Origin of the sequence: Cohnella sp. LGH (assembly GCF_017671885.1) — a bacterium.
GTDB lineage: Bacteria > Bacillota > Bacilli > Paenibacillales > Paenibacillaceae > Cohnella > Cohnella phaseoli.
On the sequence record NZ_CP072117.1, the window covers coordinates 3,453,476 to 3,568,818 of the forward strand.

Genomic DNA, 115,343 nt, shown 5'->3' on the forward strand with positions numbered 1-115,343 from the left:
GTTGCTGCAAAGTCAAGACTATTCCTCCGTACTCCGTAATACCGAAATTCTATCACTCATTCGCAGGAAAGTCATGATTTCGGAGAGCCTGAAGTAAAAGAAAATCGAGGCGAAGCATGCCCGATCAAATGCCGAGTCTTTGCCCTTTCTCCAGGCGCCGGATCTGCTGTTCGCCCTGGTCGGCCAGTTCGCGGAATTGGCTGATCGTGTCCCGCATGCGGGGCAGCGCTTCCTGTTTGTAGGCGCTGATCGAATCGAGCGCGGCCAGCACGTCCGTGAACGCCTGCTTCAGCGTCTCCACCGACACGCTCGTCTCGAGCGCCTGCTTATGGATCGTCGCTCCTTGCTCCTTCAGCATGCGGGAGGTGCCGGCGATCAGTTCGTTCGTCGTCTGGTTGAGCAGCTCGATCTTCTTGAGCACAATTCGCTGGTTAAAGAGGGCGCTGGCTACCGTCACGGAGATACGCAGCGCCGAGATGGTCACGTTTTTCGCCCGGTCGACGCCGCGAATCAACTCCTTGTTGTTGCGGATGACGACCTCGATCGCCATAATTCCCTGCTGATTGACGACGAGCATCTGCTGCAGGTCCATTACTCGCTGGCGAAGAGGAAACAGCACTTCCTCGGTAATGAAGCGGATTTTGTCCGGATCCTCGGCACGCTGCCGCGCCGCCTCGATCTGCCCCTCGATCGATTCGTCCATCAGCATGCCGAGCTGAATTTCCTTCTGCAGCTTCTTGGTCAGCTCGCGTAGCGTCTGCTGCTCCAGCTCCAGCGTCGTATTGTCGTTTTTGAGCGTTGCTTTGCCTTTGTCGAGCGAGACGACGATATCGGCAATCACAATGTCGGCCTTCTGATATTTCAGAAAATAGGCGCGCAGCGGATTGAACAGCTTGCCTAACATACCGCGCTTGGCGAAATCGACGGCGCTCGGGTCCAAATCCTTGAGCTGCGTATGCAGTTCGGCCAGCCCTTTAGCCACCTGGCCGCCCTCGTCCCCCGTTCGCGCCAGATTGCCGACGGACACTTCCAGTAGCTTGTTTTTGTCCGCGGACGACTTCATCGTACCGAGGCCGAAGCTTTCGATCGATTGCACGATCTCCTTGCGTTTGTCCAGCGACTCGACGTCAAGCGTCATAATCGCCGCCACATTCGCGTCGGCCAGCTGCTTCAGCTTGGCTACCTCTTCGGGCACGGGCTTTACTTCCTGTTCAATAACCGCCTTGATCTGTTCCGGGCTGGCGACTTCCATCGAGAATGACATCCGGATCCCCCTCCGTATTCAAATCACATCTGTACGTTAAACAGGTTGCCGATCTTGTAGACGACGTCGTCCGTATCGGCATTGATGCTGGCCGCCTCGTTAATGCCGGAAATGCTCTGCAGCGCCTTGATGTTGGCATTGTAGCCGATGGTGTAGATCGGTACTTTGTACGCTTCGACGAGATCTTTAACGTCGTTAAGGGAATAGCCCTCGTTCGTTTCCCCGTCGCTCAGGACAAAAATGACCGGCTTGCCGTTCGGATTGACCCGCAGCTCGTCTTGCAGCATTTTGAGCGCCACGACGATCCCGTCGAACGTCGCCGTTCCGCCGCCGGACTGCAGGCTGTTCACCGCCCCGACGAACATCGACTGTTGGTTCGTATCGTACTTCCCGATCGGCAGATGGATCGTGACGTCGCTCGAGTAGGAGACGAAGCCGATGCTGTTGTCTCGGCCAAGATATTTCTGTCCCTTCAACAGCGACTCCTTAAGCCGATTTAACGGTTCGCCGTCCATGCTGCCCGACACGTCCGCGACGAATACCGCCACGATCGGCTTGCCGGCGTTTTTCTTCTCCTTCCACAGCTTTTGGGCGGCAGAGAGCAGCGCGCCATCCGGAACGGCCAGCTCCGGCGTATATTCCTCCAGCCCGTTAAATCCCAGTTTTTCCGCCGCTTGCTGGTATTGCTCCTGCTGAACGAAATCGGCGAACCGCTTGATCAGCTCGACCTTTTCCGGCGGCAGATCGCCCAGCGCATAGAGCGGACTGTCATGCCTTACGCCAAATGGCGTAAACACATAACCTCCCTTGAGATCGGCGGCATTGATATAGGTTTGATACTCCAGTACGAAGCCGTCCAGCATGCCTGATTTGGCCGCGTCGCGCATCTGAATCGTCGTCGAAGCGATGAACGGTACGTTGGCCTGGAACTTCTCAAAGCCTGCGACCGCCTTCTCTCCGAGCAGGTTCGAGCTGTCGAACGAATCCAGCGCCGTCAGCAGGAAGTTGAGGCCCGTAGAGCTGGCGAACGGGTCGGTATAGCCCATCGCAAACTCGTTGCCGGCGATCGCCTCCGTCACCGTCTTTACGTTCACCGCTCCGTATTTCTCCACGAGCGCGTCGTATTTCGCCTTGGCGATGACGATACCCGGCACGTTGCCGGCCAGCCTCTTCGCGACCAGCTCCGTTCTGACGCCGCTTGCCTTGACCATCTCGCCCCACAGCTCGTTGGATGGGGTGAACGCGTCGGGTATGTACTTGCCGGACGCAATGTAGTCGGTGGCCGTCCCTGACGCGATGTTTCTCACCTTGACCGATGCGGCTTGACCGTTAACCTCGATTCCCGCTCGGTTGAATTCAGCCGCGACTTCGGTCAGCCAGCCGTCGACGCCGGAGCCGGATTTCTCTGTCGAGGAAAAAATTTCGACATAAAAGCCGGTCGTGTTGTCTACCGTCACCGGAAACTTGGAGATGTCCGGCAACGCTTCGGCCACGTCCGCCGGATCGAGATCGATCTGCCCCTTCACCGGCTCTGCGCTTGACACGGAGAGGTCCGAAAACAGCCTGTTCAGCCGCTTCTCCGCGTTCTCCGAGCTTAGCTCCGCCTTCGTTTTTCCCAGGTTGGAGGTCAGGCTGATTCCCCAATAGACCAAAGCAAACACGATCGCCAGCAGGAAGACGGACACTAAAGCAAATTTGCGCGGTTTAGCCAACTCCCCCACCTCTTTTCATCTGTAGTGCTTCGTTGTCTTAATCAGCGCATCGATCTCCTGCATGCCGGGCATCGCCTCGATATCGCCCGGTTCGAAGGCGTCCAGACGCGAGATTTCCAGCAGCAGCCGATCCAGCTTCAGCAAAATTTCTTCGTTCATCGCGATCGAATATTTCACAAAATCGAGAAACTCGTTCAGCATTTCCGCCCGCATCTGCAGCAGCTCCCTCGGTATTCGCGACGCTTTACGCGAGCCAAATCTCTCGAACTCGGCCTCGTCGAACGCCTGCAGCCGATTCAAGACGCTTCTGACGTTGCGGTAAAACAACGATTCGACCTCCGCGATGACGGAAGCAAACTTCGCATAGCTCAACTCTCCGGGCTGAAACCGTTGCGACAACGCCTCGAGCAGTGTTTCCTTCTTCTTGCGGATGCGATCCAGCTGTTCGATCGCGTGATCCATGTCCTCCTCCAGCAGCCGGACCCGTTTGTAGCGAGACAATGCCGTCGCGAAGTCCTCCTGTGTTTGAAGCTCTCGCAGAGGCGGCGGCTGCTCCTGGGGCTTCTGCAGGATGACGTAGCTTCCCAGCAGCAGCGCAATAACGCCGGCCAGCGGCAGCGTCACTCCGATCGCCGTCTCCAGCGCGCTCTCGCCGAAGCCGACTCCAAGCAAACCGGGTGAAAGCACAACGACGTTCACGATAGAGACGACGGCAATCAATCCGAGCAGCTTGATGAGCTTCGTAAGCCTCCGCCCCCTCTCCGGCCCGTGTCCGAGAACAAAAAAAGCCGCGGGGTTTCCGCGACAGATTAGGGACAATGAATGTTGTCTCCGGACCATTTACTTTATTTTTACGCGCTTGGACTTTGGTTTATGATGGCAAAAGGGGGGCGTCTTATAATTAGGACATGCGCGATTATAGATAGGAAATACGAAAGGGCTGTCCCGCAAGCAGAACAGCTTGAGATGAATCGATACGCAAAGTAAGGGGGATATACTTCTTGGAGACCTAATCATGGCCCCTAACACTCCCAAAGAATTACCAGTATTATCCGTATAATAATCATAGAAGACGCTTTAGTGACATACAACCTTTGATTTTGAGCGGTTTGTACAATTCTTCGGACAAACTTCCGTCATTTGAGCTTGAACCGCGCTGCTTTGTACGATTTTTCGGACAAACTTCCGTCGTTTAAGCCTGATTCGCGCTGCTTTGTACGATTTTTCGGACAAACTTCCGTCATTTGAGCCTGATTCGCGCTGCTTTGTACGATTTTTCGACTCACTTCCCTGCGTAAACTCATATGTGCAAAAGAGCCGCCATAAAAAACTCACTCTCCAAATAAACGGGAAACAATGCGGGTCATGATTAGCACGGAGACTGCCTCATACGCCCCTGAAATCAACTTTTCACGAATCTCCCCGTTCAGATTTCAGGAGCGTATAGCAGCGAAAGGAGATCTATCCCTCCTGTATTGATTCATCTTCTATAACAGCTTGATGCGCATATGGGACAGCTCCTACTCACTACTGGAGCAGCTTCAAACGAAGCGTACGAATCTCGAACGGAGCGAACGACAGCTTGGCCGTATCGGTATTTTCGCCGATCGTCGCCAAGTTGTTTTCCATCAGATCGACTTCGTCGACGGTCGCATACCCCTTGCCGAACGACAGATTCGCCTCGGCTCGCATACCCGATGTCTCGTACAGACGCAAGATCAGATCGTCGGAATCCTCGGCCTTCTTGACCGCTTCCAGCATAACGTTCGGGGAATCGATGCCGACGAACGAATGCTGCAGCGCGGCCGCCGCTTGCTGCGCCTTAGACTCTCCCGCCTCGAATACGGTTAGCGGAGAATTTAGCTCGTAGCCTTTCCGGTACGTCTGCGCCGCGACATAATCGCCGGCATGCGGATACAGCGCATAGACGAACCGATGAACCGCCCTGTCGGCAAGCGGATCGGGATACGACGGGCTTCGCAACAGATGGATGTCCAGAATGTGCCCCAGCGCGCTGTAGCCGTATTTGGAATCGTTCAACAGCGAGACGCCGTAGTCCGGCTGCGACAGATCGATGTACTGATGCGCGCAAATTTCGTCCTTGGCAAAATCTTGTCTCGTATTGCGATGCGTCTGGCGCTGCAGATTGCCGAACTGAATTTCGCAATTGACCTGGTCGGCGCGCACATCGACCGGGAACGAAGCCCGCAGCATTTTCTCCGATTCCCGCCAATCCGCTTCCGTCTCGAACCGAACGACTCGTTCGCCCGCATGCAGAACGATTTTCTGCGTCAGCGTCGACTCCCCGAAACGGAACCGCTGCTCTACGACCGCCTTGGCGCCGTCCGCATAGGCGGCGACCGACTCTCGCGTCATGGTGCCGGCAGCGGCTTGGCGATAATTGCGATCGAAATCCCAGGCGTCTCCGCGGTCGTAATAGACGGTCAGCACGTTGGCCCGTTCGCCCGCGGCCACTGTCTCCCGGCCGATCTGCTTGTCGTAAAGCGATACGATGCTACCGTCGGAATCGAGCTTAACGCAGACAAACTCGTTCTCCAGGCTACTCTCGGTCGCGGTCGGTTCGGCTGTATTCGCGTCCCGTGCCGCACGCTCCAGCGACGTCACGCTCATGGACGGAACCGTTACGCGATACTCCCGATCGTTCCAGACGACCCACTCCTGCCGCTCCCAAGGCAGCGAGTTGGCAACAAACGCTTCACCCGCCTTCAGGCCCGCGGCGGCGGCAGCCGCGGCATAAGCCTCTTCTGTCAGCTTCTGCGCTCGCTCGTACAGCGCCGCATAGCGCTCCAGCGATTCGTCGTACACTCTGCCGATCGACGAACCCGGCAGAATATCATGGAACTGATAGAGCAGCACTTCCTTCCAGATCATCTCCAGCTCGGCCTGAGGATAGACGGACGGCGCTGCCCCGCACGAAATTGCCAGCGACGCCGCGAATTCGACTTCTCGCAGCGCTTTCTCCAGCTTGCGGTTGTACCACTTATTGCGTCCTTGCGACGTCAGCGTTCCTTGATGCTTCTCCAGATACAGCTCTCCGCGCCAAGTCTCGAACCGCTCCAGCTCGCGCTCCAGCTTACGGAAGAAATCGATGGAAGGCTCCTGGACGACCGGCACGAGACTTTGCAGATTGCGCAGACGCTCCAACCGTTCCAGATGCTCCTCGCCCGGCCCGCCTCCGCCGTCGCCGATACCAAACAGCATGAGCGCATGCTCGGAGACGCCGCTATCCATATACTCCCGTTCGATTTTCGCCAGCGAGCGCGGCGCCGCCGGACTGTTGTACGTGTCTTCGGGCGGAAGATGAGTCAGCACCTTTGTACCGTCGATCCCCTCCCACAGGAAGCTGTGGTGCGGGTGATCGGTGTACACGCTCCAGCTCAGCTTCTGAGTCATTACATAATCGACGCCGGATTTCTTGAGCAGCTGCGGCAGACTGGCGCTGTAGCCGAAAATGTCCGGAACCCACAGCACGCGAACCTCCTCGCCGAATTCCTGCTTAAAGAACCGTTTGCCGTACAAAATTTGCCGTACAAGCGCCTCTCCGCCCGATACGTTGGAATCGGGTTCGACCCACATCGCTCCTTGAACTTCCCAGCGGCCTTCTGTGATTTTATCCTTGATCTGTCCGTACAGCTTCGGATAATGCTCCTTCATCCACTGGTACAGCTGCGGCTGGCTCGCCCCGAATACATAGTCCGGATATTTCTCCATATTTCTAAGCACTGTGGAAAACGTTCTGGCCCCTTTGCGAATCGTCTCCCGAATCGGCCACAGCCAAGCGAGGTCGATATGCGCATGTCCGACGGCGCTGACCGTCACGTCAGGATCTCCGCCCTTCTTATCAAGCTCGGGACGCAGCAGCTCCCGCGCGGCTTCAACGGTGCCGTCGTCGAATCGTTCCAGTACGTAAGAAGCCTCATACAGCTTGTGCAGCAGCCGGGAACGGCGCGCGCTTGCCTCCGGCAGCTGTTGGGCCAGCTCCAACAGCACCTCGTAATCGTAATAAAGACGGCGCGTCTCTTCGCGGCAGATCGCGATGTCCGCTTCCTTCAACGTACCGCTGCGGTAACGGCCGAACAGGTCGTTGCAGCCGGCGTCCGCCCACAGGTCCACCACTTCCCCGCCCTGAGCGCGATCGGCTACGTCGACCACCCTTTTGCCCGGCAGACCCAATGAATAATCGAACTCCGAGTTGATATTGGTCAACCCTTGAAACGGCGCTCCGTCCTCATCCACAAGACACAGCTCTCCGTTCACGTCGATCAGCAGCACGACTTTGCAGCCTGCTGCACTAGCGGGAACGGAGCCGACAAAGCGGAACCATGCGCAATCCCACAGCTCGCCCCACTTGTCTCCCGACCGAAGAGCCAGCGGCTCTCCGGATGTTCTCTCCTCATAAGGGACCGGCTCTTTCGTTCTCCATGCGTTAACTTCAAGGGAGGCAACCTTCAAGTAGATATGATCGCGAATCTTCTCCAGCGTGTGTTTGGCTCGGTCCAACATAATTGCCGACGTTTCGTAGGGCATCTGTTTCTCTCCTTATCGTCATAGGGCTTTTGCAACGAATATACCATTGCGAAATGACATATTCAATATACGAATTATTTTTATGTCATTTATATCATTAACTTCAAATCTCTAATATAGCTATCGCTTAAACAACAGGATTTGATATAATAGCTATACACTTTGACTTACGGGAGAGCAGGAAAATGAACAACGAGCGGCAGCCGCTTTACGTGCAAATCCAAAATCATTTTAAGCGGCTAATTGGCGATGGAGAGCTGCGGACAGGCGACAAAATTCCGACCGAGCACGAGTTGATGGCAGCTTTCAACGTCAGCAGAATTACGGTGGCGAACGCGCTGTCGCAGTTGGCTAAGGAAGGCTGGATTCACCGGATTCCGGGGAAGGGCAGCTATGTTGGGCGCGACCTTTCCGGCTCCGCCAATACGGTTCAATCCGAGACGGTTCAATTCGAGACCGTTCAACACGAAAAAATGAGCAACGACGAACAACCCGGTTCTCCCCCATTCCAGCATACGGAAGCCGTTGCAGCGTCCGGGAAAATGATCGGGTTCGTCGTACCTTCCATAAACGACTTCTTTGCACTGCGTCTCATCCGGGGAATAAACAGCGTGCTTGGCGGTACGCCTTACTACTTGAACATCGTGCTGACGAACGAGTCCGAGGAACGGGAAAGGGAGGCGATCTCCGAGCTGCTTCGGATGGGCGCGGCCGGGCTGATCATCTTCCCGATCGATGCGACGACGTATAACGAGGAAATTTTGGCGCTGAAGGTAAACCGGTTTCCGTTCGTGCTGATCGATCGCTACCTGCGTGGGGTGGAGACGCATTTCGTCTGCTCCGACAGCAGCCAGGGCGCGGAGCTTGCCGTCAGCCATCTGTGGGAGCTCGGGCATCGCGACATTGCCGTCTGCTCGGATTCTCCGCTGCAGACCGTTACGGTGCAGGACCGGATTGCCGGCTATATGGACGCGCTGAAGCGAAGGGGCGCCCTGATCAACCCCGCGCTGTTGCTGACCGATTTTACGCTCAATGCGCAAGACGTTGAGGATGGCGCCCACATGATTCACCGCTATATCGGCAGCCGTTTGGCGACTGCCTATATTACGCTCAACTCCACGCTTGGCACTCGCCTTGCCGCTGTCGCCGAATTTCTGAACATGAGCGTGCCGGGCGACCTCTCCATCGTTACCTTCGACGATCCGTCGCCAGGACTGGACAATCGGGCGCGTTTCACCCATATCGCACAATCCGAAGAAGAAATCGGCCGACAGGCGACGCGCATTCTGCTTGACGCCCTGAGCGAAAACTTCAACGACTACCGTCAAATCGTGTTGGAGCCCCGCCTCATCGCAGGCCGGACTACGGGACCGCTAGCCGAAAAAGAAACCCGATTGTAAGTCAGAGCGCGAACTCGACTTACAATCGGGTTTCCTTTAATTAAAACGATACGTCCAAAATCTCTCCGTGCCGAAGCGCTGCTGGATTTCCTCGTCGTCCAGCGCCTTCTTGCCTAACAGCTCCGCAGCTTGAAACTGCGAACGATGCGCTTGGATGGAAGCCAGTTTCGGTTCAAGATATTGTTTAATGTCATTAACAATATCCGGCTTACCTATCGCTTGCTCATGATTATTGGCGAAAGCGATGCAGCGAACCTCCGGCCTACGCGCCTTGTCCAAACCGCCGATCGTGCGAACGACCGCCGCTCCGGTTGCATCATGATCGGGGTGTACGCTGTAGCCGGGATAAAACGTATAGACGAGTTCGGGCTGCAGTTCGTCCACCAGCGCCCGGATTTCCCGGTCCAACCGTTCCTGATCTTCGAACTCGATCGTTTTGTCATGAAAGCCGAGCAGACGCAGATCCTGAATGCCGATTACCCGGCACGATTGCTCCAGCTCCTTCTTCCGCACCTCCGGCAGCGTCACTCGATTGGCGAACGGCGGAACGCCCATATTTCTTCCCATTTCGCCCAGTGTCAGACAAGCGTAAGTGATCTGCGCGCCTTCCTGTACATGCTTTGCAAGAGTGCCTGACAGTCCGAACGCTTCATCGTCCGGATGCGGCAATATAACCAATATATGGCGAGTCATTTAGCTCCCTCATCTCCTCTTCCTTTTAAAAGGGCTCCAGGCTAAGCTGCAGCGCGACAACCAGCTTGCCTTGGCTGTCGTGTCCGGCAAGGATCAGCCGTTCCTGTTCCGTCTCTTCATAATGGGTCAGCCCTTCCGAATACACCCAGCCTTGAACCGTCTTGAGACCGACGCGGTACGGACCTTCGCCGGAGATCGATCCTTGGCTGTACCGCACGCCCGCATTCGTCACGAACGTCGCCGCCGGATGCTTGGAACTGTCAAAATGAGCCGCATATGCGCCGCTCGTCATCTCCAAATGAAGATATAGCTCCCGCTCCTTAAGCCGGTCAATCATCGTCTGAACAATCGATTTATCAATGAGTTGCATCTTCTACCTCCGCTAAAAGCGTCTTGGATGAACTCATTTTAACACACTCCCGTCCTCCATCAAGTATTCTGTTGTAAAATTTATTACAGTTAATCGCTTCGCATCGGCACAAAGCGCAAAAAACCGCCCACCGGTCATCCGAAGACGACGGGGACGGTTTCCGTACAGTTAGAACGGCTCCATGCCGAGCGTATTTACTTTCTCTCCGGTAATATCTACGCCCATCGCTTGCGTAATATCGCGATAGTGCCCTGCGCGGCGCTTGACCGAACTGCCTTCGGTTTCGCCTAAATTCGCTTCCAGGCCGTTAAGCACCATAATCGTAACGCCAAAGCCGCGCATCCCCAAGCCCTTGGCCATATCGGCTTTCGTCGGCTTCCATTTGTTCACGATCACGTCGTGAGCCGAAGGCTTCGGCGCTTGCGGCGTCATCCAGAACAGAATGGCTGTCATATAACCGACCTTGCCGTCCTGGGCAACGATCTCCGGCTTGCTAAGCAACACGCTCTTGTCGCCGTAGATGATGGAGCTGAACAGCCCGTAGTTGAAGTTCCAGCTCAGCATAATCGGTCCGCGTCCGTAATACCGTTTATCCTTCGCTCCGGGGTACAGCTCGGCGCTGTTCTCGTCAACGAACGGATCCAGATTGACTCCCGTGCGGCCGGCGATATTTTCGTTCCAGAACAGCCCCCATTTCAGTTCGCCGCCCGGCGCGGTCGCCCAACCTCCTCCGGTCTCGTGCGACAGGTTAGCCAGGAACGCGGCCAGCTCGCGCTTGCGGTCCTTCTTGAAGCCCTCCTTCAAAAAGGTGCCGAAATCGACGATGACGGTTGCGATCTCCTTCTTCCGGTTGTCCACGGAATCGAAGTCTGCGGAACGCGAGACGAGCGTTTCGATCCGTGCGTCCTTGTCGAAGCGAATGACTTCCTGCGAACCTGGATTACCTTTGCGGGAATGGATTTTCAGCTTCAGATTCGCGACCTCGACGACGGCCTCGATCAGATTATTGTAAGAAAAGTAGTCCGTTTGATCCTCTTTGAAGTATTCCTTGCCCTTGGCGACCTCGAACCATTGCTTCGACCCGAGGCGATAAGGAAACAGCTCCTCGAACGCTTGCTCCGGAAGCAGCGTCTTCACCGCGTCAACCGCCTTCTCGGGGCTATATTCGGGATCGATGCCGTCCCACTGGACTTCGATTTCCTTGCGAGTCAGAAAACGATTTTCCCCGACGGACAGCGCACTGCCTGTGTAAACGCCTACATTTTTGCCGTTGGATGGCTTTTCGGCAGCAGGCGCAGCCGCTCCTTTGTCCCCCGCCGCCATGGCGAACGGCGAGGCCGCCAAAGTCAACGCCAACGTGAGCGCCAGCGTTCTGCAGAGCATACTTCCGGATACTTTGCGTTTGGACACAAACATTTCCCCTCTCAAAATCGGATAACAACATTGGCGATTCTATCCGATAGAAAAAGCGGCGTCTATAGCTTTTTTACATGTCCAATACAGAGTATCAATAATCATTAAAAACTATAATAATTTGGCTTTTCAGAACCGACTCGAACGAATAATCGATGCTATGAGCCATACGAGCATAAACAACGCGACACCCAATCCGATCTCGATCACCGGAATGCGCCACAGCACCGTCTTGGCATGATTCAACGCAGCGCCGACGATCAGGCCGAGCATGACGATGCTAAGCGACAAGAGCACGATGCTGAGCGCCAACCGGCTGCCGATGCGATCCAGCTTCGCCATAATCGCGTCAATCTGCGGCACATCCGTCTCGATGTGCAGCTTGCCCTGTCGCAGCAGACGCGATATTTGCCGGATGCCGGCGGGAAGATCGCCGAGTATGCCGATGTATTCGGGAATGTCCTCCGCCCATTCGCTCAACCAAGTCCGCGGATCGAGCCGCTTCAGCAGCAGACTTTTGCCGAACGGCTCGGCCACGTCGAAAACGCTGAACGTCGGATCCAGCATCGTGACGACTCCCTCCATCGTCAGAAACGTTTTGCCGAGCAGGACCAGCTCTCTCGGTATTGCGATCCGGTGCTTCAAGGCAACGTCGAATAAGTCGTGCACCGCCTCCCCGAGCCGAAGCCGTTGGAACGGAACCTTATAATATTTGTCCCGCAGCTCCTCGATATCGGCCAGCAGCCGATCGCGATCCGCTGCTTCGGGCACCACGCCCATACGGGAAATCGCGCGCAGCACGCCTTTGGAGTTCTGATTGCGCAGCGCGATCACAAATGCGGCGAAGCTGGTTTTCGTTGCTGCCGACAGCCGGCCCATCATTCCGAAATCAAGCCAGGCGAGCGTGCCGTCCGGCAGCGCCAGCACATTGCCTGGATGCGGGTCGCCGTGGAAAAAACCGTCCAGCAGCACCTGCCGGAAAATCGACCTGGCGTAGCGCTCGGCCAACGTCGCCCTGTCCAAGCCGGCGCGATCCAGGTTACCAAGCTCGGACAGCTTGATACCCTCGATATAATCCATCGTAAGCACTCGTCTTGAGCTGTATTCGCGGTACACGGCCGGAACTCGCATTTTCTCCGTTCCGCCGTTGCGAAGCGCGAACTGCTCGGCGCTGCGCGCCTCCTTGTCGAAATCCAACTCCGCGCGCAACGCAACGCCGAGCTCCTCGACCATATCGGCCAGTCGATAGTGCCTCGCCCACTCCATCCGGCTCTCGGCCAGCTTGGCCCAATCCGCCAAAATGCCGAGATCGGTTTCGATCAGCCGCAATATGTGCGGACGCTGTACCTTAACGACCACATCCCGGCCGTCGCGAAGTCGTGCGTGATACACCTGCCCGATTGACGCTGCCGCGATCGGCGTCTCGTACAAATGCATAAACAGCCGGTTGGCGGAATCCCCCAGCTCCTGCTCGATAATGGCCGCCGCTTGCTCGAAAGGGAACGCCGCAACCTGATCCTGAAGCCGTTCCAGCTCGCTTACGATATCCGCGGGAAGCAGATCCGGGCGCGAGCTGGCAAGCTGACCAAGCTTGACGAACGTAGGGCCAAGCTCTTCCAACAGCATGCGTATGCGCTCTCCGAGGCTTTTCCCCTTCACTCCCCTTCTCTCCTCGCTGCGGAAAAACAGCAGCTTGTCGGTCAGGCCCATATCGTGCGCCACATAGCCAAGCCCGCTGCGGACAAGCGCTGTAGCGATCGAGCGGTAGCGTCTCAACCGTCGAATTCGTTGTCCCAGATTCATCCGCCGCTCCGCCCCCGTCAATCCGCGGCCAATCGCCGCTCAAGTGCTTCTAATCTCTGTTCGAGCCGTTCGACGTCCGCCTTGGTAGCCAATGCGTCGTCTCCCATAAGCGCCTGAACGCGAGCGCGTACGAGCTCCTCTACCCGAAGCTTCGCTTCCTCGCCTTTACGCACGAGTTCCTCAGTTAGAGAACCCGATTCCGCCTTGCTCAGCTCCCCTTTTTTCACCAGCTCTTCGATGGTCCTCTCCACCTGCTCCTTGCCGGCCACGGCCATCCCCAACCCGAGTAATATCGCCTTGCCGATCGTATCCTTCATGTTCCCGGCTCCTTCCATCATCATCCTGTCGTTAACAGGTTGCGACAAAAGAAGCTTTTTCATCCTTTGCGAAACCGAAAACGGTAAATAACGGCATTTACTTGTCCGACTCCTGACGCCCTCAGCCTTCTCTTCTCTCGACCTTGCCGCACAGCTCCGCCACAAAATCATTCAGTCCAAGCTCCCGCTGTCCCTGCTCGCCGAACAAACGCGCCTGCACCGTGCCTGCTGCGATCTCCGCATCTCCGACAACCGCGACATACGGAGCCTTCATCAGCTGCCCCTCGCGAATGCGGTAGCCGAGCTTCTCGTTCCGGCAATCTGCCTCCGCGCGTATTCCCGCTTCCTTTAACCTCCGGCACACTTGCTCCGCATACGCCGCATGATTTTCCGAGACCGGGACGATCACCGCTTGCACAGGCGCCAGCCACACCGGGAACGCCCCGGCATAATGCTCGATCAAAATGCCCATAAATCGGTCGATTGATCCGTATATCGCGCGATGAATAACGATTGGCGTGCGCTTTTCGTTCTTTTCGTCCACATACGCAAGCCCAAACTTCTCCGGCATCTGAAAATCCAGCTGCACTGTTGCGCATTGATGACTCCGGTTCAGCGCGTCCTTGATGTGGAAGTCGATTTTCGGACCGTAGAAGGCGCCGTCCCCGGGATTGATCCGGTAAGGAAGACCGCTGTTCTGCAACACTTGCGCCAGCGCCGCCTCCGCCTCGCCCCACTGTTCGTCGCTGCCCATCGAATCGTCCGGACGAGTCGACAGCTCCAGGCTGTATTCAAAGCCGAACAAGCCGTACATTTCCTGAATCATCGCGATCGCCCGCCCAATCTCCTCCTCGATCTGATCCGGCCGAACAAAAATATGCGCATCGTCCTGGCAGAATGTACGAACCCGGAACAAGCCGTTCAGCGCGCCGCTGAATTCGTGCCGATGCACCTGCCCGAACTCGGCCAACCGGATCGGCAAATCGCGGTACGAGCGCAGTTGGCTTTTGTAAATGAGCATATGACCCGGACAGTTCATCGGCTTAACGGCGAATTGGTGATTGTCCAGCTCGGAGAAGTACATATTGTCCCGATAATGCTCCCAATGGCCCGACTGTTCCCACATTTGCCTGTTCATAATGAGCGGAGTGCGGACTTCCTCGTAGTCGTATTTACGCAGGAACTGCCGCGACAGATTTTCCAGCTCCTGCCGCACAACCGCTCCCTTCGGCAGGTAGAACGGCATCCCAGGGGCTTCCTCCGAGAAATGAATGAGCTCAAGCTGCTTGCCAAGCTTGCGGTGATCGCGCCTTGCCGCCTTCTCCTGCCAGGAAAGAAATTGCTTCAGCTCCGCTTCGCTAGCGAAAGCCGCGCCGTATATGCGCTGCAGCATTGGCCTGCTGTTGTCTCCGCGCCAATACGCTCCCGCTACGCTCAGAAGCTTAAAAGCCGCCGCGGACTTTCCAACCTCCCTGGCGCACTCATCCGGATACACGTCGACAAACTCTTCCTGCCTGTAAATCTGCACCTCATCCGACTCCGCTTCCTCGCGCAGCCATTCCGCCTTCCAGCTTTCTCCTCTCGCCTCGAACAGCACGGCGGCTTCCATCCGCGAATATGGCTCAAGACTGCACGAGGAAATCTCTGCGGACAGCTTCCGCATCTCCTCTTCGACAACGGCCAAATCCGCCTCCGCGAACGCGCCGGGCACCTCGAAATCGTAGTAAAACCCTTGCTCCGTCACAAACGCGCCCCCCAGCTTCGCTCCGGAAAATTTTCTTTGCATCGCCCATGCCAACAGCATTGCCGCATTTGCTTTTACCTGATCCTGCTTGGATTGACACATGATCAACATCTCCTTTTGTTTTCTATGTGAACGAAAAAAACGCCCTCATCCGCAAAGGGACGAGCGCGCTCGTGGTTCCACCCAAATTCAATTCGTCTCCTGCCTGCGGCATGACCGACGAATCCTTGGCGCTCTATAACGGGAGCTCCCGGCGACTCATACTCCCGCACCGCATCGTTCGCGGCGCGATTTCCGAATCGCGGCTACAAGGGGGTAAACGCGTGCTTCTCTCCGAAGGGGGTTTCAGCCTTGCCCCCTCTCTCTGGGCGGTGTCCACATACACTCATGTCCTTGATCCAAGCCGTTGTGAAAATAAAAAAGCGCCGTCCGCAAAAGGACGAGCGCGCTCGTGGTTCCACCCAAATTCAATTCGTCTCCTGCCTGCAACATGACCGACGAATCCTTGGCGCTCTATAACGGGAGCTCCCGGCGACTCATACTCCCGCACCGCATCGTTCGCGGCGCGATTTCCGAATCGCGGCTACAAGGGGGTAAACGCGTGCTTCTCTCCGAAGGGGGTTTCAGCCTTGCCCCCTCTCTCTGGGCGGTGTCCGCATACGCTCATGTCCTTGATCGTCGCTGTCTTGAAACACATCTTAGGGGAAAAAAATCCGTCTGTCAAGCGCATCTTTTGGCAGCCATTTTCACTGTCCGTGTATATCCGCCCTATTTCAGCTTGCGGCTCATTCCGTAATAATCGGGATAGATCAGCTCAAAACCGCTCTCCTGATACGTTTTTAGCATTTGCAGATCTGAAATGACGAAAAAGCTTGCGCCCTCCGGAGCGTTCCGTTCCACATAAGCCGTCAACTCCTGCAAAATCTGCTGAGCGATAGGGCGTCCTTCGGAGTCGGGATGAACGATAAGATCCACAATCTGGTAATGGCAAGCTCCGTCTCCGATCACTCTGCCCATCCCTTGCAAGTTTCCGCTTTCGTCTCTCGCGCATACGCCGAACAACGAACGGCTTAACGCCGTTTCGGCTGCCGAATCGGCGATCTTAGCAAGGCCGGCCGCCTCTCTTAATTCCCCGTACTGCCGGGCGTCTGGAAATTCATGGACCAGGTTCACACGTAATCCCTTCTTTCTCGATGAATGGTTGTCTCCCTTACTTTACAACATTCATGCAAGTGCCAAAGTTTCCGTGTCCAATCCGTCTTCACCTACCATTCGATCGCGTAACCTTATCGAGCAGCTTTAATCTTTTACTTACAGCTTGTCAAACGTTGAAGGATTGCGAAGCCTTATCGCATCTGCTATAGTAGTTGTTCTCTCACTTGCTGTAAGGAGGACCAGATACGAGCTCCTACAAACCGATCGAGATTGCGAGAATGCTGGGCATCAGCACGAGCGCTCTACGACACTACGAAAGCTGGGGAGTCGTACCTGCCCCGACAAGAGCGCCTAACGGCTACAGATTATATACCGACATCCACCTTGCTTATTTTCGTTGCTTACGCGCCATGTTCCCCGGTTTCGGAGTGCAGCTTTCCTGCGAGGCGCTGCGCCGAGTTCAGCGCGGCGAGACGGATGACGCCTTCTGGATGGTGAACGAGGCACAGGCTCGACTGCGCCAGGAGAAGCTGGCTGCGGAGCAAACTTTAGAGCTGCTTCATCCGCTGGAGCATGAGCCGGCAGACCTTCCGAAAGCGCGCAAAAAGCGGATGACGATCGGCGACGCCGCCAAGCTTGCCGGCGTCGCCGCTTCCGCGATCCGGCATTGGGAAAAGGAGGGACTGATCTCGCCCGACAGAGACCCGGAAAGCGGCTATCGCGTATTTACATCCGGTCATCTGCGTAAAATCCGGCTGATCCGCACGCTTCGAAGCACCGTTTATTTTCTGAATAGTATGAAAGAAATCGTACACGCCCTGGATCACCAAAGCCCCGAGCATGCCAGAAAGCTGACGGAAGACGCGATACGCAACCTGGACGCGCGCCTTCGCCATCAGCTGCAGGGCATTCGCAGATTGATCGAGCTGTGCGAGGCAGATGAAAAACAAGCGATCCCTTGCCGCCGATAAGGCCTGCAAGAGATCGCTTAGACTAGAGCTAAAAGAGACGATTAGCGGAATTGCCCGACTTTCTTCTTCTTCCCGCGTTGGCGAACACGCCAAGAATCGGAATGAGCAGTGCGGCGGAAGCGAGCAACGAAGCCCTGATGGATAGGCGGCTGCCGATCCAGCCGACGAACGGACCGCCGCCCGTCTGGCCGAGCGCATCCGATTGACTCAGCATAGATAGCACGGTGGCGCGCGAACGGCTTTCCACGTTCATATTTAACCAAGTGTCGTAGATCGGACCGGTTAGCGCCGTTACGACCTCGATCAGGAGCACGGCGGCCAGAGCGTACGCGAAGTTCGGCGACAAAGCAAGTCCCGCTATGCCCAGCACGCGTACGGCGGTAAGCACGACCAGGCTGCGGCGAGCGAATTTCTCGCTGACGATATCCAGCCTTTTCTCCGCGGACCAGACCGCCGCCAGACTTAGCAATGTCGACGCCAGCGCAATCAGGCCGAACCATATGGCCATATTCCATCCAATTGCAGCTGGAAAGCCGATATCGTCGATGACGAATGCCTGCCACAGCCGGTCGTAGCCTTCCGAAGCCGCTCCGCTGAACAGAGTTACGACCAAGATCATCAGCAGGATCCGGTTGCCTCTGACCGCTCGAGCTCCCGTCACCCACGTCGTTTTCATACTGTGCCAATGGGAGAAGCGCTCTGCCGTTTTCTCGGGTTTGGCAAAGCCCGTCTCCTTCATATAGACGATTAGAAACCCGCCTAAAGCCAAGTACATCAAGCCCCCGGCAATATAGGGCAGATTATAGCCGACCGAGGAAATCGCTACGCTAATTCCGATGCCGAGCAGCGTCCCGATCAAGCCGACTCTCTTGGCCTTCAGGAATACGCCGCCTGCTCGTTCCTCGCCCACCTCGTCGACCATCCAAGCGGAATCTGCGCCGCTGACGAACGTAAATCCGATTCCGAAAATAACTTGAGCGACCAACAACCATGCAAACGCAGACATCCCGGCTCCGCCGTCTCCGAGCCACATTGCGCTCCCCTCTAGCACGAAACCCGCTCCAAGCACGAACATGCCGATAATGACGGACAATTTTCGGCTGTAAGTGTCGGCCACCACTCCGGTAATGCCTTCGAAGACCAGAACAGTAACCTCCAGCGCCATGCCTACCAGCAGAAGCTGGAGCGGGTTGAAGCCGAGCGCTACGACCTGATAGATCGCATAGGTCGTGAACATCGTCGCGTTAGCGAGCGATGTCATAAATCCCATAATCATATAAATACGCGATGCATTGAGTTTCATCATAAACGCCGAATCCGCCTCTCTATTAGCGGCAGATCAACGCGTCAATCTTATCCGTGCCGACAATCGTCAACCGCGATCAGTTCGCGCGTTGTCTACCGTTTCTGTTTCTTTCGTGAAGCTTGGCTGTCGTCTTGACGGATTGTTGAGTTTTTTGCATATTTTTACACCTCCGAATGAATTGAAACTATTATACACGATAGGCGCCTAATCGCCTACCTTGCTTTGTCTAATCTCCAACTTGCGGATACGGTGCTTGTCTCGCTCCCGAACGATAAATTGCAGCTCCCCGAAGGTCCAAGTCTCGCCTTTGGCGAGCTCCGGCTTTCTGTTGTACAGCCAGCCTCCGATCGAATCGATGCCGTCCTGTTCCAGGGTCGTACCAAGCAGCAAGTTAATCTCGTCTATCGGAGTCAGCCCGTTGACCATGTAGTGGCCAGCTCCCAGTTCCTCGATCGGCTTTTTCTCATCGTTGTCGAATTCGTCGCGGATTTCGCCTACGATCTCTTCCAAGATGTCTTCGATCGTCACCAGACCGGAAGTGCCTCCGTATTCGTCGAGCAGAATTGCCAAATGGACGCTTTCTTCCTGCATTTTAAGCAGCAGCGATTTGACGGGCATCGCCTCCGGCACGGTCATTGCCGGGTGAATATGTTTGCGGAAATCGAAGTCGGGATCGTTGTCGTAATTCAGAAACAGCTGCTTCGTATTGATAAAGCCGACAATATGGTCCTTGTTGTCCTTAGCGACCGGGAACCTCGTATACTGCTCCTTCTTAACGACCGCTATCAGCTCTTCGAGCGACATTTCCTCGTACAAGCAGACCATATCGGTGCGTGGAACCATAATTTCCTTGGCCATCAACTCGTCAAACTGGAAAATGCGGCTGACGTAACCGAACTCGGTATTGTTGATTTTTCCGCTCTCGTAGCTTTCCGACAAAATAATCCGGATTTCCTCTTCCGAATGCGCTTCCTCATGCTCGCTGGCCGGTTTCATTCCGAACACTCTAACAAGTGCGTTGGCCGAACCGTTCAAAACCCAAATAAACGGATACATCACTTTATGGAAAGCAATTATGAGTGGAGCGGTGAATACCGAGATCGCTTCCGCTTTATGGATGGCCATCGTCTTCGGCGCCAGCTCCCCAAGCACGACGTGCAGGAACGTAATGGAGACGAAGGCGATTCCGAAGGACAGAATGTGGCCCGCCTTATCACTTATTCCCAATTGCTCGAATACCGGGTACAGCATCTTCTCGACGGTCGGCTCTCCGAGCCAACCAAGTCCCAGTGCGGTAATCGTAATGCCGAGCTGACACGCGGACAAGTAACCGTCCAGATTGCTCGTCACCTTCTGTACCGCCAGCGCGTTTTTTCTCCCCTCTATCACCATCTGATCGACGCGACTGGGGCGAAGCTTAATGACGGCGAACTCGGTTGCTACGAAAAATGCGGTTAACACGATCAGAACAGCGACAAGAAACAGGTTGAGTATCATTTCAGCTTCCTTTCAAAATAGTTATCCTCATTTCATACGGCGACAAAGCGGAATTGTAGCAAATTGTTGTGGAAAATGTGAGCGGATCATGAAACTTTTTGATAGCTTGTCCACAAAATCGTCAAATTTATATTATTGACATCAGAGACCCTTCGTGCTTTTTCGTGGCTTAAGTTTTGCTTGAAGGGTCAGGCATGCTACAATTCGACTCGTATGGATTAATTCGAATGAGGGATGCGTATGGACATTATTAGCGCGATTATTATGGGAATCGTGGAAGGCTTGACGGAATTTCTGCCCGTCTCGTCGACCGGGCACATGATTATGACGGCTGAGCTGCTCAACTTGAGCGGCGACAAAATCAAAACGTTCGAAATCGTCGTCCAGTTGGGAGCAGTGCTTGCAGTAGCTTTGATCTATTGGAAAAAATATATGCAAATTCTGCGCCATTGGCGCGACATCAAGACGGCCAACCGCCTCAACATGATTCATCTGATTCTGGCGATGATTCCGGCGGTCGTCATCGGGCTGGCTCTACATAGCGTCATCAAAGAGCATTTGTTCGGCTCCTCCACCGTGCTGGTCGGGCTAATAGTCGGCGGCATTCTGATCCTGATCGCGGACCGTCCGAAGCGGAAAGTAAACGCCGAGACGATGGACAATATCAACTACAAGCAAGCGTTCGGCATCGGCCTGTTCCAATGTCTGGCGCTATGGCCGGGCTTCTCCCGTTCCGGCTCGACGATAGCGGGCGGCATGCTGCTCGGCACGAGCCAGAAAGCGGCCGCGGACTTCACCTTCCTAGTGTCGGTACCGATCATGTTCGCGGCATCCGCGCTGGATCTGTACAAGAGCCGGGAACTGCTGGCCGCCGAGGACATCGGCTTCTTCCTGACCGGCCTTGCAGCCTCGTTCATCGTTGGCCTGATTGCCGTCGTGACCTTCCTGAAGCTGATCAAACGACTGCGGCTGTCGTGGTTCGCCTATTACCGTTTTGCGATCGCGATTCTGTTCTTCTTCTTTGTCATTAAGTAGGTCTATAAGGGCGCGCATTCAATACCGAGAGGAATCAGTGCGCGCCCTCCGCATGTACGGTCCGCGATTCGAACACGCTTGCCTCGCGGTAATTGACGTCCGAGCGCAGGCAGCCCGCCAGATTGCGGTCGATGTCGCCTTGCTCGAACATTGCCTGAATCTCATTACGCTCCGCTTGAATCGCCTTCAGCTCCAGCTCGCCGCTCAATTCCTTCCTGCCGGATTTACCCGCATCCATGAACCAGTCGTGCTGCAACCGCAGCTCCATTTCCTTATAATCGGCCAGCACGGCGCGTACGATGTCCCGTTCGGCCCCCCCTTCCGCCTCCAGCTCCTTCAGACGTTCGATCGCCCCGCGGATACAAGCGAGCCTGGCCTCCTTAAACGTCTGCCAATTCGGATGGTCCGGAGAAATGCGCGAAGCCCGTCCTTTGCCGAACAACAACCGCTTCGCCGCAAACCAGGTCAGTATCGCCGTCCGTTTTAAGATTAGACGTTTGGACAATATCAGCTCCATCTGGCTAATCGCCGTCAACATGCGGCTCCCCATCGCCTCCGTAATCTTCTCTTCCCGCTGCAGCGACAACACGACCTCCCGCTCGGCCTTCATCGCCTCCAGACGAATAGCGATCGTCGTTCTCCATTCCTTGCGATAGTCCGCGCGACCTTCCAGCCTCGTCCGCTGTAAACGGCGGTTGTATTCGGACATCATGTCGACGGCCTCGCGTTTGTTCTCCTCCGTCATTTCCTCGCGGATCGTCCTCAACCCGGATTCCAGCATGCGGATTCTGGCTTCCCGCTCGTTTACTCCCCGCTCCTCCCGAGCTTCTCCGGCGGCTTTCTTCGCGCCGCGAGTCAGCAAGGGCAGAAAGACGCTTGCGGAGACGAGCGTCAACAGAATAACGCCGGCGCAAATGTAGAGCATAAGGCCCCGTTCCGGAAATGGCCGTCCGTTATTGAAGAAAGCCGGAATCGAAAAAGCGGCCGCAAGCGTCAGCGCGCCACGCACGCCGGAGAGCGTCATTAGCAGCGCTGTGCGGGAATGCCGCCTATTGGTCAGCCACACCCAAGCGAATCGGATCAACAGCAGCAGCGCCGTAACGGCAAATATATAGCCGATCGCTCTCGCGTTGTTGTAAGCCGGATCCTCCCATACGGCTGCAACTACTTCGGGAATTTCCAAACCGAGCAAAATGAACACCAGTCCGTTAAGCACGTAGAGAATGACCGACCAGGTGCTGTCGGAGACGACGCGCAGACGCGAGGAAGACGATTCCAGGCGCTCCCTCTCAATCGAATGGACAAGTCCGGCCGCGACGACGGCCAAAATGCCGGATACGTGACACTCTTCCGCTGCAAGAAAAATAACGAACGGCGTGACGATGATCAGAAGCATGTGCAGCGTAACGTCTTCAATGCCCAGCCGACGTAAAAACAAGCGCAGCCAGATGACGGCAAAACCTAACACCGCACCGAGAATCAGCCCGCCTGCGGCAATGACGATAAAGCTGCCAATCGCGGTCGGCAGCGAAAATTCGCCGCTAAGCGCGGCGGCGATCGCGAAATTGAAGGCGACAAGACCCGAAGCGTCGTTCATAAGCGCCTCGCCCTCCAACAGCCGCATCATGCTGCCCGGCAGCTTGACTCGGCTGGATAACGAGCCGACCGCGACCGCGTCCGTAGGAGACAAAATGGCCGCAAGCGCAAAGGAAGCGGCTAGCGGAATGGCGGGAATGAGCCAGTGAATGAAGGGTCCGGCAAGCAGTACGGTGGCGAATACGAGGCCAAGCGCCATGAGCAGTATGTACTTTCTTAGACGCCACAGCTCGTCTCGGGGAATGACCTTGCCGTCATTGAACAGCAGCGGAGCGATAAACAGCACGAGAAATAGCTCGGGATCGAGCGGCACATGATGAAATCCAGGCATGTAAGCCGCCGCGACGCCGAGCGCGATTTGGACGATCGGAACGGGGACAAACGGAATAAAACGATTGATGACGTTGGAAGCGCCGATGAGCATGAGCAGCATCAGCACCATTATAAGCAATTCCATAGGGCGCACGCTCTCCTTGCGAACGTTCCGGCTTCTGTCGGAACTCCGTCTGCGAATCGAACATAGCTTACCCTATTTTTAACGCAAATTGTAGAAGCTTAATCGTTGGTTTGAAGAAAAGCATACAACTGATCGGCTTCGGTGATCTGTCCTAGCCCCGCATGGCTGATCCGGCCTTCGGCATCGATCGCGAACGTCGCGGGAAGCGCCGATAAGCGATAACGTCCGGCCGCCTTGCCCGCCGCGTCGATCAGCACCGGGAACGAGATGCCGTGCTCGGTCAAAAACTCGTTCACCGTCCCTTTCGTATCGCCGACATTGACCGAGATCAGCTTAAATCGGCCGGAGGCGCTGCGATAAACCTCGTCGAGCAGCGGCATCTCCTTCACGCACGGCCCGCACCACGAAGCCCAGAAGTTGACGATAACCGGCTGTCCGCGATAGTCAAGCAGATCGATTCGGTCGCCGGAGGTATCGAATCCTTCAATCGCCGGCGCCTTCATTCCCGCCGCCAGTCCGCCCTTGCCCGCCGAGTCGGAACGAAAGACCTGCCAAGCGACGGCAAGCACGGCGGCAAGCGCCAGCAGGGCGATGATCGCTGTGGCCCGGCCCCGGTTGGAGGCTCCCGCCCTCATCCACCGAGCGCGGCCCGGAACGCCGAGTGCAAAGGATGCTCTCCGTGAAGCTTCCGGTACGATTCGACAGAGCCTTCTCCGCATTTGCGCCCGTCGATCAGAAATACGACCCGATCCGCGATCTCTTCCGCCGTCTGAAGCTGGTGCGTACTGAAGACGACGGCATGGCCGCGTTTTTTCAATTCTCCGAGCAGGCGCACGAACTCGTCCATCCAGTAAGGATCGAGGCCGTTGGTCGGCTCGTCCATCAGCAGCAGCGGCGGCTCGGCGAGAATCGCCTGGGCGAACAGCAAGCGCTGTCTCATGCCTTTGGAGAACGTCTGAACCTTGCCGCTGCGTTTGTCTTTCAGGCCGACTAGCTCCAGCGCCTCCAGCACACGCGCTTGACCGACGCCGCGCAGTGCCGCCCAGAAGCTCAGCGCCTCCATCGCCGTCAGTCCCGGGCTGAACGAGTAGTCGTCAGGCATATACCCGAGCTGCCTGGAATACTCTGCGCGGCTACGAGTCCAATCGTTGCCGTTCATGCGCACGCTCCCGGAGCTAGGCCGCATAATGCCCGCGATCATGCGCAGAATCGTGCTTTTGCCCGCGCCGTTGCCTCCGCATAGGGCAAGCACCTCCCCCCGATCCAGCTTTATATCGATCGGTTCGACCAGGACGCTTTTCTTAATCGCTTTGGAAATTCCGTCCGCGACCAACAGCGGCTCAGCCATGCGAACGCCTCCTTTCCCAAATCCAGCAGACGAGCGTTCCGGCTAATGCAATCATCGCCGCGCAGCCTCCAAGAAACACAAGCGTTCCGCTTGGTCCTTGCGCCCACTGAACCCAGTTGTAATATTCCGGCCCGAGCACCGCTCCCCCGCCGAGCTTGATAACGACGAAGAGTCGAACCAATTCGGCCGGGTTGCAGAACGTCAGCGCGACGAGCAGCGGCTTGATCCATGGATAGGGCAGACTGTCCAAGAGCGAAATCAGAATCGTCGACCAGCCGATGACGAGGAAAAACCAGAGCGCGACGCAGATCGTCATCGCCTGCCAACGGTTGCGCGAGAGCGAACCGACGATCATCGCCAGCGCCAGAAACAGCAGCACGAGACCTGCTGAAAACGCCAGGAACAGAAGGTAGGTCTGCAAGGAGAAACCGGCCCCCGCAACAAGTCCGACCGCTCCCATCAACCCGTAGCCGAACGCGACGATCGTAAGCAGCACAACGGTCAAGCCTGCATATTTTCCAACGATGTAAGAGAACGTCTTGAGCGGATAGGTCGAGAGCAGCTGCCAGCTGCCCTCCTCCTTCTCCGCCGTCAGCGAGAACGAGCCGAGAAACAACGTCATGAGCGGCAGCAAATAAAGGATCAGACTGATCATCGAACCGGTCGTTCCGGAATAGCCCTCCACGACGCCCCGGGCGTTCATCAGCAGCAGGCTGAGGCTGAACACGGAGAATAGCGCCATAAAGGAGTAAGACCACGGGTTGCGAAATCCGATTCGGATTTCTCTCATCGCGACGTGCAGCATGTTAGCCATCGTTTACATCCCCGCGTGCTGCTCCGTCTCGGCAGCTCCCGACGACGCTCCGTGCCCTTCCGTGCCGCCTTCCGCATCGTGTCCTTCCATACCGCCTTCGGCATCGTGGCTGTGCTCCATTCCTTCCATGCCTTGCTTATTTTGCTCCCAGCCATGAGCCTTCAAATCGCTCGCGCTCATCAGTTGCCCTACGCCCTGCTCGGCGATAAACGCCTCGGCCGATTTCTTGTCCTTGAAGCTGACGATTCCGTAAGCCATCGGAGTCCGAATCGAAGCGTCGTAGACGAAGCTCGCTTTGGACAATTCAATCCATTCCTTGTCGTTGTAATCGCGCACGTAATCCATTCCAATGTTGTCCGTGCCGTTTTTTTGCTTCCATTCGTTCATACACCCGAGATCGTCGAATTTGTACGTCTTGCCGTCTTTCGTCGTAAGCTGCGTTGCATAGGCGTCGTCCTTCACCTGCATTTTGCAGATCGCGCATACGTCGACCGCTTCGTCGATCGGAACCGCTTCGTATTTCGTTCCTCCGCATCCTGCGAGAATAGACAGCGCTAGCGTAAGTACCCCGAGAATAATCCACTTTTTCATGATTTTCTTGCCCCCCAATAAATGATTGATGCAGCCGCAAGCAATAGCGCGATTCCGATCGCCCCGACAGCCGTATTCCGCCCGTCGGACGATTGCGCACCGCCCTCCGCCCCTTCGGGCGGATTCATCAGCGGCGCGGCGTCGAACGACCACTCGTTATTGTTAGCTGTGAACAAACCGCTTAGGAACGTCATGCCCGGAGCTTGAAAAAACAGCTGGTAGGCCGGCGTGCGATCGACCGCCGTTGCGAAAAAAGGATTGATGGCGTATGTCAAATCGCTTGTCCCGTCTCCGTCCCGATCCAGCGCCTGCGCGGCGTCCCAATAGTTGTTGGACAGCCGATTGCCGGCACTGTCCGTCGCCTGAGCTTCAATGACGTTGGACAGAAACGTATTTCTAGTAAACTCGTTGTCGGCGGATTCGAGAAACTGGACGCCGACAAAATTTCTGAGCACTTCGTTGGCCTCAAGCCGATTGTTCGAGGACAGCTCCATGTAAATGCCGACCCGATTGCCCTCAAAGGTGTTGCGCTCGATGCGCGACGTCTGAACGTCGAACAGCAGCAGCCCTTGGGAATGGACGTTCTCGCTCTGCTTGCGGAACGAATTGTCCGTCACGACGGCGTCCCTGACCCCCATCACCATCGCGCCGGTCACGTTATACTCGCCTTCGTTGCCGACAATTAACGTGCCGTCCGTATACATGCAATGGATGCCGTATCGCGAACGATAGACTCGGTTCGCTTCGACGGATGCACGATGGCTTTTCTCCAAATAGATGCCGTCTTTCATGCCGTGGACCTCGTTGCCTTCGATTCGCGCATCGTGCGAGTCGTAGAGATCGATCCCGTTGCCTGTCCGCACGCCGCCCGTATACCCGTCCGTTCCTCCTTCTTGCGAGGACGGATAAACCGTATTGCCGACGATGAGAGCCCGGTCCGCATCACGCAGCGAAATTCCGAGCCCCGACGATACGACGACCGTCTCACGGATGACGGCGTCGTCGGCTTCGACGGCGATAGCGGCCAGCTTGTCCGATTTGGCGCTTACCACCTTGAAGCCGCTCAGTTCCACTCCGGGAGCGCGGACGGTTAGCGCCGCCGCCCCCTCGCCGCCGTAGATCGTCGCGCCGTCCTCTCCGCGAACCGCGAGCGGCTTGTCGATCACCGCCGGTCCGGAATAGCTTCCCGCCGCCAGCACGATTTCGCTGCCGGGCTTCGCGGCGTCGATCAGCGATTGAAGCTCGGACGCCGACTCCGCCGCGGACGCCTGCCCGGGCGATGCGAAGGACGCAAGCAGACCGATCAGCAGCAGGCCGCCAATCGCTCCTGTGCCTGTGCCTTCCCGACGCTTCAGGATGCTCATGGCTTCACTTCCACCGGCTTTTTCTTCGTAATGTGCAGCTCGCCGTTGTAGATGTGAATATACACGTCGTACGTCGCGCTTTCCGAGAAGGTGAAGCCTGCCGAATAGGTAGTCCCCTCCCGATCGACTTGCTCGATCAGCTCCGGCAGACCGCTGTGATCGGCCTTGCGAATTTCGTACTGCACGATCGTGTTCTTCTCGTCCACCAGTCCCTTCACGGTCGTAATCAGCTTAACTTCCGCCCCGGCCTTCGCTTCCGCGGGATCCGTTCTCAGCTCGACCTTCACGTCTTTCGGATCTTGATCGCCTGGTCGGGACGACGAGCACGCCGCCAGACTCAGCGCCGCAAGGACGACCATGATCAGCAATCCCAAGGTTCTCTTTGTCATACGGATCGCTCCTTACTGTCGAATACTTCCTCCCTATTCTAGCCCTATATGGGGGTATTGGCATAACTCATTAGGGCTACATCCGTTGACATAATTGTGACAACTGCGCATAAGCGTGAATAAATAAGAGCAGCTTGCGAAAGAAGGGGTAAAATGACCAAATGGCTCATCGCTTTAATCTGTTCGGCCGGCTTGCTCGTAGTCGGAGGCTGCGGAGAGTTTGGCGGAAAGTTATCTGACGAAGGCGAAACTTCGGCGTCTGCAAGCGGTGCGGGGCTGCGGCTGGACGTTCGGTCCGAGCCGGGCGGGGCTGCAGTTATGGAGGAAAATATCATCCGATTGACGGTGCAGGACGAGAGCGGAAATCCGGTGGAAACGATAACGATCGAAGCTTATCTCGTTATGCCCGGCATGTTCTGCGGTCGCATCCCGGCAGAGACGCGCGAGGTCGCGCCGGGTCAATACGAGCTGCTGGCCGTTCCTGTCATGCCGGGCAAATGGCAGGCAGAAATCGCCGTCTGCTCGGATGGAAACTCGCTGACGACGGCTTATGCTTTTAAAGCTGTATAGTTAATGACATTAACTACTACCATAGCCACGGGTGAACGCTGGGGATCCAGCCGTTGACGGCCAGCCCTTTCAGAATGGCCAGAATGCCCATCGTATAGGCAAGCGCCGTCCCCGCGACTCGCATCGCTTTCCTTCCGGACCGGCTCAGCCGGCCGGAGAAGAGCGCCAGCAGCGCGAACACCGGTACGGTGGCCAGCCCGAAGACGAGCAGATAGGCCGCTCCCTCCGCCCACGATCCGGAAGCGGCGGCGTTCATCTGCATGGCGTAGGTCAGTCCGCACGGAAGAAAGCCGAGCAGCAAGCCGGAGGAGTATGTACCCAGCCATTGTCCCCCGCGCTTGCCCGCGACTAACGCCTCATCCGCCCGCTTGCCCAGCGGCATGAAGCGGTGCGGATAGGGCAGCGTATAACGACTGTAGGTCCAAGCAATAATCAGGATACCGCCCAGAATGCTTGCGGCCCCTTGCAGCCCGACGAACGTCCCTGCCGCGTTCAGGAAAGAACCGATCAGCCCCATGAAGGCGCCGGTGATCGTATAGGTCGTAATTCTGCCCGCATGATAAGCGGCGGCAGCCTTCAGCGGATTGCCCCGCGCATTAAGCGCGAACGACGAAGTTATGCCCCCGCACATGATCAGGCAGTGGGGAGCGCCCATCAGCCCCGCGGTCGCGGCGAGAAGCAGGCTCTGCGCCAGCATTATCCGCGCCCTCCCGCCGCCAAGCGCCGCAGACGGAGCGCGTTGGCGACGACGAGCAGCGAGCTGGCCGCCATGCCTGTGCAGGCGATTCTCGGGTCGAGGAAGCCGAGCGCGGCCAGCGGCACGGCGGCGGTATTGTACGCCACTGCGAAGCCGATGTTTTGCCTGATGTTGCGAAGCGTCGCCCGACTGATGACGACCGCGTCCGCGAGGCCGGACAAGCGATCTCGCGTCAGTACGACGTCGCCGGTCTGCATGGCGGCCCCCGCCCCGCCGCCCATCGCGACACCGACGTCTGCCGTAGCCAGCGCCGCGGCGTCGTTGCTGCCGTCTCCGACAAAGACGACCACCCGGCCGCTGCGACGCGCTTCCTCAACGATGGCCGCCTTGCGATCCGGCGTACAAGCGGCGTGAACGTCGCGGATACCCGCCTGACGGGCAATCTCGTTCGCCGGCTCCGGCTGGTCGCCCGTCACGATGCCCAGAGAAGCCGTCCGTTCCAGCTCGCGTGCTATGGCTGACGCTTCTTCTCTCAGCGTATCGGCGAACGTCAACGCTCCTTCCAGTCGTCCGTCTACCGTGACGTACAGCACAGTTTCGCCCGGTCCCGCAGTTTCATGCTTCATACCCGTTTCTGCAAGCACGACGTCTCCGCCAAGCACCCAGCGAGGATGGCCAACGCGGATCTGCCGATTTTCCGCCATCCCTTGCATCCCGCCTCCAGGCACCTCGCGCACATCCGTCGTCTCGGGGATCAGTACGCGCAGGCGCTCCGCCTCGCGAACGATCGCTTGGGCGAGCGGGTGCGCGGAATGCCGCTCGATAGCCGCCGCCATTTTCAACAAATAGGCGTTCGGGTGACCCGCACTTTGCACCCCGATCAGACGGGGCTTGCCTTCGGTTAACGTGCCGGTTTTGTCGAACAAGATACGGTCGGCCTTCGCCAGCGTTTCCATCGCGCTTCCGTGCTTAAAGAGGATGCCGCGTTTGGCGGCCAGAGCGGTAGCGATCAGAATCGACACCGGAGCCGCCAGGCCAAGCGCGCACGGACAGGCGATAAGCAGCACGGCCAGCGCATAGCGGAGCGCCATATCCGCAGACGCCCCGTCGGCCAGCAGCGTCCAGCCCACATAAGTCGCCGCGGCGCACAACGCCATCGCCGGCACGAACACCGCTGCCGCCCGATCCACTTTGCGCGCGATCGTCGGCTTCAAGCTTTGCGCCTCCTCCACCATCGCGATCATGCGCGAGAGCCTCGTCTCTCCCGCGTCGCATTCGGCGCGAATCCGCAAGCTGCCGTTCAGGCAGCGAGTTCCGCTGTATGCATAGTCCCCCTTCTGCCTCAGTACGGGCACGCTCTCGCCGGTCAGCAGCGACTCGTCCACCTCGGCTGCGCCCGAGACGATGCGGCCGTCTGCGGAAATCCACTCTCCGGCCAATACGACAGCTTGCTCTCCCCGACGCAGCTCGCCTGCCGGAATCCATTCCTCTCCTTGCTCGCGCATCACGCGAACAAAGCGGATCTGCAAGCCGTAGAGCTCGTTCAAATCTTTGAGCGCCCGTCCTTTCGCTTTCGCTTCAAGCAGCTTGCCAAGCAGAACGACGGTCATAATCATCGCGATCGCATCGAAATAGAGTTGATCGTGGGAGACCGTTCCAGGGAAGCTCAACAGCTTATAATGGCTGTAGAAGTAGGCGACGGAAGTGCTCAGTACGACAAGCGCGTCCATATTGGCGCTTCTCTGCTTCAACGCCTGGTAAGCGCCCCTGTAAAAGGAGTAGCCAACGTAAAATTGCAGCACCGTCGCCAATCCCAGCTGCAAATAAGGATTAAAAAAAATGGCCGGGATCCAGATCTGCGACGGCAAAAAAGCAAGATGGGCGAGCATCGCCCAAAAGAGGGGAACGGAGACGGCAACGGACACCGCAAGCTTGCCGCGCAGGGCGCGAACTTCCGATTCATGCGCCTTCTGCGGGGAATCGACCTGCTCGGCGGCGCCGTATCCCAGCTGTTCGATTTTGCGGCGAATATCCGCTTCACCGGTCACCTGCGAGTCGTATTGCACGAAAGCTTGCGCCGTCGCCATGTTGACGCTCGCGCTGCGAACGCCGCTCATGCGGCCAAGCCCCTTCTCAATGCGGGCCGAGCATGCGGCGCACGTCATTCCCGTCACTTGCAAACGCAGCGTATCCATCCCGCATCCCATCCTGTTCGAAGATTCGGCAGTTTGCCTGTCCTTCTACCCTATGAGAATGCTTCGCCGTTCAGAATAGCGCTTCCCCCGATCAGCCGCTTCAGCTTGTTTTCGGTCGTCGATTCCGGCGCCGGCGTATAGATGCTGCAGCGCAGATCGGCGCCCTGCACTTGAAGCGAAGTCAAATGGAACAGCATTTTGCCGACCTTGGCGTGCCTGAATTCGATCAGCACCTCCGGAGCGGATTGAACTTCGCTCTCCTCCCATAAAGCCTCGAACTCCGGATGAGCCGCCTTCATCTCTCCGAGAAAGCGATCGTACCATTTGTCGTCGACATACTGACCGTAGTAAGCGCGAAAGATTGCGAGAAACCCCTTCGTAAAGTGCTCCCAATTGACCGCCAATCTCCGCAGCTCCTTCCTCGCAAACAGCAGACGAATCATGTTGCGGTCCTGCACCGGAACTTGTTCGAAATCGAGAAAGACGTGCGACGCCGCCTCGTTCCAGCCGACGATCGTATGGCGCCGGTCCGTAATGAGGGTGGGGCAGTAGGTTAGCTCCTGCAAAATTCGTCTGAGCGACGGACTGATCTTGGGCGTTTCCTCTTTGAGAGAGATTCCCGGGCTGACCTCCATCGCCAGCGAGACCAAATACTTGCGCTCGTCCACGCTGAGCTGAAGCGCCGAAGCGATGCAGTCGAGTACGGACGACGATACGCGAATGTCTCTTCCCTGCTCGAGCCACGTGTACCAGGTCAGGCTGACCCCGGCAAGCTGGGCTACCTCCTCTCGGCGCAGCCCGGGAGTTCTTCTGCGCGCGCCCGTGCCGAATCCTGCGGATTCCGGGGAGATTTTGGCCCGCTTCGCTTTGAGGAAAGCGGATAAAGCGAGCAGCCTCGCATCATGATTCATGTCCCGTCCCTCCGGTTCTTTTATATAAGTTGGACCAATCGACTTATCGTAGTATTTATTATACTAGTATAAACGACAACTTGTAATAGGATAACAGGAATGAGATGCTGGATGTACTTTAACAGGTACAAGGAGTGGATCGGCATGAGGCAAGTCGAACAAGTCGTGATTACCGGAATGGGCGTCATCTCCCCGCTGGGCAACTCGGTGGACAGCTTCTGGGAGCGTTTGGCGGGCGGACAGTCCGGAGTGTCCCGCATCGAGAGCTTCGATACCGCCCGGTTCAAAACGAAAATTGCCGGAGCGGTTCGCGGCTTCGATGCCGAGGCGCTGTTCGGACGCAAGGAAGCGCGGAGAATGGATCGCTTCTGCCAGTTCGCGATGGCCGCCGCCGGCGAGGCTTGGGAGGATGCCGGACTGCAGAAGGAACAGATCAACGGGGAACGGCTCGGCGTCTACGTCGGCTCCGGAGTCGGGGGCTTGCAGACGCTGATAGATCAAGCCGGAGTGCTGCGGGATCGCGGCCCGGAACGGGTCAGTCCGACGCTTGTGCCGATGATCATCTCAAATATGGCCGCGGCTCTGATCAGCATGAAGTTCGGAGCGCTTGGCCCGACAATGTCGCCGGTAACGGCTTGCTCGATCGGCAATACGTCGATCGGAGAAGCGTTCCGACTCATCCGCGGCGGCGGAGCGGACATCGTCATCGCGGGCGGCGCCGAGGCGGCCTTGTCGGAAATTTCGCTCGCCAGCTTCGGCAATGCGACCGCTCTCTCTTCGCGCAACGACGATCCGGCTGCGGCGAGCCGTCCGTTCGACGCCGGCCGGGACGGCTTCGTCATGGCCGAAGGGTCCGGCATCGTTATTCTGGAATCGTTGGCTCACGCTAAGCGCCGCGGGGCTCGCATCTACGCTGAGGTTCTCGGCTACGGCGCATCGTCTGACGCCTATCATATGGTGGCGACACACCCGGACGGGGACGGGGCTTATCGGGCGATGAAGCTGGCGCTGGCCGAAGCCGATCTTCATCCGGAGCAGGTCGACGTCATTAGCGCCCATGCAACGAGCACGGAAATCGGAGATCGCTCAGAGACGCTGGCGATCAAGCGGCTGTTCGGAGCTCACGCCTATCGCGTGCCGGTGACGGCCAACAAATCGATGACAGGGCATCTGCTTGGCGCCTCCAGCGCGGTCGAGGCGATCGCTCTGGTCAAGAGCCTGCAGAACGGGCTGATTCCGCCGACGATCAATTACGAGACGCCGGACCCCGACTGCGATCTGGACTGCGTGCCGAACGAGGCGCGGCGGGCCGAGCTGAATGTCGGCATGTCCAATTCGTTCGGCTTCGGCGGACATAATGCGGTCATTGCCCTGAAGAAATATTCCACGGAAGAACGGCGTTAACAAAAAAAGCCGTCGGCTGACATCCGGGTAATCCCGGATCGACTGCCGACGGCTTCCTCTATCGTCTACTTCCACTCCTCTGCCAGAACGGCGTAGACATATTCATCCCACCATACGCCGTCGCCCCGCGGAATGCATTTTAGGAAGCAGCCTTCCCTTCGCATGCCAAGACGCTCCATTACACGGCTCGAAGCGGCATTCTCGGGCTGACACGTCGCGATGACGCGATGCAGCCCCAGCTCGGCGAAGCCGAATTGCAGCACGGCTTGAGCCGCTTCCGTCGCATAGCCTCGCCCGCGAAAGCCCGGCGCGATCACCCATCCGATCTCGTAGGTGTGATCTCCGAACCACGGATGGAAAACGATATGCCCGATAAGCTGCTGAACTCCCTTCAGCACGACCGCATAATTGCGGGCGTCGGAGCCTCCGTTCTCGATAACGAAGCGCTTGGCGTCCGCTTCCCCGAACAGGCCGTCCGGCATATACGCCATCGTCTCCCGATCGGACGTATAGCCCAGAACATCCGGCCAATCTGCCGCTTCAAAGCGGCGAACAATCAATCTTTCTGTTACCAAACGCATCTATACTCACTCGCCTTTCGTAGTTTGCGAAATCGGTCATCGATCCGAAACGACGAAGGGGAGAAATGCGTACCGGCGCATTTTCTTTATAGCGTATCTAAAACCGAATCGCCTCCTTTCCGATAGAGTAAAGCCGTCTCTTCCCGAATGAATCCGGACCTTCTCTTCCTTGCTTTAACCTGTATGTCCTAGACCAGGCTGGACCAAATAATCTGCTTCGTACCGAGCACGGACCGGGGAACCCACGAATGAACGGACGGCACAAGCAGCACGACGACCATGCTCTCGACCGGATCGACGAACAGCGCGATCCGCCCCGCCCCCTCCAGTTGATACGTTCCCTGCGATTCGTAAGAGGTGGAGTGAATCGCCAGGTCGAAGCCAAGCGCATGCCCCTTGTCTTTGATCTGTCCGCCCCAATGGTAAGCGGGCACTCGAAACAGATGCCGTTTTGTGAGCAGCTCGACCGACTTGCGGCCGAGAATGCGCCTGCCTTCGAACGTCCCTCCGTTCAGCAGCATTTGCCCCAGCTTCCATAGGTCGTACATCGTGGAATAGATTCCGCTGGCCGCGCGGGGAATGACCTTCCAGTTGTCAGCCGACTGGCCGAGCGAATCGATGTCGTACTGATCCACCACGCACACTTCGGCGTGCAGCTCCGCCGGAACGTCGAACCAGGTGCGCTCCAAACCGAGCGGGCGCACGATTCGGTTCATCACATATTCCTCGAACCGTTCGCCGGACACGCGCGATACGATCTCGCCAAGCAAAGCGTAACCCGTCGACGTATAATTGTACGCCTCGCCGGGCTTGCAGACGGGCAACCCCGTCAGCGCCTGGACGATCCAGCTCTTGTGACTGTCCGGATCGTACCATCGGCGAGGATAAGGCTCGTTGTAATAGCCGGGAACGGGCGAAATGCCGGAAGTATGCGTCAGCAGATGAAACAGCGTCACGTCCCGATACGTGCCATTGTCGAATTCTTCGAGAAGCGCTGCGACCGGCTGGTCCAGATCGAGCTTGCCATCCTCGATCAGCTTGACCAAGGCGATCGTTGTGAACGCTTTGGTCAGAGAGCTTAGCTTCCTGATGGAATCCGGTTGCAGACTTCCCTCGCCCTTTACTCCATTCAGTCTTCCCATCGCCGACCACGATGCGATTTTGCCGTTGCGGGCCACCAGATGCCCGCCACCTTGCAGCAAGCCCTGCGCGATCAGTTCTGCGTAATGCGCGTCCAGCTTGCCCAACTGGCCGGAATCGAATCCGACCTGTTCGGGCGCGGCATGCGCGGCTCCTTCCGTCTTCGTCCAAAGTTGCGGCGTTGTCTCCAAAGTTATTCCCCCGACTTCTTCAAGTTGATCAACAACGGGGACATTGTATCCAATCCGCATGGACTCGTCTACGGTCGCGGCCGCACTCGGTGACTAAGTATCACAAATCGTGAAATAGTATCAAGTTACCGCCAAGCCGCCGATCCGTCCCAAATAATATAGCCTTCTGCCAGCTCGATTTCGCGAAGCCCGATCTCCCTGCTATCGAGGCCGTCGGACGCACCGCTGCCTACGAAAATCAGATTCCTTCTGTCGCGTTCCCGCGGCGCGGGCAACGAATAGCACCGAACGTCGGCGAAAGCCCGGCACAGCGTCGAGCGGATCGCCTCAGCCATGCTGTCGTCCTGCGGACGGCCCATCATGTTCAGAAGGAGCGCCCCTTCAAGCCGAAGCTTATCGGCGGCTAACCGGAAAAATTCCACCGTCGTGAGGTGAGGCGGAGTTCCCCTGCTAGTAAACGCGTCAAGAACGATATAGTCGAGCGACCGGTCGGCCTCCGCTTTAAGAAGCTGCCGCCCGTCGCCGATCTCGACGTTGTCGTCCGCGCAATCGAAATACCGTCGGCTCAGCTCCACAACCGCTTCGTCGATCTCCGCCGTTTTGATCCTTTTGCCGCGAAAATAGCCGGAAATCGACCCGATCCCGTGTCCGATAACAAAAGCGCTACGGAAATCGGGATCGCGATGCTCCATCAGAGCGGTCATCGCCTTCTGGTAACCGAGAACGAGGCGACGGCGATCTCTCAGGTCCATCGCGCCTTGCACATCCTCGTCCGCGAACCGAATGCACCTGAATTTGCCCGTCTCCCCGTCCAACTGCGACGTTTCATATACGGTAATCTCGTTGTACGCGGATCCGATCGCTGCCAGCTTCTGCATCCTTGCACTCCATTCCTGCTTATCTTCCTCTTAATCCTAACACGAAACGATATGCCCGGCTCGCGATGAATTGCTATTTTCTCTTCTGGATTTTATTCGACTTGTTTTGTCGTTTGCTTTAAATTATTATATGAACAAGTATTCACCTAATAATGGGAGAGGATTGAAATGATCGAATACCGGGTTAAAGGGCTGTCTTGCGGGAACTGCGCCCGGACGCTGGAGGAGGAAATCAAGCGGCTGGACTACGGGGATACGGCCTCGCTTAGCTTTGCCAGCGGCAAGCTTAAGCTCGATGAACGGGTTCCGCTCGATCGCGTCAGGCAAATTCTGAAGAGCGACCGCGCATATCTTGTCGAACAGCCTGCAGAACAAGGTTCCGGGTCCGGGCACGCATCGGCAATGGCTTTGACTGAAGCGGCGCACACGCACGATCACTCGAACGATCATAGCCAGCCGCATGCACACGAACATTCCGGCTTTCACGATCATAGCCAGCCTCATAGCCATGAGCACTCGCATGAGCACGACCATGCTCACTCTCACGGCAGCAAACGGATGATCGCGCTATTGGCCGTTTCGACCGCAATCTATGTCGCTGCTCTCATCATGGACGGACGACTCTCCTCTTCGCTCGCCGTCGTCTGTTATTTGCTAGCCGCCGCGCTTAGCGGATACTCTACTTTTTATAAGGGCGCGAAGAACCTGTTCCGGCTCAAGTTCAATATCGACACGTTGATGACAATCGCGCTGATCGGAGCCGTCGCAATCGGCGAATGGAAGGAAGCGACGCTGGTCGCCATTTTATTCGGCGTTAACGAGCTGCTCGAGGGGCTGGGGATGGAGAAAGCCCGGCGATCGATGGAACGGCTGCTTAGCGTCGCGCCGAAGCAAGCGAGCAAGCTTGAGGATGGCAAAGAGTCGATCGTACCGATCGCGGCGCTGCAAGCGGGCGACACGGTTATCGTGAAGCCCGGGGAGAAAATTCCGTCCGACGGCGAGGTCGTCTTCGGACGAAGCTCGGTGAACGAAGCGGCCATTACCGGAGAATCGCTGCCGTTGGAGAAAGGCGAAGGCGATGCCGTATTCGGAGGAAGCATCAACAACGAAGGCGTTATTCGCGTACGCATCCGCAAAGCGTATAAAGACTCCTCCCTCGCCCGAATTTTGCATCTTGTCGAAGAGGCGCAGGAGACGAAGACGCCGACCGAGCTATTCATTGATCGTTTCGCGAAATACTACACGCCGCTCATCATGCTCGTCGCGGCGCTCGTAGCGTCGGTCCCTCCGCTGCTGCTGGGCGGAGATTGGACGAAATGGCTATATCAAGGGTTGGCCGTCTTGATCGTGGGCTGCCCGTGCGCGCTTATTCTTTCGTCCCCGATCGCGATTCTGTCGGGCATCGCGCGCAGCGCCCGCCACGGCATTCTTGTCAAAGGCGGCATCCATCTTGAGCAGCTCGGCAAGCTGGATACGCTGGCCTTCGATAAAACCGGAACGTTGACCAAGGGCGAGCCGTACGTGGAGCAAATGACCGTATACGACGCAGAACGTTTTCTCGCCGTCGCGGGAGCCATTGAACAATCCTCCTCCCATCCGCTGGCCAAAGCGATCATGAAGGAGGTCGTCCGAGCGGGCGTAACATTGCCTGAGGCCGTCGACATCCGCGCCGTTCCTGGCCGCGGAGCCGTGGCCGAATGCGACGGAGCCTCCTATTGGCTGGGCAACGAGAACATCGTCGAGCACTTCAACATTCCCGAGTCTATTCGTGCCGAGATTGAAGCCTATAAGCAGCAGGGGCTTACGATTGTTCTTGTCGCCGATTCCGCCGCGATTCTCGGGTTGTTCGGCATCGCCGACGAGATTCGCGAGGAAAGCGCGTCCGTGCTAGCGGCGCTGCGCCGTCAAGGAATTAGACGCACCGTCATGCTGACGGGCGACCATGCGAAAACCGCGGAGAAGGTCGCCCGAGCGGTAGGCGTAGATGAAGCGTTCGGCGGCCTGCTGCCCGAGGAGAAGGTTGCGAAGGTGCGGCGTCTCGCCGAGGAAGGCGTCGTGGGCATGGTCGGCGACGGCATTAACGACGCACCCGCTCTCGCTTCCGCTCACATCGGTATCGCGATGGGCAAAGGAACGGACAGCGCAATCGAAACCGCGGACGTCGTGCTCATGCAGGATCATCTTGGCAAATTGCCGGAAGCGATCCGCACGGCCAAACACGTCAACCGCACGATCCGCTTCAACATTGCAATCTCGCTCGGATTGAAGCTGGCCGCGCTGTTGCTTACGCTTCCGGGCTGGCTCACGTTATGGTTCGCGATTCTGTCCGACATGGGCGCAACCGTCTTCGTCACGCTCGTCAGCCTGACGATTCTGATTGAACGCAAATCATAGAAGAACACCCTGCGCTGCCGCCTTCGGGCGGACTGCTGCCGGGTGTTCTTTCTTTTTCGCCGCATTTGCGACTACGCTCTTCTCCATTTTTCTCTTGTCCAGCCAAAGGTACAAGCAATGCGTGCGGCTCCCTCATACACTCTAGTATTATCCAAAGAATCGAGGTGAGCCCTAATGAGTCGTGAATGTCAGGACAAGCACAAATCCCATGATAAACATAAGTCCTGCTGTAAACACAAATCTCCCCCTAAGAGCAAAGGCTGCGAGAAGGACAAATGCGGTGAGCACAGATCCCATGGCCATCACAAGTCCCATGGTCACCACAAGTCTCACGGTCACAAATCGTGCGGCATGCACAAGTCTGGCGGTATGCACAAGTCCGGCGAGCAGCATAAGAGCTGTGGCAAGCGCAGCGAAGGCCATCACAAAAGCGAAGGCAAGAAGGATTACAGCCACAAAGGCTTCTGCTGCTATCCGAGATCCTGGCTGTGAGCTCGATCCTCATTCGTTCCGGAGTCCGCATTCGTTGCGGGCTCTTTGCGTTGTGCCTTCATTTGACGACCAGCACCGGAATTTGCGCTTGCTGCACGACATGATGGCTGACGCTACCAAGCATCCACTCCCGAATCGGTCCGAGCCCTCTGTTGCCGATTACGATCAAGTCGCAGCAATATTCCTTGGCATATTGCAAGATTGCCGAGGAAGGAACGCCTTCGAGAACAGCGACTTTCGCGTAGGGCAGCTCTTTGATCGCATCCTCCGCTTGGCGAACTAGACTAACCTGATACTCTTTCATCCGTTCCTCGTAGCCGCTCGGCACAACCATGCCAAACCCGGCAAAAGCATAAGGCGGCCTCGCGGTGACGTGAGCGACGGTCAGCTTGCTACCCGGGCGGCTATCGACGAGCTTGACGGCGTGGGCGAGCGCTTTGGCCGACGCTTTGGAGCCATCGAATGCGGCCAATACGTGATGATAGGTCATCCGTTCCCCTCCCTTTCCGAATGCGTACTTATAGTATATACTCCTCGCCCCGAATTTCTGTAGCGTTTCTCACATTTGGGCATAAAGCCGAAATTTGCGAGGAATTATGACTTTCTTTACAGTCGGAAAACCGGTTTTTATGTACAATAGAGGAAAACAGGACTAGGAGGAGCTTATATGCGCTACGATCTACTTCACCCCGCGGATCAAATACTTCTAATGATGGACCGGATTTACGGTTATGGTATGACGACGACGTCCGGCGGCAATCTGTCGATTCTTGACGAACAAAATCAAATTTGGATTACGCCCGCAGGCGTAGATAAAGGCACGTTGACGCGAAACGATATCGTATGCGTCAAACCCGACGGTACGGTCGTCGGCCATCATCGCCCGTCAAGCGAGTTTCCGTTCCACCGGCTCATCTACGCCGCTCGGCCGGACTTGCGGGCCGTCGTGCACGCCCATCCCCCCGCTCTCGTCTCGTTCAGCATCGTCAGGCGCATTCCCGACACGCGGCTGCTGCCTAACGAGCGGCAGATTTGCGGAGAAATCGGCATGGCGGAATACGCCCTCCCCGGCAGCAGCCAACTGGGCGAAAATATCGCCGCCGTGTTCCAACGCGGCAACGATTCGGTCATGTTGGAAAACCACGGCGTTGTCGTCGGCGGAGCGGATCTGTTCCAAGCGTTTCAACGCTTCGAGACGCTTGATTTCTGCGCGCGGCTGGAAATTAACGCTCGCAGGCTCGGAACGCCGACGCTGCTGTCGGACGATCAGTTCGGCGCGATGGCACACAGCGACGAGCCGGAGCTGGGCGAGTTCGTCCCGCAGTCGTACGGCACGGACGAGCTTGCCATTCGCCGGGATATGTGCACGCTGATCAAGCGAGCCTACGACCAGCGCCTGTTCACGAGCACGCAGGGAACGTTCTCGCATAGACTTGCGGACGGTTCCTTTGTCATCACGCCTTTCGGAGTCGACCGCAAATACTTGGAGCCGGAGGACCTTGTGCGCATCGAGGGCGGAGCGGTCGAAGCCGGCAAAACGCCGAGCCGTTCCGTCCACCTTCATAAGCGCATTTACGAGCTGCACCCACATATCGATAGCGTCATAATCGCGCATCCGCCGAACGTGATGGCCTTTGCCGTCACCGACCGTGACCTCGACTCGCGTACGATTCCGGAGAGCTACATTCTGATGCGGCAGACGCCCAAGCTTCCCTTCGACGCCGTCTATCGCGACACGGAAGGCACTGCGGCCCGCTTTACGAAAGACACGCCGATCGCTATCGTGGACAACAACTGCGTCATCGTAACCGGCCAAAATCTGCTTAATGCGTTCGACCGGCTCGAAGTCGCCGAATACAGCGCCAAAGCGCTTCTGTCGGCCGGCTGCCTCGGAGACATCGTACACATCGGCCCTGAGCAGATCCGCGACTTGGAGATTGCGTTTAAGCTATAATATGACAAAGCCCGCAGGAGTTTGGCCTCTTCACGCAGCCAAGCTCTCGCGGGCTTTTTTTCGGTGATCATTCGGGATATGTCACCTTTAGGAAATCGACGGACTGTCGGATCAACGTTTTCAGCGTCTCAATGTCGATGTCGTCCAGCTTGTTGATGTAGACGCACGCCTTGCCTGTCGTATGTTTGCCGAGCTTCTGAAGCAGTTCCTCTCGCTGAGAATCGCCGGGAGCGAAATAAAGGCTGATCTTCGCCTTCCTTGGCGAGAAGCCGACAAGCGGCGCGTCTCCCTCATGACCTGTCGCATACTTGTAATGGTACGATCCGAAGCCGATGATGCTCGGTCCCCACATTTTTCCCGGATAACCGGTCGTCTCGGCAAAAATGTCGAGCAGTTTATAGCCGTCTTCTCGCTTCTTAGGATGGTCCACGCTCTCGATAAACTCGATGACGCTGTTTTCGGTTTCCTTTGTTTTCTGTTCGTACACGGGATCACGGCTCCCTTGACTTGTTTGATGATGAGAACAAGGTAGCACGGATCTGGACATCTTGTCAAAATAACAGCTAAGGCGTTTCTGTTCGGTCATCGTTCGCCGTTCCTTGCCTATCCGATTGCTTCCCCCAACAATCGAGATGCCCTTAAGGCGTCTTCATCGTTGATTTCCCGATGGAAGACGAAGCGCAGGACGGCATCGCTATATAAGTAGGAAGCGACGCCTCGTATCTTCAAACGCTGCAAAACTTCTCCCGCGGCAACACCCGTACCGGAAACGTCGACCATGACGATATTCGTTTGTACCCTTTGAAGCTCTACGCCAATACCTGGAATCCGTTGTACCGCCGATGCGAACAAGTAGGCTCGGCGATGATCTTCGGCGATATCGTCCACCATTTCATTCAAGCCGATCAATCCCGCCGCAGCGATGATTTCAGCCTTATGCTGACTGTCTCCGCCAAGCGCCCGAGCCAACTGCGACGCTTTCCGGATCATTGCCGCGGAGCCGCACAATAAAGCGCCTTCCAAAGCGCATAACCCTTTGTTTAAGTTGATCGTCACCGAGTCGTACATTTCCGTCATTTGCCGCACCGGTAAATCCAGCGCTACCGCCGCATTAAAGATTCGCGCTCCGTCCAAATGAACGTAAATTTCGCGCTCCTTCATTGCCGCGCAAACTTCCGCCGTATAGGCTTGGGGCAGAACCGCGCCTCCGCCGGCATTGTTCGTATTTTCCAAACAGAGCAGCTTAGTGCGAGGCCGATGCGAAAATACGGATGCCTCTACGGCGGATAGGATCTCCTCCAGGTCGATCGCGCCGCGTCGCCCCTTGAGCAGCTTCGGATAAATGCCCGCAATGGATGCCATGCCCCAGCCTTCCGACCAGGCGATATGGGAGCTTTCCTCTAGAATCACTTGATCTCCGCGATCCGCATGCGCCATCATCGCAATTAAATTCGCCATCGTACATGAAGGCAGCAGCAATGCCGCAGCTTGTCCCGTCAATTCGCAAGCTCTGGCCAAGAGCGCCTCCACCGCCTCTTGGCCTTTGAACGGGGTAGCGTTAAGCGCCACGGCTTGCATGGCCTCCCACATCCGGCTTGTCGGCGCTGTCCTCGCGTCCGTGCCGAGATCGATATAAGGGTCGTTTCTCCCCATAATGCCGTCTCTCCGATCGCATTTCATCATCAATGAAGATCAATGACCAGGTTGAGGTGACCATCCACCTTAATCGTTGTGTTAGGTCCCGCCACTACGGTCGATTCCCGTTCTTCGATAACCGCCGGCCCCGGGACGGTCGTACCGGGAACTAAACGATATCGATCGTATACTGCCGTATCGGCAAATGACTTGATTTCATGAAAATATACGTTCCTGCGGCCCTTCAACGCCTTCTCGCCATCCGGATCGTAACGATTGAAGCGAAGATTGGACACCTGCTCAGGCGCAAAAGAACGCAACCGCAAATTGATGATTTCAAGCGAGACGCCTTGCGGACAATGGCCGAACGTCGCTTCGTATTCCTTCAGAAAAGCCGTCTCCAAAACACTTGTGTCCTCATCGATCAGCATCGATTCCGGAAACTTTACGGCAATCTCATAACCTTGTCCGGCATATCGCATCTCTGCCGTATACATCGTCTCCATCTCTTCTTCCCTGACCCCCACCTTGCCCAAGCCTTCCGCCGCGTTCTTCCGCATATCCGCGAAAAGACTGCGAAGGTACGCCCAATCCAAAGCATCCAGGCTGCTAACATAGCTGCGTCCGAGTTCCACCATAGGCGGAGCGACGAGCATGCCTGCCGCTGATGCGACTCCTGTTGCGGGAGGGCACACGATTCGGCCCAGTCCGAGCAAACGGGCTATGCCGTACGCATGAACCGGTCCGGCTCCGCCTGTCGCCACCAAGCTGAATTTGCGCGGATCGGTCCCTTTCTCGGCGATATGAATTCTTGCCGCCGACACCATATTATGGTTCACGATTTCATGAATACCCGCCGCGGCTTCTATTGAGCTGATCCCAAGCGGTATGGCTACTTTATTCGCGATAGCTCTCTCTGCGAGCTCGGCGCTCAGTTGCATATCTCCTCCGAGAAAATAATCGGGATCCAAATACCCAAGCAGAACGTCTGCATCCGTCACGACCGGATCTTCTCCCCCGAGATCGTAACAAGCCGGTCCCGGAACGGAGCCGGCGCTTTCCGGTCCGATTTTAAGCATGTTCATATTGTCGAGGTGCGCGATGCTTCCGCCGCCGGCGCCGATTTCGATCATTTCCATGACCGGAATACGCATCTGTATGCCGCTCCCTTTCTTGAATCGCTGCATCCGCGCCGCCTCGAACTCGTAAACCCGATTCGGGCTTCCATCCCGGACCAGGCACATCTTGGCCGTGGTGCCGCCCATATCGAAAGCGATAATTTGGTTCTCTCCGGCCATTCTGCCGTGAAACGCCGCGGCGATGACGCCGGCCGCCGGACCGGACTCGATCAGTCGAATCGGATAGGCCGCTGCGGATTCGGCATCGGTCAACCCCCCATTGGACATGACGACGTTCACCGAAGCATCCGTGCCGTAGGCGGCGAGGCTGCGCTCCTGCTTGGCAATATAGGTGCGGAGCAGCGGCTTCACGTAAGCGTTGGCGACCGTTGTCGAGAAGCGTTCCAGCTCGCGTATTTCGGGCGCGACATCGGAGGAAAGACTAACGGACACTTCGGGCATCTCCTCCAGTAAAATTCGCTCCGCCAGCTTCTCGTGCTCCGGATTGCGATAGCTGTTAATAAAAGCGATGGCGACCGATTGGATTCCCTGCTCCTTGAACAGCGCAGCCGCTTGACGAACATCCTCTTCATGGAAGTCGACCAGAACGGCTCCCTCGCTGTCCACGCGCTCCCTGACCTCCCTCCTTAAAAATCTCGGAACGAGCGGTTCCATTTTCTTCATAAACAGATCGAAAATATCGAAGCGCATTTCATTGCCGATCTCGATTACGTCCCGGTATCCCGCCGTCGTTATAAGCCCCGTCGGCACGCCTTTGCGCTCGATCATTGTATTGGCGATCAGCGTCGTGCCATGGATAAACGTTTCCACGTCCTTCAAATCCAAACCGTATTGCTTCGCCATCTGATCCAAGCCATTGAAAATCGCGCGGCTCGGATCGTCCGGCGTCGTCAGTATTTTGCCGGTCAGGACGGTACCGCTTTCTTTGTCAAGCATCGTCAGATCGGTAAACGTTCCGCCGACATCCGAACCTACCATCCACTTGCCGATCTTATCCTTTGTATTGATAGACATTGACCGCGGCCTCCTTCGAAATCAATTCATTGAGCAAATCTTTCTCGATAAGCTTCGTCTGTCGTTCGTCCGCAAAGCCGAAGCCGCCCCCGCCGGAATATTGCAGGCGAATTCGATCTCCCGGCCCCACTTGATTCCGCCCCTTTAGAGAAACGGCCAATTCACCGTTTACGGACGCATGCGCAGCGCCTCCCGCCGCTCCGCCGGCCGTCCCCGACGCCGGATGATCGACGCGGTCGAACATGAGCGACATCTGTACAGGTCCTTCCCCTCGAATTTCGAGCTCGATCACTTGGCCAAGCCCGCCCCGATACTTGCCCGCGCCGCCGGAATCCTGCAGCAATTCTTTCCGCCAGACGACCAGAGGAGAAACCGCTTCGGTAATTTCCATGGAACCGACGCTGACGTTGGAAGGAAAACTCGTGCAGCTTAGTCCGTCGTCCGTCGGCCGCGCACCCATGCCGCCGCAAATCGTCAGCACCGTCGAGTACGGCCTGCCCCGCCAAGTGCCGTTGAATATCGTATACTGCTGAGGTGCGCTTCCGGAATCGGCGATAATTTGATCCGGGATCGCTTTGGCTAGCGCTCCGTAGACGACGCAGGACAAGAAATGGCCGACCAAATGCCTGCCGTTCACCGGAGCGGGGAACAGAGGATTCAGAATGCTGCCTTCAGGCGCAACTACCGTAAACGGGCGGTAAGAGCCTTCGTTGCGCGGGGTCAACGGATCGATGGCGCATTTAACCGGAAAACAAGTGTACGCGTGCGTGTAATTATAAGGAACATTGATCGCGTGTCCGATTTGCGGCGACGATCCCGTAAAATCGATGACAAGCTGATCTCCGTTTACCGTCACCTTTACCTTCAGCTCGATAGGTTCGCCGTCGTATCCGTCCGTTTGCATTTCGTGACGGTATTCGCCGTCCGGAATCGCCGCTACGGCCTTCCGCATCGCTTGCTCGGCTTTATCTTGGATTTCGCGGGATATCGGAGAGATGTCCGCGATTCCGTTTTCCTCCAGCAACTCGATAAGAAGCGCAGCGCCGGCGCGGCCCGCCGCGATTTGCGCATGAACGTCTCCCAACACTTCGTCCGGCACTCGCACGTTGCCGCGCAAAATTCTTATTAAATCCTCGTTCGGCTTGCCTTCCTTATAAAGAAATAACGGAGGAATGCAGATGCCTTCCTCATATACCTCCCTGCCGTCGGAAGCCCACCCGCTTCCGCCCATATCCGCCATATGGGCAATGCTGCCAGAGAAACCGACCAGCTTATCCCTGTAGAAGATCGGAATAACGCATGTGATGTCAAGCAGGTGACCGGACGCGATCCATGGATCGTTCGTAATGACAACGTCGCCCGGACGCCAGTTTTGTCGGGGAAAGAGGTTCAAAATGCTTTTCAACGCTCGCGACATGACCCCATTAAAGGACGGAATACCGATCGTATTCTCGGCTACCGTGTCCCCGTTCTCGTCGAACAGTACGCAGGAATAATCGTTGGATTCTCGCACTGTCGGAGAGAAGGACGTTCTCTTTAATATCGTTGCCGTTTCGTCCGCAATTGCGATCAGACGGGTCCACAAGATTTCCAGCGTAATGGGGTCGATTCGTGTGGCTTCCACTTTAGGCATTTGACTTGCCTCCTAGAATGTAGGGTATTAGGCGTTTCAACAAGCAGCCTGCATCCTCATTCTAGAATTGACGACCGGCAGCGTCCAATATATAATGTTCATCACTGATATAATCAAAATGGAATATCGCATTTGTGATAGGAATGGAGAGGCGATTATGCAGCTTCAGCTTCTGGAGTACTTCCAATGTATCGCGAAACTCGGAAATTTCACGAAAGCCGCACAGGAGCTTCATATCGCCCAGCCTGCTCTCAGCAAGCAAATGGCGAGATTGGAAGCCGAAATCGGCGCCGAGCTCTTCATTCGGACGGGCAGGGGAATCAAGCTTACGGAGGCGGGAAACAGACTTCTGTTTCACTGCGAACGGATATTGGCGGATTGGAAGATAGCGGCTCGGAGCATCCAGGATTTAGGACTGTCGGGACGCGGCTTTGTAAGATTGGCTATGTACCCAACATTCGTATGGTATATGCTGCCACATTTTTTGCCTGAGTTCGTGCGCGACAACGACTCGATTGATTTGGAAATAGAGCAAGGGTTGAATGAACCCATTCTGGATTGGGTTCTCGGGCATCATATGGAAGCGGGCATCGTCACCGCTCCCGTTCATCACCCGCAATTGCGCGAGCAGCCGTTGCATGTGGAAGAATTCGGTTTGCTGGTCCCCGCCGATCATCCTTGGTCGGGCAGGGACTGCGTACCGCTAGTGGAGCTTCATCAGCAGCCTCTCATTCTCTCTACCTTGAATCGTTGGTACGAGAGCTTCATTTTGCCGTTATTCAAGCAATTGGCGATTCAACCTCAGGTGCGTCTCGTCGTCCATCAATACGACGTGATCAAGGAACTCGTTAGGGGAAATCTCGGCGTTTCCCTGGTTCCCGTCAATGCTTATCGAATGTGGAAAAAAACAGAGACGGGCATCGGGAATGAGCTTGCCATCGTTCCGATCGATCCTCCGCTACAGCGCCAGCTTCTCTGGATCGAGCGTCAAGACAGGACTCGTTCTCTCGCATGTCAACGGTTTCTGGACTATATGATTGCGTACTTAAATGCCGCGCAATCCGAGTAGCGCGATGATCTATTCCAATTTGTACAAAGCGAAATCATCCAAATAAACGACATCTTCAGGTTCTTGGTTCCAGACGACGATAAAAAATAATAGATTTTCCACTTTAAGCGGATTCACTGTTCCAACGTAATCGTTAATTTCAAAAATAAATTCCAAGCTGGCCCAGCGCCCTTTCGTCTGATCAAGCCTCTTGCGATCGGATATCGCAACGCCTAGCATTTCTTTGCTTTCCGACCGGATGTAGTGGTAAAAACCGATCTCTCCGCGCGTTTGCGAATCTAAGGGCACGTAATAATAGACGATGGCGGCATATCTGCCTCCGGTAAGCGGGATATTCTGGGCAGCGCCGCCGTTAGGATATGCCCCTTTTATTTTCATGCCATATTGGCCGGAACGCGATTGTTCATTTGAGCGCTCTATGCAAGTAGCAGATTCATTATCTTTCTCGTACGACCAGTCTCCTTCCGTATACTCCCCGTCTTCGAAGCTCGCGCTTCTAAGCAAATTCTCTTTGTCTCCGGAATCAATCAATACGGCGAACAAATCTCTTACGAGCTCCGTCTCGGTTGTCGCCACGATCTCGGTCAAACGCATTCTTACCGCACCGCCCGCGGCTTCCTTCTTCAACCAATCTTCCAGCCCCCCGAAAGCCCCACTCGACAGCCCGTTCCAAGATGTCGTCGCAAGCGGTTGTCTCAGCATAAGATCGCTGTCGAATTCAGCAAGCAATCGTCGTCTTCGATCGGCTAGCCCTATGTTATGTACGCTGTTCTCTATCAGAACGAGCGCCTCCTCTTCGCTCCGCGGCGGATTTACCGCCTCTTCAGAAGGAAAACTGAGTGCCGAAATTTCATAATACTCGAAGGCTCGCAATAAGAGTCTGGCGCGTTTTTTCTGTCGATCGGTATGCGTCTTTAAGACGACCTGCTCCAGCAAATCGCGACCCTCGACAAGTTCTTCCTTCGTTATATTTCTGAGATAGCTTGGACTTAAGAAATCCAAAAAGGTATGTCTTCTCGTTTGCCCTTTCCAGGTCGCATACCACGAGGTTTCCCATATTCGCATCGTCCAGAACTTTTCATATAGCTCGTAGTAAGACTTTAGATAGGGAGCCGCTTCGTCCCCAACCGCCCGTACGTACCATTCAGTCAACAGCTCGTCGACGTCCAAATCGGGATTCCACTGCAGCTTCGCCGATACCCACGGCTTCGGACCTTCACCGACATTCGGGTACAACTCCGCGGCATGGGCCGTCACGTTATGATGTTGCGCATACTTATAATTTTCCGCCATGACATGGGGGTAGACGCGCGGCAGCGCATACGGCGAGCCGTACAGATATTCATACCAGCCCAGTTGCGTCGCGTGCTGTTGCCAAAGCTGCGTATGCCGCATTCCAGTGTCGCCGAGGTCCCGATCGTTCCAAGTCATGCGATCATCCGTAATATAGGGGATGACTCTCGGATTTAATCGTAGATTAGTCGGCACGTCATATACCCACGCGTACGCCAGCAAACCGAAGTATTTATCGGGGTGTACCGCAAGCACGCCCTCCGCCACTTTGTTGACCCAAGGGTAATACACGTCCGACATATTCGGCAGACCCAACGAGTTTAATCCTCCGCCGGTGTAGTTGGGGCTGCGCGGATCCAGCTCGCAAAAATTCGGATAATCGTTAATTCCCAAGGAATAGGATATTTCATCCGGATGCGCATCAAAAAAGGCGATAATTTCGTTGATGGCAACAGCAGCGGTGGCGTCATTAAAGCAAGGCTGCCAGTGATCGTGCTGTGCGGGCACTGTATTGTTCGGATAGTATTCCGGATGATCGCGGAACTTGTTCGTATCGAACAAATTCATCAGATTGTGATGAAATTGAATCTTGTCATGCATGCGATTGTTCTTCGTCCATTCCGTCCACTCCACCGGACGTTCCATTCCAAAAAAATGCCGCGAGATCGTAGCAGGCTCTTCCGATACCGTGCCGAACGGAACGGACAGCATCGTCGATTGCGGTACGTCAACTCCGTCCGGACCCGGCATCAGCCAACGTACGCCGACATAACGCTCCAGAAACTCGATGACGCCAAATTCGGTTCCCCAGCTGGTCGGTCCGACGATCGACAGGCTCCTCCCATCCTCGCGAACGTCGATCACGTAGCCGTCGCCATCATTCATCGCCTGCAGAAGCTTTCCCAGCCTATCCGCATCTTCTGTCGGATATGTGCCTACATGGATATGAATTTCCGAGTTCGCACGTTCCCTAGTCCCAATTGGCAGCTTAGCCCCAGTTGCTCTCTCCACATATTCGTTCAATTTTTTCGCTGCGTCCAAGGTCTGTTGATCGGAATCGTCTGTAACGACAATGGCCGCTGAGGATTGGCCATCGACGACGATAGCCCTCTTCCGATGGGTTTCCGCGTATACCCTTTCATTTTGCATGCCGTGATGCCTCCTGGCGAAGAGGACGCTCCTATTCGCGTCCCCTTCGACTAATTATGTGGTAAGCTAATCCCTTTGGGTTATTTCTACAAGCACATTCATGAGAAACTGCGCTGCTTCTGCTCTCGTTGCATACTTTGCAGGATATAAACGACCTTGTGTTCCGTTAACCATCCCCATCTCATACAAAGCCGAAATACTATCCCGAGCATAACCGGATATTGCATCGGTATCCTTAAAGGAGCTGAGATCGGCTTTGCCCGATTTATCGTTCAACAGCTCCAGCTTTCGCAATGCGCGTTCAGCAATGGTGAACATTTCCTGCCGGGTGATTTGATCTTTCGGTTTGAATTCGTTTTGTCCGGTGCCATTTATGAGCTGTAACGACTTGGCTATTGCCACCTCTTCAGCGTAGTAATCGCCCTTGCTCACGTCGCTGAAAGAATCCGTCTCCGTGCCGCTCAGCCCCAACATACGAATGAACATCGTTACGAAATCCGCGCGAGTGGTCGTGGCCTCCGGCGAGAAAGTGTTATTCCCCTTGCCTTTAATGACATCCCGCGCTGCCATATATTTCACCGCTCGCTCGGACCAATGGCCTTTCGCATCCGCAAAAACCTTCTCCCGATACAGGACATCGAAAGTTCCGCTTTGCGCGGTCCGGAACATCATTTTGCCATTTGCGTATTGACTTTGGGGAATCAAGCTGATTGTCTCGCCACTCTTGCGATATGCAACGACGTAATCGCCGTTCTCTCCCGGCTTGAGAGCCCAGTTCAATTCGACTTCTAGCGGGTACTCCTCGTCCTTCCAATCCATTGGTTTATCATTGACCAGACATTCGATGATAAAGCTCCCTTTCCGAATGACAAAAGCGATTCGATCGGCAGAACTCGTTGCTAGCTTCCGAATCGATTCTCTATTGACCTTTAGCGAACCAAAGTCGGTCCTTATTGATAGGCTTGCCAGTTTATCAGAATTGGATAGCCATTCAGTGATGTCCGTGAGGGTTACTTGAATCTCCTTCATCGTTTCATTATTGGTATAGTCCAACACAAGGTCGACAGTCCCGTTCTCATTCGGCTTAGCGGCTGCGAGCAATTCCTTCAGCTTCTGAGGCGAAAGCGAAGCTTTCAGACGGAGGGCGCCTTTAACTTCTTTGTCGATGTCCTTCTCATTAGGAATAGGTGATGAAGTACCCGGCCTAGTCTCTGGTTCCGGTTCATTTTCCGTAACCTGAAACGTTGCCGTTCCCTTCGTTTGGCCGTAACTAACCTCGACGTTATACGCTCCTTTATCGGCTGAGGCCGGGACGGAGATCGACACGGTCGATTTATTGGAGTCTACTGTCCCTCCCGATAGGGTAAAGCTTTGTACGCTGCCGGAGCTGTTTTTTACGGCTACCGACAAGCTTTCACCCGCCACGATGCCGGCGGTCGTAATTGGAATCGTAACGGTACCCGCAGTGCCCTTAACTAAAGCCTGGGGAGTCGGCTCGCCCAGCTCGATAGATACCTGTTCTCCCGCTTCAACGAAGTAGAAGCTATCAACGTAAATGGATTCGATATTCGTCTTGTTGTTCGCGGGAGACACATAAGCGTACACGGCTTGTTCAGCGATATTATCCGCCGTTGCCGTGAATTGTCCAACTTTTACGTCCGTCCAGAACATGTTTTCCATGCTGCTCGCGGGAACGATTGTCGGAGACAGGATCGTACCGCCTGCGCCATAATCTATACCTACGGTAAAGGCATCCCCCTCGGGCTTCGGAAAGGACGGCCCGTTGACAACATCGGCCATTAACGCCGTTGTGTAATTGACCTTAACTCTTGCATACACATCGTAAGTTTGACCTAGGGTAAGATTCGCATCGCTCGTATAGCTGTAGAAGTCCATCGGAGAATTGCTATCGCCGATAACCTTCATGGCCGTTGTGCCGTCGGACGCAGAATAGTCGGCCACGCCTTTGCTGCTGCCGGATGCCCATGTTCCGAAAAGCTGGTCCTGAACTTCTTTGACAATCTGTTCCCCATTTCTGACGAGCTTGAATATTTTTCCGTCGCCGGCCGCAAAATTCACATCGGACAGAATGTAACTGTCCGCCGTCGTCCGAAATTCGACTTCCGATTCGCTGCCGTCCGATTTGCTCACTTCTAAGATCGACTTGACATTCATTCCGAGCTTCTTGCGATCGATGGCAATCGTCACGTTATCCTCGGACTCCGCGTTATGGTTGACGACCACGATATACTTGTTCGGGGTGCTTACGCTCTCATGAGTCGTCACGTCTGCGCTCGGGTATCCCGGATCGAACGGCTGAACTGTCGCCCCGCCCCCGCCGCCCGTTGTCGTAGCGACGTTAGCGATTCTGCGCATATCGAGGATAGTCGGTTTCAGCGCTTCGACTTCGCCAAGCAATTGCTTGATCGTATCGTAATCTTCCGGTCGTCGCGTATAGTCGTAGTCGACCATCCCTTTCCAGAGAATCGTCGATTGGTACATAAAATAAGTAAATCCTCTTGCGCCTCTGCCAATCGCTTCGTAGGTCATCGCCCTGACTTCCGCAGGCGTTGGATCCCTGAACACGCCTCCGTCTCCAAACGCTTGCAAAATCATCCAAACCGGCGCATCGTTCGTTAGATTTTTGCGGATTTGTAAAGTCGATACATCCAGGCTCTCTTCATAGGAAGCATTCGGGTATGCTCCAATATGCTTGAAATTGCCCGGTGTAGGATAAGGACTGGCAGCGGGATACAGATCCAGGCTCATCGCCTGAGTCAGGTTGGAAGGATAGAAATATTCCGCATCCTCGGGCATCGCATAATCGATAACCGTAAACCGTTCCGGATCTATGCTTTCCAGCATCCTTCTCATCACGGACAGATTGTCCCTGAATCGTTCCTTGTTACGGACATACATACTTCGCGGCTCGTCGAACAAAAGGTAGCCGATCAGTTGGTCCGCATGTTCGGATTGCAACGCTTTGTCAGCGTGTTTTTCCAATGCTTCGTACATCGCAACTTCATCGTTTCCGTACATCGCTTCCGAATCGTAGTGGTAACCCTCCCAGAACTTGAACAGCTCATGCGAGTCTGGTAAACCGATTAGCTTAAGTCCGTATTCCGCCGCCTTTTCCAACGTGATCTCGTAGATATCCGGCTTTTTGAGCCAGTTTGCGAGAAATACAGTGTCGACTCCCGCTTCTACTAAATCCGCAAACGTTCGATCCAAATAGGCGGCGGCATCCGCCGGGATATACGGAATATTCCAAGCTTCATACCAGACGCCTTTAGGATAGTCGTCGAGCGCGGGATTCACAGCTGCTTTCGTCAGTTGCACGCCGCTTATGACCTGAACGTTTTTCCTCATAAAGATTCGACCGTCCGACCGTTTCACTTCGATCGTATAAAGTCCGTTAGCCACCCTGTGGCCCTGATCGTTGGTGCCGTCCCACTGCTCTTTCGCGTACGTCCAATCCGCCCTAGCCTCTACAATCTTCTTAATCGTGTTTCCTTGATCGTCATAAACCTTAACATCAATGGTTTTCCCGGGCTCATACAACCCGTGGATGCTGTAATAAATGGTGGCCGTATCGTTAATGCCATCTTGATTGGCCGGCGAAATTTTGTAAGGGTACACATTGTTGTACTTGTTCGGATCGTAATAGATTTCCGGAAGCTTTCTTGTCAGCGTTGCGCTGTCTACTCGAAATGAAGGAAAGTTCGCCGCATTGGAAGTCGAATAAACTTTGACGAGATATTCATGGGAAGGATCGATCGTAATCGGCAGCAAAACCCCTCCTCCCCCGTAGTATTCAAGCTTCATCGTAAAAGGGGCCTGCGCCGTGCTATAGATTTTCTTTGCCATCAACGCTTGGCCTGTCGTCGCATCATGCAAGGAGACGCCCATGACATCCCCGACGGCAAGATCCCAATCCGCGCCAGGTACGCGGTCGGGGTTCACCAGCAATTGCAACGTATAATCGCCGGCAACGAAGCTGCTTCCATCGATCGGGATTTCCAAAGAAGGCGCATCTTCGTTCACCCCGTTCATTACTCTCGTAGCCCTGTTATCGGGGGTTAATCCGTCGGGAATATTCGAAGCGTTGGCGCCGAGCGTAAACCCGTCATTCTGGATCACATAGGGTACGACTTCTTTTAACACGATACGATCCACATAAATACCGGAGACCCCGCTATTTCCCAGTCCTTCCACGTAGAACTCAAGCCGATTGACGCCGTAATTCGGATTTATCGTCCCTACTCTGAACTCTCCCCACTGACCCTCCGTTGTATCGGACACGTCGATCGTTCGGGACGGGATCAAATCCTTTTGTTGAGTGGAGTCATAGACGCCGATTTTGGCGACACCGCCGCCGGTGCTTGTGCCGCGGTCGATTTTCAGCTTGAAATAAACATCGTACGGGGCAGCATGCTTAAGCATACTGAAGTCCCAATCCCTATATACGATATCCCTGCTTGCGCTATCTCCTGCCATCGTTGCCGAGAATCCATCCGAGGCCGTCCCGTCAGTTGCGCTTGCGGCGTTATTGCCGTATTGAAAGCTACTATCTTCAATAGTGAAGTCGCCGGTGACGCCGAGGGGACGAGCCCTTACGCGAAACTGGGAACTGTTCAGTTGGGAGCCGTCATAATGAATGTTTATCGTGTAAACGGCATCCTGCGCGGCATTCGTTTCCGGCACGACAACCTTGATGTTCGCTTGATTCGCGACCACCTTATTGCCCGTAATCGCGAACTGGGAAGTCCGATCCGCTCCGGTGCTATCGATAACAGTAATCGACAAATCTTCGTTATCCCCGATATTCGTCGTCGCGATCGGAATCACCAGAGTTCCTCCGGAATAAGACATTGGGTTTCCCGTAATCGGCAGCATTACGGCTGCGGGGATCCCCTGCACGGCAAAGCTCGTTTCGGTTTTCGCGCCGTCCGAAGCTTCCAGTTCGATCGTATAGACGCCTTCCGGCGTGCCGTTCGGAACTAGGATCGCGACCTGGGCCGCATTAGCCTCGATCGTATTTCCTGAGACGGCAAACGATAAAGTCTCTGTCACATCGGCTTCTTCCTGATCTTTAATCGTTACGGCCAATACGGACCCATCGGCGATGTTGGCAGAAGAAACGGATATACGGATTTCCCCGCCCTTGTTAGAGATTGGGCTGTTCCTAACTTCGCCCACTTTAAGATAAGGGACTTCCGTCACGGTAAATGCAATCGTGCTGGACGGGATATTCGCGTATTTAATTTCCGTGGTATAGTTGCCATCCGATGTTGCAGGCGGGATTTCCACCTGAATATTCGCCTGGCCGGAAACAACCGTAGTCCCCGTTATCGGGAAGTTTTGCGCTTGCCCCTCTTCATTTCGAATAACGACGATAACGCTTTCATTATCCGCGATATTATGCGTAGTCACAGGGATGACGACTGCTCCGCCGATTGCAGCGGCGACGGGGTCTCCGGTTATTGTCCCGACGGAAATTACAGGGGCATGCTGTACAACAAAAGTTCCTTGATGAGTCGTGCTCCCATAAGCCACTTGGAGGGTGTATGTGCCGGCTTCCGTGAACGGCGGAATTTGAACAGCCATTTGCACGGCATTCCCTGAAACGAAGTTCCCGGTGAATGCGATGCCTGAAGTTTGGGTCACGTCATTTCCATTCGCATCGTAAACTTGCGCGACTACCGTCTCCGAATCTTCGATATTCAGAGTGGTTGCGCTTACATTTAATGTGCCGCCATTGTAAGAAACGGGCGTTCCTTGTACATTGTCGATCATGATTAAAGGAGCGTTCGTGACTTCAAAGGCCGCTCTGCCGGTCGCGGCATTCCGATAGCTGGCTTCGACGGTGTAAATCCCGCCTTTGGTGCGCTGAGGAACAATGATCTTAATATTCGCTTGATTTCCGCGAACGATATTGGATCGAACTTCAAAGCTTTGCTGCTCGCCATTGCTATTTGTTATTTTCACATCCAACGGCTCTTCATCGGCGATGTTAACGGTCGTAACGGGGATCGATAATGTTTCTCCCGAATGCGATACCGGTGAGGTCTGGAACTCCCAGCCCAGATTGATGGCCGGAACATCGTCCGGCGCCTCCAAATAATAAAACTTGTCAACAGAAATAGCCGAAAGGATATTTTCCATTCCGTCGGCGGAATACAGATAAACGGTATCCATCCCGTTCAAAGAGGGGATGTAGGTGCCCACCTTAATATCGGCCCATTCATTCGAATTCAACTGGGATAACGGAACGCGAATTCCGGGAAGCGGGAAGTTGTTCTGGGATATGGAATATACGCCGACAGAAAAAGCGTAGCCCGGGGCATTTTCATTGTTAAACTCCACTTTCACCCTTGCATAAAGGTCGTACGCCTTTCCTGGAACGAAAGGCGACACTCCGGTTGCATTGCCGAATTTGTCGTTGGTAAATATTCCGTTCGTCATGCGCAGTTGAAAATCCCACGTATTTACCGCTTTAATGAATTTTTTCGCAGTCAAACCGTCTGATGCCGTTTCATCTGATACACCGAATAGAGTATCCGGCGTATCGTATGTATAAAACAACGAATCCTGCCCTACGTACTCAAACGGGCTTTCTTCCGCGTAAGATACAGCGGGAACCGCCATTACATTAAATGTTGAAACAATTAGAACTAGAGCTGTTAATGTGGATATCCATTTTTTGAACAACCCAAACACCTCCGCGTATTTATGTTTCCAAGATTTCAACCTAAGCTTTCGATCTTCATAAGGAAGAGGCTGCCCCATTTCAAGCAATTCCGCTTATGGGACAGCCTAAGATGTGCCAATCCAAGCCATCAGTTTCTTCTATTAAAAGTTCGCATCAATAGAAGCGCGTTCGATTGGATTTTTGGCAAACAAGGATTGCAAAATGCGCACAGCCTCCGACGCGATCATCTCCCATGCTTCAGGCGCGAACTTGGACCAATTAGCCGTATTGACTTCGTAACCGCCACGTTCGAATGCCTGACTCGTGGGAATGTAGCCGGCAAATTGGGTATTATGCACGATATACGTGAATTCAGCAGGAGAATCCAGCTTAATCTGCATCCCGCCTTCGGCGAACGGCTCGCCCGGTAAACCGACGAACGCGGCATCCCCGATTCGAAGCACTTGGATTTCATAATGGTATAGCGGGTTGCGCTTATACTGCTCGTGCAGATCCAGCAATCCGGATGCGTACACCCATCGATCGTCGACGAAAATTTCGTCAATCGCGCGCGGAGTCGGATGCTCGGCAATATATCGCTTAGCCGCTTCTACTTCTACATCGTTTAGCTGCCTCAAGGGAATGTCGATGACATGAACGCGCCAATCCAAAACCACTTGATCCTGGTAGCGCATTCTATTCATCACCTGCAGCGTCTTCTGCGCCAACCGCTCTCCCATTATCCTTGCATCGTTGTTCGGTGCATCGGCGTAAGGATCCCACGGATTGATGTTTCCGCAAGCTCCGTTAAGTACAAGCGGAACGCAGGAATCGCCGTAGTTTTTTTGCAGGCCGTCCGACCATGCGCCCGGCCAATCGGCCGAAATGAAAAACTCTCCAAGCTGATGTACGGGATGGCAAGTATAACTGAGCAATAAGGCAGCGGGTTGACCCGATTGCGACTGGAAACTGACGACGCCCAATTCCGGGTCCATCGGACCTTCCAGGCAGCGGGATAACAAATCGGCCGGCCCCGCCGCACCCGGCATCCCAATTGAACCGTCCTTCATAATCATCCGGCGATTAAAAGCGAGTCTGCCCTCCACTCCGCTGGATACCCCGATCTTGACTGGCTCCATCGCTTCAATGGCCTGTTCGACGGAAGCGATAATCCGGCTTACGGCGAAGGAATGGTAGCCTTCGTCTCCCCCTCTGAGCCAATCGAATTCTTCCGGAATCTCCGTATATTCCTCGCTAATCTTGAAGTGCCCAAGGGAAGGGGCTTTATGATTTTGCGTCGCGTGAAGCAAGACCGCATCCCGGTCGAAGCCCCATTTTCGCTCCAGCTCGTCGCGGATTTCCTCCACGTACCTGCGAATAATCATCAATAGATCCAACACGATAATACATAGCTTGCGGTTCCCCTCGGCAATGACGACCGTCTTGACGTAAAGCGGGTCTTTAATATAATCCACATATATTTTACCGCTGATCGTGGCGCCTCCCAGAATAACGTCCTTCCCAGGCGTTATATCGATTCGGCTGCTGCCGACTTGCAGCCTGTTCGCATGCGTACTCATCTACTACCACTCCTTATCCTTTCACGCTGCCAATGACCATGCCTTTTACGAAATAACGCTGTAGAAACGGGTAAACAATAATTACCGGGAGCATGCCGACAAACAATTGAGCCGTTTTTACCGTTCTCGAAGATACCGCCAATACTTCTCCGATATTCGCCACCCTGCTCATGTCCGGATTCGTCACGATCGTTTGCAAGTAAGTTTGCAGCGGATAATGACTCGATTTATTCATATAGATGAGCCCATCGAACCAGCTGTTCCAGTGAAAGACAATCGTAAACAAGGCGATCGTCGCCAAGGAAGGCAACGACAATGGCACATAGATCCGAAACAGAATCCGCCATTGACCGGCCCCGTCCACGACAGCGGATTCCTCCAGTTCGAGAGGCAGACCGCGAAAGAAGTTCAGCATCAGCGTAACGAAAAAAACGTTGAGTGCCGCAGGAAAAATAAGCGCCCCTAGCGAATCGATCAGCCCGTAGGTTTTCACGATAATATAAGTAGGAACAAGTCCGCCGCTAAAAAGCATCGTGACGACAAAAAACCATACGTACGCAGTTCTGGTGCGAAAGCTTCGCGTTTCCTTCGAAAGCGGATAGGCGGTTATTACGGTTAACAAGCAACCTAGCGATACGCCAAGCACAGCCCGCTGTATCGAAACCCAGAACGAAGCTATAAACTTCGGCTCTTTCATGATGTAACGATAGGCGTCCAAATTAAACTCCAATGGCCACAAGGTAACAAGACCCGCATTGGCCTTTGCCGGACTGCTTAGGGAAAAAGCCAACACATGAATAAAAGGCAGAATGCACAGAATTGCCAACAAAATCATAACGATGGGGATTGCCAGCCCGACCTTATTAAGGGAGTTTCGTTTTTTCTTGTGCACCTTCTCGCCCCCTCTCAGAAAATGCGATAGCTGGCGAACCGATAAGCCAACCAGTAGGATGTCGTAATTAAAATTGTGCTAATAACCGATTTGAAAAGTCCGACTGCCGTCGACACGCCGTACTGGGCATCCAAAAATCCGACGCGATAGAGCATAGTGTCGATAATATCGCCGGATTCATATACCGATGGGCTGTATAAAATAAACACCTGCTCGAAGCCCGCATTCAGAACATTGCCCAAGCTGAGCACCCCCATCAACACGATGATGGGCAGCATTCCCGGAAGCGTGACGTGGATCGTCTGTTTCCAGCGGCTTGCCCCATCGATATTCGCTGCCTCATACAAAGCCGGATTTATCCCCGTGAGCGCAGCCAAATAGACGATCGTAGCAAACCCGAACTCTTTCCAGACATCCGATATCACGAGCGTAAACGGGAACCACTGATTGCTTCCGAGAAAGAAAATCGGATCCAAGCCGATCAATTGGATGAGCCGATTAACGACGCCTCCCTCGATAGAAAGGATGTCCATTAGAATACCGCCGAGAATGACCCAGGATAGAAAATGGGGCAAATAGATCAGTGTCTGAACCGATCTGGTTAAGTATTTGTTTTTCAATTCATTCAGCAATAAGGCGACGATAATCGGTACGAGAAGCCCCGCTATAATTTTCATAAGGGCGATGAACACGGTATTGTAGATCACCTGGTAAATATCGGGCATATTCATCATGTAGACGAAGTTATCCCATCCGACCCATTTCGACTGAAAAAAACCCCGATTGGGAATAAACTTTTGAAAGGCAATGACAAGTCCGGCCATTGGCGCATAAGCGAACATGAGCGCAAAAACTATACCCGGCAACAGCATCAAGTGAAAGGAAATATTTTTTCTGAATATTCTGAATTTCATAAATACATCCCTTCTGGCCCCGAAATTCGCTTGGGAGGAAGACTACCGGCAAGCAATAGCCTCCCTTCGGCCAGCTAACTATTCGTTCACTTCCTGCGTAATTTGATCTCCGCCTTGTTTTTTCCAATTCGCAACGTACTTATCGAATTCTTCAATCCCGACTTCGCCGAGAATAATTTTGGTCATCATGACGTTTTCCATCTTGATCAGAGTAGACATTTTTTCGGTCATCGTTGGTGTGGACGCGACCTTCAATGCCGTAGGCGTCAGCAAGTCGTTGTCGAAATAGTGCTTTAGAACGGACGTCCCGCTATGAGGAGTACCGAATGTATGATAATAGATCCAACTGGTCGCGACTTCCGGGTCCTTCGTGTTCTTGGGATCCTCGGCATAACGATAAATCCCGCGGAGATAGCCGAAAACATTGGCGGTCATCGTCTTTTCGTCCGGCTGAATATTCGCGTCAAAGGCGGCTTTGACCGCATCATGCTCGATAATGTGCGCCATCGGTGAATCGAATCCAACAATCGAGTATTGGGAGTACATGATGCCCGTTTCCTGATTCGTCGAGTATTCAAGCTTAGGATGAACAAGCCAATGCTCTTGGAAGAAGTTAGCGAGCTTCACGACGACTTCCGGATTTTTATAGCCCTTTTTGACGACCCAGTAATTGATGGCTGTCGGCCCAAGGTACGTTTTGGCCGGTGCATCGTCGAAGGAAACAATCGGGTACGCATTCAAAACCGCGTCCGGATTGTTGACGATCATATCCTTAATCCCGTCGAACGGAGCCGCGAACATATTGTAGAACAAGCCTAATTTCCCGGCGACGATCGCTTCCTTCATTTTGCTGATGTCCTTTACGCCGAATTCCTTATCGATGACTCCACTTTTGTACAATTCGGCGAGCTTCAAGAGCGGCTCTCTCATTTCCGGTTGGACGCTCCCGTATACCGCATTGCCGCTCCCGTCTTTAATCCATTTGCCGGGATAAGCATGGTAACTATTCATGAATCCGAACAAGTTGGACTGCACTCCCGAGCTGGATACCAGTTCCTTGCTTAATCCCAGTCCATACGTATCGTCGACGTTATTTCCGTCAGGATCGTTTTTCGCGAATGCGGTCGCGATATTGATGACATCGTCCATCGTTTTCGGTGGCTGCAGTCCCAGCTTGTCCAGCCAATCCTGGCGAACCCAGATCATCGACGACTCCCAATACCCTTGCGTCATCGCGGGCACTGCGTAAATCTTCCCGTCAACCGATGCCGCATTAAGCGCCAACCCGCCATCGGAATTCAATTTCTCGCGCGTAGCCTCGCTTGCGTACTTCCCAATCGCTTCGGTTAAATCCTCAATCATGTCGGCTTCAATCAGGCTCTTCAATTGCGTGCCGTTAACCATGACCAGATCGGGGATGCTTCCAGAGGAAATAGCGACGTTTACTTTGCCTTCGTACTGCTCCTTCGGAACAACCCATTCGTTAGTCAGCTTGACGCCGAGATCGCTTTCATAAAAATCGTAAACGAGATTCTTGTCTATAGACTGCCCGGGCTCGAACTTGAATCCCTCATCGGCGCGGCTAATCGACAATTGAATAGCCGGTTCATATTTACCGAGCGGATCGACAACCTCCTCCGTTTCCGTCCCTGCTGCTTCATTGCTTCCCGAAGGTTGCGAGGCAGACGGAGCAGCTGTCGCCGATTTCTCCTCGTTATTGTCGCTGCAAGCGCTTAACAATGAAGCAATCAAACATGCAAGCAACAGCAATGAAACGGAACGAGCGGTCTTGCTTCTCTTCATTTCAAGTCCCCCTATCGGATGTTTGCACTCGAGTGTATCTAAACTTTACGGTAGACAGGTCTGCCGTTCAAGGGTAACATCTTGCATTTCTTTGTAGTCTGTTGCACACAATTTCGCGATTGTCCTTTCAAGCGTTTCCCAGTATGATGAACAAAAAAAGGAGGCTGGCCGTTCATGGATATCATTTCGCTCCCCCCGTTCCGCTCCGGCATTTTCCTAAAGCTGCTCCTTACGCTATTGTTTATTTTTATCCCGATCTATCTCATCGGCTTCATGATGAATAAATCCGGCGAAAATATTATCCGCCAGCAAATCTTGTACTTAATGGAGCAGAAGTCATCCTTCTTCGTAACCTCCTTGGACTCGGAATTCAACCGTATCTTCAGACTGCAGACGAACTTTCTTAACGACACGGATTTACAGGATATCAGTATCCGTCCCGATTCCTTAAGCAGCTATGAATTGACCAAAGCGATTAACGACCTCCATTCCAAGATGTTGACACTTTCCGAATCCAGTCGATATATTAAAGAGGCTTTCGTCATCATGCCTAACATTAATCGGCGTCTTTCATCGACGACAGGTCTGTCCCCTATGGATCCCGTCGAGCTTGCCAACTTCCGTACAAACGCGATTTCCAAGAACGGATTGTACATGAAGGATAATCGCATCTACACCGTATTGGGTTACCCGCACGTGACCAATACGCAATATTTGCTCATTATCGAATTGTCCGTTTCGGCCATTAGCCGCGAGCTCGTCGATCCGAACGAAGTCGGAAACGGAGCTTCGTTTTTGCTCGTTCGGGACAATGCGGCTAACGCGAAGATGATAGTTTCCCCTGCGGAGACCGGCATGGAGAAGGTGCGATTCATAGAACAAAGCACTGCCATGGAAGGAAACGTACTGAAAATCGGGGACAAACGATACATGCGTTTTATCGAATCTTTCCAATTTTCCGATTGGGATTTCGTTACGATTGTCGAGGACAACCACATCCTTAAGCCCGTCTATTCGTTCAAAAAATGGTTGTGGATACTGTCGCTGATTTCCGTTATTATCGTCATTATCGTGTCTCTATCTTTACTTCGAGTTATTCATAAGCCGCTGCATAAATTAATTTTGGGATTCAAAAGGGTGGAAAATGGCCAGTTCGATCTTAATTTGCAGCATTGGAACAATGACGAATTCGACTATTTGTACCGCAAATTCAATACGATGGCGGGCAAGCTGAAAATCCTCATTCAGGAAGTGGCCGAGCAGTCCAAACGGAGTCAGAATGCGGAATTGAAACAGCTGCAATCCCAAGTAAATCCTCATTTTCTGCACAATAGTTTGTATATTATTTACCTGATGGCTCAAGACGAAAACTATGTGGGCGTATCCGAAATGTCCGAGCACTTAGGAGATTACTTTAAGTTTATCACCCAGAACAAAGCGGACTTCATCCCTCTCGAGAAGGAAATCCAACACGGCAAAACCTACTGTTCCATCCAACAGCTTCGATTCGGCAGCAAGATTAAGTTACAGATCGAAGTATCCGGATCGCCTGACGATTGGGAGGTTCCTCGTCTCATCATTCAGCCGTTTCTTGAAAACGCAATCATACACGGCCATGAAAATACGATGACCGGCGGTTTCGTAAACGTACGCTTGTTCATAGAGCCGGATTCGTTAAAGATCGAGATCGAGGATAACGGCAAAGGGATGACACTCAAGCAATTGCAGGACTGGGAGAATAAACGCAGCGACGCCCATGCGCTGGAGGATCATGCGCTGTGGAACGTTCATCGTCGCCTGCAATTGCGCTTTGGAAGTCGGAGCGGAATTCACTTGCAAGCGAACTGCTATGGCGGAACGACCGTTACCCTGATCGTCTTCAGAGAAGGAGTGGATTGAGTTGAACCATGTACTGTTGGTCGATGACGAGCCGATGATCGTCGAGGGACTTTACAACCTGTTAAACCGGATCGAGGAACTGGAGCTTATCGTTTGGAAGGCCCATTCTGCGATGGAGGCCATTCAGGTCATGCAAAATAATCGTATCGACATTCTCATTACGGATGTCCGCATGCCGGGGATGTCAGGCATTGAATTGATCGGGCATGTGAGGAAGCACTGGCATCACTGTAAGGTCGTCTTCCTATCCGGATATTCCGATTACGAGTATTTGCAAAACGCGTTCCGTCAAGGCGCCTTCGATTACTTAATGAAGCCGGCCAATTATGACACCATTCTGGATACGCTGCAACGCGTGATTTATAGTATTCAAGCCGAATGGCAAGAACAGAACGTCATCGCGCAGGCGGAGCTTCATATGCAGCAAGCGCAAACTTTGTTGCAAAAGGACTTCTTCAAAAATGTGCTTGGCCATAAAAAGCTGACCTTGAAATCCATTGCCGAACACATTCAACATTTTCAAATTCCGCTCTCACCCGATCAACCTCTCATCTTGATGATCGGTAGAGTAGATCGCTGGCCGACCGGGTCGCAATTAAAGGATAAAATGCTGTTGGAATACGCCGTTAATAACATCGTGGAAGATTATTTGCAGCGCATCTGCCGTATTGCAACCTATAGCGAGCAACGTTATATGATCTGGTTCATTCAGCTCCGGGAGCCCGTTGCGCCGCAGGAAGATGCCGAGGAAATCAGAGACTTGCCCAAGCTTCATTGGTACATCGGCCAACTCATGGAGAAAATACAGCAATCCATTCAACAATTTATCCATCTCCCCGTATCGTTCGTGCTGTCCAAGTCGGACGTAACCTGGACGGGCATTCCAATTACATACGATGAGATGTGCGAATGGATGCGTCGCGGGATTGGGCTGGATGAGAAGATCATCCTAGTTGAGCATGCCGATCTGCTGCTATCGCATTATGCCGAGAATGAGCTCTCCCCTCAGGAAATCCGAAGAAATATGAATCAATTGCTCCATTCGCTGGAATCCGGAGACAGCGTGTCTTTTCATGACGGCATGACGGGATTTTTCCGCTCCGTGCAGAAAAGCGTTTTTCTAGATTACAACCTTCAAATGGAAATATTTTTACATCTATCCACCATATTTATTTCGTACATGAACGCAAGAAAAATAACGAAAACGATTGGCCAAACCATCGAGTTAAAATACTTGGCCAACTACGCGATGTTCGCCAATTGGGCGGCCTTCGAAGAGTACTGCTCTCTGCTTGCGACGTCGCTATTTTCGAATACTGAAACCGAGAGGAAGGATCAGAAGAAAGAAATCATTGATAAAGTGGATGCCTTTGTCATCAGATCGTTGAATAAGGATATTTCGCTTGACCAGTTGTCCAGCGTATTCCATCTTAGTCCTTATTATCTATCGCGACTCTATCATTCCGAGAAAGGGATCACCTTGTCCGAACGAATTAAACAGCTCAAGACGGCTCGCTCTAAGGAATTGCTGCTGATCGAAGGAATGAAAATTCAAGACGTAGCCGTCGAACTCGGCTTCGATAGCGTGTCTTATTTCACCAAGTTTTTCAAAAAAAACGTCGGAGTTACGCCGCAGGAGTATAAGCTAAATAATTCGCGATAATTGGACGTTTAAAAATAAAGGGGCTGTCTCCTAGGCTCTTCGAATTGCTCTAAAAGATAATCGATGATAAAGGTGCAAGGTGTATATACCTTACTTTATATATCAATCATCTTAAGCAACTCTACCTAGGAGACAGCACCTTTTTGTTATTATTACGGTTTTACAACCTCTTATAAGCCCGTGCAACTCACCCCTGAGGACATTGTGAGATCAAGCTGCCCTCCGACCTCCCTTGCTCGATCAACCGGTTCGCTCTCGCGACTTCTTCCGGCCCGGGCTCGAGCACGCCCTCCAGCGGGTACGCTTTGCCTAGCTGGTGCCACTTGTACACGCCCATCCGGTGATACGGCAGCACCTCAAGCTTCTCCACGCCTTCCAGCCCGCCGACAAAACGCCCCAGCTCAAGCAACTCTTCCTGCCCGTCCGTCCAGCCGGGGATCAGCACTCTTCTGATCCACATTTTCGTCCCGCGGTCCGATAGATGCCTCGCAAATCTCAAGATGCGATCGTTCGGCTGGCTCGTGAGCTCCCTGTGCCCTTCGCGATCCATGCGCTTCAAATCGAGCAGCACGAGGTCGGTTACTTCGAGCAAAGCCTCGGCATGGCTAGGTTCGCAGAAGCCGGAGGAGTCGAGCGCGGTGTGCAGCCCCCATCGTTCCTTGCACGCTCTGAACAGCTCGGCCACGAACGGCGCTTGCAGCGTCGGCTCTCCTCCCGTCACCGTAATGCCTCCGCCGGAACGGCGGTAGTATTCGACGTAAGGCTCGATCTCCCGCAAAATATCGTCTACGCTCCGCAGCGCGCCGGTCTGCGTGTCCCACGAATCGGGGTTGTGGCAATAGCGACACTGCAGCGCGCAGCCTTGAAGGAACAGGACGAACCGGATTCCCGGCCCGTCCACCGTCCCGAACGTTTCAAGAGAGTGGATTCTCCCTGTATGCATGCTCTCCGCCTCCCTCTCTTGACTATTGATCGACCGCCGCTCGCCCTTGCCCGATTAGACCGATCCGTGGAACGTCCGGTTCAGCACGTCGAGCTGCTGCTCGCGAGTCAGCTTAATAAAGTTGACCGCATAGCCCGAGACGCGGATCGTCAGCTGCGGATATTGCTCCGGATGCTCCATGGCATCGAGCAGCTGTTCCCGGTTAAAGACGTTGACGTTCAGGTGATGCCCTTTGCTGGCGGCGTAGCCGTCCAGCAGCGATACGAGGTTGCGAACACGCGTGTCGGCTTCGCGGCCAAGCGCCTTCGGAATGATCGAGAACGTGTTCGAAATACCGTCCAGACAGCTGGAGTAAGGCAGCTTGGCGACCGAGTTCAGAGAAGCGAGCGCGCCTTTGCGGTCGCGTCCGTGCATCGGGTTGGCGCCCGGAGCGAACGGCTCGCCGGCTTTGCGGCCGTCCGGCGTGCTGCCGGTTTTCTTGCCGTAGACGACGTTGGACGTAATCGTCAGCACCGACATCGTCGGCAATGCGTTGCGATAAGTCGGGTGCTTACGCAGCTTATTCATGAACGTCTCGGTCAAAGCGACGGCGATATCGTCCACTCTGGCGTCGTTGTTGCCGTACTGCGGATATTCGCCTTCGATCTCGAAATCGACGGCCAGTCCATGCTCATTGCGAATCGGCTTGACCTTGGCGTACTTGATTGCGCTAAGCGAGTCGGCGACGACCGACAAACCGGCGATGCCGCAAGCCATCGTGCGCAGAATTTCGCGGTCGTGCAGCGCCATCTCAATGCGCTCGTAACTGTATTTATCGTGCATATAGTGGATAACGTTCAGTGTGTTCATATACAGTCGGGCCAGCCAATCCATCACGCGGTCGAACCGTTCCGCAACCTCGGCGTAATCGAGCGTATCTCCCGCCAGCGGCGCCAGCGCCGGACCGACCTGAAGGCCGAGCTTCTCGTCCTTGCCGCCGTTGATCGCGTACAGCAGCGCCTTACCCAAGTTCGCCCGCGCTCCGAAGAACTGCATTTGCTTGCCGATCCGCATCGCCGATACGCAGCAGGCGATACCGTAATCGTCGCCGAACTCCGGCCGCATCAGATCGTCGTTCTCGTACTGGATCGAGCTGGTGTCTACCGATACTTTGGCGCAGTAGTTTTTGAAGCCCTCCGGCAGACGAGTCGACCAGAGTACCGTTAGGTTCGGCTCCGGCGCCGGTCCCAGGTTGTACAGCGTATGCAGGAACCGGAACGAGTTGCGCGTCACCCTTGTGCTGCCGTCGTTGCCCATGCCGCCGATCGATTCGGTGACCCATGTCGGGTCGCCGCTGAACAGCTCGTTGTAGTCCGGCGTACGGAGGAACTTAACCATGCGCAGCTTCATAACGAGATGGTCGATCAGCTCCTGCGCCTCGGCTTCGGTCAGCTTGCCCTCCCGCTTGTCGCGCTCGATATAGATGTCGAGGAAGCTCGATACGCGGCCAAGGCTCATCGCCGCTCCATTCTGCTCCTTGATCGCCGCCAAGTAAGCGAAGTACAGCCATTGCACCGCTTCGCGGGCGGTTGCCGCCGGGCGGGAAATATCGTAGCCGTAGGATGCAGCCATCTGCTTTAGCTCTCCAAGGCTGCGGATTTGCTCGGACAGCTCCTCCCGCGCCCGAATCACGTCTTCGGAGATGACGTCGGTTTCCAATTGCAGCAGATCTTCCTTCTTGGCTTCGATCAGCCGGTCAACCCCGTACAGAGCGACTCTGCGATAGTCTCCGATAATACGTCCGCGACCGTAAGCGTCCGGCAGTCCGGTAATGATGCCCGCTTTGCGCGCTAGCTTCATCTCGGTCGTGTAAGCGTCGAATACGCCTTGGTTGTGCGTCTTGCGAATATCGGTAAATACTCGGCGCGTCGCTTCCTGCAGCTCGTAGCCGTACGCTTTGCAGGCGTCGTCCACCATGCGAATGCCGCCGAACGGCTGAACCGAACGTTTAAGCGGCGCGTCGGTCTGCAGCCCCACGATCTTCTCCAATTCCCGCTTAATGTAACCCGGCCCGTGCGACACGATCGTCGATATGGTCTCGGTATCGATATCGAGCACTCCCCCGTTTTGCCGCTCTTGCTTCATCAGCTCCAGCACGTTCTGCCACAGCTCCAGCGTCGCTTCCGTCGGCTCCGCCAGGAAGGACTCGTCTCCTTCGTAAGGCGTCAGGTTCAATCCGATAAATTCGTTCACGTCGACGTGACGCTGCCAGCGGCCGAGGCGGAAGCCCCGCCAGCCGTCGGACGAAGCGGCGGCGACCGCCGCTTCGTTCAGGTGCTTCTCTGTAGTCGCCATGTTGGTACCCTCCCAAGGTGATATAAGGTGTGTTCACAAAGCTCGTTCTATTAAGCGAATTTCCCGTAAAACGCGTTGCGGTACACGTCGGCCAGCTCAGTCACGAGCGGCATGCGCGGGTTGGCGGTCGTGCATTGATCCTCGAAGGCTCTGTCGGCCAAGTAGTCGACCTTACTTTCGAAATCGTTCGCTTCAAAGCCGAGGGCTTGGAACGATTCCGGAATACCGAGCGCGCTGTTCAGCTTGCGGATCGCGTCGATCAGGCTGTTCACGCCTTCCTCGGTCGTGCCGCAAGGCAAGCCGAGCAATCTGGCGATGTCCGCATAGCGCTTGTCGGCGACAAAGTGGTCGTATTTCGGGAACGAAGCGAACTTCGTCGGCTTCTCCGCATTGTAGCGGATGACATGCGGCATCAGGATCGCGTTCGTACGTCCGTGCGCCGTGTGGTACTGTCCGCCCCACTTATGCGCCAAGCTGTGGTTGATACCGAGGAACGCGTTGGCGAACGCCATGCCTGCGATTGTCGAAGCGTTGTGCATTTTCTCGCGGGCCTTCGGATCGGCCTTATGATACGAGTCTTCCAGGTTTTCAAATACAAGCTGAATCGCCTTAAGCGCCAACCCGTCCGTGTAATCGTTGGCCATGACCGACACGTACGCTTCGATCGCATGCGTCAGCACGTCCATGCCGGTGTCGGCGACCGCCGTCTTCGGCAAGCTGTACACGTAATCCGGATCGATAATCGCGACGTCCGGCGTCAGCTCGTAATCGGCAAGCGGGTATTTCGTGTTCCCTTTATTTTTATCGGTAATAACGGCGAACGATGTAACCTCCGAGCCGGTTCCCGACGTCGTCGGAATCGCGACGAATTTCGCTTTGCGGCCTAGCCGCGGATATTTGTAAATCCGTTTGCGAATGTCCAGGAACTTCATCTTCAGCGAATCGAAGCTGGTGTCCGGATATTCGTAGAACAGCCACATCGCTTTCGCTGCATCCATCGGCGAACCGCCGCCGAGCGCGATGATGCAGTCCGGCTTGAATTGCGCCATCATCCGCGTGCCGCGTTCCACCGTATCCGTCGACGGGTCGGGCTCGACGTCCGAGAACACTTCGATGGCGACCGGCAGCTTCCGTTTGCGCAAATAGTACTCGACCTTCTCGACGTAGCCGAGGCTGACCATCGCGGCGTCGGTGACGATCATGACCCGTGTAATGTCCGGCATTTTCTCCAAATACTGCGTCGATCCGCGCTCGAAGTACACTTTCGGCGGCACCTTGAACCACTGCATGTTCAGCGTGCGATAAGCGACTCGCTTCAGGTTGATCAGGTTGACGGCCGTGACGTTCGAGGTCGTCGAGTTGTGGCCGTACGAGCCGCAGCCCAGCGTCAGCGAAGGCAGGTTCGTGTTGTAGAGATCCCCGATTGCGCCGTGCGTCGAAGGCGAGTTGACGATGATCCGGCCGGTTTGCAGGCGAGCGGCGAACGCTGCGATCACCGCTTGGTCGTTCGAATGAATGACCGACGAGTGGCCCATGCCGCCGAAGGCGACGACTTGCGCAGCGCGCTCGATGCCTTGCTCGGCGCTTTTGACTTTGTAGCAGGCCAGCACAGGGCTCAGCTTCTCCGCCGACAGCGGGTACTTGTCTCCGACTCCGGCCAGCTCGGCTACCAAAATTTTCGTACCCTGAGGCACCGTAATTCCCGCCATCTCCGCGATTTTCACCGCCGGTTGGCCGACGATGACCGCGTTTACCGCGCATTTCTCCGAGTTGATGACCAGGCCCGATACTTTCTCGGTCTCTTCCTTGTTCAGGAAGTAACAGCCGAGCTGCGTCATTTTCTTCTTGGCCGCCGTATAGATCGCTTCGTCGAGAATGACTGCCTGCTCCGATGCGCAAATCATGCCGTTGTCGAAGGTCTTCGACAAAATCAGGTCGGTGACCGCTTGGTCGAGATCGGCCGTCCGCTCGATAAAGCACGGAACGTTGCCGGGACCGACGCCAAGCGCCGGTTTGCCGGTGCTGTACGCCGATTTAACCATTGCCGAACCGCCGGTTGCCAGCACAAGCGTCACGTCTTTGTGGTTCATAAGCTGCTGCGTCGCTTCGACCGAAGGATGATCGATCCACTGAATGCAGTGCTCCGGCGCGCCTGCCGCCACCGCCGCTTCCAGCAGCGTTTTTGCCGCCTCGCGGCTCGATTTCTGCGCCGACGGATGGAAGGCGAAAATGATCGGGTTGCGCGTCTTGGTCGCAATCAACGCCTTGAACATCGTCGTGGACGTCGGGTTGGTCACCGGCGTAATGCCGGCGATGACGCCGACCGGCTCGGCGACAACGCGGTAGTTCTCATACGGGTTGTCTTCGACGACGCCGACCGTCTTCTCGTTCTTGATGCTGTGGTAGATGTACTCGGTGGCAAAGATGTTTTTCGTTATTTTGTCCTCGTATACGCCCCGTCCGGTTTCCTCCACCGCCATTTTCGCCAGCAGCATGTGCTTATCCAGACCGGCCAGCGCCATTTTCTGAACAATTTGGTTTACGGCGTCTTGATCGAGCAGCATAAATTCTTCCTGAGCCTGCTTCGCTCTCTCCGTCAGCAGGTTGACTTCCTTCTGCGCGGTAACAAACGTTTCTTGAACTTTCTCATTGGCTGCCATATATGCGAGCCTCCCCTTGGTTGTTTAAGATCCGATATATTCGATTGAGTCCATCAACCGCTCTGCCGCCGGAACAATCGTCTCATTCTCCACTCTGAAATGCTCGGTGATAATCATAAGTACTTGAAGAAGGCGCGACAGACAATCCTCAGGGGACTCTCCGCCGGCGACAGCCGTCAGATACGCTTCGTAAAACTGCCGGGCGATGGCGTCCTCCTGCTCGAGCACGGCTGCCGGGCCGATTTTTCCGCCGCAGATGGCGGTTTTGGCAAACGGGTAAATGATCTGCTTTTCCTTAGAGAGATGCTTCTGCCAATCGTCCATAAAGGCGACGAACTTCTCATGCACGCCGCGATGATGGATTTCCCAGAACGGGTAATCGAAATTGCCGGGATTCCATCGCATTAACCTGCACAATTCCAACAACCTGTCGTAAAGCGCGTCGTGTCCTTCCTTCCACTGGTCGTACCTCATGTACAGCTCGTACAACGGGGAGTTGACCGCTTGGGGCATCTTAATCACTCCTTTCGCAAGAAAATGGATCGCTTCGGCTAAAAGCCGTAAGCATTGGAACGATCCGTCAGGTCAAGCATGATTTCGTCCTCTTCCCTGAACCGATTGTTCAGAACCGCATAAGCTTGAATCAGGTACGAGGCCATCTTGCTTGCCTCTTCATGCCCGATCGGATACCGGGCCTTCTCCAATGCTCGCATGAATGTGCGCAAATACTGATCGGCCAGCTCGTATTCCTGCTCCATCAGCAAGAACAAATCGGGCTCGGCTCCCAGAAAGGTCGCCGCCTGCGGGAACAATTCGGACTCTTCCCACTGGGTATGCGCGGCCCAGTGCTTCATGAACAGCTTGACGCAATCGTGAAGCTGCCTGATTTCGCGATTGAGCCGCTTCTCCTCGGGGTCGTTGCGAACAACGCAAGCTTGCTCGTAAATGCTTCTCAGCTCGTTTTTCAACGCTTCGTGCTCTTCTCTGGCGCGGGCGACGGACGTTTCCAATTGCAGATCATTCGTATTCTCGGTAAGTGGGATGTCATGGATAGAAACATGTAGTTTCATTACGGGATCACTTCCCTTCCTCTTCTTGATCCCAGTATAAACTTGAACGCCGATCCAGTTTGTGAATTAAATCACATTTTGACAAACTGTTCTTATGCAAAGCCGCGTTTGACATAATTTCGTCGTAATTTAGAAAAAAAGATGCGTCTCCCGCAGAGAGTCGCATCCTTAATGTCATTAACTATCCAAATGCCATCATTCGCTCGCAAGCCGCACTAGCGCGCTGTCCGGAGTGGTCGGCAGCTCGCTTCCGCCTTTCGGCTCGATTGTAAAGCGCAAGGACTCCAGCGCCGCCATTTCGCGAAAACGCGAGTACAAATGGCCTTGTCCGCTGTGAAACTCCAGCAAACCCAAGTTCGAAAGCCGGCTTCTGCTGTCCGCCCATGCCTGAACGTCGCTCGTATCCGATTCAAGCACACCCTCCATCAGCACGAACAGTTCCTCGGTATCGTCATTGACCCATACCGTCAAACTTTGACGCGGCCTGCCTGAGGAAGCTGAAGCCGTCCACTCGGCAATATCCGGAGACATGATGACGCGCGTGCCGGGAAGCTCCATCAGCCTCGCCCCCTCAGGCTCGTGCAGTTGTGCATAATGCTGCGCCGCCAGGGGAGCTGCAGCTGCCGGCTCATTCGGCGCTTTCGAATACTTGAACAGCCCAATCAAAACAACGGCAAGCAGCGCCGCGATTACACTGGCCGCCGCTCTCCCCGGTCTTCGATTCGCTTTGCGGAACAGAGAACGCATCGCCATCCGTCGGCGCAGCGAGCGGTACACTTGCGCTGACGGCAACTCCTCGTCCCTCGCAAACCCTTGATCCGTGTTCGCCATCGCGTTTGCGTCCGTCGGGTCCCAATCGACACCGCGCATCGCTTTATCGCTGGCCGACGCCTTCCGGGCAACATTTCTGCGCTCCGTCGACACTCCGAGCAGCTCGGCCCAGCGCAGACAGGCGCTGCGGCAGGCGGAGCAGCTCTCAGCATGTCTATCCAATGCCTCTAAGGAGGCTGCGCCCAATTGGCCGAGGTGGTAATCTACCCAGCGCTCGTCCGGTATGCCGCAATCTCTGCCCAACATGTCAGCCCCCTCCTTTCGAGCCGTTCGACCAGCCGAGGCGCTCCATGGCCTTGGAGAGATGATTCAGACCGTAGCGCACGCGCGACTTGATCGTTCCGACCGGGACCTGCCATGCTTCCGCCAGCTCCTTGCGGGTGCGGTGGCTGTAATACACTTCGGCCAGTGTCCGCCTCTGCACGCCGTCCAGCTCCGACAGCGCCTGCCGAAGCGCCTCCCCTTCCATTTTCGCCATTACGCGCTGCTCCGGAAGCGCTGTTTCTCCTGCCCAGGCATACCTTTGCTCGAACGGAGCTTCTCGCTGCTCCAGTACGATCCTTCTGCGTTTGCGCAATCGGTCCATACAGCGGCTTTTTGTCAGCACAGCCAGCCATGCTTCGACCGAGCCTCTCTCGGGCGAGTACTTTTCCGGCTGCGAAATGACGGTCAGCAGCACGTCGTGGCATACGTCCTCCATCTCCATCCGATCGCCGCCGAGCAGCTTCCCGGCAATTCCCATCACCAAAGGAGCCGCCTGCCCGTAGAAGCGATCGAACGCCTCCATCGAGCCGTCCCGCATGAGCGCAAACAGCTCGAACAGATCCTGGCACCCCGGTCTGCCAGAGTTTGTTCCCATGTTCATCGCACCTCCGCGCATATTTAAGAGGTTGTTCAAAAAAGTGCGCTGCTCCCGCACAACCTCTTTTCGAAACTAAATTATCAAAAAGCCGCCCTCATGAAAACCGGTCGATTCGTTTTTTATCTTCCTTTAAGCTTCTGCTAAGCAATTTTTTAACTTTCGGCTAAATCCGTTCGCCAAGGCCGGACGTAATAGGGGTGAAAATCAATTTTTGGAGTTGAGGGGGAATGGTTGTCATGAAGAAATCGACCAGATCATTATCCGGAGCGCTCGCCTTAATGCTGCTGCTAGGCGCGCTCATGGGCGGAGCGTCGCTCGCTGCGGCGGCGCCGCTAAAGCTGTTTACGCCGTACACGTACCTGTCCGTCTCTCCCGGCGAAACGATCTCTTACGCCATCGACGTCATCAACGACTCCGACGAAATCCGTTCGGCCGACGTCGCGTTCGATGTCGGAAGTCTCGGCTGGAAATACGAGCTGACGGCGGGCGGCAACCGAGTCCGGCAAATTTCCGTGAAGCCCGGGGAGTCGCAATCGCTCAGTCTTAGCCTGACCGTCCCGCTCGAGGTCAATAAGGGCGATTATGCGTTTAAGCTCAACGCCGGCGATTTCGGTACGCTTCCGCTTAAGGTTAACGTGGCTGAGCAAGGCTCCTACAAATCCGAGCTGTCGGTCGATCAGCCCAATCGCGAAGGCCATTCGGATTCCAAGTTCACCTACAGTCTGACGCTTGACAACCGAACAGCTTCCAAGCAGCAGTACGCATTAACTGCGGAAGCTCCGTCAGGCTGGGACGTGCGCTTCTCCGTAAGCGGCAGCAACGTTACTTCCGTCGACGTGGAGCCGGGCAGCTCGAAATCAGTCAGTCTCGACGTAACCCCCGCGGAAAATGCAGCCGCAGACACGTATCCGATCGTCGTTCATGCGGCAAGCGGAAGCTCTTCTGCGCAGGCTCAGGTGGAAGCCGCTATTACCGGATCATACGGCCTCTCGCTTACGACCGTCGACGAGCGGCTCAGCGCCGACATTACCGCCGGCAAAACGCGCAATCTTGAGCTTGTCGTCCAAAACACGGGTTCTGCGGAGGTGACCGACGTCAGCCTTAGCGGACAGCTTCCCGCCAATTGGGAGGTGACGTTCGAGCCGAAGACGATCCGCTCCATTGCAGCCGGCCAATCCGTTCCGGTCACCGCTACCGTCAAAGCTTCCGACAAAGCGCTGTCCGGCGACTACGTCGCCAACCTGACCGCAAGCTCGCCCGAGAAAACGGCTTCCGCCACGTTCCGCATCACCGTCGAAACGTCCGTGTTGTGGGGCTGGATCGGCGTGCTGATCGTGCTTGTCGTGCTGGCCGGCATCTACGGACTGTTCCGGAAATATGGGAGGCGGTAAAAGTGACTACGATCGAAGCGGCGGAACCGGTCATTCAGCTTAAAAACCTGTCGAAAACGTACGGCGACTTTACCGCTGTCGACCGTCTGAATCTGAACATCTATCCGGGAGAAATTTACGGCCTGCTCGGCCCTAACGGCGCCGGTAAAACGACGACCATCCTGATGATGCTCGGCCTCACGGAGCCCGCCTCGGGAGAGGCGCTCGTATGCGGCCTTGACGCGACCCGAAATCCAATGCAGGTCAAGCGCAAAGTCGGATACATGCCGGACGACGTCGGATTTTACGAGGATCGGTCGGCGCTTGACAATCTCGTCTATACGGCGAGGTTGAATCGTATCCCCGAGGCCGAGGCGCGGAGCCGCGCACTGCTGCTGCTTGAGCGGGTCGGATTGGCGGAGGTCGCGCTCAAGCGGACCGGCACTTTCTCGCGCGGGATGCGTCAACGGCTCGGATTGGCCGACGTGTTGATCAAAAATCCGCAGGTGATCATCCTCGACGAGCCGACGCTCGGCATCGACCCCGAAGGGGTGCGCGAGCTGCTTGCGCTCATTCGCGATCTGAGCCGCAACGAGGGGATAACCGTGCTGCTGTCGTCCCATCATCTGCATCAGGTGCAGCAAATTTGCGACCGCGTCGGCTTGTTCGTTCAGGGCAGGCTGATTGCCTCCGGAGATATCGATACGTTGTCGCGGCAGCTTGACGGAGCGCCGACGTATCGAATCGAGCTGGACGTCCTGCCGTGGAATGAATCGCTTGAGACCGCATTGCGAGGCGTAGACGGCGTAACGGACGTGCAGCTCACACCCGGCGGAGGTCTCTCGGACAGCAACAGCCCGAACGCCGAGCTGGCGACCGTTGTCGTCTCCGGAACGGAGGACACGACCGCCGGGCTGACGAAGGCTGTCATCGACGCCGGCGCATCCCTGTTCGGCGTGCGCCCTCTTCGCTACGGGCTGGACGACATTTATCATCGTTATTTCGAAGGAGGCGAGTCGCGTGAGCGTCTGGGTTAACAAATTGCGGGGAACGGCGGGCAAGACGGGCGCGGCGGAGGGCAAAACATCCGTCTCCTCCGGCGCGCCGCGCACCGCAAGCCCGTTCTGGGTCATGGTGCAGAAGGAGTTCGGAGACCATATTCGCAGCTGGCGGTTCGTCATCCTGCTCGGCATTGTCACCTTGGCCTGCATCGGCTCGCTCTACACGGCCGTCACGGCGCTGAAGGACGGAGCGCAGACGTCCGGCGGCGACGCCAATTTCCTGTTCCTGAGCATGTTCACGGTATCTTCAAGCGGCCTGCCGAACTTCCTGACGTTCCTCTCCTTTCTGGCTCCGCTGATCGGCATCGCCATCGGCTTTGACGCGGTCAATTCGGAGCGGAGCAAGGGAACGCTCAGCCGGGTGATGTCGCAGCCGGTTCATCGCGATGATTTCCTCGTCGCCAAGTTCGTTGCCGGTCTGCTGCTGATTGCCGTCGTCGTCTTCTCGCTCGGTTTTCTTGTCATGGGTACGGGCCTGTACACGATCGGCTATCCGCCGACTCCCGAGGAATTCGGCCGCGTTATCGTGATGCTGCTCATAACGACCGTCTACGTCGGTCTATGGCTGAACCTGTCGCTGCTGTTCTCGGTCAGGTTCAAGCAGGCGGCGACGTCCGCGCTTAGCGGCATCGCGGTATGGATTTTCTTTCTCGTGTTCTACGGCATGATCGTCAACCTGATCGGCAATGCGCTCACGCCGAGCGATCCGAACGACGTGCAAGGTTATATGGACGCGCAAAATCTGCTCACGCTGCTGTCGCGGATTTCCCCGGCTCACCTGTTCCAGGAGGCAGCCTCGACGCTGCTGCTGCCGGACGTGCGCACGCTGAATCCGTTCGTGACACAGGAGCAGGCATACCTCGCCATCTCGACGCCGCTGTCGTTCGGGCAGAGCACGCTGCTCGTCTGGCCGCATATCGTGGCGCTGATCGCCGAAACCTCGCTATCGTTCGCCGCGACCTATCTGCTGTTCATGCGGCAGGAGATTCGTTCGCGCTCTTGATACGATGTAAAAGGAAACAGCCCAAGTCGGCCGGCTTCCCCGCCGCCGTCTTGGGCTGTTCCTCATTTTAGCGAAGCGACTCGATGCCCCGCATAATAAAACCGACAACAAGATCCGCTTCCTCCTCGTCGCTGCCGGGCGGCTCCTCCGGGGCCAATGCAAAGCGCAGCACAAATCTGCTGAAAATAAAGGGGAAGATCAGTTGCAGCAGCCGTTCGTTCGGCAGCTCGGGCAACTCCCCCTTCGCCTTGAAATGATCGATCGCCTGAAACAGATAACCGACTAGCTCGCGGTTGATATGCCCCATCAGCTCGCTGCGCAGCTCATCACGGTAGACGAATTCCTTGACGACAACGCGAAATATCTCCTTGTTCTCCCTTAGAAAACGCAGCCGATTCAAAAACATGACGCGAAGAAATTGCTCCAAGCGGTCGTGTTTGGCCGGATGAACCTCCTCGAACACCTCCTGCGCGATCGCCGGAAGCGACTCCTTCAGAAACGGCACGATCATCGCCAGCAGCAGATTTTCCTTCGTGCCGTAATGGCGGAAAATCGTCCCTTCCGCAACTCCGGAATGCTTGGCGATCTCGCTTGTCGACGTATTGGCGTACCCCTTCTCCGCGAACAGCGCAATGGCGCTCTGCACAATGCGCTGCTGTTTGGCCGTCTCCTTCTTCGACTGCTTGGCGGAAGCGATCATTCGATCAAAAATACTGTTGGAAGACATACACTCATTCCTTTACTTACGGTATTTCTTCAGCGCAAATACGTTCAGGGCGATAAAGACGGCGGCGAATGCGGCCAACACAAGCAAATTGGACACGATGTCTCCGATGCCCTCGCCCCGATACATGACGCCCGTCAACGCGTCTCCCGCGTAATAGAGCGGCATTACGACCGCCAGCGCCTGCAGCCAGTCCGCCATCCCGTCCAGCGGCAGGATACCCGCGAAAAAAACTTGCGGAATGACGACGACCGGAATAAACTGCACCATCTGAAATTCCGACGAAGCGAACGTGGACAGCAAAATGCCGAGCGACAGCGCAACGAGCGCGACGAGCAGATTCACGAGCAGAACGTTCCAGATCGAGCCCGCCAGCGGAATGTCGAGCACGTTCACCGCGTACACGACGACGATCACCGTCTGGATGACGGCGAAAATGCCGTATCCGGCCAAGTAACCGGTCAACACTTCTCCTCTGCGGATCGGCGTGGACAGCAGCCGCTCCAGCGTACCGGTCGTGCGCTCTCTGAGCAGTCCGATGCCAGAAATAAGAAAGACGAAAAAGAAAACGAAAAACCCGACAAGAATCGGACTAAGCACATCGAAAAACGACGACTCCGGACCTCCGAAAATATAGCTCGTTTCGATCTCCGACTGGCCGGCCGCCTCCATCGGAAGTCCGAGACCGGCCAGCGACTGCAGCGCGGCGATCTGTCCAATCTTCATCCGCAGTGCCTTCGCCTGCGTCGGATCCGCATTTTCCAGCGTCAGGGCGGGACGGCCGCCATCCACCGTCAACACGGCATCCAGATTGTGCTCCTCGATTGTTCCGGCGGAAGCGTCGGACACCGGCACAACGACGATTCCCGCCTTCTCCAGTCCCTGAAGAGCAGAGTCCCCATGAACGATCCCCAGTCTCGGCTCGTTCGCCTCTCCTCCGTTCAGTATATAATACATCAGCGTTAATACAAGCAGCGGCGCAACGAATAGTAGCGCCAGCGTTCGCTTGTCCCTGACCATCTGACGGCAAATTCTGGCGATCAGCGCTCTCGTTCTCATCGGCCCGAGCCTCCCGCCGCCAGAAATACGCCTTCTAAATTGTCCACCTTGTACTGCGCCAACAGCTCCTGCGGCGTTCCCGAAGCGAGAATGCGACCGTCGCGAACCAATGCAAGGTAATCGCATCTGGCCGCTTCGTCCATGACGTGCGTCGTAACGACGATCGTCTTCCCCTCTTCCCGCTTTAACCGCAGCAGCTCGTTCCAGATCGACACGCGAAGCTGGGGATCGATGCCAACCGTCGGTTCGTCCAGAATGAGCAGACGCGGGTTCTGAATAAGGGCGACGGCGAGCGACAGTCTCCGTTTCATTCCCCCGGAATAGGCGGACACTCGCTTGCCCAGCTCCCCCGCCAGGTTGACCAACCCCGCCGCATATTGGATCCTCTCTTTTCTTGCTTCCTTGCCCAGCTTGAACAAGGAGGCGAAAAACTTCAAATTCTCTTCACCCGTCAGTTCCGTGTAGAGCGCATCGGATTGCGCCATGTAGCCGATGTCCTGAAGCAGCTTCAGATTCGGCATGGCTTGGCCCAGTACGTTCACCGCTCCCGTATCGGCGCGCTCCATGCCGACCAGCATTTTGACCAGCGTCGTCTTCCCCGCTCCCGACGGACCGATCAAACCGTAAATCTGGCCTTGCCGCATTTGCAGCGACACGTCCTGAAGCACCGTCTTCTTGCCGTAGCTTTTGCCGACTTGTTCCACCTGAACGGCAATCCCCATATGCTCAGCCTCCGCCCCTCAATAAAAGCGAGTGTTTACTCACATTTTAGAACCGGAATGAGCCGGTTGTCAATCAAAAGCTGCAACAATGCCGGACATTAGCACTGGCTAAGAACGCACTTCAACAACCGTTTTCTCTCCGAGAACCTCAATCCGCCACTCGCCCGGGGCGTCGAAGATCAGGCTGCCGGAATATTCGGTAACCGGAACGAGGCCATCCGACTGCACATATTCCTCTGTTTTGACGAAATGAAGTCTGCGCGCCTCGCCGGTTCGTCCGACAGGCTGAACGATAACGTCCAGCGTATCCGCCAGATCGTGCCCGTTAACGGTCAAAGTCGTCTCCGTCGAACCCGCCTTCGTATCGTCCTTCGACAAGAGGAAGCTGGAGGATTCCGTATGGATGTACTCATCCTTCACGTGAATGACGATTGAACCGTACGGCTCCCCGTCGATTTCAACGTCGATTCGCCACGTCCCTTTACTCGGGAATTTGTTGAACCGCGTGACCATATGAGCATCGGCGCCATAGATCGGACCTGACAGCTTCGTTTCGTTAACCAGAAATTGTTTGCCTGTGGAGAGATCGACCCCGGTGGCGACCAGCGTAGCGCCGTTTAATCGCTGGGGATCGCCCCAGACGTACCAAAATATTTTGGACAATGCGCGACCCGAATTCGCAACGAAGTTCCCCCAATACTCGGAATACGCAATTTTCCCTTGTATCCCTCTTAGCCGGTCCGGATAAACGACGCTCCCATCCTTATCCAGCAAGTCGAACAGCGGGCTGAACTCTACGGTATGCATGACGGCGGGGCGCGACCCGAAGAGCCCGTCGGCCGCGCGATTAACAACCCCGGAGAGCAGCCCCCAGACGATCAACGCCGCGACAGCCGGAATGGCCAGCAGCGCATAGCGCCATGTCCTTCGCTTTCGCTTGGCGGTCCCTCGTTCCGCCTCCTCTCTAAGAGCTTGCAAAATCGCTTGCTCCGCTGCCGGCTCGAGCGGTCTTCGCGGCAGTTCCTTGAGCAGCTCGATCCGGCTATCTCCGTTCGATCTTTTCTGCATGTTCAACGCCTCCTTCCAGCGCTCCGTGAATGCTTCTTGCTTTGCGGATCGCGCGATGCAGCGTCACGTCGACTTGCGCCGTCGTCCAGCCGAGCACCTCCGCCGTCTCGGCCGCGGACAGCTGCTGCATGATGCGCAGCAGCAATACGTCTCTGTACGTCCGCTTCAGCTTCATGACCGTTCGGTACATATCCGCGACGTCCTGACGATGGATCGCCAAATCCTCCGGAGTCGCTTCCGAAGCCTTTCGTTCGCCGAGCAGCCGCAGCGGCAGCAGTCTGCTTCTTCGCCGGTTTCGGTACTCGTCGATTGCGACTCTCCGGGCGATCGAGATTAGCCATGTTTTCGGATTGGCCCGCTCCTGAAACTTTCGACTTCCTTTAAGCGCCTTGACGAAAACCTCCTGCACCAGATCCTCCGCTTGACTCCGTCCCGTGTAATACACGAGAAAATGATGAATGTCCGAACCGTATGTTGTAAACCACTGTTCGATTCGCGCTTTGTCGTCCATGGCTGCTCCTCCTCTCCCAAACGGCTCACTGCTCATAGATTAGACGACCGGGCGCCCGTTTCCTTACATTTCGATGAAAAAAAAGCGGCCGGATCGGCCGCTAAGGTTAGGATGATAGCTCGATAAGTTGATGGAGATCGCATTCGCGGAACAGCTCCACGAACGTGTCGACGATTTGCGGATCGAAGTGAACGCCACGCTGACGAACGATTTCCTCCAGCGTCTCCTGCGGCGTCCAAGCCCGTTTGTACGGACGCTCGTGCGTAAGCGCGTCGTAGAAGTCGGCTAAAGCGACGATTCGCGCCTCGATCGGAATTCCCTCTCCGGCCAAGCCCTCGGGATAACCGGACCCGTCCCATTTCTCGTGGTGGGACAGCGCAATGACGCGAGCCAATTGCAAAATATTGAAATAGCTGCCTTCGAGAATGTCCGCGCCGATCGTCGTATGCGTCTTCATCCGCTCGAATTCGTGGGGCTCGAAGCGGCCGGGCTTAAGCAAAATATCGTCGGGAATGCCGATCTTGCCGATATCGTGCAGCGGCGCCGCCCTGCGGATCAGATCGACGTCCTTGTCCGGGAACCCCAGCCGCCGGGCGATTAGGGCCGATAGCTCGCCGACTCTCTGCGTATGCTGACCGGTCATATCGTCGCGATATTCCGCCGCCCGCCCGAGGAGCAGAATCATCTCCAGCCGGGCTTTGCTAAGCTCCATCGTCCGCTCTTCCACCTTCTCTTCCAGCGTTCGATTGTGCTCCTGCAGCTGCAGATGCAGCTGTCTCGTCTGAAGCAGGTTGCGTATGCGCAGCACAACTTCCGTCCGATCGTACGGCTTGGCGAGAAAATCGTTGACTCCGGCCTGGAGTCCCTGCTGCTTCACTTCGGACGTCGTGTCCGCGGTCAGCATGAGAACCGGCAAGTACTGGTCTTTGCCTACCTGCTCGCGGATTCGCCTCAGCACCTCCAGACCGTCCATTCCGGGCATATGCAGATCAAGCAGGACGATGTCCGGCTCGACTTCTGCAACCATGCGCTGCACCTCAAGCGGATCGAGCGTACTATGTATGCGGCGAAACCCCGCACGGGTCAATATGCGCTCCAGCAAGCTTACATTATACTCTTGATCGTCAACGATCAATATTTTCGCGTCTGAGCTGGCCTCCATGGGCGCACGCACTCCATTCTATTCTGTCTTGATCAGGGCCGCTTCGATCTTGCCGAGCAGCCGCGGAAGTTCGACCGGCTTCGTATCGAAGTCGTCGCATCCGGCCTCGTAGGCTTTTTTCTCGTCTCCCGACATCGCATGGGCCGTCAGCGCGATGACCGGAATAGAGCGCGTCTTGGGGTTGCTCTTCAACGTCCGCGTCGCCTCCCAGCCGTCCATGACCGGCAGGCTCATGTCCATGAGCACGACATCCGGCAGCTCGGCGGTCGCAAGGTCGACGCCGACTTGTCCGTCTTCGGCCGTCAGGACGCGGTAGCCTTTGCGAACGAGTCTTCTGGATAACATATCCCGATTCAGCTCGTTGTCCTCCACCAGAAGAATCGTATGCATCAAACCACCTCCTGTTGATCGTTCATATACCGGCGAACTTCCGCAAGCAGCTGCTTGGGCTCGAACGAGCCTTTTTGCAGCACCCCTTTTACATAGCCGTTAAGCCTCATGCTATCTTCCGCCCCCATCGATTTCGCGGTCACGACAACGACGGGGATGGTAGACCACTCTTTATGTTTTCTAAGCTCGGCCAGAAATTGATAGCCGTCCATCTCGGGCATCATCAGGTCCAGCAAAATCAACCCCGGCATTTCGGCCGCCAACTGCTGCAGCGCAAGTCTGCCATTGCCTGCCGTTACGACGGAATAGCCGTCCTTGCCCAGCAGCTTGACCATCATCTCGCTTGTCGTCGCATCGTCTTCGACAACAAGCACGGATCTCCCTGCCGAATCCGATAAATATTTGTCGATTACGGTCACAAGCTGTTCCCGGTCCAGCGGCTTCGTCAGAAATTCCGAAGCGCCTAGCGAATAGCCAAGCGGCTTGTCGTCGGTCATCGACAGAATGATGACGGGGATGTCCCGCAGCTCGGGATCCCTCTTGAGCTCCGACAGCACACTCCAGCCGTCCATGCTGGGCATCAGAATGTCGAGGCAGATCAGCTTCGGCTTCAGTTTCCTCGTCAGCCGCAAGCCCTCCGCACCGCTCTCGGCAAACACCAGCGACCAGCCTTCGTCGACAAGATATTTCTGCATCAGCTGCCCGTTGACCGGCTCGTCGTCGATCAACAGAATGCTCGGCTGTTGATTGGCAATAAATTCGGCTTCGCCGCTCGTCTCCTCCAGCTTGTCCAACTGCAATGCCGCCTGTTGGCTTTCGCCGCCTGGCGAGAGCGGGAACCAGCAGATGAACGCGCTGCCTTCAGCGAGCTTGCTCTCCACCGCAATGTCGCCGCCAAGCAGCTCGCAGAAGCGCTGCGTGATCGCCAGACCAAGCCCCGTCCCTCCGTACTTGCGCGTCGTGGACGAGTCCGCCTGCATAAACGGCTGGAACAGCTTGGCCATCTGCTCCTCCGTCATCCCGATTCCGGAATCCGTCACGCGGATCGAATAGCCCTGAATCCCGTTTTTCTCCATACAGCGGCCCTCGATCCGAATCGTACCTTCGCTGGTAAACTTGGCGGCGTTGCTAAGCAGATTAAGCAAGATTTGGCGCAGCTTTGTAACATCGGTCGTCATGGCTGCTTCTTCCCATTGCGTCTCAAGCCGGTTGCCGTTGCTTTCAACCAGCGGCTTAACCGTGGACAGCACCTCTTGGAGCACGCCGCCAATCTCGCACGTTTCCAGATAAACATCCATTTTACCGGCTTCGATCTTGGAAATGTCGAGAACGTCGTTGATCAGCGCAAGCAAATGCTTGCCCGACTTGCCGATCTTCTCCAGATCCGCAGCGAAGGCCGGCTCTCCGAGCTCTTCCGCTTCCTCGACCAGCATCTCGCTGTAGCCGATAATCGCATTCAAAGGCGTTCTGAGCTCGTGGCTCATATTGGCCAGAAACTGGCTCTTGATCCGGTTCGCCTGTATCGCTTCGTCGTGCGCCTTCTCCAACTGCGCCGTACGTTCGCGGACAAGCTCTTCCAGGTGGTCGTTCAAGCGCTGCAGCTCCTGATTTTTAAGATGGATTTCGTGCGACTTCAGCTCAAGCTCCGAATCCTTGTGGGAAAAGCGTTTGGAGATATAGATGCCAAGCAGCGAAAGCCCGAGGGTAAACAGCGTACCTCCCGATATGAAATAAGGAAGCCGCTTCTGATCAAGCAGCAGACCGGAGGCAAGCTCCGAATGGCTGCCGATATGGAACTGCGCGGCAAACATACCCGTATAGTGCATCCCCACGATGGCGCCGCCCATAATGAGTCCGCTGCCGAGCTTTTTCCAGACCGCCCCTCTTTCGCCCCCTTTGCGAAAATAGAAAGCGAGCCATAAAGCCGCGATCGATGCGACCAGGGCGATGAGTATAGACGCCGCGAACCAGAGCGGATCGTAGGTAATATCGATCAGCATAGCCGCCATGCCGATATAATGCATAGCCGAAATGCCGGTTGCCAACAGCACCCCTCCGACTATCAGGCTTCCCGTCGTCAGTTGCTTTCGCCCTACGATCTTAAGAGCGATGTAGGAGGCAAGGATGGCAACGAGAACGGAAACGATGACAAGCGTGAGGTCGTAGGCTACGGGAACGTCTAGCGTAAACGCCAGCATCCCGACGAAGTGCATCGACCAGATGCCCATTCCCATCGCAGCGCCGCCAAACACAAGCCACACTGAACGGCTGAAGCCGGACGATTCGCTCACGCGTCCCGCCAAATCCAATACCGTATACGAAGCGACTACCGCAACGATGTAAGAAAAAACAACAAGGGCCGTGTCGTAAGAACCGTGAACATGCTGCATGCAACTACCTGCCTTTAATATGGAGTGTAAAAATGAATGCGAGACAGCTACCGAACGGCTCTCTCCATCTCTCATCGGTAAAGCTCGGAAAAGATTGAATAGCTGATAAGGCAAAAATCCCCCATAATATTCTACAATGCAAATCTGAAAGATTTCTATACAAATCGACGACGATAAAAAAGTAAAAGGGCAGCCCCTAGTCACTGAACATGACTATCGGGACTGCCCCGGCAACGGCGCAGGTCGTTTATCTAGCTTTTGGCTTTATCGATCTCGATAACGGCAGGCTTGTCCGCAAGGTCCTCGTCCACGATCCCTTTGGTGGAATTTCTGAATTCGCGCAGCGTGTCGCCGAAGGCTCTGCCAAGCTGCGGAAGCTTGGCCGGGCCGAACACGATCAAGGCGATGACCAGAATGATGATCAGCCCCGAGACGCCGATGTTGTTGAACATGGCTACACCTCCCTCCTGTGTAATCGAATAGAAACGATATGCGGTTAGACCTGACCGAGCGGGATAAGCGAGCTTCTTCGTCGGTAATATCGGACAGCGATAAACGCGCTGATCTCGAACAGTGCAATTAATGGAATCGTAACCGACAGATGCGAAGCGAAGTCCGGCGGCGAAATCAGCGTGCCGAGAATGGCCAGACCGACGTAAGAATATTTGCGCGCAGATTTGAGCTTATCCGGCGTCAATAAGCCGAGCCGCGTCAGGAACAGCATCGCCAGCGGCATCTCGAACGCGATCCCCATCGGGAGCAGGAAGCTGACAAGAAAGCTGACGTAATGGTGAATGCCGTATACCTCCGTCGCTCCGATACTCTGGTTCAGCTTCATCATAAAGCGGATCATCATCGGAATCGCAACGGCGTATCCGAATCCGACTCCCGCCACGAACAGGGCGAACGATGCCGGAACGTAGAGGAGCGTGCCCTTCGCCTCCGATTCGGTCATGCCTGGGCGAGAGAACGCCCACAAATGGTAGAGCAGCATCGGCAGCGTCAGGACAACGCCGACGAGCAGCGCGCATTTCATGTACACGACCAGACCGTCGGTAAGCGAAAATACGCTCCAATCTACCTCTACGGACCCGACATGACCCTTCACGTAACCGAGCACGCGCGGAGAAACATACAGCCCCAGGCAGAGAGAAGCGACGAACCAGGCCGCGACATAGATGAGCCGCCTGCGCAGCTCCGTCAGATGCGCGACCCATTCGGCCCCGGCGCGCTCCCCCGTCTCCCCGCCCCGAGAGGCGCTCATACGAGAGAACCGCCTTTGTTCATGTACTTCTCGATGCCCTCCGCGACTCTGTAGGCGAGCGCGCCTACCGTTGACGTCGGATTGTAGCCGCCATTGTGCGGAAAGTTGGACGCTCCGCAAATAAACACATTTTCCGCATCCCACATCTGCAAATAGCTGTTAACGACGGACGTATCCGGATCGGCGCCCATAATCGTTCCCCCGGTATTGTGCGTCGATTGGTACGGCACGATATTGTACTGTTTGATCGTATCGTTCACCGTCGTTTTCGTTCCGCCCATTTGATCGGCGATTTCCTTCGTTTTGCTCGCGATGAACTTCACCAGCTCGCGATCGTGATCGAGAAAATCGAAGGTCATTCTAATGAGAGGCAAGCCAAGCGAGTCCTTATACTCCGGATCGAGATCCAGATAGTGATAACGGTTAGGCATGCTTGCCCCTTGACCCGAAATGCCGAGGATGCGGTTGGCGTTATGGAGCGTCGCCTGTTTGAACGCCTGTCCCCATCTCGGTCCGTCCGCCGGAGCGGGTTGATACTGAATCGGGCGCAGTCCGGTCTGCGTAAACCGGATGTTCGCTCCGTGAAGGAACTTCAAGTCGCCGTGATCGAAGTTGTCGCCGTTATAATCGTCCAGACAGCTGCCTAGCGATCCGGCGCCCATCGCCAAATTGAACTCCCGGTCCTCATAATAGACGGAGCTGCCGGCCCCGTTCGTCTGATAGGCGTAGTTGCGGCCGACCGCGCCCTTTTGCGTCTTCGGATCGTACGGCTGCCCAAGCTTGGACATCAGCAATAGACGGACATTAGTGAATACGTAGCCGGCCAGCACCACGACGTCGACTGGTTGCACCGATTCCTGGCCCGTCAGCGTATTGACGTATTTGACTCCCGTCGCCTTCTTCCCGTCATGCATAATCTCCGTCACATTACAATACGTGCGCAGCTCGAACTTGCCGCTCTTCTGCGCAACCGGCAGCACGGTGACGACCGGGTCCGCCTTCGCGCCGTATTCGCAGCCGAAGCGCTCGCAGAAGCCGCAATATTGGCAGACCGCTCGTTCGATTCCGTCGGGATTCGTATAATCCTGCGACAAGTTGGCCGAAGGGATGATGTACGGGTGCAGGCCGAGCTTTGTCGCCGCGTCCGTGAACAGCTTCATCGCCGGCGTCGTTTTCATTGGCGGGGTTGGAAACGGCTTGGACATTTTCCCAAGATGCTCGGGAAGCTCGGCAGGACCCGAAATTCCCGCCATCTGCTCATACTTGACAAAATACGGCTCAAGCTGGTCGTAAGTGACGCCCCAGTCCCGGATCGTCATGTCCTGCGGAATTTTGTTTTTGCCGTAGCGTTCCGCCGTCTTCGTGTAAATTTCGAAGTCGTACGGCAGAAACCGGTAGGATTGACCGTTCCAGTGCACGCCCGCTCCGCCCACTCCATCTCCCATCAGAAACGAGCCGTAGGAACGCATCGGCAGCGCCCGCATTTTCTCCGTGTTGCGGAAAGTGACCGTCTCTTTGGACAGATCCTGCATCAGCTCATAGCGCGAGGCGTAGCGAAGCTCGTCGTGGACGTGGTAATAATCCTGCGTACTGCGGCTTTTGCCTCTTTCCAGGCCGACGACGGAAATACCCGCTTTGGTCAGCTCGGCCGCGATGATGCCGCCCACCCACCCCATGCCGACGATGACGACGGGGACTTTAGGAAGCTTGTTCGCCATAACTTCTCTCCTTAACTTGTTTGCAGATGATCGCGCAGACTGAGCGGTTCCATTTTGATAAACTCTTCCTTCTCGATCTCCTCCGTAAAGCTCATCTGGTTGCCGGGGTAATTGCGCATTCTCCAGCCGTCCATGTTGCGATTGCCGCCGTAAAGCGGATCGGCGTACGCGCCTTCGATGGTCAAATTGCGCAGCATTGCAAAAAAGGCGGAAGCCGGCACGTCCTTCAAATCGACCTCGTCCTTCTCAAAAGCGGTCAATACGGCATCCTGCTCCTCCGGCGACAGCTTGTAGAACTTCTTATTATGCTTCTGTTCGCTGTATTCGTTGAGCGCGTCCAGACCGAAGGCCAGAAGCTCCCGCCGTTTGAATGTCAGTTGGTAGCCCTGAGAAGCCTCGGCCTTGTAGAACGGGGGCGCCATATACTCCCGTGCGTTAAAGCCGTATGCGCCGGCCATCTGGTGATCGATGAAGAAGGCGACGCCGAGCTCCTGAGCTCCCGGGCCGTTGTCGTCCTTCGGGTAAATGCGCTCGGCCGCGGCTTCCGTCGTCTGAAACTGCTCTTGCGAGAAAAACATAAGCGCATGATTGTAATCCTGATCCCGAGCGGCGGGAGTCTCCTCCGACTCTTGCGGGGCCGGCGCTTCCTTCGCGGATTTGTTCAGATTCGAGCCGACAAGACCGCCGATCACGCCGCCGACGACCGCTCCGCCAAGCGCCGCGCCCGAGTACTTGAGGAACTTGCGGCGCGACTCGTCCACCGGCTGCTTCGATTGTCGCTTGGTCAATGGAATCTTCCTCCTCATAAGGCAGGCTGTATCGAAATAACATACGCGAATTATTCCCTAGATCAGAAAATTCATCCATGCCACTTATTAAACGCATATGTTGACTAAGTGGCAGGGAACCGCTACGATAAATATACTAACGGCTAATTGCAATAGTCGACGGAAAGGTGTTAACCATGTCTACCAAAGCTTATCGCATTCTTTTGTTCTATAAATATGTTCAAATTCCGGACGCCGAAGCGTTCACTGCGGAGCATCTGCAATTTTGCAAAGAGCTCGGCATTAAAGGCCGGATTCTGATCGCGGATCAAGGAATCAACGGAACGCTCTCCGGCACGACGGAGCAGACCGACGCCTATATTGCCGCCATGCATGCCCACCCGCTCTTCTCCGATTTGCTGTTCAAGATCGACGAAGTCGACGAGCATGCGTTCCAGAAAATATTCGTTCGCTATAAAAAAGAGCTTGTCACCTTGCGCTACGATAAGGAGCTCAATCCGAACGTTGACGGAGGCGCGCGTCTTACGCCGAAGCAGTTCCATGAGAAAATGCAGCAGGACGACGTGATCATCCTCGACGGCCGCAGCAACTACGAATTCGATCTCGGCCACTTCCACGGCGCGATCAAGCCGGACCTCAAGACGTTCCGGGAATTTCCGGAATGGATTCGCAGCAATCTGACCGAGCACAAGGACAAGCCGATTCTCACCTATTGCACGGGTGGCATTCGCTGCGAGATGCTAACCGCCGTGCTCAAGAACGAAGGCTTTAACGACGTCTATCAGCTTGACGGCGGAATCGTGACCTACGGGAAAGATCCGGAAGTGCAAGGGCGCGGCTTCGACGGCAACTGTTACGTGTTCGATGAACGAATTTCGGTGCGCATCAATCAGACCGACGAGCATACGGTTGTCGGAGAATGCCATCACTGCGAAACGAAGACGGACCGCTATATCAACTGTGCGGACGATACCTGCCATCTGCAGCATCTCGTATGCGACAAGTGCGAAGAGGAGCATAGCGGATACTGCTCGCCGGCTTGCGCTGAACATGATTTGACCGCAGCCGGATCGGCCGGTTGATCCGGGAGGTGACGTATTGAAGGAAGATCTGGATCAGTCCACGCGCAACCGAATTATGCAAATGCTGAAAACGTCCGGAGAGCTGACCGCCAAAGAGCTGACCGATCAGCTCGGCATTACCGGCATGGCCGTAAGGCGGCATATTTCCAATCTCGAGCGGGACGATCTGATTGAATCGACAACGATCAGGCTGCCGATGGGCCGCCCTGCGGCCGTCTATCGTCTTACCGCTCGGGCGGACGACTATTTTCCGAAGAAATACCATACCGTTGCCCTCGACTTGCTCACGGAATTGGAAGACGAAGCCGGAGAGTCGATGGTGAACCTCCTCTTCGAGCGCCGCAAGGCGACTCTGTTGAAACGGTATGAAACGAAGATGGCGGGCAAAGAGCTCGATGCGAAGGTTGCCGCGTTGTCGGACATTCAGAACGAGAACGGATACATGGCAACCTGGGAGCAGGATTCGGAAGACGAGTTCAGGCTCACCGAGTACAATTGCCCGATTTCGCAGGTCGCGGGTAAATACAAGCAGGCTTGCGCCTGCGAGCTTAAGCTGTTCGAATCGCTGCTCGGTGCGGATGTCACTCGCTCCGACTGCCTCGCCTCCGGCGACCGCAAATGCGTCTATCATATTCGCAAGCAATAAAACAAAAGAGACTGTCCCATAAGCAACTCTGCTTAGGGAACAGTCTCTTTTCTGCATTGGCGGGCTTGGCCTCCGAGCCTTTTGTACGATTCTTTGTATAAAAGTCCGGTTTCGAGCCCTTGTTTATAGCGCTTTGTGCGATAAATCGTATAAAATCAACCCTTTGGCCGTCACTCTCGACCGATTTGTATGACGTATCGTACAAACTTCAGAAATCCGGCGCTATTCGAACCACAGGCGTTATTCGAACCACAGGCGCTATTCGAACCTCACTTATATGAAAAATTCGTACAATATGCGCTCGTTCCTACAACATCAAAGTTACCGTTTATACAAACTATACAGTTGCTGTTCGGACGAACTATAAAGTTACCGCTAATACGAACTATTTCATACGAGCCATATTGTAAATTCATAAAATTTCCAAACGGTCGTTATTTGGCCTCGCGAAGCAGCTTCTCGCGCCTTACAGCTATCGCCGTGCTCATCGCCAGCCGGGCGAATTTCTCTCTCTGCGCCTCAGCTGGCAATTCGCTGATTTCTCGGTCCGAGCCCGCCTGTAGGAGCGCTGCCCGGGTCGCTTCCTCGGCAAGCTCCTCGCAGCGCAGTACGTAGTAAGCGATCGAATAGCCAACCTCCTCCAGCCTTCTAAGCAGCGCGATCCTCTCTTCCCAACTCTGCGCGCCTCTAAGGTTACGAACGGTTCGCATAAATGTTGGTCAACCACAGTTTTTTGCGGAACTCTTCGGCTTTGTCTGCCGGCCCCTCGTATGCGGCTTCTCCTCTGTACAGCGTCTTTCCGCTGCCCGCATCAAGCACGACGGCCGTAATCTGTCTGCTGTCGGCAAGGCCAGCCTTACTCGAGTCCTCCGAGGAAAGCAAAGCATACACGCGGTCTTGCGCCAAAGTTACGCTCTTAATCGACTGCCCGCCCGCCTGCTTCGCCGTCAACGTAAGCTCGCCTGGATCCAGCGTTTCTGTCGCGACATTATAGCGAGCAATCGCCAAGCTCCGATTGTCAAAATACATAACAGTGAGTATATCCCCGTTAAGCTCGCTCTGGCTGTGCGAATACGCACTAATATCGGTAGAAGACTCGGGCAGCGGAGTCAGCTTGCCTGTTCTGTAAGAGTATACTGCGTACTTGCGAACGAGCGTCGTCTTTTCTTTGACTCCTTCGCCGCCAGTTGTACTGCTTCGGTTCATTTGCAATACGACGTATTCCGAAGGTTGAGAGGTCCTCTCGCTGGGTGCGATGGAGAGGCTGAGGTCTCTCCTGATCACGTTCGCCGCGGGCTCTGCCTCCGAGGTTCCAGAGGTGCCGGCAGTCGCTTTCAGTTGCTCCGACATTAATACGTCCCGACGAAGCAGCTTGCCGCTGCCGAGATCGACGACATAATCGCGAAATTCCTCAGAGAGACTTTTCCAGCCTCCTTCGGGGAGCTTAGCTCTTTGTCTCACCTGAGCCAGAATATGCACCTCGTCGCCGATACGCTGAACGTCGTTCACGCGGAACCATTCGATATTCGATTCGTCCAGATCGATCCGATGCTTGGCGACTTTGCCTGTGGCCTCTTCCAGGACGTCCATTCTTAGCTCCGACCGCCAATCATATTCGCTGCTGGGATCGTAAAGAACGGCGTCGGCATAGATGACCCAATCCGAATCCCTATAGAAGCTGTCGATGCTGCTTCTCCCTCGCATAAAATTCCGATGCTCCTGCTTCAACGCCTTCATGTCCTCGTACTGCGTCGTCAAAAACCGGTTATCCTGCAAATATTTCTCGTAAAACGACGGCGCTAATTGGTATTTCGTTCCTGCGACGGTAAGCTCAAGACCCTTTGATCCGACTCCTCCAATATAGTGGCCGCCCAGCTGCATATTGGCGGCTTCCTGAACATCGCCTTCCAGCGTAACCAGCTTGTATAGGGGCGCATCCCCTTCCGTGCCGGACGCGTAATACGTCCCGATCGCGCCGACAGCGAATACGCCAAGCGCCATCGACAAAATGTAACGTTTCATCGTTCGCCGTCTCCCCTTACACCGATACTTTTTTCTTCAACAAATACAATCCCAACCAGACCGAGACGATAGCTATCAATAGGTCAATCGCGATCTGAATCGCATAAATTTCTTCGGTATACAGATAACCTGCAGAGTATTCCGCGCCAAGCGCCAGAGGCGGAAAAATCATTAACGCGGCGCAAAGACCGGCATAAGCAAGCCCGAATGCGATGCCAAGCCAACGATAGCTTCGTTCCAGTAAAATCGACGCGAACAGAATAAGCAGCGCGATGATGCCAATGCCATAGTTGACGAAAAATTCCCCAAACGAACGCGGCAGTAAAATCTTAAACGCCTGATTGACGAAAATCGCATCCGCGATAAAGGAAGGCTGTATTTGATCGGCCGGCGCGATCATCGTAAAGACCGCTCTGCAGATGGGCATAAGCAGAAGTTGAAAGCCGAGCATTGCGAATATAAATGTTAAAATAGCGGTCAGCTTCGCGAAATAAACATTCCTGCGTTCAGAAGGAAGCGCGAGTAGCCGAAACGCGAACGTGCTTCTTCCGAACCAATCGCGATACCAGATTAGAAACGCATAAATGACCAGAACGGCGATGCTGAGCCCGACGGGAACGGCAAACCAGAATTGCGTGTTCTGCACCGTGCGGGTGAAGGACATAGCGGCGAAAAAAGTCTCGGCCGGTTTTCCCGTTTGCTGAAAATAGGCGTTTCTTTCATTTATCTCTCCGATGGTACTAAACGCGATCGCGCAGATCTGGACCAGCGCGGTCAACCCCATAAGAACAAACAATATAGATCGAAACCGATGAATTTCCATATGCAGAAGCTTCAGGTAGTTCCTCAACGCGAATACACCTCTCTCATCACGTCGACGATCGACTTGCCTTGTTCGCTGCGCATCGTTTCGCAGTCGAATTCCAAACCCGCTTTCCCGTCCTGCAAAATGACCGCTTTGTCGATCAGATACTCCACCTCGTCGATCTCGTGCGTCGTCAACAGAACGCCGCGTTCTTCAATCAACTCGCTGGAGAAAACATCAGCGATCATCTCCCGGCTGAATAAGTCGATTCCGGAAAACGGCTCATCCATCAATACATATTCCGAATTCAGCGCCAGTCCGAGCACAAGATTGTATTTCGCCGCCGTCCCTTTCGACAGATTGCCGATTTTCTCCTTGGGCTCGAGCCGGAAAAAACGCATCAATTCGGCAGCCCGCTCCGCGTTCCAGCTCTCGTAGAAATCCGCCATAAACGTCAGCCCTTCCGACATCTTCATGCCCAGCGGCATCGTGAGATGATCCGGAACGAAGCTGACTTTCTCGTACATCCATTTTCCCCGCGGTTTGCCGTCTATGAGAATTTGGCCTTCCTTAATCGGAACAAGGCCCATAATCGCCTTCATGATCGTCGATTTGCCCGCTCCGTTCATGCCGATCAGGCAAGTGATGCTGCCCTTCTCCGCCGTAAAGCTAAGTCCGTTCAGCACGTTGCGCCCGCGATACCGTTTGCGGACCTCCTTCAGCTCGATCATAGCCGTTCTCCGCTCCCTTCCTTATCGGCATGCGCAGGATTGACGGACAACGCTTCTATGTATTTGCTCTTCACCAGATCAAGCAATTCGTCGACCGGAACGTCGACCTTGCGGACCGCCGCGACGAAGGCGTCGACCGCTTCTCCCAGCAGCTCGGCGCGAATCGCCTGTAGCACGGAGTCGTCTCGAGTAATCCGGCTTGGCGAATTTCCTTCCGTTACGATCAATTTACGTTCCTCCATCTCCTTGTAGGATCTCTGCGCCGTATTCGGGTTGATTTTCAGCAGCGTTCCCAGTTCTCTCCGCGAAGGGATTACCTGACCGGCCCCCAGCTTCCCCGCGACGATCATCTCTTTGAAATGCCGTACTACCTGCAGATAGACCGGTTCCCGGCTGTTGAACTCGACTTCCTCCCAGCCTCCGCCTGTTCTCATTCCGCTACCTCGCAATCGCCTTAAGTGTGTGTACTAAGTAGTTCATACACCACATGCGTATTATGCCATTAGTACACATTCGTTGTCAAGACTTTCTTGCTGCACTTTACTTTTGAAATTAAGCGGATATCCCGCCTTATTTTCAGATGATGGGCATATTCGGCGCAATTAAAGGGCATTTTTCGCTTTATTTTTAGTAAAATCTGATTTTTCATAATTTAAGGCGGATAATCCTCTGTATTTTCCTAAAAATGGCTGGATCTTCGAAATTAAGGGGGATTTTCCGCTTTAGCGCATTGTCCGGTCCACCTGCCCCTTCTTATCTGTTCCGTGACGCTGCGAAATCTTCTTTCCCTCTACAGACGCAAAAGAAGCTGCCCCTAAGCAGCAGCGGCATCCGACAGTCCGATTGGGACCGGCATTCGGAATGTCTCGCTTTGCCTAGGCACAGCTTCCTTGATGAATTAGGCGTCGATTCCTGTGTAGATTCGGATGGCCTCACGCAGGAACTCTGCGACTCCCGGCTGATCTTTATCGTAGTAGGCTTTGAAGCGCTCGTCCTCTACGTACATTTGGGCTATTCCCGCATGCGCTTCCTTGGAATATCGATCCCAGTAGAAAGTCAGCCAGCGACGGTGCAGATCGGCTGCTTTCTGCGCCAATTCCCCCGCCGGATCGCCTGTCGCGAACGCTTGCGCGAGCGTTGCGTGAATGTCCTCCGACAGACGCTCGATTTCCTCGTATTGCTCCTTCGTCATGCCCTTGAGTTTGGCATTGGATTTGTCCACTTGCTCGTCGCCGTACTTCGCGCGGATTTCATCGCCGTATTTGGCTTCGTTATCTTCAATGAGCTGCTGCTTAAAGCCCTCGAACTTCTGTTTGTCGCTCATATCCGTCACCCCCTCTCGATAGGCTAAGGTCAGATCGATATTGGCAATCAGCTCGTCAAGCTGGCGCCGCTTGGCCAGAAGCTGCTCGCGATGCCTTGCCAGCGCGCGCCGGGCGTCGAATTCCGGCGAATCGACGATCGCCTTGATCTCATCGAGGCCGACGTCAAGCTCTCGATAGAACAAAATTTGCTGCAGCCGATCCACCTCCCATTGCCCATAGATCCGATACCCGGATGAATTGATCCTCGCCGGCTTGAGAAGTCCGATCTCATCGTAGTAGCGGAGCGTGCGCGTACTGATTCCGGCCAGCTGGCCGAGCTTCTGAACCGTATATTCCATCTCGATCCCTCCTTGCAAACCGATCGTACACCTTTACGTAACGGCAATGTCAAGCGATTGTATCGAAGTTTTTATCAGCCGATATAGCCAAACAACCGCCGTGGAGAATTCCCCGGCGGTTGTTTCACGATCACTGAACGACGAGCTTCGAAGGATTGTTTACCTTGTACAATATTTCCTTGTTGAATTTCTTGTCCACGACTTTTCCTTCGAAGGTGATCACGTTGCCTACCTCAAGTCCTAAGCCTTTTAACGTATTGCTGTAGCCGCACCAAGCGTCGCCGATGGCAAGCGGGTTCTCACCTACGATGGCGACTTCCTCAAACAGGAGCACCTCGTCGTCGCGGTCGGAGAAAGGATTTGGCTTGGTCGTAAACTCCTTCACCTTTGCGGTGAATTTCACCTTGTCGATCGGCAGCTCAAGCTTCTCCTTCTTCTCCTTCGGCTTTTTCTGGGCTTTAGCCGCCTTAACCGGCTTGTCCCCGTCGCCGCCTTCTACAGCATCCGCATAGGCGGAAGGCGCAACGGAAGACTCGCCGCTCTCCGCGTCCTCCGCTTCTACGACAGCCGTCTCTTTGCCGAACGTACCGCTCTGCATTTCCTTCAGATAGGCCGGATGAATGCTCGTCTCCCGGCCGTCCTCGAATTCCACGATCAAGACGCTCATATTGCCGTATTCCTGGTAGCCCTTGATCGAGACCTGGTGCTGCGAGGTCGCGCCTTTGTACCAGAACTGCGTCTTGGGCGTCTTGGCGAACAGCCCCCAAGCGCGCCCTTTCTCCGCATAGTCTTCCTCGTTGTCGAAGGCAATATAGTCTTCCTGCGGCGGATATAGCTTCAGGTTATTCCCTTTGGTCGCTTCCATCTTCGCGACTTCCCTCCTTATATCAAGCTTAGAAATTTGCGGATTCTCTCCAATGCTTCTTCTAATTGTACCTGGGACGAGGCGTAAGAACAACGGATAAATCCTTCTCCGCCCGAACCGAACACCTGGCCGGGCACGGTGACCACCTTCGCCTCCTGCAGCAGTCGGTGCGCGAACTGCTCCGAGGTAAGCCCCGTATGAGCGATCGAAGGGAAGGCATAGAACGCGCCCTGCGGCTCGTGGCACGGCAGCCCGATCTGCCGCAGCCCCTGCACGAATAGTCTGCGCCGCTGATCGTAGGACTCGATCATCCGGTCCTTCTCCTCCATCCCGACCTGCAGCGAAGCCAAAGCCGCCACCTGACCCATAATTGGCGCGCACATGACCGTATATTGATGGATTTTCAGCATAGCCGCGATCAACTCGCGCGGTCCGCACGCATAACCGACGCGCCAGCCGGTCATGGCGAATGCTTTGGAGAAGCCGTTAACGACGAGCGTCCTCTCCTTCATGCCCGGCAAGGACGCAAAGCTGACATGCTTATCCCCGTAAGTCAGTTCGGAATAGATTTCGTCCGAGATGACGACCAGATTGTGTTCCTCCGCCAGCCTGGCGATCGGCAGCCAATCCTCGTAAGTCATTATTCCGCCGGTCGGATTGTTCGGATAGCAAAGCACAAGCACCTTGGAACGAGGAGTCAGTTTCTCTCGCAACGCATCCGCCTTCAGCTTGAACTGGTGCTCGGCAAACGTCTCGACGCCAACCGGTCTGCCGCCGCCTAGAAATACGATAGGAGAATAGGAAATATAGCAAGGCTCCGGAATAACGATCTCATCGCCCTCGGTAATCAGCGCGCGCAGCGCAAGATCGATGGCTTCGCTGCTGCCGACCGTGACCAGCACTTCGCTTGCCGGATCGTAGTCGACTTTGCAGCTGTCGGACAAATAGCCGGAGATCGCCTCGCGCAGTTCAGGCATGCCCGAGTTGGAGGTATACGTCGTTCTCCCTTTATCCAGCGCGGCGACGCAAGCATCGCGAACGATCTGGGGCGTGACGAAGTCCGGCTCCCCGACTCCGAGCGAGATCACTTCCTTCATGCCCGACGTGTAATCGAAAAATTTGCGTATGCCTGACGGCGGCATCTCCCGTACTTGCGGCGACAGCAGCCGTTCGATCGGCTTTAACGTTTGATTTGGCATTTTTACAGTCCTCCTTGTGGATACCGACAAAAATTTAAAACAAAAAAACCCGTCCGCAAGGGACGAGTCTGCACCCGTGTTACCACCCTAGTTCCGCTTTCGTTCGCACGAAATATAGCGGCACTCAACAACGTATCCATCAATACGTGTTCCCGTTAACGCTGGAAATGCGGCAGAGCTTACTCAAATTTCAGTCTGCGTCTCGGAGACGGCTTTCCGTTATCGCCCGAACGTTGGCTTTCACCCGACCCAACTCTCTGCGGAACTGACGAATAACGTACTCTTTCTCTTCATCGACTTTCGGCAAACCTATGAATTTGAGGTAATTATACGCACTAGTTCTGCAAAATGCAACCCGAAATTTAAATTGCCTCGGTCCGCTATCTCCGGTCGTTGGGATGAACGGCGTCATTCCAGGCAATACTGCACCTATTCCTATCGCAAACGGAGGGGACCGATTCTTGAGCTCGGAAGAGAACGCGCTGTCGGTTGTCGCGCTGGGCGGCGTCAACGAAATCGGCAAAAATATGTACGTCATTCGCTACGCGAACGATATTCTCGTCATCGATTGCGGCTCCAAGTTCCCGGACGAAAGCCTGCTTGGCATCGATGTTATCGTGCCCGATATTACATATTTGCTTGAAAATAAGGACAAAATCCGCGCGCTCATCGTGACGCATGGACATGAGGATCATATTGGCGGCATCCCTTACGTATTGAAGCAGCTTAATATGCCGATCTATGCGACGCGACTGACGCTGGGCCTGATCGAGGTTAAGCTGCGCGAGCACGGACTGCTCGGCAGCTCGCGGCTAAAGACGATTACCGCCGATTCGGCACTCCGCTTCGGCAGCTTCAAGGTGAGCTTTTTCAGCACCAATCACAGCATCCCCGACTGCCTGGGCATCGCGCTGAACACGCCCGAAGGAACGGTCGTCCATACCGGGGACTTTAAGTTCGATCTTACGCCGGTCAACAACCATTATCCGGATATTCACAAAATGGCCGCGCTCGGCCGCAAAGGCGTGCTGCTGCTTCTCTCGGAGAGCACCAACGCAGAGCGGCCAGGCTTTACGCCCTCCGAGCGGGTCGTCGGCGAGCATATCGAGGAGGCGTTCTCCAAGGCGGAGCAAAAAATCTTCATCTCTACGTTCGCTTCCAACGTGCACCGGCTGCAGCAGATCGTCGACGCCTCTCTTCGCTTCGGCCGCAAGCTTGCGCTGCTCGGCAGGAGCATGGTTAACGTCGTTGACGTTGCGGTGGAGCTCGGCTATTTGCGACTGCCCGAAGGCATGCTGATTGAGCCGACGGATGTGAACCGTTATTCTCCGAACGAAGTCGTCGTGCTCTGCACGGGCTCGCAAGGGGAGCCGATGGCCGCGCTGTCCAGACTTGCGAGCTCCAACCACCGTCAATTGGAGGTGCACCGCGGGGATACGGTTATTCTAGCCGCAACGCCGATTCCCGGCAATGAGCGCAACGTCGCGCGCATCGTCGACAATCTGTACGAGATCGGCGCAAAAGTGATTTACGGCTCAGGCTCCGTTACCGGCATGCACGTCTCCGGGCATGCCAGCCAGGAGGAGCTGAAGCTGATGCTCACGCTGATGAAGCCCAAGTATTTCATCCCGATCCACGGCGAGTATCGGATGTTATACCAGCATCGCATGCTGGCGGAATCGGTCGGAGTCGAAGGGGATAACATCTTCATCGTTAAAAACGGCGACGTTGTCGGTATCGAGCAAGGCGTCGCCAGTCAACGCCGGAAAATTACGACCGGCAACACGCTCGTCGACGGCCTTGGCATCGGAGACGTCGGCCATGTCGTGCTGCGCGATCGCAAGCATATGTCCGAGGATGGAGTGCTGATCATTGTCATTACGCTAAGCCGTGCCGACAGCAAAATTTTGTCCGGTCCGGACACGATCTCGCGCGGCTTCGTCTACGTCCGCGAATCGGAGGGGCTGCTGGAGCAAGTGAACCGCATCGCGGCCTCTTCTCTCGACAAGCTGCTGGAGGAGAAAGTGAACCAGTGGAGCACTTACAAAATGACGATCAAGGACGAGGTGGGCAAATTTCTGTGGAACCAGACGAAGCGCCGCCCGATGATTCTGCCCATTCTTATTCAAGTATGAGCGCCGATTTTTTCCTTAATCTGCCGAACAGCTCGGGCAGCGCGATGCCTAGAAGCACGATCACCACGCCGGCCCATTGCAAGGCGCTCACGTGTTCGTGCAACACGACCGCCGCCAGCAAAACCGCGACGGGGAGCTCTGAAGCGCCAAGAATGCCGGTCAAGCCCTCTCCGATCCGCGGAACGCCGATCGCGAACAGCACCGGCGGCAGGAACGCACCGAACAGGCCCAGCATCAGCCCGAACGGAAGCAATCCGCTCCACAGGGTGCCGTCGAACAGAAAAGCGGGCGGGAACAGAACGAAGACGAGCAGCAGGCCGCCGGTAATCATCCATGCACTGCGCCGTGCGGGGTGAACGGACGGGACCGCTTTGCCGCTGAACAAAATAAACAGCGAATAGCTGAGCGCGGAGGCCAAGCCGAATGCGACGCCGAGCCAGTTCAGCTCGGCCACCCCTTGATCGATAATGCCTGCGGCCATTAATGTTCCGCCAAGCAGAACGGAGAGCGTGAGCAGCATACTTCTGCCGGGCTTCTGCCTGCGCGCGACCGCCTGCATCACGACTCCGATCCAGGTGAATTGGAACAGCAGCACGATTGCCAGCGAATTTGGAATGTAGCGAAGAGATTCGTAATACAGCAGCCCCGTGATGGCTGTCGGAGTGCCTGCCGCCATCAGCAGCAAACGCTGTTTCCAGCTAAGTTTTCGTTCATGAACGGATTTCGTCTCTGCCGCCGCGTCATGCTTATCTTGTCTGCGGGCCCGTCTGCCGACGAGCAGCGCAAGCATCCACGCGAGCACGAACCCCGTAAGCAGTTGACTGCCGACTACCTCGCCAAGCGAGTAGCCCTGAGCGTATGCCTTGGTGACTATGGTAGAAAGAATGCCGTAACAGATCGCTCCCATAAGAACGGATAATTTGTATTTCATCGAACGTTAGCTCCTTTATAAAAAAATAAAAACTTCCTTGCCGGAATATTGGCTCGCGCGAGGCGAACGAATATTCGTAGCAAGGAAGTTAAGGCTTCCCGTAGAGACCCCCACCCTGAACTATTGGGGTTATACGAATCTAAGAAATCTTACTGCGATCTCGGCCGATTGTCAATAGACGAAAGCCAGCGCTAATTCAACACAATAATTCTGCCGGTAATGACGCCGTTCTCGTCTTTATGAAACAGCAGCGCTTTGAAAGTTTCACCATCTTTGCTAACGGAGAATGTCTCGGAAAATCCGCTCTGCCCTTCCTGGAAAAAGGAGTCTGGAGCCATTGTCACGCTCCGTCCGTCATGAGAGTATTGGAGGTTGCCGGCGTCGTCATAGGTCACTTCTTTAATCGAGTCGGGAAGAGTTTCACCGATCTTCTCTCCTTTTTTAATTTTGGTTTTAATTTCCGCGGCCCAGCGCCTTGCGTCAGCGACCAGCTTCTTATCCGACGGTGACTCGGGAGAGGACGTCGGCGTTAGCATAGACTCCAAATAGGCTTCCGCTTTGACCGGATCCGCTTTGGCGATATTGAGCGGGAGATCGAACAATGCCGATGCGCCCGAGTATCCTTCCTTGGACCGGATTTCTCCCGTGCTCTCGTCATACGAGAACGCCTCGTTCCTATAAAACGGACTGCCGCTGCTTACCGCCAAATACACGCCTCTGTCTGCAAAAATTTCTACTTGGTCGCATGAGATGAGTCTGTACATGACACCGTCGATGACATCTTCGCTATACCCGCCGTTCATCGTAACGATATTGACCTGCCACGGCTTCAGACCTTTGATTAGCGGCGAAATGAAAAACGGAACTTCGCCGTATTCGGGTTCGTTGACCGCCGGCATCGGTTTGCCGTCCTGTCTGACGATGGAAACAACCGCATAGGTTCTGTCGGGGTAGATTTCCTCCGAGGAGTGCTTAAATTGGCTGAGGCCGGCTCCCGACACGAGACCGTGAAGCGTAAAACTGTAATCTCCAGATGCGATGGACCGATTAATCTCCATAGCGTCCTTGCTGTCGAAAGCTTCCGCCAGCAGCCGGTCCCCGAAACTCTCGGCAACCTGCTTGGCGCTGAACAGCTGTGTCGCCGCATAGGCCGATACAGACACCAGCAGCAATAATACCGCGGCTAACAGCCCTATCGATAATCTTCTTCTATGTTTAGGTTTCACAAGATTACGCTCCTTTAATTGATGGATAAGGGCCTGATCCAATTCTTCTTCAGGCTCCGTTGCCGGAGCCAAAGCCTGTCCGAGCAAACGTTCCCAATCCGCATCCTTCACGTGACATCGACCTCCAAATCTTTTCTCACGGCCATGCGCGCTTTATGCAATCTGCTTTTCACAGTTCCCGACGGAATTTTCAACGCCGATGCGATCTCCTCCACTGTCATATCCGCTGTGTAATACATGTAGAGGGGAAGCTTCAGCTTGTCGTTCAACCGATGGGCGGCCTGCTGAATCATCGTTCGAAGCTCTAGCGTCAGCACCGCGTCTTCCGGTGCCGATTCGCGAGAAAATAAGTCCGCCACCCCTGCCGCCGCCTCGTCAAGCTCGAACGTAGGGGCGATTCTTCGCCTCCACGCAAGCTTGCGACGATGATTGCGGTGAAGCTGCACGGCAACCGATATGAGATAAGCTTTCGGATTGCGGGCCGCGTCCATCTTGAGCCGCAGCTCCATAGCCTTAAGAAAAGTTTCCTGATATAAATCGTCCGTATCCTCTTTGTTCCCCGTCAGCTTGTAGCAAAAGCCGTAAATCGACTTGCCGTGCAGCTTCACGAGCTCAATCAACTCATCGATATCCAAGCAGCTTCTCCTTCCTGAATGGCCATTCACCTATATATTGTCATAACTTCGAAATCGGTTCATCTGCAAAATACTACAGCTGACCAATTCGCATACATGAACCCGTAGGAAACATGAAATATCGCTCGAACTGGACCAATCCGACATCGCGGACAGCGGCGTCGGGCTGGAGAACAAAATCTTGCTCGCCCTGCGTGCCACAATTCAGTCTAACAGGTCTGTGCTTTAACAGACCGAAGCATTGGGAATGAGGCCAAAAAAGTATCCTTACGCTACCTCAGCCGCGTAGTGAAGGCCAAAAATGTGCCCTGATGTTGCCCCAGCCTCGTAGTGAAGGCCAAAATTGTGCCTTGACGTTACCTTAGCCGCGGAGTGAAGGTCAAAAATGTGCCTTGACGTTACCTTAGCCGCGGAGTGAAGGCCAAAAATGTGCCCTGACGCTGCCTCAGCCGCGGAGTGAAGGCCAAAAATGTGCCTTGACGTTACCTTAGCCGCGGAGTGAAGGCCAAAAATGTGCCTTGACGTTACCTTAGCCGCGGAGTGAAGGCCAAAAATGTGCCCTGACGCTGCCTCAGCCGCGGAGTGAAGGCCAAAATGTGCCCAGACGCTACCTCAGCAGCGGAATGAAGGCTAGCCACAGAAAAGAAGCCCGATCTGAAAGCAGCTCTTACCCCTGCTTTCAGATCAGGCCTCTTCGCATAGTCGATTCCCTATGGCACAATTTGATTAACGTTGCGGTCGGCCGGCACTTCCGCCGGCAGCTTCTTGGATGCGCTAGGCACTTCGCGCGGACGGTTGTGAATTTCCTCGGCCGAATAAATCAGTATGGTCGTCTGTCCGCCTCCCGAGAATGCGCGAATGAGCACGGGATGGTCGTAAGGATTATTGAACACGAAATCCGGCCCGTACCAGCTAACCGTCGCATCCCTTCCCGGCGGCACGTAAGGCACGTTGCGGCTGTGCGAATAGCGTTGAACGATTGTGAGCCCCGCTCGATCGACCGCATTGAATAACGTCGATGAGACTTGACAAATGCCGCCCCCGATTCCTTCCGCCACTTCGCCTCTTACGATCACCTTCGCTCGGCGATAGCCTTTACCCGCCGTCCGCTCTCCAAGGGTCTGATTAAACGAAAACGATTCCCCTGGAAACACATAGCGATTATTTAGCGCCTTAACCGCCAAATCGATATTGTGGGAGCGATTGCGGTTATTTGAATTGTAATAGGTCGTATAGTAGCCGATTCTCTTCTCCTTCAGCGTCGTCAGCAGCTCGCTGTCCACTCGCGGATAGACGGCTCTAAGCGGGGCTTCCATCGAGGCGCTCTTCCCCTCCGTCATATAACGATAGAACTCGTCCTCCCAGACTCTGAGGTCGAGCTTATAGCCGAGCTTGTCCGGAACGATCTTCCCCGATGCGTCCAGCATGGCGTTAGTCGGCGGCTGATAGACCAGCCGCTCCATTTTCGCTGTCAGTTCCAACAATTTAATGTCATTAACAATCGGCAGCCCGGGTAACGGGAATTCATAATCCGCACGGCGTACGACCGCGATTTCCCGTCCTTCGGAAGTTATCGCAAGCTGATCCGGCAATGATGCGGTATGCGCAAGCACCAACAGGCCGGCAATCCATGTCCAAGCCAAATCGATCCCCCGATTCGATAAATTTAACGTATCTCGATGCATGAGCACACTTGTCTCGTCCAATGCATCCCTGTTTACGTTGCGCGAAACGGACCGCGGTTATGCCGCATAATCGTTTATTCGTTAGCCGACAATAACGCCAACGATTCGAAACGGGAAGGAAGAAAAAAATGAGCCGACCACTGAGGCTGAATGCTTGGCGCTGGGCCGCATCAGTTGTACTTTCCCTTGGACTGGCTTCCGCTGTCGGCTCGGCTGCGCAAGCGAAGCCACCGACGACTCGAGAGCGGCAGCGCATAGAGATCGTCGTGCGCTCCAGCCGCACCGCCTCCATGTTTAGCAGGCTAACGATAGACAGCCCTACGCTAATTTTGCGCAATGCGCAAACGGGAAGCTTGCCGGAGCAACTCGCAGATTGCTATACCGACCTGGAGGTCGGGATTCGAGATGCCGACGGAAAAGAAACGCGGTATCGACTAGAACGTTCGGGCCATCTTTGGAACGAAGCCGCAGGGCGATTGCTGCGACTTTCAGCCGATGCGTCCAAACGTATGCTTGGCTATGCGGAGGCATTGAGACGGGAGCATTACGGGGCGCTGATGGATTGGAGCGAAGCCCGCCTTATCGTGAAGCGCAAAAGCACGTTCACGATTACCGATCTCGAAAGCGGACTCAGTTTTCGCGTCCAGCGTCGAGCGGGCAGCGATCACGCCGACGTGCAGCCAATGACAACAGAAGATTCGAAGACGATGAAGGAGATTTACGGGGGTGCGTGGAGCTGGGACCGTCGAGCGATCATCGTCTCCAAGGATCGCACACGAATAGCCGCTTCCATGAACGGCATGCCCCATGGGGGAGACGGCATTCCGGGCAACGGCTTTAAAGGCCATTTTTGCGTTCATTTTCTCGGCAGCTCGTCGCATCGCTCCGATACGCCCGATCCGGCGCATCAGTTGATGGTTTATCAAGCGGCCGGGCAATTGCGCAGCTATTTCGCTTCCGCCTCTCCCGGCGTGATGGCGATCAACTTCGCGGAGGCAGTCGCCAGAAAAGACATCGAGATGCTGCAATTGCTGTGGCCCGAAGCTTCCGCCGAACGTTTCGAAGAGCTGAATCGACTGCTTGAACGACTGGAATCGTTAACGATCAAGAGAACCCGCGTTACGAAAACCGAAGAGCTAGCGGATGAGCTGTCAGCCTCCGTAACGCTCCCTCTGCAAATTCGTTTGCGCGATCGGGGAACGCTTCAATCCGAGCTCCGTTTCGAGTTCGTCCGAAGCGCTCCTCGCTTACCTTGGCGAATCGCCGGAGTTTCCTCCGATCATTCCAGCTTAATCCCGTAAAGCTTGCCGCCGCGCGAAGCGACGACGGCATAGTTGCCGAATACCGCCGGAGAAGCTTCGATATTTGAGCCTACTGTCATGCTGCCTCGAACGCGGCCATCCCCGGCGGAGACGACGGTGACGACCCCGCCGGAATCGGCCTGTAACAAATAACCGTTGCCCTTGGCATCGTAGACGTCGGTCGGAGACGACCAGGCATAGCGTTTCATCGGGAGCCGCCAAGTCTCCTTGCCTGTCTTTTTGTCCAAGGCGACCATCAGCCCCTCCCCAAGCTTGCCGTAGCGGGCGATCGTGAACACGACGAGATCGGAAATATTCCCCTTGCCGACGACCGGCGTCGCCAGTACGCCGCCGTTGACGGGATGATCTCCGCCGACGACGGACAAACATTCGTATTTCATCTGCCAGACGACCTGGCCGGTTAGCCCGTTGATTTTGCGCAAATAGGCGTAGCCCTTTCTTCCCTGCTTGTCGACTTCCGTTCCGGTGTACAAGTACGGAATTCCGTCCTCGGCTTCCACAACGATCGTCGCATCCGTATCGTCGAGCGCCGGGAGCGCCCATACCGCCTCGTTCGTCCGAACGTTCACCGCCAGCACGCTTCCCCCGTTATCGGCAAAATAAACGAGGTCGCCGAACGCCGCCAGCGAATTCTCGATGCCCTGATAATTGTTGCCGCTTATACGATAGCGGAATTTGCTCACGACCGGCTTGATCGAAAGCGTCTTCCGCTGCGGATCGAAAGCCGTATTCAGCTTGACGCGGTACAACAGCCCGTTCTCCCCGCCTACGGTAAGCGTATCGTCATAGCGGTTGAACAGAGCGGAGCCGTCGAACGCCCCCCACCGCCGATAAGCGAAGGAATCGATGCCGTTAACGCGCAGCAGCCGCTTCTGGTCGATCAGGCTATACAGGTTAAATCCGATCGTTCCGTTCTCGGGGATTCCCTCTCCGACGTACAGCAGCGGATACCCGCGCGCATCTACGGACACGCTGCCTTTAATCGGGTTGCCGACCCGGATCGGACTTCTCGTCTCCTCGCCTGTTTCCAGCTCCAGAAAATAGACGTATCCGTCCAAAGAGGCATAGATGACCTCGGTAAAATTCGGCTTGGAACGAAACTTCGGCTTAACGTTCATCGACGCGAGCACTTCCGGCTGCCATTGGACGATCGCCGGCTGTCCCGTCCAGCCCGCTCCGCCGCCCCATGAGCTGCTCTTCGTCTTCTTCTCCCAAGCGATTGCGGGGCGATACGTCTGCATCTCAACGGTCCCGTAAGACGGCGCGCTTCTATCGCCTCCGCCCCGAAAACCGAGTACTCCCGCCACTTCGGTATACATCTCGGGAAATGCTTTCGCCTCCGCGGGCTTGCTGCCGCTCCATTGCCCGGACTGAACCCCCTTCGCTTGCGCAATGCCTTGCGCCGCCAGCAAAATGGCAAGCGCGAATAAGACCGTTTTGCTTCCCAACGCCATCCCTATCCATTCCTCCAATATTGGAATGAATAGATTTTACCTTTCTGCCGTCGAGAAGCTTGTCAAACAGTCAACGAGAAATCGCGGAACCTTTGTCGCATCCGGTAGCAATCAAGCGAAGCGCGCGAATAAGAGCCGCCTCGGCAACACGGAGAGCGACATCGTCGCCCTGCGCGTACACTGGAGGCGGCTCCTGTGGAACCCTTATGGCTTTAACTCGGCACTTCCGCCCTCCGCTCGCGCTTGCGCGGAACATCAGGCAATTCGTTCACGGAGACGACTTCCTTCGTCCGTTTCTGCGGCTTTTTCCAATAGCGCTCGCTCCCCGGAAGATCGTCGAACCAGGCCGCGTCGTCGGGACAATCCAGCATCATGAATTTCCCGTAGTTGCCGTCGCGGGATTGATGATATTTCAGATAGGCTTTGCCGTTCTCGATCGCCAAAATTTCGATTTTGCCCGACGTATGGCTCATAGACAGGCGCACTCTCTTGCCTAAACCGGAGGTACGAGCTTTCGCCTTCTCGACGATATCGTACACTCTAGCTAACGGCAGCACGAAATCGTTGTTGCCCGCCACGGGTCGGTTGATGAAAAAATAGTAGGGCGTTACGCCAGCCCAGCTCAGCCGGTCCAGCAACTCGCCGAGCACCTCAGGATCGTCGTTGATGCCTCTAAGCACAGGCGTCTGGTTAACGACGATCGCTCCGGCGTCGTGCAGCGCTTGGAAGCCTCGTACCGCTTCCGGCGTAATTTCGCGAGGATGATTGATATGAGCCATCACGTAGATGCGCTTGTTCGCGTTGGAAAACTCGCGGATCGTCTCCAGAAGCTCCTCGTCCTCGTAAATCCTCATCGGATTAAAGACAGGGATTTTCGAGCCGAGTCGAATGATCTTCACATGTTCGATTTCGCGTAATCTATGCAAAATCGCGCGCAGTTTAGGCGTGGCAAGGATGAGGCTGTCGCCTCCGGTCAGCAGCACGTTGCTAATCTCAGGATGGTTGGCGATATACTGCAGGCCCGGCTCGATGTCCGAGGTCGCTTCCTTGACGTCGTTGCGGAACAGCCGCTTGCGGAAGCAGTAGCGACAGTAGGCTCCGCACACCTCGGAGACAATCAGCAGCGCCGTCGACGAATACTTGTGCTGGCAGCCTTTGACCACGTAGTTCGTATCCTCGTCCGAAGCGTCCCAACGTCCGTATTCCTCCAGCTCCCCTTCATTCGGAATAACGAGCTTGCGAATCGGATCGTGCGGATCGTTCCAATCGATCAGATTCAAGTAATATTCGTTCACGCGAAACACGAACTTGTCGGTAATCTTCTTCAGCTTCTCACGTTGTTCCTCGGGGATGTGAGAGATCTTTCCGATATCGGTGATATACTTTGGCTGCGCCATGCGGCCTTCCTCCTCCATGTATATTCATTCGAATTCGAGAACGAATCCGTTCCAAGCCCCGCGATACCCCCTTTCGTCCGAACGTTAAATAGACCCTGCGCGCAGTAGACCATCCCTACTGCGGACAAGGGTCCGTAAAGACAGAAAAAGACCCTTAACGGGTCAAAAGAATGAGCAACTTATGACCCATCCAGTGCAAACGAGGTTAGCTGTCGGGCTCGGGATAGATGGTTCCCTACATGAGCAATCCATGATTCGCCCCAAAAGATTGGTTCCCCCGCTTTCCGGAAGTTTCCGGAAACTAAGCGTAACTAAACTATAATTTACAGCTGCCCGCCCTGTCAACCCTGAGAAATTTCATCCGTGAAATTCGGCAGCGGACAAATTTGTCGGACGGCTTTCCCGTCGGTTACAATAGAACAAAGAAGGAGGAAGCCCCATGCAGAGCTCTAGCAAACTATCGGAAGGCATTAAAGGACTGATCGACCGGAAATTTGTTCTGTTCCTCGTCGTCATCCTGTTGATTGGCTTGAATATTTTTATTTTGGACAAGATTTCCTATGTTTTTCATCCGCTGACCGTCGTGCTGGAAACCGTATTCCTACCGTTCCTGTTAGCCGGAGTCGCGTACTACCTCCTTAATCCGATCGTCGACTATTTGGAGCATCGCAAAGTAAAACGCCTTTATTCCATCCTTGGGCTGTACCTTGTCATTATTACGGTACTGACGCTCGTAGTTATGAAAGTCGTCCCCCTGCTCAGCGAGCAAATCGCCAGCCTGATCTCCCAGTTCCCGACCTACACGCAGAACGCGCAGGCCAAGTTCGAGGAACTGATTGGAAACAAGTATTTCAACGAGCTGCAAAGCATGATCGGAATTGATACGGCCAAGCTCACGGACGAGTTCTCCTCGCGCGCTTCGACCCTTCTCAGCAACGCTTGGTCGGGAATAGGCGGGTTGGTAGGCCGAATTACCGAGACGGTGCTGGCGATCATCACGGTTCCCTTCGTCCTGTTCTACCTGCTCAAAGACCGCAAGAAACTGGCCCCGTTCGTGCTTGGATTCGTGCCGACTAAGCTCAGAGGCCGCTCCTTCGGCGTCATGCTGGAGATGAACCATCAGATCAGCTCGTACATTCGCGGCCAGATCATCGTCAGCGCTTGTATCGGCGTGCTGCTGTACATCGGCTATCTCATTATCGGACTGGACTACTCCCTTGTGCTCGCCGTTATCGCCGCTTGTACGAGCATCGTCCCTTATTTGGGCCCGGCAATCGCCATCACTCCCGCGCTGATCGTCGCCATGATGACGTCCCCGATCATGCTCGTGAAAATGATCGTGATTTGGACAATCGTGCAATTGATCGAGGGCAAGTTTATCTCTCCGCAAATTATGGGCAAGACGATGCGGGTTCATCCGATTACGATCATCTTCGTCATTATCGCGGCCGGCAACCTGTTCGGCATGATCGGCATCATTCTCGCCGTTCCCGGGTATGCCATTCTAAAGGTGATCAGCACGCATCTGTTCCGCTGGTTTAAGCGTCGCACGGGACTGTATGAGGAAGCCGTTCCTGCCGCTGACGCCTCCCATGACGCGCCAACAGGCGAAGAAACTCCGCAAAACGCAGACTAGGTAACAAAATCAAGGAGCTGTCTGATAGGCAAAGGTTGCTTGAGATTATCGATACATAAGGTAAGGTGTATATTCCTCCAGTAGATCTAATCATGACCCGCAACATTTCCAATTTATTGGATATTGAACTTTTACGACGGATCTATTTGCACACATGAGTACGAACAGTTTCAGGGAATTATCTGGAAGTGTTGTGGGTTATGATTAGCCCGTAGACTGCCTCATACGCTCCTGAAATCACATTGTAAAGGGTTTACCTATTCGTATTTCAGGAGCGTATAGCAGCATCGGAGGGAGGTATATACACCTATCGATTATCTTCCAGAGCAACTTGAGACGCCTATAAGACAGCCCCCCCTTCGTCACATAGTGTCGATTTGTTGTTCCGCCTGCTGCAGTTCCTCGACAATATAACGGCAATTCAGCGCTTTCTCGCGCAAATCCTGAAGCGTATAGTAATAATGATTGCTCGCTTCAAAACCGATGCGGGAATCTCGAATGACGAGTTCGTACAACTGCAAGGCGTTGCTTGCTTCCTTGTTCGCGATATCGATGAGCTTGCGGCAAGCTTTCGAACGGACGGATGAGCTTCTTGCCTTCAAGTATTTTTGCCGGGCTCTAACGAACTCGATCTGCAGGTATGTGCTGTAGAAATGAAGATAAGCCGCCGATGCGGAAGTCGTCAACTCGTCGAACTCCCGATGTGCCCCAGCAGACAGCCGCTTCCTTGCCGCCTCCAGAAGACGCAGCCCTTTCTTCCACCCTACGGCAAGTTTCTTGAACTGCCCGGCAAATGCGGCATCCGAATAGATACCGCGCCATCGCTCCAGATCGTCGTAAGGATAACCGATCATGGTCGCCTCGAAGCCGGTCGGCTCCAGATGAAGCAGGTTGGCCGGTCCGAAATTTTGCGGTGCGAAGTACAGCACACTTAAATCGAAGGGAAACTCTCGGAACGCGCTACCGAACGCGGCCGAAGCATCTGCGATCGCTTGCCCCGCCTCGCTTCCGAACTTGGCTTGCATCCGTTCGCCAATGCCTGTCTTCTCGCCCGAATCGGTATCCCAATAGTATTCGGATGCAAGCTCCAGGTTAAGCGACGGGTATCCGCCCAATGTCCAACTCAGCATCAAGCCGCTGACCCCTGAATCGCTTAAGCGGATGAGATGCTCCTCGATTAACTGAAAAACGGGCAAGAATGGCACGGCCGAACATTCCCATGTGTTATTAAACTGAACCTTCGCCGCTGTGCGCAAGCCCCGCGCTTGAGCCACTTCCCAGGTCCGCCGCGATTTCTCGCCCGGCCCGACGACGGACATGGAATAGTCGATGACCTGTCCCGAAGAACCGGCCATGTTCGTGGGAATCGCTTCCTCGCTCGTGGACATGACGATTACGTTGTCCGGCAATCCCTCGATCGCGGAACGAATTTCCTGATCATCCCATCCCCAACTTTGCGACCATCCCCATGTCCAGCATACAATTCGCGCTTCGGGTTTTTCTCGAAACGCGCCTTCGGCGATAAGCCCGTTCACTTCCGCAACGACTTCGCCCGGCGTTCGTCGGCTGCAGCGCGGACAATTCGTCTGGCCCCCCACTGCCCGCGAATAACAGTGCGTCCAATTTTCCGACATCGTGATCGTAAACAGGCCGGCCAAACCCGGGACTTCGCGGAAGAGGCGGGCAATCCCGTCGCTCAGCAATTGCTGTACTTCCGGATGCGATGTGCACAGCGTCGCATAGCCGTCCTCCGTATGTCCTTGCCAATCCGGTTTGTCGGCAAAAAAGGACACAGGCATGGAACGGGGTTCATTGCAATACAAGTAAACGCCGATCCCGTACTTCGCAGCACGGTCCGCGAGAAAGCGCAATCCGGCAATCCTTTGCTCCCAATTGAGAGACAGCTCCTTCGGCAACCCGGCTAGCGGAACTAGGTTATAGAGGACGCTTTGCAGCCAAATGCCGTTCACTCCCGCATCGGACAACCGTTCCAGCAAAGCTTCCGGAAAAGGGTCCAATTCCGGCGTCAAAAGCGGATCTCCGTATACGGCGCCGTAGGAGTAGATGATGCGCATATCGAATTTCGTAGTCCGACGGTATTCGCCAGCCATGAGATAAGGCGCATGACCTTCGCACGCTTGCCCGGCCAGCCATTGGAGTCCTCGCATAATCCCGGTTTCGGCCGCTGCCCGAATCGTAAGCGTATCCGTCCCCGCAACGATCAAGTGGTCTTCCGTCAATTGGGATGAATCCGGTACGATTTCGATTCGCATCACCGGATTGATCTCCTCGTTAGGCGAAAAGGCGGAAGCTTTCCGGACGGTCCACTTTGCGCCCCAGGTCCGTTCAAGCTTAGTTACGAATCGTTCCAGCGCGGAATCCAAAACGGGATGGCCGCTCGGCGCTTCGATTGTCCAAGAAATATCCAGTCTGATTTCCCCGTGACCTGGCTCTCTAACACGGACGTTCTCCCTCATAGCCGGCTTGCGATATTGATTGAGAAAATCGAAAGGTTTTTCGGCTTGCCGTCCATCGCTCAAGGCCGCCGTCGATTCCCTGATCAGCCGCGTCCGCTCTTGTTCCGCCTCGTTCAGAACCCGATATTTGACCGACTCCGTCCACGGCTTGAGGCTGCCTAGCTTGATCCATAGGAAATCGTCCTCTTTTAAAGTGAAGGCGAGTCGGTCTTCCGTCCATCCTAGCAGCTCGAGCAATTGCTCGACAGGGAGCAAATGCCAATTGGCGCGAATGATTGTAATATATCCTCTTTCGAGCCATATCGCTTCATTCCCCGTCTGCGAGACCTCAAGCCCCAGGTTCGACGCGGCTTCCCTGATCTGCTCTTCGGAAGCGCCGAGCACCAGAGCCAGTCGCTCTGCTGGCACTAACCCCCAATTTCGCCAAATGACGGCCTGCATTCGCGTAGGAAAATGAGGTGTTGCCAGCGCCTTCTTATCCGGCTCCGTTCGCAAATCGAGAATCATAGCCGCTCACCCGCCCTGGCACGCATCCGATTTTCCAATCTGCCCAGCTTGTCGATTTCCATCGCGATCTCGTCCCCGTCCTTCAGCCATACGCGCTTCTCGGGCGGATAGCCGAAGATGACGCCTTGGGGCGTTCCCGTTAGAATGACGTCCCCCGGATTCAGGGTGATGTAATCGCTAATATAGCTGACCAATTCGTCGCAATAGAAAATCATATCCGACGTATTGGATTGTTGCCGAATCTCGCCGTTTAACCAGCAGCTCAATTCTAGGGAATTCGGATCCCCGACTTCATCGGCCGTGACCAAGTAAGGACCGATCGGGCAGAAGCGATCCAGACTCTTGCCGAGCAGCCATTGATTCGTTCTGAACTGCAAATCCCGGGAAGACAGGTCGTTGGCAATGCAATACCCGAATACGTGGTCCAGCGCTTTATCGCTGGCTACCCCGCTCGCCGTTCGGCCGATGACGATCGCGAGCTCGACTTCGTAATCCCCTTCCTTCACGTAAGAAGGCAGAGGGATCGTCTCGCCGTGAGCGGCTATCGAATTGTTGAATTTATTGAACAGGACGGGGTATTCCGGAATGCTCATCTGGGATTCCGCGGCATGCTCGCGATAATTCAAGCCGACGCAAATGATTTTCCCGGGGCTCGGAACGCATGGTCCGAACGTCAACTCCTCTTCTCTCCTCAGTTCACCGACTTCAATCGCGCTGCGCACATACTCATCGATCCGATCGATCATCCGCTCTCCTCCGGCGATCAACTCTTCCATCGTTCGCGGCCAACTTTCCTCTGAGGGAATCTCCACGACCCCGGATTCAGATTTGACCCCCAGTTTAAGCCCGTCATCCGTTACAAACGTCAGCAGTTTCATTCTCCGCACCTCATCCTATTTATAACTCGATAGACTCCGCAAGTACGACTTCCCGTCCCGTCGCGCAGGATTTCGCGATCGCATCGGCGACCTCTACGCCATGAACGGCATCGGCGAACGAGATAACGACCGGATCCTCGCCCCGGGAAATACAGCGACAAATATAGGTCAGCTGCTCCCGCAGGCATCCAACGGATTGTCCATGCAGCTTCGCATGAATATTCGTATCCGGAGTCAGCCTTCCTTGGCCGTTCCAGAATTGCAGGCCCGAATTACTCGTCTCGAAGTGGGCAATTCCGCTCCTTCCGATCACTTCGATCGCGTCCGCGATTTCGACTCCAGCTTGGTCCGGCGTCATCCAACTACTTTGCAACACGGCCAGCGCTCCGTTCTCGAATTCGAGGTTCGCCCACAGCACTTCCGGGGAGGCGGAGGCTGCGCCGGAATCGGTTACGGATCTTCCGTAAGCTTTCACGCTTCTCACGCGACATCCGGCATACCAGATCGCCAAATCGATATCATGGATCATTAATTCGAATACCGTATGGA

92 protein-coding genes, 2 riboswitches and 1 other annotated feature (2 of these 95 running past the window's edge) are annotated in these 115,343 nt (G+C 55.1%); of the genes, 18 read left to right on the top strand and 74 right to left on the bottom strand.

Features of this window, described 5'->3' with window-relative positions:
- The 5 genes from J4772_RS14705 to J4772_RS14725 form a co-directional block, all read right to left on the bottom strand.
- A protein-coding gene (locus J4772_RS14705) for a LysR family transcriptional regulator (protein ID WP_209075798.1) crosses the window boundary here: on the bottom strand, window positions 1-16 show its beginning. Its footprint begins 896 nt before the window's first position; only the first 16 of its 912 coding nucleotides appear in the window; it begins with the start codon at window positions 14-16; its stop codon lies off the left edge, out of view.
- Between the two features lie 108 nt (window positions 17-124).
- On the bottom strand, window positions 125-1,264 hold the full coding sequence (locus J4772_RS14710) for a toxic anion resistance protein (RefSeq protein ID WP_209075799.1): 1,140 nt from the start codon (window positions 1,262-1,264) through the stop codon (window positions 125-127).
- A 23-nt stretch (window positions 1,265-1,287) separates the two neighbouring features.
- The gene (locus J4772_RS14715; RefSeq protein ID WP_209075800.1) at window positions 1,288-2,976 is read right to left on the bottom strand and encodes a vWA domain-containing protein; all 1,689 of its coding nucleotides are present in this window, start codon (window positions 2,974-2,976) and stop codon (window positions 1,288-1,290) included.
- A gap of 15 nt (window positions 2,977-2,991) precedes the next feature.
- Window positions 2,992-3,795, bottom strand: coding sequence for a hypothetical protein (locus J4772_RS14720; protein WP_247741102.1), 804 nt, complete (start codon window positions 3,793-3,795; stop codon window positions 2,992-2,994).
- 708 nt (window positions 3,796-4,503) lie between these two features.
- Window positions 4,504-7,524 (bottom strand): alpha-mannosidase, encoded by a 3,021-nt coding sequence (locus tag J4772_RS14725; RefSeq protein WP_209075801.1) that lies wholly within the window; start codon window positions 7,522-7,524, stop codon window positions 4,504-4,506.
- 185 nt (window positions 7,525-7,709) lie between these two features.
- Here J4772_RS14725 and J4772_RS14730 point away from each other — a divergent pair, with 185 nt between their 5' ends.
- A complete protein-coding gene (locus J4772_RS14730; RefSeq protein ID WP_209075802.1) occupies window positions 7,710-8,924 on the top strand; it encodes a GntR family transcriptional regulator in 1,215 nt (404 codons plus the stop codon).
- 36 nt (window positions 8,925-8,960) lie between these two features.
- Here J4772_RS14730 and bshB2 read toward each other — a convergent pair whose 3' ends face one another.
- The 7 genes from bshB2 to J4772_RS14765 form a co-directional block, all read right to left on the bottom strand.
- Window positions 8,961-9,617 carry a bacillithiol biosynthesis deacetylase BshB2 gene (gene bshB2 / locus J4772_RS14735; protein WP_116064254.1) on the bottom strand — a complete coding sequence of 219 codons (657 nt, stop codon included), beginning with the start codon at window positions 9,615-9,617 and terminating at the stop codon, window positions 8,961-8,963.
- Between the two features lie 25 nt (window positions 9,618-9,642).
- On the bottom strand, window positions 9,643-9,987 hold the full coding sequence (locus J4772_RS14740) for a YojF family protein (protein WP_116064255.1): 345 nt from the start codon (window positions 9,985-9,987) through the stop codon (window positions 9,643-9,645).
- Between the two features lie 168 nt (window positions 9,988-10,155).
- Window positions 10,156-11,403: a chitinase gene (locus tag J4772_RS14745; protein WP_209075803.1), complete on the bottom strand. Its 1,248-nt coding sequence runs from the start codon at window positions 11,401-11,403 to the stop codon at window positions 10,156-10,158.
- 126 nt (window positions 11,404-11,529) lie between these two features.
- Window positions 11,530-13,203 (bottom strand): ABC1 kinase family protein, encoded by a 1,674-nt coding sequence (locus J4772_RS14750; RefSeq protein ID WP_209075804.1) that lies wholly within the window; start codon window positions 13,201-13,203, stop codon window positions 11,530-11,532.
- 17 nt (window positions 13,204-13,220) lie between these two features.
- Complete coding sequence (locus J4772_RS14755) at window positions 13,221-13,520, bottom strand: phasin family protein (protein ID WP_209075805.1); 300 nt, start codon at window positions 13,518-13,520, stop codon at window positions 13,221-13,223.
- A gap of 121 nt (window positions 13,521-13,641) precedes the next feature.
- On the bottom strand, window positions 13,642-15,366 hold the full coding sequence (gene thrS, locus J4772_RS14760) for a threonine--tRNA ligase (RefSeq protein ID WP_247741103.1): 1,725 nt from the start codon (window positions 15,364-15,366) through the stop codon (window positions 13,642-13,644).
- Between the two features lie 666 nt (window positions 15,367-16,032).
- Window positions 16,033-16,437, bottom strand: coding sequence for a GNAT family N-acetyltransferase (locus J4772_RS14765; protein ID WP_209075807.1), 405 nt, complete (start codon window positions 16,435-16,437; stop codon window positions 16,033-16,035).
- A gap of 260 nt (window positions 16,438-16,697) precedes the next feature.
- Between J4772_RS14765 and J4772_RS14770 the strand changes: the two genes are divergently transcribed.
- Window positions 16,698-17,390, top strand: a complete 693-nt coding sequence (locus J4772_RS14770; protein WP_209075808.1) for a MerR family DNA-binding transcriptional regulator — start codon at window positions 16,698-16,700, stop codon at window positions 17,388-17,390.
- 28 nt (window positions 17,391-17,418) lie between these two features.
- Here J4772_RS14770 and J4772_RS14775 read toward each other — a convergent pair whose 3' ends face one another.
- Both J4772_RS14775 and J4772_RS14780 read right to left on the bottom strand, forming a co-directional pair.
- A complete protein-coding gene (locus J4772_RS14775; RefSeq protein ID WP_371822864.1) occupies window positions 17,419-18,696 on the bottom strand; it encodes an MFS transporter in 1,278 nt (425 codons plus the stop codon).
- Window positions 18,697-18,900: 204 nt separating this feature from the next.
- Window positions 18,901-20,193 carry a hemolysin family protein gene (locus J4772_RS14780; protein WP_209075809.1) on the bottom strand — a complete coding sequence of 431 codons (1,293 nt, stop codon included), beginning with the start codon at window positions 20,191-20,193 and terminating at the stop codon, window positions 18,901-18,903.
- Window positions 20,194-20,433: 240 nt separating this feature from the next.
- Between J4772_RS14780 and J4772_RS14785 the strand changes: the two genes are divergently transcribed.
- Window positions 20,434-21,228 carry an undecaprenyl-diphosphate phosphatase gene (locus J4772_RS14785; RefSeq protein WP_209075810.1) on the top strand — a complete coding sequence of 265 codons (795 nt, stop codon included), beginning with the start codon at window positions 20,434-20,436 and terminating at the stop codon, window positions 21,226-21,228.
- A 34-nt stretch (window positions 21,229-21,262) separates the two neighbouring features.
- Here the strand turns inward: J4772_RS14785 and J4772_RS14790 are convergent, their stop codons facing one another.
- From J4772_RS14790 to J4772_RS14820, 7 genes are all read right to left on the bottom strand, one after another.
- Window positions 21,263-23,281 carry a Na+/H+ antiporter gene (locus J4772_RS14790; protein WP_209075811.1) on the bottom strand — a complete coding sequence of 673 codons (2,019 nt, stop codon included), beginning with the start codon at window positions 23,279-23,281 and terminating at the stop codon, window positions 21,263-21,265.
- Between the two features lie 98 nt (window positions 23,282-23,379).
- Window positions 23,380-23,916 carry a TlpA family protein disulfide reductase gene (locus J4772_RS14795; protein ID WP_209075812.1) on the bottom strand — a complete coding sequence of 179 codons (537 nt, stop codon included), beginning with the start codon at window positions 23,914-23,916 and terminating at the stop codon, window positions 23,380-23,382.
- Window positions 23,913-24,629, bottom strand: coding sequence for a heme ABC exporter ATP-binding protein CcmA (gene ccmA, locus J4772_RS14800; protein WP_209075813.1), 717 nt, complete (start codon window positions 24,627-24,629; stop codon window positions 23,913-23,915). Before ccmA ends, J4772_RS14795 begins: the two co-directional genes overlap by 4 nt.
- On the bottom strand, window positions 24,622-25,443 hold the full coding sequence (locus tag J4772_RS14805; RefSeq protein ID WP_209075814.1) for an ABC transporter permease: 822 nt from the start codon (window positions 25,441-25,443) through the stop codon (window positions 24,622-24,624). The genes ccmA and J4772_RS14805 overlap by 8 nt, the downstream gene beginning before the upstream one ends.
- 3 nt (window positions 25,444-25,446) lie before the next feature.
- Window positions 25,447-26,034, bottom strand: coding sequence for a nitrous oxide reductase accessory protein NosL (locus J4772_RS14810; RefSeq protein ID WP_116064270.1), 588 nt, complete (start codon window positions 26,032-26,034; stop codon window positions 25,447-25,449).
- Window positions 26,031-27,398, bottom strand: a complete 1,368-nt coding sequence (locus J4772_RS14815) for a right-handed parallel beta-helix repeat-containing protein (protein WP_209075815.1) — start codon at window positions 27,396-27,398, stop codon at window positions 26,031-26,033. Before J4772_RS14815 ends, J4772_RS14810 begins: the two co-directional genes overlap by 4 nt.
- Window positions 27,395-27,787: a hypothetical protein gene (locus J4772_RS14820; protein WP_209075816.1), complete on the bottom strand. Its 393-nt coding sequence runs from the start codon at window positions 27,785-27,787 to the stop codon at window positions 27,395-27,397. Before J4772_RS14820 ends, J4772_RS14815 begins: the two co-directional genes overlap by 4 nt.
- A 153-nt stretch (window positions 27,788-27,940) precedes the next feature.
- Here J4772_RS14820 and J4772_RS14825 point away from each other — a divergent pair, with 153 nt between their 5' ends.
- Window positions 27,941-28,357, top strand: a complete 417-nt coding sequence (locus J4772_RS14825) for a FixH family protein (protein WP_209075817.1) — start codon at window positions 27,941-27,943, stop codon at window positions 28,355-28,357.
- 16 nt (window positions 28,358-28,373) lie between these two features.
- On the opposite strand, the gene J4772_RS14830 is transcribed toward J4772_RS14825, so the two are convergent.
- The 3 genes from J4772_RS14830 to J4772_RS14840 are packed head-to-tail and all read right to left on the bottom strand — an operon-like array spanning window position 28,374 to window position 32,160.
- Window positions 28,374-29,054: a sulfite exporter TauE/SafE family protein gene (locus J4772_RS14830; RefSeq protein WP_209075818.1), complete on the bottom strand. Its 681-nt coding sequence runs from the start codon at window positions 29,052-29,054 to the stop codon at window positions 28,374-28,376.
- Complete coding sequence (locus tag J4772_RS14835) at window positions 29,054-31,249, bottom strand: heavy metal translocating P-type ATPase (protein WP_209075819.1); 2,196 nt, start codon at window positions 31,247-31,249, stop codon at window positions 29,054-29,056. Before J4772_RS14835 ends, J4772_RS14830 begins: the two co-directional genes overlap by 1 nt.
- Window positions 31,250-31,299: 50 nt before the next feature.
- Window positions 31,300-32,160 (bottom strand): helix-turn-helix transcriptional regulator, encoded by an 861-nt coding sequence (locus J4772_RS14840; RefSeq protein WP_209075820.1) that lies wholly within the window; start codon window positions 32,158-32,160, stop codon window positions 31,300-31,302.
- A gap of 144 nt (window positions 32,161-32,304) precedes the next feature.
- Here J4772_RS14840 and fabF point away from each other — a divergent pair, with 144 nt between their 5' ends.
- On the top strand, window positions 32,305-33,564 hold the full coding sequence (gene fabF / locus J4772_RS14845; protein ID WP_209075821.1) for a beta-ketoacyl-ACP synthase II: 1,260 nt from the start codon (window positions 32,305-32,307) through the stop codon (window positions 33,562-33,564).
- A 65-nt stretch (window positions 33,565-33,629) separates the two neighbouring features.
- On the opposite strand, the gene J4772_RS14850 is transcribed toward fabF, so the two are convergent.
- The 3 genes from J4772_RS14850 to J4772_RS14860 all read right to left on the bottom strand — a co-directional run bounded on the left by J4772_RS14850 (window position 33,630) and on the right by J4772_RS14860 (window position 36,354).
- Window positions 33,630-34,145 (bottom strand): GNAT family N-acetyltransferase, encoded by a 516-nt coding sequence (locus J4772_RS14850; RefSeq protein ID WP_209075822.1) that lies wholly within the window; start codon window positions 34,143-34,145, stop codon window positions 33,630-33,632.
- 188 nt (window positions 34,146-34,333) lie between these two features.
- Window positions 34,334-35,476, bottom strand: coding sequence for a serine hydrolase domain-containing protein (locus J4772_RS14855; protein WP_209075823.1), 1,143 nt, complete (start codon window positions 35,474-35,476; stop codon window positions 34,334-34,336).
- A 125-nt stretch (window positions 35,477-35,601) separates the two neighbouring features.
- On the bottom strand, window positions 35,602-36,354 hold the full coding sequence (locus J4772_RS14860) for a spermidine synthase (RefSeq protein WP_247741104.1): 753 nt from the start codon (window positions 36,352-36,354) through the stop codon (window positions 35,602-35,604).
- A gap of 168 nt (window positions 36,355-36,522) precedes the next feature.
- On the opposite strand from J4772_RS14860, the gene J4772_RS14865 reads away from it, so the two are divergent.
- The gene (locus J4772_RS14865; RefSeq protein ID WP_209075824.1) at window positions 36,523-38,748 is read left to right on the top strand and encodes a heavy metal translocating P-type ATPase; all 2,226 of its coding nucleotides are present in this window, start codon (window positions 36,523-36,525) and stop codon (window positions 38,746-38,748) included.
- 550 nt (window positions 38,749-39,298) lie between these two features.
- On the opposite strand, the gene J4772_RS14870 is transcribed toward J4772_RS14865, so the two are convergent.
- The gene (locus tag J4772_RS14870; RefSeq protein ID WP_116064287.1) at window positions 39,299-39,730 is read right to left on the bottom strand and encodes a universal stress protein; all 432 of its coding nucleotides are present in this window, start codon (window positions 39,728-39,730) and stop codon (window positions 39,299-39,301) included.
- 177 nt (window positions 39,731-39,907) lie between these two features.
- Here J4772_RS14870 and J4772_RS14875 point away from each other — a divergent pair, with 177 nt between their 5' ends.
- Window positions 39,908-41,194, top strand: a complete 1,287-nt coding sequence (locus J4772_RS14875; RefSeq protein ID WP_209075825.1) for a class II aldolase/adducin family protein — start codon at window positions 39,908-39,910, stop codon at window positions 41,192-41,194.
- Between the two features lie 67 nt (window positions 41,195-41,261).
- On the opposite strand, the gene J4772_RS14880 is transcribed toward J4772_RS14875, so the two are convergent.
- The 4 genes from J4772_RS14880 to J4772_RS14895 all read right to left on the bottom strand — a co-directional run bounded on the left by J4772_RS14880 (window position 41,262) and on the right by J4772_RS14895 (window position 46,615).
- Window positions 41,262-41,681 (bottom strand): DUF1801 domain-containing protein, encoded by a 420-nt coding sequence (locus tag J4772_RS14880; protein WP_116064289.1) that lies wholly within the window; start codon window positions 41,679-41,681, stop codon window positions 41,262-41,264.
- A gap of 116 nt (window positions 41,682-41,797) precedes the next feature.
- Complete coding sequence (locus tag J4772_RS14885) at window positions 41,798-42,847, bottom strand: threonine aldolase family protein (protein WP_209075826.1); 1,050 nt, start codon at window positions 42,845-42,847, stop codon at window positions 41,798-41,800.
- A gap of 29 nt (window positions 42,848-42,876) precedes the next feature.
- Window positions 42,877-44,982 carry a hydantoinase/oxoprolinase family protein gene (locus J4772_RS14890; protein WP_209075827.1) on the bottom strand — a complete coding sequence of 702 codons (2,106 nt, stop codon included), beginning with the start codon at window positions 44,980-44,982 and terminating at the stop codon, window positions 42,877-42,879.
- Window positions 44,960-46,615, bottom strand: coding sequence for a hydantoinase B/oxoprolinase family protein (locus J4772_RS14895; RefSeq protein WP_209075828.1), 1,656 nt, complete (start codon window positions 46,613-46,615; stop codon window positions 44,960-44,962). The genes J4772_RS14890 and J4772_RS14895 overlap by 23 nt, the downstream gene beginning before the upstream one ends.
- A gap of 157 nt (window positions 46,616-46,772) precedes the next feature.
- Between J4772_RS14895 and J4772_RS14900 the strand changes: the two genes are divergently transcribed.
- Window positions 46,773-47,684 (top strand): LysR family transcriptional regulator, encoded by a 912-nt coding sequence (locus tag J4772_RS14900; protein WP_209075829.1) that lies wholly within the window; start codon window positions 46,773-46,775, stop codon window positions 47,682-47,684.
- A gap of 9 nt (window positions 47,685-47,693) precedes the next feature.
- Here the strand turns inward: J4772_RS14900 and J4772_RS14905 are convergent, their stop codons facing one another.
- The 6 genes from J4772_RS14905 to J4772_RS14930 form a co-directional block, all read right to left on the bottom strand.
- Window positions 47,694-50,126, bottom strand: coding sequence for a DUF4838 domain-containing protein (locus J4772_RS14905; protein WP_209075830.1), 2,433 nt, complete (start codon window positions 50,124-50,126; stop codon window positions 47,694-47,696).
- Between the two features lie 66 nt (window positions 50,127-50,192).
- Window positions 50,193-56,837 (bottom strand): S-layer homology domain-containing protein, encoded by a 6,645-nt coding sequence (locus tag J4772_RS14910; RefSeq protein WP_209075831.1) that lies wholly within the window; start codon window positions 56,835-56,837, stop codon window positions 50,193-50,195.
- A 141-nt stretch (window positions 56,838-56,978) separates the two neighbouring features.
- On the bottom strand, window positions 56,979-58,397 hold the full coding sequence (locus tag J4772_RS14915; RefSeq protein ID WP_209075832.1) for a hypothetical protein: 1,419 nt from the start codon (window positions 58,395-58,397) through the stop codon (window positions 56,979-56,981).
- A 13-nt stretch (window positions 58,398-58,410) separates the two neighbouring features.
- Entirely contained in the window at window positions 58,411-59,232 is an 822-nt protein-coding gene (locus J4772_RS14920; RefSeq protein WP_116064333.1) for a carbohydrate ABC transporter permease, read from the bottom strand.
- Window positions 59,233-59,303: 71 nt separating this feature from the next.
- Window positions 59,304-60,203 carry an ABC transporter permease gene (locus tag J4772_RS14925; RefSeq protein ID WP_209075833.1) on the bottom strand — a complete coding sequence of 300 codons (900 nt, stop codon included), beginning with the start codon at window positions 60,201-60,203 and terminating at the stop codon, window positions 59,304-59,306.
- A gap of 78 nt (window positions 60,204-60,281) precedes the next feature.
- Window positions 60,282-62,006 (bottom strand): extracellular solute-binding protein, encoded by a 1,725-nt coding sequence (locus J4772_RS14930; RefSeq protein ID WP_209075834.1) that lies wholly within the window; start codon window positions 62,004-62,006, stop codon window positions 60,282-60,284.
- A gap of 174 nt (window positions 62,007-62,180) precedes the next feature.
- Between J4772_RS14930 and J4772_RS14935 the strand changes: the two genes are divergently transcribed.
- Entirely contained in the window at window positions 62,181-63,905 is a 1,725-nt protein-coding gene (locus J4772_RS14935) for a sensor histidine kinase (protein WP_209075835.1), read from the top strand.
- A 1-nt stretch (window position 63,906) separates the two neighbouring features.
- A complete protein-coding gene (locus J4772_RS14940; protein WP_209075836.1) occupies window positions 63,907-65,568 on the top strand; it encodes a response regulator in 1,662 nt (553 codons plus the stop codon).
- Window positions 65,569-65,755: 187 nt separating this feature from the next.
- Here J4772_RS14940 and pflA read toward each other — a convergent pair whose 3' ends face one another.
- From pflA to J4772_RS14975, 7 genes are all read right to left on the bottom strand, one after another.
- Window positions 65,756-66,511 (bottom strand): pyruvate formate-lyase-activating protein, encoded by a 756-nt coding sequence (gene pflA, locus J4772_RS14945; RefSeq protein ID WP_209075837.1) that lies wholly within the window; start codon window positions 66,509-66,511, stop codon window positions 65,756-65,758.
- Window positions 66,512-66,565: 54 nt separating this feature from the next.
- The gene (pflB, locus tag J4772_RS14950) at window positions 66,566-68,845 is read right to left on the bottom strand and encodes a formate C-acetyltransferase (RefSeq protein ID WP_209075838.1); all 2,280 of its coding nucleotides are present in this window, start codon (window positions 68,843-68,845) and stop codon (window positions 66,566-66,568) included.
- A gap of 50 nt (window positions 68,846-68,895) precedes the next feature.
- A complete protein-coding gene (adhE, locus tag J4772_RS14955) occupies window positions 68,896-71,505 on the bottom strand; it encodes a bifunctional acetaldehyde-CoA/alcohol dehydrogenase (protein ID WP_209075839.1) in 2,610 nt (869 codons plus the stop codon).
- Between the two features lie 24 nt (window positions 71,506-71,529).
- Entirely contained in the window at window positions 71,530-72,018 is a 489-nt protein-coding gene (locus J4772_RS14960; protein WP_116064304.1) for a hemerythrin domain-containing protein, read from the bottom strand.
- 38 nt (window positions 72,019-72,056) lie between these two features.
- Window positions 72,057-72,575, bottom strand: coding sequence for a hemerythrin domain-containing protein (locus J4772_RS14965; protein ID WP_209075840.1), 519 nt, complete (start codon window positions 72,573-72,575; stop codon window positions 72,057-72,059).
- A gap of 195 nt (window positions 72,576-72,770) precedes the next feature.
- Window positions 72,771-73,652 (bottom strand): anti-sigma factor, encoded by an 882-nt coding sequence (locus J4772_RS14970; RefSeq protein ID WP_209075841.1) that lies wholly within the window; start codon window positions 73,650-73,652, stop codon window positions 72,771-72,773.
- A 1-nt stretch (window position 73,653) separates the two neighbouring features.
- Window positions 73,654-74,265 carry an RNA polymerase sigma factor gene (locus J4772_RS14975; protein ID WP_246016885.1) on the bottom strand — a complete coding sequence of 204 codons (612 nt, stop codon included), beginning with the start codon at window positions 74,263-74,265 and terminating at the stop codon, window positions 73,654-73,656.
- Window positions 74,266-74,504: 239 nt separating this feature from the next.
- On the opposite strand from J4772_RS14975, the gene J4772_RS14980 reads away from it, so the two are divergent.
- From J4772_RS14980 to J4772_RS14990, 3 genes are read left to right on the top strand one after another with little or no spacing between them, the layout of a single operon-like run.
- Window positions 74,505-75,659 carry a COG1470 family protein gene (locus tag J4772_RS14980; RefSeq protein WP_209075842.1) on the top strand — a complete coding sequence of 385 codons (1,155 nt, stop codon included), beginning with the start codon at window positions 74,505-74,507 and terminating at the stop codon, window positions 75,657-75,659.
- 2 nt (window positions 75,660-75,661) lie between these two features.
- Entirely contained in the window at window positions 75,662-76,675 is a 1,014-nt protein-coding gene (locus tag J4772_RS14985; protein ID WP_209075843.1) for an ABC transporter ATP-binding protein, read from the top strand.
- Window positions 76,659-77,702, top strand: a complete 1,044-nt coding sequence (locus J4772_RS14990; protein WP_246016887.1) for an ABC transporter permease — start codon at window positions 76,659-76,661, stop codon at window positions 77,700-77,702. Before J4772_RS14985 ends, J4772_RS14990 begins: the two co-directional genes overlap by 17 nt.
- Before the next feature lie 67 nt (window positions 77,703-77,769).
- On the opposite strand, the gene J4772_RS14995 is transcribed toward J4772_RS14990, so the two are convergent.
- The 12 genes from J4772_RS14995 to J4772_RS15050 form a co-directional block, all read right to left on the bottom strand.
- A complete protein-coding gene (locus tag J4772_RS14995) occupies window positions 77,770-78,429 on the bottom strand; it encodes a TetR/AcrR family transcriptional regulator (RefSeq protein WP_116064309.1) in 660 nt (219 codons plus the stop codon).
- A gap of 12 nt (window positions 78,430-78,441) precedes the next feature.
- Window positions 78,442-79,485, bottom strand: a complete 1,044-nt coding sequence (locus J4772_RS15000) for an ABC transporter permease (protein ID WP_209075844.1) — start codon at window positions 79,483-79,485, stop codon at window positions 78,442-78,444.
- Entirely contained in the window at window positions 79,482-80,207 is a 726-nt protein-coding gene (locus J4772_RS15005) for an ABC transporter ATP-binding protein (protein WP_209075845.1), read from the bottom strand. The genes J4772_RS15000 and J4772_RS15005 overlap by 4 nt, the downstream gene beginning before the upstream one ends.
- Before the next feature lie 108 nt (window positions 80,208-80,315).
- A complete protein-coding gene (locus J4772_RS15010) occupies window positions 80,316-81,275 on the bottom strand; it encodes a hypothetical protein (protein WP_209075846.1) in 960 nt (319 codons plus the stop codon).
- Entirely contained in the window at window positions 81,250-81,786 is a 537-nt protein-coding gene (locus J4772_RS15015; RefSeq protein WP_209075847.1) for an RNA polymerase sigma factor, read from the bottom strand. The genes J4772_RS15010 and J4772_RS15015 overlap by 26 nt, the downstream gene beginning before the upstream one ends.
- Window positions 81,787-81,892: 106 nt before the next feature.
- Window positions 81,893-82,948 carry an HD-GYP domain-containing protein gene (locus J4772_RS15020; protein ID WP_116064314.1) on the bottom strand — a complete coding sequence of 352 codons (1,056 nt, stop codon included), beginning with the start codon at window positions 82,946-82,948 and terminating at the stop codon, window positions 81,893-81,895.
- An 18-nt stretch (window positions 82,949-82,966) separates the two neighbouring features.
- Window positions 82,967-83,338 carry a response regulator gene (locus J4772_RS15025; RefSeq protein WP_116064315.1) on the bottom strand — a complete coding sequence of 124 codons (372 nt, stop codon included), beginning with the start codon at window positions 83,336-83,338 and terminating at the stop codon, window positions 82,967-82,969.
- A complete protein-coding gene (locus tag J4772_RS15030) occupies window positions 83,338-85,728 on the bottom strand; it encodes a response regulator (protein WP_209075848.1) in 2,391 nt (796 codons plus the stop codon). The genes J4772_RS15025 and J4772_RS15030 overlap by 1 nt, the downstream gene beginning before the upstream one ends.
- 251 nt (window positions 85,729-85,979) lie before the next feature.
- Window positions 85,980-86,180 (bottom strand): twin-arginine translocase TatA/TatE family subunit, encoded by a 201-nt coding sequence (gene tatA / locus J4772_RS15035; RefSeq protein ID WP_116064317.1) that lies wholly within the window; start codon window positions 86,178-86,180, stop codon window positions 85,980-85,982.
- A gap of 44 nt (window positions 86,181-86,224) precedes the next feature.
- Entirely contained in the window at window positions 86,225-86,992 is a 768-nt protein-coding gene (gene tatC, locus J4772_RS15040) for a twin-arginine translocase subunit TatC (RefSeq protein ID WP_209075849.1), read from the bottom strand.
- Window positions 86,989-88,710, bottom strand: coding sequence for a GMC family oxidoreductase (locus tag J4772_RS15045; RefSeq protein ID WP_209075850.1), 1,722 nt, complete (start codon window positions 88,708-88,710; stop codon window positions 86,989-86,991). The genes tatC and J4772_RS15045 overlap by 4 nt, the downstream gene beginning before the upstream one ends.
- Before the next feature lie 11 nt (window positions 88,711-88,721).
- On the bottom strand, window positions 88,722-89,498 hold the full coding sequence (locus J4772_RS15050; RefSeq protein ID WP_247741105.1) for a gluconate 2-dehydrogenase subunit 3 family protein: 777 nt from the start codon (window positions 89,496-89,498) through the stop codon (window positions 88,722-88,724).
- 176 nt (window positions 89,499-89,674) lie between these two features.
- Here J4772_RS15050 and J4772_RS15055 point away from each other — a divergent pair, with 176 nt between their 5' ends.
- Both J4772_RS15055 and J4772_RS15060 read left to right on the top strand, forming a co-directional pair.
- Complete coding sequence (locus J4772_RS15055) at window positions 89,675-90,580, top strand: oxygen-dependent tRNA uridine(34) hydroxylase TrhO (protein ID WP_209075852.1); 906 nt, start codon at window positions 89,675-89,677, stop codon at window positions 90,578-90,580.
- Between the two features lie 16 nt (window positions 90,581-90,596).
- Window positions 90,597-91,226 (top strand): helix-turn-helix transcriptional regulator, encoded by a 630-nt coding sequence (locus tag J4772_RS15060; RefSeq protein WP_209075856.1) that lies wholly within the window; start codon window positions 90,597-90,599, stop codon window positions 91,224-91,226.
- Between the two features lie 434 nt (window positions 91,227-91,660).
- On the opposite strand, the gene J4772_RS15065 is transcribed toward J4772_RS15060, so the two are convergent.
- The 8 genes from J4772_RS15065 to J4772_RS15100 all read right to left on the bottom strand — a co-directional run bounded on the left by J4772_RS15065 (window position 91,661) and on the right by J4772_RS15100 (window position 98,511).
- The gene (locus tag J4772_RS15065) at window positions 91,661-91,936 is read right to left on the bottom strand and encodes a hypothetical protein (RefSeq protein ID WP_209075858.1); all 276 of its coding nucleotides are present in this window, start codon (window positions 91,934-91,936) and stop codon (window positions 91,661-91,663) included.
- On the bottom strand, window positions 91,920-93,248 hold the full coding sequence (locus J4772_RS15070; protein ID WP_209075860.1) for a hypothetical protein: 1,329 nt from the start codon (window positions 93,246-93,248) through the stop codon (window positions 91,920-91,922). Before J4772_RS15070 ends, J4772_RS15065 begins: the two co-directional genes overlap by 17 nt.
- Window positions 93,249-93,264: 16 nt before the next feature.
- Entirely contained in the window at window positions 93,265-94,098 is an 834-nt protein-coding gene (locus J4772_RS15075; protein WP_209075861.1) for a hypothetical protein, read from the bottom strand.
- On the bottom strand, window positions 94,095-94,784 hold the full coding sequence (locus tag J4772_RS15080) for an ATP-binding cassette domain-containing protein (protein ID WP_116064326.1): 690 nt from the start codon (window positions 94,782-94,784) through the stop codon (window positions 94,095-94,097). Before J4772_RS15080 ends, J4772_RS15075 begins: the two co-directional genes overlap by 4 nt.
- Window positions 94,781-95,218, bottom strand: a complete 438-nt coding sequence (locus J4772_RS15085; RefSeq protein WP_116064327.1) for a GntR family transcriptional regulator — start codon at window positions 95,216-95,218, stop codon at window positions 94,781-94,783. The genes J4772_RS15080 and J4772_RS15085 overlap by 4 nt, the downstream gene beginning before the upstream one ends.
- Window positions 95,219-95,682: 464 nt before the next feature.
- Window positions 95,683-96,447, bottom strand: coding sequence for a MerR family transcriptional regulator (locus tag J4772_RS15090; protein WP_209075862.1), 765 nt, complete (start codon window positions 96,445-96,447; stop codon window positions 95,683-95,685).
- 130 nt (window positions 96,448-96,577) lie between these two features.
- Entirely contained in the window at window positions 96,578-97,312 is a 735-nt protein-coding gene (locus tag J4772_RS15095) for a hypothetical protein (RefSeq protein WP_209075864.1), read from the bottom strand.
- 17 nt (window positions 97,313-97,329) lie between these two features.
- A complete protein-coding gene (locus J4772_RS15100) occupies window positions 97,330-98,511 on the bottom strand; it encodes an aminotransferase class I/II-fold pyridoxal phosphate-dependent enzyme (RefSeq protein ID WP_209075865.1) in 1,182 nt (393 codons plus the stop codon).
- 55 nt (window positions 98,512-98,566) lie between these two features.
- Window positions 98,567-98,814 (bottom strand) — a binding site (T-box leader).
- 158 nt (window positions 98,815-98,972) lie between these two features.
- Here J4772_RS15100 and J4772_RS15105 point away from each other — a divergent pair.
- Window positions 98,973-100,646: a ribonuclease J gene (locus J4772_RS15105; protein WP_247741106.1), complete on the top strand. Its 1,674-nt coding sequence runs from the start codon at window positions 98,973-98,975 to the stop codon at window positions 100,644-100,646.
- On the opposite strand, the gene J4772_RS15110 is transcribed toward J4772_RS15105, so the two are convergent.
- From J4772_RS15110 to J4772_RS15125, 4 genes are all read right to left on the bottom strand, one after another.
- Window positions 100,633-101,577: an EamA family transporter gene (locus tag J4772_RS15110; protein ID WP_116063167.1), complete on the bottom strand. Its 945-nt coding sequence runs from the start codon at window positions 101,575-101,577 to the stop codon at window positions 100,633-100,635. The genes J4772_RS15105 and J4772_RS15110 overlap by 14 nt on opposite strands.
- Before the next feature lie 57 nt (window positions 101,578-101,634).
- A riboswitch (purine riboswitch) is annotated at window positions 101,635-101,734 on the bottom strand.
- A 34-nt stretch (window positions 101,735-101,768) separates the two neighbouring features.
- Window positions 101,769-102,914 carry a hypothetical protein gene (locus J4772_RS15115; protein ID WP_209075868.1) on the bottom strand — a complete coding sequence of 382 codons (1,146 nt, stop codon included), beginning with the start codon at window positions 102,912-102,914 and terminating at the stop codon, window positions 101,769-101,771.
- Window positions 102,911-103,438: an RNA polymerase sigma factor gene (locus J4772_RS15120; protein WP_209075870.1), complete on the bottom strand. Its 528-nt coding sequence runs from the start codon at window positions 103,436-103,438 to the stop codon at window positions 102,911-102,913. The genes J4772_RS15115 and J4772_RS15120 overlap by 4 nt, the downstream gene beginning before the upstream one ends.
- A 710-nt stretch (window positions 103,439-104,148) precedes the next feature.
- Window positions 104,149-105,081 (bottom strand): VanW family protein, encoded by a 933-nt coding sequence (locus tag J4772_RS15125; RefSeq protein WP_209075873.1) that lies wholly within the window; start codon window positions 105,079-105,081, stop codon window positions 104,149-104,151.
- Window positions 105,082-105,251: 170 nt separating this feature from the next.
- Between J4772_RS15125 and J4772_RS15130 the strand changes: the two genes are divergently transcribed.
- Complete coding sequence (locus tag J4772_RS15130; protein ID WP_209075874.1) at window positions 105,252-106,424, top strand: hypothetical protein; 1,173 nt, start codon at window positions 105,252-105,254, stop codon at window positions 106,422-106,424.
- Here the strand turns inward: J4772_RS15130 and J4772_RS15135 are convergent.
- Window positions 106,403-107,899: an outer membrane protein assembly factor BamB family protein gene (locus tag J4772_RS15135; protein ID WP_209075875.1), complete on the bottom strand. Its 1,497-nt coding sequence runs from the start codon at window positions 107,897-107,899 to the stop codon at window positions 106,403-106,405. The genes J4772_RS15130 and J4772_RS15135 overlap by 22 nt on opposite strands.
- 212 nt (window positions 107,900-108,111) lie before the next feature.
- A complete protein-coding gene (locus tag J4772_RS15140) occupies window positions 108,112-109,296 on the bottom strand; it encodes a KamA family radical SAM protein (protein ID WP_116063161.1) in 1,185 nt (394 codons plus the stop codon).
- 179 nt (window positions 109,297-109,475) lie between these two features.
- Window positions 109,476-109,614, bottom strand: a riboswitch (cyclic di-AMP (ydaO/yuaA leader).
- Window positions 109,615-109,735: 121 nt separating this feature from the next.
- Here J4772_RS15140 and J4772_RS15145 point away from each other — a divergent pair.
- A complete protein-coding gene (locus J4772_RS15145) occupies window positions 109,736-110,932 on the top strand; it encodes an AI-2E family transporter (protein ID WP_209075877.1) in 1,197 nt (398 codons plus the stop codon).
- A 362-nt stretch (window positions 110,933-111,294) separates the two neighbouring features.
- On the opposite strand, the gene J4772_RS15150 is transcribed toward J4772_RS15145, so the two are convergent.
- The 3 genes in view from J4772_RS15150 to J4772_RS15160 are tightly spaced (at most 19 nt apart) and all read right to left on the bottom strand, a layout consistent with a single transcriptional unit that may run on beyond the window.
- On the bottom strand, window positions 111,295-113,916 hold the full coding sequence (locus tag J4772_RS15150) for a hypothetical protein (RefSeq protein ID WP_209075878.1): 2,622 nt from the start codon (window positions 113,914-113,916) through the stop codon (window positions 111,295-111,297).
- Window positions 113,913-114,794, bottom strand: a complete 882-nt coding sequence (locus J4772_RS15155; protein WP_209075879.1) for a fumarylacetoacetate hydrolase family protein — start codon at window positions 114,792-114,794, stop codon at window positions 113,913-113,915. The genes J4772_RS15150 and J4772_RS15155 overlap by 4 nt, the downstream gene beginning before the upstream one ends.
- A gap of 19 nt (window positions 114,795-114,813) precedes the next feature.
- On the bottom strand, window positions 114,814-115,343 hold the 3' portion of the coding sequence (locus J4772_RS15160; protein ID WP_209075881.1) for a Gfo/Idh/MocA family protein. Its footprint extends 496 nt past the window's final position; only the last 530 of its 1,026 coding nucleotides appear in the window; the start codon falls outside the window, past its right edge; it ends in the stop codon at window positions 114,814-114,816.

Excerpts from the sequence above, each read along its gene's own strand:
- J4772_RS15130 (WP_209075874.1), top strand. The coding sequence starts at position 105,252 with ATGAGCCGACCACTGAGGCTGAATGCTTGGCGCTGGGCCGCATCAGTT.
- J4772_RS14755 (WP_209075805.1), bottom strand. The coding sequence starts at position 13,520 with ATGAAGGATACGATCGGCAAGGCGATATTACTCGGGTTGGGGATGGCC.
- J4772_RS14980 (WP_209075842.1), top strand. The coding sequence starts at position 74,505 with ATGAAGAAATCGACCAGATCATTATCCGGAGCGCTCGCCTTAATGCTG.
- J4772_RS14790 (WP_209075811.1), bottom strand. The coding sequence starts at position 23,281 with ATGGAATTGCTTATAATGGTGCTGATGCTGCTCATGCTCATCGGCGCT.
- J4772_RS14925 (WP_209075833.1), bottom strand. The coding sequence starts at position 60,203 with ATGAAATTCAGAATATTCAGAAAAAATATTTCCTTTCACTTGATGCTG.
- J4772_RS15020 (WP_116064314.1), bottom strand. The coding sequence starts at position 82,948 with ATGGAGGCCAGCTCAGACGCGAAAATATTGATCGTTGACGATCAAGAG.
- J4772_RS14745 (WP_209075803.1), bottom strand. The coding sequence starts at position 11,403 with ATGTTTGTGTCCAAACGCAAAGTATCCGGAAGTATGCTCTGCAGAACG.
- J4772_RS14820 (WP_209075816.1), bottom strand. The coding sequence starts at position 27,787 with ATGACAAAGAGAACCTTGGGATTGCTGATCATGGTCGTCCTTGCGGCG.
- J4772_RS15095 (WP_209075864.1), bottom strand. The coding sequence starts at position 97,312 with ATGGAAGCGACCAAAGGGAATAACCTGAAGCTATATCCGCCGCAGGAA.
- J4772_RS14785 (WP_209075810.1), top strand. The coding sequence starts at position 20,434 with ATGGACATTATTAGCGCGATTATTATGGGAATCGTGGAAGGCTTGACG.
- J4772_RS15030 (WP_209075848.1), bottom strand. The coding sequence starts at position 85,728 with ATGCAGCATGTTCACGGTTCTTACGACACGGCCCTTGTTGTTTTTTCT.
- J4772_RS15100 (WP_209075865.1), bottom strand. The coding sequence starts at position 98,511 with ATGCCAAATCAAACGTTAAAGCCGATCGAACGGCTGCTGTCGCCGCAA.
- adhE (WP_209075839.1), bottom strand. The coding sequence starts at position 71,505 with ATGGCAGCCAATGAGAAAGTTCAAGAAACGTTTGTTACCGCGCAGAAG.
- J4772_RS14975 (WP_246016885.1), bottom strand. The coding sequence starts at position 74,265 with ATGGGAACAAACTCTGGCAGACCGGGGTGCCAGGATCTGTTCGAGCTG.
- J4772_RS15005 (WP_209075845.1), bottom strand. The coding sequence starts at position 80,207 with ATGGGGATTGCCGTTCAGGTGGAACAAGTCGGCAAAAGCTACGGCAAG.
- J4772_RS14970 (WP_209075841.1), bottom strand. The coding sequence starts at position 73,652 with ATGTTGGGCAGAGATTGCGGCATACCGGACGAGCGCTGGGTAGATTAC.
- thrS (WP_247741103.1), bottom strand. The coding sequence starts at position 15,366 with ATGTGTCAATCCAAGCAGGATCAGGTAAAAGCAAATGCGGCAATGCTG.
- J4772_RS15065 (WP_209075858.1), bottom strand. The coding sequence starts at position 91,936 with ATGCGAACCGTTCGTAACCTTAGAGGCGCGCAGAGTTGGGAAGAGAGG.
- J4772_RS14835 (WP_209075819.1), bottom strand. The coding sequence starts at position 31,249 with ATGGATACGCTGCGTTTGCAAGTGACGGGAATGACGTGCGCCGCATGC.
- J4772_RS15025 (WP_116064315.1), bottom strand. The coding sequence starts at position 83,338 with ATGCATACGATTCTTCTGGTGGAGGACAACGAGCTGAATCGGGATATG.
- J4772_RS15155 (WP_209075879.1), bottom strand. The coding sequence starts at position 114,794 with ATGAAACTGCTGACGTTTGTAACGGATGACGGGCTTAAACTGGGGGTC.
- J4772_RS14795 (WP_209075812.1), bottom strand. The coding sequence starts at position 23,916 with ATGAGGGCGGGAGCCTCCAACCGGGGCCGGGCCACAGCGATCATCGCC.
- J4772_RS14810 (WP_116064270.1), bottom strand. The coding sequence starts at position 26,034 with ATGAAAAAGTGGATTATTCTCGGGGTACTTACGCTAGCGCTGTCTATT.
- J4772_RS15145 (WP_209075877.1), top strand. The coding sequence starts at position 109,736 with ATGCAGAGCTCTAGCAAACTATCGGAAGGCATTAAAGGACTGATCGAC.
- ccmA (WP_209075813.1), bottom strand. The coding sequence starts at position 24,629 with ATGGCTGAGCCGCTGTTGGTCGCGGACGGAATTTCCAAAGCGATTAAG.
- J4772_RS15150 (WP_209075878.1), bottom strand. The coding sequence starts at position 113,916 with ATGATTCTCGATTTGCGAACGGAGCCGGATAAGAAGGCGCTGGCAACA.
- pflB (WP_209075838.1), bottom strand. The coding sequence starts at position 68,845 with ATGGCGACTACAGAGAAGCACCTGAACGAAGCGGCGGTCGCCGCCGCT.
- tatC (WP_209075849.1), bottom strand. The coding sequence starts at position 86,992 with ATGAGCGCCTCTCGGGGCGGGGAGACGGGGGAGCGCGCCGGGGCCGAA.
- tatA (WP_116064317.1), bottom strand. The coding sequence starts at position 86,180 with ATGTTCAACAACATCGGCGTCTCGGGGCTGATCATCATTCTGGTCATC.
- J4772_RS14935 (WP_209075835.1), top strand. The coding sequence starts at position 62,181 with ATGGATATCATTTCGCTCCCCCCGTTCCGCTCCGGCATTTTCCTAAAG.
- bshB2 (WP_116064254.1), bottom strand. The coding sequence starts at position 9,617 with ATGACTCGCCATATATTGGTTATATTGCCGCATCCGGACGATGAAGCG.
- J4772_RS14865 (WP_209075824.1), top strand. The coding sequence starts at position 36,523 with ATGATCGAATACCGGGTTAAAGGGCTGTCTTGCGGGAACTGCGCCCGG.
- J4772_RS14850 (WP_209075822.1), bottom strand. The coding sequence starts at position 34,145 with ATGCGTTTGGTAACAGAAAGATTGATTGTTCGCCGCTTTGAAGCGGCA.
- J4772_RS15090 (WP_209075862.1), bottom strand. The coding sequence starts at position 96,447 with ATGGAATATACGGTTCAGAAGCTCGGCCAGCTGGCCGGAATCAGTACG.
- J4772_RS14885 (WP_209075826.1), bottom strand. The coding sequence starts at position 42,847 with ATGGGGAGAAACGACCCTTATATCGATCTCGGCACGGACGCGAGGACA.
- J4772_RS15135 (WP_209075875.1), bottom strand. The coding sequence starts at position 107,899 with ATGGCGTTGGGAAGCAAAACGGTCTTATTCGCGCTTGCCATTTTGCTG.
- J4772_RS14730 (WP_209075802.1), top strand. The coding sequence starts at position 7,710 with ATGAACAACGAGCGGCAGCCGCTTTACGTGCAAATCCAAAATCATTTT.
- J4772_RS14915 (WP_209075832.1), bottom strand. The coding sequence starts at position 58,397 with ATGAGTACGCATGCGAACAGGCTGCAAGTCGGCAGCAGCCGAATCGAT.
- J4772_RS14825 (WP_209075817.1), top strand. The coding sequence starts at position 27,941 with ATGACCAAATGGCTCATCGCTTTAATCTGTTCGGCCGGCTTGCTCGTA.
- pflA (WP_209075837.1), bottom strand. The coding sequence starts at position 66,511 with ATGCATACAGGGAGAATCCACTCTCTTGAAACGTTCGGGACGGTGGAC.
- J4772_RS14770 (WP_209075808.1), top strand. The coding sequence starts at position 16,698 with ATGCTGGGCATCAGCACGAGCGCTCTACGACACTACGAAAGCTGGGGA.
- J4772_RS14815 (WP_209075815.1), bottom strand. The coding sequence starts at position 27,398 with ATGAGCATCCTGAAGCGTCGGGAAGGCACAGGCACAGGAGCGATTGGC.
- J4772_RS15080 (WP_116064326.1), bottom strand. The coding sequence starts at position 94,784 with ATGATCGAGCTGAAGGAGGTCCGCAAACGGTATCGCGGGCGCAACGTG.
- J4772_RS14965 (WP_209075840.1), bottom strand. The coding sequence starts at position 72,575 with ATGAAACTACATGTTTCTATCCATGACATCCCACTTACCGAGAATACG.
- J4772_RS15140 (WP_116063161.1), bottom strand. The coding sequence starts at position 109,296 with ATGGCGCAGCCAAAGTATATCACCGATATCGGAAAGATCTCTCACATC.
- J4772_RS14710 (WP_209075799.1), bottom strand. The coding sequence starts at position 1,264 with ATGTCATTCTCGATGGAAGTCGCCAGCCCGGAACAGATCAAGGCGGTT.
- J4772_RS14960 (WP_116064304.1), bottom strand. The coding sequence starts at position 72,018 with ATGCCCCAAGCGGTCAACTCCCCGTTGTACGAGCTGTACATGAGGTAC.
- J4772_RS14930 (WP_209075834.1), bottom strand. The coding sequence starts at position 62,006 with ATGAAGAGAAGCAAGACCGCTCGTTCCGTTTCATTGCTGTTGCTTGCA.
- J4772_RS14920 (WP_116064333.1), bottom strand. The coding sequence starts at position 59,232 with ATGATTTTGTTGGCAATTCTGTGCATTCTGCCTTTTATTCATGTGTTG.
- J4772_RS15010 (WP_209075846.1), bottom strand. The coding sequence starts at position 81,275 with ATGCAGAAAAGATCGAACGGAGATAGCCGGATCGAGCTGCTCAAGGAA.
- J4772_RS15085 (WP_116064327.1), bottom strand. The coding sequence starts at position 95,218 with ATGAGAACAGGCGGAGGCTGGGAGGAAGTCGAGTTCAACAGCCGGGAA.
- J4772_RS15015 (WP_209075847.1), bottom strand. The coding sequence starts at position 81,786 with ATGGACGACAAAGCGCGAATCGAACAGTGGTTTACAACATACGGTTCG.
- J4772_RS14875 (WP_209075825.1), top strand. The coding sequence starts at position 39,908 with ATGCGCTACGATCTACTTCACCCCGCGGATCAAATACTTCTAATGATG.
- J4772_RS14995 (WP_116064309.1), bottom strand. The coding sequence starts at position 78,429 with ATGTCTTCCAACAGTATTTTTGATCGAATGATCGCTTCCGCCAAGCAG.
- J4772_RS15045 (WP_209075850.1), bottom strand. The coding sequence starts at position 88,710 with ATGGCGAACAAGCTTCCTAAAGTCCCCGTCGTCATCGTCGGCATGGGG.
- J4772_RS14830 (WP_209075818.1), bottom strand. The coding sequence starts at position 29,054 with ATGCTGGCGCAGAGCCTGCTTCTCGCCGCGACCGCGGGGCTGATGGGC.
- J4772_RS14805 (WP_209075814.1), bottom strand. The coding sequence starts at position 25,443 with ATGGCTAACATGCTGCACGTCGCGATGAGAGAAATCCGAATCGGATTT.
- J4772_RS14780 (WP_209075809.1), bottom strand. The coding sequence starts at position 20,193 with ATGATACTCAACCTGTTTCTTGTCGCTGTTCTGATCGTGTTAACCGCA.
- J4772_RS14740 (WP_116064255.1), bottom strand. The coding sequence starts at position 9,987 with ATGCAACTCATTGATAAATCGATTGTTCAGACGATGATTGACCGGCTT.
- J4772_RS14900 (WP_209075829.1), top strand. The coding sequence starts at position 46,773 with ATGCAGCTTCAGCTTCTGGAGTACTTCCAATGTATCGCGAAACTCGGA.
- J4772_RS14860 (WP_247741104.1), bottom strand. The coding sequence starts at position 36,354 with ATGCAGAAGCTGGCAGCGATCGGATCCGCGTACAACGAGATTACCGTA.
- J4772_RS14775 (WP_371822864.1), bottom strand. The coding sequence starts at position 18,696 with ATGATGAAACTCAATGCATCGCGTATTTATATGATTATGGGATTTATG.
- fabF (WP_209075821.1), top strand. The coding sequence starts at position 32,305 with ATGAGGCAAGTCGAACAAGTCGTGATTACCGGAATGGGCGTCATCTCC.
- J4772_RS15110 (WP_116063167.1), bottom strand. The coding sequence starts at position 101,577 with ATGAAATACAAATTATCCGTTCTTATGGGAGCGATCTGTTACGGCATT.
- J4772_RS14890 (WP_209075827.1), bottom strand. The coding sequence starts at position 44,982 with ATGTCTATCAATACAAAGGATAAGATCGGCAAGTGGATGGTAGGTTCG.
- J4772_RS15070 (WP_209075860.1), bottom strand. The coding sequence starts at position 93,248 with ATGAAACGTTACATTTTGTCGATGGCGCTTGGCGTATTCGCTGTCGGC.
- J4772_RS14725 (WP_209075801.1), bottom strand. The coding sequence starts at position 7,524 with ATGCCCTACGAAACGTCGGCAATTATGTTGGACCGAGCCAAACACACG.
- J4772_RS14750 (WP_209075804.1), bottom strand. The coding sequence starts at position 13,203 with ATGAATCTGGGACAACGAATTCGACGGTTGAGACGCTACCGCTCGATC.
- J4772_RS14870 (WP_116064287.1), bottom strand. The coding sequence starts at position 39,730 with ATGACCTATCATCACGTATTGGCCGCATTCGATGGCTCCAAAGCGTCG.
- J4772_RS14895 (WP_209075828.1), bottom strand. The coding sequence starts at position 46,615 with ATGCCTAAAGTGGAAGCCACACGAATCGACCCCATTACGCTGGAAATC.
- J4772_RS15000 (WP_209075844.1), bottom strand. The coding sequence starts at position 79,485 with ATGAGAACGAGAGCGCTGATCGCCAGAATTTGCCGTCAGATGGTCAGG.
- J4772_RS14840 (WP_209075820.1), bottom strand. The coding sequence starts at position 32,160 with ATGAATCATGATGCGAGGCTGCTCGCTTTATCCGCTTTCCTCAAAGCG.
- J4772_RS14905 (WP_209075830.1), bottom strand. The coding sequence starts at position 50,126 with ATGCAAAATGAAAGGGTATACGCGGAAACCCATCGGAAGAGGGCTATC.
- J4772_RS15055 (WP_209075852.1), top strand. The coding sequence starts at position 89,675 with ATGTCTACCAAAGCTTATCGCATTCTTTTGTTCTATAAATATGTTCAA.